At 57.5% G+C, this 115,343-nt stretch carries 103 protein-coding genes and 1 pseudogene (2 of these 104 cut by a window edge); 43 read left to right on the forward strand and 61 right to left on the reverse strand.

Translation table 11 applies throughout. The features are described from left to right. On the forward strand, positions 1-1,236 hold the 3' portion of the coding sequence (xylB, locus tag MUY35_RS09325; RefSeq protein WP_248366577.1) for a xylulokinase. The gene continues 216 nt to the left of window position 1, outside the view; only the last 1,236 of its 1,452 coding nucleotides appear in the window; the start codon falls outside the window, past its left edge; its stop codon occupies positions 1,234-1,236. Positions 1,237-1,687: 451 nt separating this feature from the next. Here the strand turns inward: xylB and MUY35_RS09330 are convergent, their stop codons facing one another. From MUY35_RS09330 to MUY35_RS09345, 4 genes are all read right to left on the reverse strand, one after another. Continuing rightward, positions 1,688-2,155: a DUF1203 domain-containing protein gene (locus MUY35_RS09330; RefSeq protein WP_248366580.1), complete on the reverse strand. Its 468-nt coding sequence runs from the start codon at positions 2,153-2,155 to the stop codon at positions 1,688-1,690. 500 nt (positions 2,156-2,655) lie between these two features. Further along, entirely contained in the window at positions 2,656-3,921 is a 1,266-nt protein-coding gene (locus MUY35_RS09335; protein ID WP_248367233.1) for an ABC transporter permease subunit, read from the reverse strand. Between the two features lie 5 nt (positions 3,922-3,926). Beyond that, positions 3,927-4,733: an ABC transporter ATP-binding protein gene (locus MUY35_RS09340; RefSeq protein WP_248366584.1), complete on the reverse strand. Its 807-nt coding sequence runs from the start codon at positions 4,731-4,733 to the stop codon at positions 3,927-3,929. A gap of 74 nt (positions 4,734-4,807) precedes the next feature. After that, positions 4,808-5,812 carry an ABC transporter substrate-binding protein gene (locus MUY35_RS09345; protein ID WP_248366605.1) on the reverse strand — a complete coding sequence of 335 codons (1,005 nt, stop codon included), beginning with the start codon at positions 5,810-5,812 and terminating at the stop codon, positions 4,808-4,810. Between the two features lie 317 nt (positions 5,813-6,129). On the opposite strand from MUY35_RS09345, the gene MUY35_RS09350 reads away from it, so the two are divergent. The 3 genes from MUY35_RS09350 to hisD all read left to right on the forward strand — a co-directional run bounded on the left by MUY35_RS09350 (position 6,130) and on the right by hisD (position 11,055). Continuing rightward, complete coding sequence (locus MUY35_RS09350; RefSeq protein WP_248366609.1) at positions 6,130-7,104, forward strand: LysR family transcriptional regulator; 975 nt, start codon at positions 6,130-6,132, stop codon at positions 7,102-7,104. A gap of 149 nt (positions 7,105-7,253) precedes the next feature. Next, entirely contained in the window at positions 7,254-9,689 is a 2,436-nt protein-coding gene (locus tag MUY35_RS09355; RefSeq protein WP_248366612.1) for an FAD-dependent oxidoreductase, read from the forward strand. Positions 9,690-9,789: 100 nt separating this feature from the next. Further along, a complete protein-coding gene (gene hisD, locus MUY35_RS09360) occupies positions 9,790-11,055 on the forward strand; it encodes a histidinol dehydrogenase (protein WP_248366616.1) in 1,266 nt (421 codons plus the stop codon). Between the two features lie 93 nt (positions 11,056-11,148). On the opposite strand, the gene MUY35_RS09365 is transcribed toward hisD, so the two are convergent. Continuing rightward, positions 11,149-12,330, reverse strand: a complete 1,182-nt coding sequence (locus MUY35_RS09365; protein ID WP_248367236.1) for a phytanoyl-CoA dioxygenase family protein — start codon at positions 12,328-12,330, stop codon at positions 11,149-11,151. A gap of 424 nt (positions 12,331-12,754) precedes the next feature. Here MUY35_RS09365 and MUY35_RS09370 point away from each other — a divergent pair, with 424 nt between their 5' ends. From MUY35_RS09370 to MUY35_RS09405, 8 genes are all read left to right on the forward strand, one after another. Beyond that, positions 12,755-13,216, forward strand: a complete 462-nt coding sequence (locus MUY35_RS09370) for a GNAT family N-acetyltransferase (protein ID WP_248366619.1) — start codon at positions 12,755-12,757, stop codon at positions 13,214-13,216. Positions 13,217-13,445: 229 nt separating this feature from the next. Next, a complete protein-coding gene (locus MUY35_RS09375; RefSeq protein WP_248366623.1) occupies positions 13,446-14,477 on the forward strand; it encodes a LacI family DNA-binding transcriptional regulator in 1,032 nt (343 codons plus the stop codon). A gap of 118 nt (positions 14,478-14,595) precedes the next feature. Further along, entirely contained in the window at positions 14,596-15,903 is a 1,308-nt protein-coding gene (locus tag MUY35_RS09380) for a sugar ABC transporter substrate-binding protein (protein ID WP_248366626.1), read from the forward strand. Positions 15,904-16,022: 119 nt separating this feature from the next. Beyond that, on the forward strand, positions 16,023-16,901 hold the full coding sequence (locus MUY35_RS09385) for a sugar ABC transporter permease (RefSeq protein ID WP_248366645.1): 879 nt from the start codon (positions 16,023-16,025) through the stop codon (positions 16,899-16,901). 12 nt (positions 16,902-16,913) lie between these two features. Next, positions 16,914-17,744, forward strand: coding sequence for a carbohydrate ABC transporter permease (locus MUY35_RS09390; RefSeq protein WP_248366648.1), 831 nt, complete (start codon positions 16,914-16,916; stop codon positions 17,742-17,744). 9 nt (positions 17,745-17,753) lie between these two features. Then, positions 17,754-18,758, forward strand: a complete 1,005-nt coding sequence (locus MUY35_RS09395; protein ID WP_248366651.1) for an ABC transporter ATP-binding protein — start codon at positions 17,754-17,756, stop codon at positions 18,756-18,758. Continuing rightward, a complete protein-coding gene (locus tag MUY35_RS09400; RefSeq protein ID WP_248366655.1) occupies positions 18,755-19,528 on the forward strand; it encodes an L-iditol 2-dehydrogenase in 774 nt (257 codons plus the stop codon). Before MUY35_RS09395 ends, MUY35_RS09400 begins: the two co-directional genes overlap by 4 nt. Next, positions 19,528-21,024, forward strand: coding sequence for a mannitol dehydrogenase family protein (locus tag MUY35_RS09405; RefSeq protein WP_248366658.1), 1,497 nt, complete (start codon positions 19,528-19,530; stop codon positions 21,022-21,024). The genes MUY35_RS09400 and MUY35_RS09405 overlap by 1 nt, the downstream gene beginning before the upstream one ends. 144 nt (positions 21,025-21,168) lie before the next feature. Here the strand turns inward: MUY35_RS09405 and MUY35_RS09410 are convergent, their stop codons facing one another. The 4 genes from MUY35_RS09410 to MUY35_RS09425 all read right to left on the reverse strand — a co-directional run bounded on the left by MUY35_RS09410 (position 21,169) and on the right by MUY35_RS09425 (position 27,446). Next, positions 21,169-22,149, reverse strand: a complete 981-nt coding sequence (locus MUY35_RS09410) for a C45 family peptidase (RefSeq protein ID WP_248366694.1) — start codon at positions 22,147-22,149, stop codon at positions 21,169-21,171. A gap of 14 nt (positions 22,150-22,163) precedes the next feature. Continuing rightward, positions 22,164-23,624, reverse strand: coding sequence for a biotin carboxylase (locus MUY35_RS09415; RefSeq protein ID WP_248366697.1), 1,461 nt, complete (start codon positions 23,622-23,624; stop codon positions 22,164-22,166). Between the two features lie 23 nt (positions 23,625-23,647). Further along, the gene (locus MUY35_RS09420; protein WP_248366700.1) at positions 23,648-26,404 is read right to left on the reverse strand and encodes an aminotransferase class I/II-fold pyridoxal phosphate-dependent enzyme; all 2,757 of its coding nucleotides are present in this window, start codon (positions 26,402-26,404) and stop codon (positions 23,648-23,650) included. A 70-nt stretch (positions 26,405-26,474) separates the two neighbouring features. Continuing rightward, positions 26,475-27,446 (reverse strand): carbon-nitrogen hydrolase family protein, encoded by a 972-nt coding sequence (locus MUY35_RS09425; protein ID WP_248366715.1) that lies wholly within the window; start codon positions 27,444-27,446, stop codon positions 26,475-26,477. A gap of 292 nt (positions 27,447-27,738) precedes the next feature. On the opposite strand from MUY35_RS09425, the gene MUY35_RS09430 reads away from it, so the two are divergent. Then, entirely contained in the window at positions 27,739-31,758 is a 4,020-nt protein-coding gene (locus MUY35_RS09430) for a peptidoglycan DD-metalloendopeptidase family protein (protein WP_248366732.1), read from the forward strand. 8 nt (positions 31,759-31,766) lie between these two features. Next, a complete protein-coding gene (locus MUY35_RS09435; RefSeq protein WP_248366735.1) occupies positions 31,767-32,036 on the forward strand; it encodes a hypothetical protein in 270 nt (89 codons plus the stop codon). Between the two features lie 88 nt (positions 32,037-32,124). Here MUY35_RS09435 and MUY35_RS09440 read toward each other — a convergent pair whose 3' ends face one another. Beyond that, positions 32,125-32,790, reverse strand: a complete 666-nt coding sequence (locus tag MUY35_RS09440; protein ID WP_248366755.1) for an SDR family NAD(P)-dependent oxidoreductase — start codon at positions 32,788-32,790, stop codon at positions 32,125-32,127. 84 nt (positions 32,791-32,874) lie between these two features. Between MUY35_RS09440 and MUY35_RS09445 the strand changes: the two genes are divergently transcribed. The 3 genes from MUY35_RS09445 (at position 32,875) to MUY35_RS09455 (ending at position 34,191) form a co-directional block, all read left to right on the forward strand. Continuing rightward, positions 32,875-33,123, forward strand: coding sequence for a hypothetical protein (locus tag MUY35_RS09445; protein ID WP_248366756.1), 249 nt, complete (start codon positions 32,875-32,877; stop codon positions 33,121-33,123). Positions 33,124-33,199: 76 nt separating this feature from the next. After that, complete coding sequence (locus tag MUY35_RS17175; RefSeq protein ID WP_348984507.1) at positions 33,200-33,724, forward strand: metalloregulator ArsR/SmtB family transcription factor; 525 nt, start codon at positions 33,200-33,202, stop codon at positions 33,722-33,724. An 11-nt stretch (positions 33,725-33,735) separates the two neighbouring features. Continuing rightward, the gene (locus MUY35_RS09455; RefSeq protein WP_248366758.1) at positions 33,736-34,191 is read left to right on the forward strand and encodes an SRPBCC domain-containing protein; all 456 of its coding nucleotides are present in this window, start codon (positions 33,736-33,738) and stop codon (positions 34,189-34,191) included. A 143-nt stretch (positions 34,192-34,334) separates the two neighbouring features. Here the strand turns inward: MUY35_RS09455 and MUY35_RS09460 are convergent, their stop codons facing one another. Continuing rightward, positions 34,335-34,925, reverse strand: coding sequence for a hypothetical protein (locus MUY35_RS09460; RefSeq protein WP_248366760.1), 591 nt, complete (start codon positions 34,923-34,925; stop codon positions 34,335-34,337). Next, on the reverse strand, positions 34,915-37,578 hold the full coding sequence (locus tag MUY35_RS09465) for a hypothetical protein (protein WP_248366762.1): 2,664 nt from the start codon (positions 37,576-37,578) through the stop codon (positions 34,915-34,917). Before MUY35_RS09465 ends, MUY35_RS09460 begins: the two co-directional genes overlap by 11 nt. Positions 37,579-37,866: 288 nt before the next feature. Here MUY35_RS09465 and MUY35_RS09470 point away from each other — a divergent pair, with 288 nt between their 5' ends. Then, positions 37,867-38,295, forward strand: coding sequence for a GNAT family N-acetyltransferase (locus MUY35_RS09470; RefSeq protein ID WP_248366764.1), 429 nt, complete (start codon positions 37,867-37,869; stop codon positions 38,293-38,295). Positions 38,296-38,447: 152 nt separating this feature from the next. Here MUY35_RS09470 and MUY35_RS09475 read toward each other — a convergent pair whose 3' ends face one another. Beyond that, positions 38,448-38,681 (reverse strand): hexameric tyrosine-coordinated heme protein, encoded by a 234-nt coding sequence (locus tag MUY35_RS09475; RefSeq protein ID WP_248366766.1) that lies wholly within the window; start codon positions 38,679-38,681, stop codon positions 38,448-38,450. Between the two features lie 161 nt (positions 38,682-38,842). Here MUY35_RS09475 and MUY35_RS09480 point away from each other — a divergent pair, with 161 nt between their 5' ends. Then, on the forward strand, positions 38,843-39,856 hold the full coding sequence (locus MUY35_RS09480) for a C-terminal binding protein (protein ID WP_248366782.1): 1,014 nt from the start codon (positions 38,843-38,845) through the stop codon (positions 39,854-39,856). An 8-nt stretch (positions 39,857-39,864) separates the two neighbouring features. Here the strand turns inward: MUY35_RS09480 and MUY35_RS09485 are convergent, their stop codons facing one another. The 5 genes from MUY35_RS09485 to MUY35_RS09505 form a co-directional block, all read right to left on the reverse strand. Then, positions 39,865-40,704, reverse strand: coding sequence for a DMT family transporter (locus MUY35_RS09485; protein ID WP_248366785.1), 840 nt, complete (start codon positions 40,702-40,704; stop codon positions 39,865-39,867). Further along, on the reverse strand, positions 40,701-42,056 hold the full coding sequence (locus tag MUY35_RS09490; protein WP_248366788.1) for an aspartate aminotransferase family protein: 1,356 nt from the start codon (positions 42,054-42,056) through the stop codon (positions 40,701-40,703). Before MUY35_RS09490 ends, MUY35_RS09485 begins: the two co-directional genes overlap by 4 nt. Before the next feature lie 74 nt (positions 42,057-42,130). Further along, a complete protein-coding gene (gene phnY, locus MUY35_RS09495; RefSeq protein ID WP_248366792.1) occupies positions 42,131-43,579 on the reverse strand; it encodes a phosphonoacetaldehyde dehydrogenase in 1,449 nt (482 codons plus the stop codon). Between the two features lie 16 nt (positions 43,580-43,595). Continuing rightward, positions 43,596-44,840 carry a phosphonoacetate hydrolase gene (gene phnA / locus MUY35_RS09500; protein ID WP_248366796.1) on the reverse strand — a complete coding sequence of 415 codons (1,245 nt, stop codon included), beginning with the start codon at positions 44,838-44,840 and terminating at the stop codon, positions 43,596-43,598. 18 nt (positions 44,841-44,858) lie between these two features. Next, a complete protein-coding gene (locus tag MUY35_RS09505) occupies positions 44,859-46,046 on the reverse strand; it encodes a 2-aminoethylphosphonate--pyruvate transaminase (protein ID WP_248366800.1) in 1,188 nt (395 codons plus the stop codon). Between the two features lie 118 nt (positions 46,047-46,164). On the opposite strand from MUY35_RS09505, the gene MUY35_RS09510 reads away from it, so the two are divergent. Then, positions 46,165-47,055: a LysR substrate-binding domain-containing protein gene (locus MUY35_RS09510; protein ID WP_248366803.1), complete on the forward strand. Its 891-nt coding sequence runs from the start codon at positions 46,165-46,167 to the stop codon at positions 47,053-47,055. Positions 47,056-47,088: 33 nt separating this feature from the next. Here MUY35_RS09510 and MUY35_RS09515 read toward each other — a convergent pair whose 3' ends face one another. From MUY35_RS09515 to MUY35_RS09565, 11 genes are all read right to left on the reverse strand, one after another. Further along, a complete protein-coding gene (locus MUY35_RS09515; protein WP_248366808.1) occupies positions 47,089-49,107 on the reverse strand; it encodes a putative 2-aminoethylphosphonate ABC transporter permease subunit in 2,019 nt (672 codons plus the stop codon). Continuing rightward, on the reverse strand, positions 49,107-50,219 hold the full coding sequence (locus MUY35_RS09520) for a putative 2-aminoethylphosphonate ABC transporter ATP-binding protein (protein WP_248366811.1): 1,113 nt from the start codon (positions 50,217-50,219) through the stop codon (positions 49,107-49,109). The genes MUY35_RS09515 and MUY35_RS09520 overlap by 1 nt, the downstream gene beginning before the upstream one ends. Positions 50,220-50,354: 135 nt before the next feature. Next, positions 50,355-51,377 (reverse strand): putative 2-aminoethylphosphonate ABC transporter substrate-binding protein, encoded by a 1,023-nt coding sequence (locus MUY35_RS09525; protein ID WP_248366814.1) that lies wholly within the window; start codon positions 51,375-51,377, stop codon positions 50,355-50,357. Between the two features lie 263 nt (positions 51,378-51,640). Next, positions 51,641-53,320 carry a Na/Pi cotransporter family protein gene (locus MUY35_RS09530; RefSeq protein ID WP_248366817.1) on the reverse strand — a complete coding sequence of 560 codons (1,680 nt, stop codon included), beginning with the start codon at positions 53,318-53,320 and terminating at the stop codon, positions 51,641-51,643. Between the two features lies 1 nt (position 53,321). Further along, positions 53,322-54,095, reverse strand: a complete 774-nt coding sequence (locus tag MUY35_RS09535; RefSeq protein ID WP_248366820.1) for an inositol monophosphatase family protein — start codon at positions 54,093-54,095, stop codon at positions 53,322-53,324. Next, entirely contained in the window at positions 54,095-54,889 is a 795-nt protein-coding gene (locus MUY35_RS09540) for a DeoR/GlpR family DNA-binding transcription regulator (protein WP_248366823.1), read from the reverse strand. The genes MUY35_RS09535 and MUY35_RS09540 overlap by 1 nt, the downstream gene beginning before the upstream one ends. A gap of 204 nt (positions 54,890-55,093) precedes the next feature. After that, positions 55,094-56,197: a flagellar basal body P-ring protein FlgI gene (locus MUY35_RS09545; protein ID WP_248366826.1), complete on the reverse strand. Its 1,104-nt coding sequence runs from the start codon at positions 56,195-56,197 to the stop codon at positions 55,094-55,096. Beyond that, on the reverse strand, positions 56,194-57,204 hold the full coding sequence (locus tag MUY35_RS09550; protein WP_248366828.1) for a flagellin: 1,011 nt from the start codon (positions 57,202-57,204) through the stop codon (positions 56,194-56,196). The genes MUY35_RS09545 and MUY35_RS09550 overlap by 4 nt, the downstream gene beginning before the upstream one ends. A gap of 10 nt (positions 57,205-57,214) precedes the next feature. After that, positions 57,215-58,672: a flagellar hook-associated protein FlgK gene (gene flgK / locus MUY35_RS09555; RefSeq protein WP_248366844.1), complete on the reverse strand. Its 1,458-nt coding sequence runs from the start codon at positions 58,670-58,672 to the stop codon at positions 57,215-57,217. A 28-nt stretch (positions 58,673-58,700) separates the two neighbouring features. Next, on the reverse strand, positions 58,701-60,020 hold the full coding sequence (locus tag MUY35_RS09560; RefSeq protein WP_248366847.1) for a flagellar hook-basal body complex protein: 1,320 nt from the start codon (positions 60,018-60,020) through the stop codon (positions 58,701-58,703). A gap of 122 nt (positions 60,021-60,142) precedes the next feature. Continuing rightward, positions 60,143-60,958 (reverse strand): flagellar motor protein MotB, encoded by an 816-nt coding sequence (locus MUY35_RS09565; protein WP_248366850.1) that lies wholly within the window; start codon positions 60,956-60,958, stop codon positions 60,143-60,145. Between the two features lie 192 nt (positions 60,959-61,150). On the opposite strand from MUY35_RS09565, the gene hmgA reads away from it, so the two are divergent. The 3 genes from hmgA to fahA are packed head-to-tail and all read left to right on the forward strand — an operon-like array spanning position 61,151 to position 64,408. Then, positions 61,151-62,503, forward strand: coding sequence for a homogentisate 1,2-dioxygenase (hmgA, locus tag MUY35_RS09570; RefSeq protein WP_248366853.1), 1,353 nt, complete (start codon positions 61,151-61,153; stop codon positions 62,501-62,503). Next, positions 62,503-63,141: a maleylacetoacetate isomerase gene (maiA, locus tag MUY35_RS09575; RefSeq protein ID WP_248366856.1), complete on the forward strand. Its 639-nt coding sequence runs from the start codon at positions 62,503-62,505 to the stop codon at positions 63,139-63,141. Before hmgA ends, maiA begins: the two co-directional genes overlap by 1 nt. Positions 63,142-63,148: 7 nt before the next feature. Next, on the forward strand, positions 63,149-64,408 hold the full coding sequence (gene fahA, locus MUY35_RS09580) for a fumarylacetoacetase (RefSeq protein WP_248366858.1): 1,260 nt from the start codon (positions 63,149-63,151) through the stop codon (positions 64,406-64,408). A gap of 15 nt (positions 64,409-64,423) precedes the next feature. Here fahA and MUY35_RS09585 read toward each other — a convergent pair whose 3' ends face one another. After that, positions 64,424-64,990 (reverse strand): DUF2585 family protein, encoded by a 567-nt coding sequence (locus tag MUY35_RS09585; RefSeq protein ID WP_248366860.1) that lies wholly within the window; start codon positions 64,988-64,990, stop codon positions 64,424-64,426. A gap of 52 nt (positions 64,991-65,042) precedes the next feature. On the opposite strand from MUY35_RS09585, the gene MUY35_RS09590 reads away from it, so the two are divergent. The 3 genes from MUY35_RS09590 (at position 65,043) to MUY35_RS09600 (ending at position 67,915) form a co-directional block, all read left to right on the forward strand. Continuing rightward, positions 65,043-65,993, forward strand: a complete 951-nt coding sequence (locus MUY35_RS09590; RefSeq protein ID WP_248366862.1) for an MBL fold metallo-hydrolase — start codon at positions 65,043-65,045, stop codon at positions 65,991-65,993. 111 nt (positions 65,994-66,104) lie between these two features. Continuing rightward, positions 66,105-67,715 carry an FAD-dependent oxidoreductase gene (locus MUY35_RS09595; protein ID WP_248366865.1) on the forward strand — a complete coding sequence of 537 codons (1,611 nt, stop codon included), beginning with the start codon at positions 66,105-66,107 and terminating at the stop codon, positions 67,713-67,715. Positions 67,716-67,720: 5 nt separating this feature from the next. Next, complete coding sequence (locus tag MUY35_RS09600) at positions 67,721-67,915, forward strand: DUF2783 domain-containing protein (RefSeq protein WP_248366879.1); 195 nt, start codon at positions 67,721-67,723, stop codon at positions 67,913-67,915. Positions 67,916-67,993: 78 nt separating this feature from the next. Here the strand turns inward: MUY35_RS09600 and MUY35_RS09605 are convergent, their stop codons facing one another. Then, positions 67,994-68,647, reverse strand: a complete 654-nt coding sequence (locus MUY35_RS09605) for a peroxiredoxin (protein ID WP_248366882.1) — start codon at positions 68,645-68,647, stop codon at positions 67,994-67,996. A 190-nt stretch (positions 68,648-68,837) separates the two neighbouring features. On the opposite strand from MUY35_RS09605, the gene MUY35_RS09610 reads away from it, so the two are divergent. Next, positions 68,838-70,277, forward strand: a complete 1,440-nt coding sequence (locus MUY35_RS09610; RefSeq protein WP_248366885.1) for an aldehyde dehydrogenase family protein — start codon at positions 68,838-68,840, stop codon at positions 70,275-70,277. A 64-nt stretch (positions 70,278-70,341) separates the two neighbouring features. On the opposite strand, the gene MUY35_RS09615 is transcribed toward MUY35_RS09610, so the two are convergent. The 12 genes and pseudogenes from MUY35_RS09615 to MUY35_RS09670 form a co-directional block, all read right to left on the reverse strand. Further along, positions 70,342-70,869, reverse strand: coding sequence for a DUF3833 domain-containing protein (locus MUY35_RS09615; protein ID WP_248366889.1), 528 nt, complete (start codon positions 70,867-70,869; stop codon positions 70,342-70,344). Between the two features lie 119 nt (positions 70,870-70,988). Further along, positions 70,989-72,110 carry a beta-ketoacyl-ACP synthase III gene (locus MUY35_RS09620; protein ID WP_248366904.1) on the reverse strand — a complete coding sequence of 374 codons (1,122 nt, stop codon included), beginning with the start codon at positions 72,108-72,110 and terminating at the stop codon, positions 70,989-70,991. Between the two features lie 81 nt (positions 72,111-72,191). After that, positions 72,192-72,839 (reverse strand): RluA family pseudouridine synthase, encoded by a 648-nt coding sequence (locus MUY35_RS09625; RefSeq protein ID WP_248366907.1) that lies wholly within the window; start codon positions 72,837-72,839, stop codon positions 72,192-72,194. Positions 72,840-72,877: 38 nt separating this feature from the next. Beyond that, positions 72,878-73,774, reverse strand: coding sequence for an EamA family transporter RarD (rarD, locus tag MUY35_RS09630; RefSeq protein WP_248366910.1), 897 nt, complete (start codon positions 73,772-73,774; stop codon positions 72,878-72,880). A 90-nt stretch (positions 73,775-73,864) separates the two neighbouring features. Next, entirely contained in the window at positions 73,865-74,416 is a 552-nt protein-coding gene (locus MUY35_RS09635) for a GNAT family N-acetyltransferase (protein ID WP_248366913.1), read from the reverse strand. Continuing rightward, a pseudogene (locus MUY35_RS09640) lies at positions 74,413-76,908 on the reverse strand (FAD-dependent oxidoreductase); the annotation flags it as partial. The pseudogene MUY35_RS09640 and the gene MUY35_RS09635, both read right to left, overlap by 4 nt. Before the next feature lie 39 nt (positions 76,909-76,947). Further along, a complete protein-coding gene (locus tag MUY35_RS09645; RefSeq protein WP_248366919.1) occupies positions 76,948-77,907 on the reverse strand; it encodes a helix-turn-helix domain-containing protein in 960 nt (319 codons plus the stop codon). After that, the gene (locus tag MUY35_RS09650; protein ID WP_248366922.1) at positions 77,907-80,357 is read right to left on the reverse strand and encodes an FAD-dependent oxidoreductase; all 2,451 of its coding nucleotides are present in this window, start codon (positions 80,355-80,357) and stop codon (positions 77,907-77,909) included. Before MUY35_RS09650 ends, MUY35_RS09645 begins: the two co-directional genes overlap by 1 nt. A gap of 25 nt (positions 80,358-80,382) precedes the next feature. After that, positions 80,383-80,757: a GFA family protein gene (locus MUY35_RS09655; protein WP_248366925.1), complete on the reverse strand. Its 375-nt coding sequence runs from the start codon at positions 80,755-80,757 to the stop codon at positions 80,383-80,385. A gap of 10 nt (positions 80,758-80,767) precedes the next feature. Then, on the reverse strand, positions 80,768-81,340 hold the full coding sequence (locus MUY35_RS09660) for an XRE family transcriptional regulator (protein WP_248366928.1): 573 nt from the start codon (positions 81,338-81,340) through the stop codon (positions 80,768-80,770). Positions 81,341-81,444: 104 nt separating this feature from the next. Next, positions 81,445-81,900, reverse strand: coding sequence for a GAF domain-containing protein (locus MUY35_RS09665; protein WP_248366930.1), 456 nt, complete (start codon positions 81,898-81,900; stop codon positions 81,445-81,447). A 59-nt stretch (positions 81,901-81,959) separates the two neighbouring features. Further along, positions 81,960-83,138, reverse strand: coding sequence for an acetyl-CoA C-acyltransferase (locus MUY35_RS09670; RefSeq protein ID WP_248366933.1), 1,179 nt, complete (start codon positions 83,136-83,138; stop codon positions 81,960-81,962). A 101-nt stretch (positions 83,139-83,239) separates the two neighbouring features. On the opposite strand from MUY35_RS09670, the gene MUY35_RS09675 reads away from it, so the two are divergent. The 3 genes from MUY35_RS09675 to MUY35_RS09685 all read left to right on the forward strand — a co-directional run bounded on the left by MUY35_RS09675 (position 83,240) and on the right by MUY35_RS09685 (position 85,757). Continuing rightward, positions 83,240-83,587 carry an STAS domain-containing protein gene (locus tag MUY35_RS09675; protein WP_248366936.1) on the forward strand — a complete coding sequence of 116 codons (348 nt, stop codon included), beginning with the start codon at positions 83,240-83,242 and terminating at the stop codon, positions 83,585-83,587. 67 nt (positions 83,588-83,654) lie between these two features. After that, positions 83,655-84,083: an ATP-binding protein gene (locus MUY35_RS09680; RefSeq protein ID WP_248366939.1), complete on the forward strand. Its 429-nt coding sequence runs from the start codon at positions 83,655-83,657 to the stop codon at positions 84,081-84,083. Positions 84,084-84,170: 87 nt separating this feature from the next. Beyond that, positions 84,171-85,757 (forward strand): gamma-glutamyltransferase family protein, encoded by a 1,587-nt coding sequence (locus tag MUY35_RS09685; RefSeq protein ID WP_248366942.1) that lies wholly within the window; start codon positions 84,171-84,173, stop codon positions 85,755-85,757. 6 nt (positions 85,758-85,763) lie between these two features. On the opposite strand, the gene hspQ is transcribed toward MUY35_RS09685, so the two are convergent. Next, entirely contained in the window at positions 85,764-86,090 is a 327-nt protein-coding gene (gene hspQ, locus MUY35_RS09690) for a heat shock protein HspQ (protein WP_248366945.1), read from the reverse strand. A gap of 219 nt (positions 86,091-86,309) precedes the next feature. On the opposite strand from hspQ, the gene MUY35_RS09695 reads away from it, so the two are divergent. Then, the gene (locus MUY35_RS09695) at positions 86,310-86,888 is read left to right on the forward strand and encodes a transglycosylase SLT domain-containing protein (RefSeq protein ID WP_248366948.1); all 579 of its coding nucleotides are present in this window, start codon (positions 86,310-86,312) and stop codon (positions 86,886-86,888) included. Between the two features lie 23 nt (positions 86,889-86,911). Here MUY35_RS09695 and MUY35_RS09700 read toward each other — a convergent pair whose 3' ends face one another. The 4 genes from MUY35_RS09700 to MUY35_RS09715 all read right to left on the reverse strand — a co-directional run bounded on the left by MUY35_RS09700 (position 86,912) and on the right by MUY35_RS09715 (position 93,235). Beyond that, the gene (locus MUY35_RS09700) at positions 86,912-87,514 is read right to left on the reverse strand and encodes an outer membrane lipoprotein carrier protein LolA (protein WP_248366951.1); all 603 of its coding nucleotides are present in this window, start codon (positions 87,512-87,514) and stop codon (positions 86,912-86,914) included. Positions 87,515-87,660: 146 nt separating this feature from the next. Beyond that, positions 87,661-90,579, reverse strand: a complete 2,919-nt coding sequence (locus MUY35_RS09705) for a DNA translocase FtsK (RefSeq protein ID WP_248366955.1) — start codon at positions 90,577-90,579, stop codon at positions 87,661-87,663. Positions 90,580-90,591: 12 nt separating this feature from the next. Then, on the reverse strand, positions 90,592-91,776 hold the full coding sequence (locus tag MUY35_RS09710) for an aminotransferase class I/II-fold pyridoxal phosphate-dependent enzyme (RefSeq protein WP_248366958.1): 1,185 nt from the start codon (positions 91,774-91,776) through the stop codon (positions 90,592-90,594). 130 nt (positions 91,777-91,906) lie between these two features. Further along, on the reverse strand, positions 91,907-93,235 hold the full coding sequence (locus tag MUY35_RS09715; protein WP_248366960.1) for an amidase family protein: 1,329 nt from the start codon (positions 93,233-93,235) through the stop codon (positions 91,907-91,909). 84 nt (positions 93,236-93,319) lie between these two features. Here MUY35_RS09715 and MUY35_RS09720 point away from each other — a divergent pair, with 84 nt between their 5' ends. Further along, on the forward strand, positions 93,320-94,546 hold the full coding sequence (locus MUY35_RS09720) for an FAD-dependent monooxygenase (protein ID WP_248366963.1): 1,227 nt from the start codon (positions 93,320-93,322) through the stop codon (positions 94,544-94,546). 4 nt (positions 94,547-94,550) lie between these two features. Here MUY35_RS09720 and MUY35_RS09725 read toward each other — a convergent pair whose 3' ends face one another. The 5 genes from MUY35_RS09725 to MUY35_RS09745 all read right to left on the reverse strand — a co-directional run bounded on the left by MUY35_RS09725 (position 94,551) and on the right by MUY35_RS09745 (position 97,627). Continuing rightward, on the reverse strand, positions 94,551-94,742 hold the full coding sequence (locus MUY35_RS09725; protein ID WP_248366966.1) for a Trm112 family protein: 192 nt from the start codon (positions 94,740-94,742) through the stop codon (positions 94,551-94,553). Continuing rightward, entirely contained in the window at positions 94,739-95,383 is a 645-nt protein-coding gene (locus MUY35_RS09730; RefSeq protein WP_248366968.1) for an LON peptidase substrate-binding domain-containing protein, read from the reverse strand. The genes MUY35_RS09725 and MUY35_RS09730 overlap by 4 nt, the downstream gene beginning before the upstream one ends. A 27-nt stretch (positions 95,384-95,410) precedes the next feature. Beyond that, a complete protein-coding gene (gene trxA, locus MUY35_RS09735) occupies positions 95,411-96,319 on the reverse strand; it encodes a thioredoxin (RefSeq protein WP_248366971.1) in 909 nt (302 codons plus the stop codon). A 54-nt stretch (positions 96,320-96,373) separates the two neighbouring features. Further along, a complete protein-coding gene (gene xth / locus MUY35_RS09740) occupies positions 96,374-97,162 on the reverse strand; it encodes an exodeoxyribonuclease III (RefSeq protein ID WP_248366974.1) in 789 nt (262 codons plus the stop codon). Between the two features lie 87 nt (positions 97,163-97,249). Next, the gene (locus MUY35_RS09745; protein WP_248366977.1) at positions 97,250-97,627 is read right to left on the reverse strand and encodes a VOC family protein; all 378 of its coding nucleotides are present in this window, start codon (positions 97,625-97,627) and stop codon (positions 97,250-97,252) included. 83 nt (positions 97,628-97,710) lie between these two features. On the opposite strand from MUY35_RS09745, the gene soxR reads away from it, so the two are divergent. Further along, positions 97,711-98,175 carry a redox-sensitive transcriptional activator SoxR gene (gene soxR / locus MUY35_RS09750; RefSeq protein ID WP_248366980.1) on the forward strand — a complete coding sequence of 155 codons (465 nt, stop codon included), beginning with the start codon at positions 97,711-97,713 and terminating at the stop codon, positions 98,173-98,175. A 1-nt stretch (position 98,176) separates the two neighbouring features. Here soxR and MUY35_RS09755 read toward each other — a convergent pair whose 3' ends face one another. Beyond that, complete coding sequence (locus MUY35_RS09755) at positions 98,177-98,968, reverse strand: abortive infection family protein (protein WP_248366983.1); 792 nt, start codon at positions 98,966-98,968, stop codon at positions 98,177-98,179. 241 nt (positions 98,969-99,209) lie between these two features. Continuing rightward, positions 99,210-99,896, reverse strand: coding sequence for a response regulator transcription factor (locus MUY35_RS09760; protein ID WP_248366986.1), 687 nt, complete (start codon positions 99,894-99,896; stop codon positions 99,210-99,212). 154 nt (positions 99,897-100,050) lie between these two features. On the opposite strand from MUY35_RS09760, the gene ribA reads away from it, so the two are divergent. Next, a complete protein-coding gene (ribA, locus tag MUY35_RS09765) occupies positions 100,051-101,130 on the forward strand; it encodes a GTP cyclohydrolase II (RefSeq protein WP_248366989.1) in 1,080 nt (359 codons plus the stop codon). A 17-nt stretch (positions 101,131-101,147) separates the two neighbouring features. Further along, positions 101,148-101,639 carry a L,D-transpeptidase family protein gene (locus MUY35_RS09770; protein ID WP_248367242.1) on the forward strand — a complete coding sequence of 164 codons (492 nt, stop codon included), beginning with the start codon at positions 101,148-101,150 and terminating at the stop codon, positions 101,637-101,639. Here MUY35_RS09770 and MUY35_RS09775 read toward each other — a convergent pair. Both MUY35_RS09775 and MUY35_RS09780 read right to left on the reverse strand, forming a co-directional pair. Further along, positions 101,636-102,289, reverse strand: coding sequence for a YggS family pyridoxal phosphate-dependent enzyme (locus MUY35_RS09775; protein ID WP_248367008.1), 654 nt, complete (start codon positions 102,287-102,289; stop codon positions 101,636-101,638). The two genes, MUY35_RS09770 and MUY35_RS09775, sit on opposite strands and share 4 nt — an antisense overlap. Positions 102,290-102,384: 95 nt before the next feature. Then, entirely contained in the window at positions 102,385-103,257 is an 873-nt protein-coding gene (locus tag MUY35_RS09780) for a porin (protein ID WP_248367010.1), read from the reverse strand. Between the two features lie 296 nt (positions 103,258-103,553). Here MUY35_RS09780 and MUY35_RS09785 point away from each other — a divergent pair, with 296 nt between their 5' ends. The 5 genes from MUY35_RS09785 to MUY35_RS09805 all read left to right on the forward strand — a co-directional run bounded on the left by MUY35_RS09785 (position 103,554) and on the right by MUY35_RS09805 (position 108,726). Next, on the forward strand, positions 103,554-104,012 hold the full coding sequence (locus tag MUY35_RS09785; protein WP_248367013.1) for a DUF3576 domain-containing protein: 459 nt from the start codon (positions 103,554-103,556) through the stop codon (positions 104,010-104,012). Between the two features lie 74 nt (positions 104,013-104,086). Then, the gene (leuS, locus tag MUY35_RS09790) at positions 104,087-106,633 is read left to right on the forward strand and encodes a leucine--tRNA ligase (protein WP_248367016.1); all 2,547 of its coding nucleotides are present in this window, start codon (positions 104,087-104,089) and stop codon (positions 106,631-106,633) included. Then, positions 106,620-107,117: an LPS assembly lipoprotein LptE gene (gene lptE, locus MUY35_RS09795; protein WP_248367019.1), complete on the forward strand. Its 498-nt coding sequence runs from the start codon at positions 106,620-106,622 to the stop codon at positions 107,115-107,117. Before leuS ends, lptE begins: the two co-directional genes overlap by 14 nt. Then, the gene (gene holA / locus MUY35_RS09800) at positions 107,114-108,139 is read left to right on the forward strand and encodes a DNA polymerase III subunit delta (RefSeq protein ID WP_248367022.1); all 1,026 of its coding nucleotides are present in this window, start codon (positions 107,114-107,116) and stop codon (positions 108,137-108,139) included. The genes lptE and holA overlap by 4 nt, the downstream gene beginning before the upstream one ends. After that, a complete protein-coding gene (locus MUY35_RS09805; protein WP_248367025.1) occupies positions 108,136-108,726 on the forward strand; it encodes a glutathione S-transferase family protein in 591 nt (196 codons plus the stop codon). The genes holA and MUY35_RS09805 overlap by 4 nt, the downstream gene beginning before the upstream one ends. Here the strand turns inward: MUY35_RS09805 and MUY35_RS09810 are convergent. From MUY35_RS09810 to MUY35_RS09825, 4 genes are all read right to left on the reverse strand, one after another. Beyond that, the gene (locus tag MUY35_RS09810) at positions 108,702-109,898 is read right to left on the reverse strand and encodes a TIGR03862 family flavoprotein (protein WP_248367028.1); all 1,197 of its coding nucleotides are present in this window, start codon (positions 109,896-109,898) and stop codon (positions 108,702-108,704) included. The genes MUY35_RS09805 and MUY35_RS09810 overlap by 25 nt on opposite strands. Further along, entirely contained in the window at positions 109,895-111,220 is a 1,326-nt protein-coding gene (locus tag MUY35_RS09815) for a mechanosensitive ion channel domain-containing protein (RefSeq protein ID WP_248367031.1), read from the reverse strand. The genes MUY35_RS09810 and MUY35_RS09815 overlap by 4 nt, the downstream gene beginning before the upstream one ends. Before the next feature lie 166 nt (positions 111,221-111,386). Then, positions 111,387-112,019: an enoyl-CoA hydratase/isomerase family protein gene (locus tag MUY35_RS09820; RefSeq protein WP_248367035.1), complete on the reverse strand. Its 633-nt coding sequence runs from the start codon at positions 112,017-112,019 to the stop codon at positions 111,387-111,389. Next, a complete protein-coding gene (locus MUY35_RS09825) occupies positions 112,016-112,771 on the reverse strand; it encodes an SDR family oxidoreductase (protein ID WP_248367050.1) in 756 nt (251 codons plus the stop codon). The genes MUY35_RS09820 and MUY35_RS09825 overlap by 4 nt, the downstream gene beginning before the upstream one ends. A 118-nt stretch (positions 112,772-112,889) precedes the next feature. Here MUY35_RS09825 and MUY35_RS09830 point away from each other — a divergent pair, with 118 nt between their 5' ends. The 3 genes from MUY35_RS09830 to MUY35_RS09840 form a co-directional block, all read left to right on the forward strand. After that, on the forward strand, positions 112,890-114,236 hold the full coding sequence (locus MUY35_RS09830; protein ID WP_248367053.1) for a TldD/PmbA family protein: 1,347 nt from the start codon (positions 112,890-112,892) through the stop codon (positions 114,234-114,236). Next, entirely contained in the window at positions 114,223-115,002 is a 780-nt protein-coding gene (locus MUY35_RS09835) for a 3'(2'),5'-bisphosphate nucleotidase CysQ (protein WP_248367068.1), read from the forward strand. Before MUY35_RS09830 ends, MUY35_RS09835 begins: the two co-directional genes overlap by 14 nt. Positions 115,003-115,097: 95 nt before the next feature. After that, positions 115,098-115,343, forward strand: partial view of a LacI family DNA-binding transcriptional regulator gene (locus MUY35_RS09840; RefSeq protein ID WP_248367071.1) — the 5' end (the start) only. 795 nt of this gene lie beyond the right edge of the window; 246 of the gene's 1,041 nt are visible here — the first part of the coding sequence; its start codon is at positions 115,098-115,100; its stop codon lies beyond the right edge, outside the window.

A 115,343-nucleotide genomic window follows, 5' to 3' on the forward strand; every position in this document is an offset into this window, starting at 1 on the left:
ATTGGAGTTGCGGGCCATATGCACGGTGCCACGCTCTTGGGCGAGGCCGGAGAGGTATTGCGGCCGTGTATTCTGTGGAATGACACACGCTCTCATGCCGAGGCAACAGAACTGGATCAAGCGGACGGTGTGCGTGCGCTTTCGGGCAATATCGTCTTTCCGGGTTTTACCGCCCCGAAACTGCAATGGGTGCGCAACAACGAACCCGACATCTTTAGGAAAATCGCCAAGGTTCTGCTGCCCGCAGCTTATCTGAATTACTATCTGACCGGCGATTACGTTGCCGACATGTCCGATAGTGCCGGCACATCCTGGTTGGATGTCGGAAAGCGGGCTTGGTCGGACCGACTGTTAGAGGCAAGCCACATGCGGCGCGACCAGATGCCCCGCCTTGTGGAAGGGTCGGACGCGGCGGGCACACTGCGCAATGAACTGGCACAGCAATGGGGGCTGAGCAATGCCGTCACAGTCGCGGGCGGCGCTGGTGACAACGCGGCAGCGGCCTGCGGCATTGGCGCGCTGGATGAAGGGCAGGGTTTCGTGTCGCTTGGCACCTCTGGTGTGCTGCTGGCTGCACGCGATGGATATCGGCCCGCACCCGAGACGGCAGTGCACACTTTCTGTCATGCCATCCCCGACCGCTGGTATCAGATGGGTGTGATGCTTTCGGCGACGGACAGCCTCAACTGGCTCGCCCGTATTATCGGCAAGACCCCGTCCGAACTAACGGCGGCGCTTGGGGACAGTGTTCATGCTCCGGGGAAGGTGCGCTTTCTACCTTATCTTTCGGGCGAAAGGACGCCGCATAATGACGCCGAAATCCGCGGCGGTTTTACCGGGCTGTCTACCGGCACCACACAAGAAGATCTGACCCGTGCCGTTCTTGAAGGCGTGGCATTTGGCTTGCGTGATAGCTTCGACGCGCTCGCGGCGACAGGCGCGAAGATGGAAAAGATCATAGCGATCGGCGGCGGAAGTGCTTCACGATATTGGTTGCAGTTGATTTCGACAACTCTTGGTGTGCCGCTTGAATTACCGGGCTCGGGAGAGTTCGGCGCCGCACTTGGATCGGCGCGGTTGGGTATGATTGCATCCACTGGTGCCGCGTCGGAAAGCGTTATCTCGCCGCCAGACATTCATGATGAAGTGCGCCCCGACAAAGAACAAAGCGCCGCATTTGAAGGGGCGTATCACGCGTTCCGCGCGGCCTATCCGGGGATCAAAGCCATTCAGTAAACAGGAGCCCAACGCGCGTGCGTACAGACCGTCTCAACGCGACGAGGGCGTGCCTGCGGTTTTCTAAGCGCCGAGCTTACGCGGGGGCTGTTTTGGGAATGCTCTTTCGCGAAACCAAGTTACGCAGAAAGGACAGGCCGGTTTTGAAAGCTTGCGCGATATACTCGCTGCGCATCTGACGGGCCTTAATGATGTATCTGTCGGCATCAATCTGTGCCGGGGATACCAGGGATATGCGCGAACTCATGGTCTTTACTCTCATTTTGCACGGCAACATCGCCGATCCCGATACATGAGGCGGTGCAACGCAAACTTCAAATCATAACCGTTATGCACGCCATACATGGGGTTCCGGACGGGTGCGCTAGCCAGAAACCGCGCTAAGTTACGGCCTGCCAGCCCGGTCAGAAGACAAGCCCGTCATAGAAATCGTCAAGCTGAAGACAATTCCTTAATTGCGGGTAGCCATCGCCGCAAAACAACCCTGTTTTGCATTGTGAATATGGACGAACTCTATCTCGGTATTTTCGAATAACTTGTTCAAGCTCTGGGCAAGGTCGTCGCCATTCACAACGTCCGCATCAACCATCATTTTTTGCTTGTTGAACCCACGAACGGAAAGGACACGCCGCGCAAGAACTGCGGGAACTTCGTCAATGTCGACATGGGCTTGTGTTGCATCCTTTCTGACATAAATCGCGTGCGTGGCAGCAAAGGGTGTGCTGCCACCGAGATGTTGATAACTCAGCAAAAATAATTCCTCACCGATCTTTGCGTCTTGCAGACTTACGCGACAGGGGAAACCCGGCTGAGAATCCGCCGTTACTTTCAAGATATTCCTTGTTTTGAGGTCGGCGTCTGACAGTGAGAACAGGTCTTCGAAATACGCTTTGGGAAGTGGATGAATTTGAAAGGTCATCGGGAACTCCAATGTTAAGGTCGCAAGTATAATATGACTGTTTGCAAAACGTTCCGACCCGAACCCTGCGCAAAAAGAAGCCGACCCATGGAACTCTCGAGGGTCGGCGTTGGGATACATAGGTGCCCGGCGCGTCGCCCAGCGGCACGGGGTATGGTGGTTATCGGGCGGGTGCTCTTCTCAAAGTCTGGCAAGACCCTTTATTGCAAAGGCTTACGCTGTCAAAGATCGAAGAGGGCCAGCAGCCACGTGGGCCCCGCAAACAGGTCAGACACGCATCTGCATTGGGCCAGTGCCAAAATCAGCTTCAAGAATGTCTTGCGATGTAGAAGTCATCCACACAGGCCGTTTGAACCGAACAGCGTTGAGGGTCTGGCGGACGGATCCTTCAACCAGTCGCCATGGGCGGGTCGGTATATAGCTTACTGCTGGTGGCAATTCGAGGGTCTCGGCAACCAAAGTTATTTGCCCGATTTCGTTCGATGGAATGCTCGTTTTCGTCAGCTTCGGCCCTTCCAAGGCACCAGAAGGTTTTCGGCCTTGCTCATTAGGATGTCGATGGCAAAGCCAATGACACCGATAAGGATGATCCCCATTAACACGATATCGGTCAGTTGGAATTTTGAGGCGACCATGATCATCATACCCGCACCTTCCGATGCAGCGACAAGCTCGGCGGCCACGACGGTGCCCCAACACACACCCATTGCCACGCGCGCGCCTGTGAAAATCTCGGGCAGTGAATTGGGCATGATCACGTAGCGCATGATCTGAAACTTGCTTGCACCAAGCGAATAGGCCGCGTGAACCTTTGAGATATTCACCCCTGACACTCCTGCACGAGCTGAAATCGCCATGATCCAGAGCGAGGCCAGGAACAACAGGATAATCTTTCCGGACTCACCGATACCGAACCAAATGATAACCAGTGGGATCAGGGCGAGTGGAGGAACCGGACGCATGAATTCTACGATCGGTTCGAACCAGCCGCGGAACCAATTGGACAATCCCATCGCGTATCCCAGCGGGATGCCCAAGAGCGCACCAAAGAAGAAACCAGCGATCACCCGAAATAGCGAATAGCCAAGGTGCTTCCACAATGTGCTGTCGCGATAGCCCTCATTTGAGATTTCGATCGCGCGGCCCACCACAGCCTCGGGCGGCGGCAGCCAGATCGGCTCCATTTGCAGGCCTCTGGGCGGCGCAAAGCTGATTGCGCCCTTGTCGGTCAGGGCAAAACGGCCCGCCGCTGTTTTGATCGAGCCGCTGTCACCGATCTCGACTCCATCAATGGCCACCACACGCGCGCCTTCACTGCGTTTGACCTCGTCGTTTCTGTCAAACAAGATCGTGGTCGATCGCGAGGCGCTCATCGCCACCGCGTCGTTTTTGGCGATGCCTTCGCCCTCTTCAACCGTGAATTTCTCAGCCGTTTCGCCAAAATCGAAAACGCGGACCGACACGGTGGCATCGTCGCGTGCGCCGTCTTCGGTTTCCAGCGTGTAGGTGAAGGAGGTATCGCCCACAAACGGCCCCGGCGCATGCAGGAAACCGGGAACCCAATCAGAACCCGTAAACGACCCCCAGATCAGGAATATCGTCGCCACCGACACAATCGACGCGATCCGGTTCGAGGTCACAGCGCTTTCGTCGCCGAACGTCACGGTTTTCAACGATGTATAATCTTGAACCGAGCGTCGCAGGAAGAACCTGACCACCAAAAAAGACACCGTGAAGATCGCCACATAGACTCCAAGGATAAGCAAACCAATCATTGCGTGTCCTCCGTGCGGCCCATGATTTCTTCTTCCATGTCCCAGATCATTTCGAGGATTTCTTCGCGGGTGTCAGCATAGCCTTCTGCATGTTTAACTTCGCGTAAATCTGCATCTACACCCATATCTGCAAAGGGCAGATTATATTCCTTGTGGATGCGGCCCGGGCGTGGGGCCATGACCAGAAGGCGTTCGCCCAACAACACTGCTTCTTCCACCGAATGGGTGATGAGGATGATGGTTTTGCCGGTTTCTTTCCAAAGTTTAAGAACAAGCCCTTGCATCTTTTCTCGCGTAAGCGCGTCAAGCGCACCAAGCGGTTCGTCCATCAAGATCACATCGGGGTCGTTGGCAAGACAGCGGGCAAGCGCCACGCGCTGCTGCATTCCGCCGGAAAGCTCATAGATCGCCTTGTCTTTGAAGTCCCCCAAACCGGTGACGTCAAGCAGGTGGTCGACATGTCCGGCCCACTCGGGTTCGGTTTGGCCTTTCATTCGCGGGCCGAAACTTACGTTGCCGCGAACGTCCATCCATTCGAACAGGGCACCTTGTTGAAACACCATCCCGCGTTCGGCATTCGGGCCAGTGACGACGTGTCCATTCAGTTCGATGCGCCCTTCCGTCGGCGCAAGAAATCCCGCGACAATGTTCAGCAATGTGGTCTTGCCGCAACCGGATGGCCCAAGAACGCTCAGCAATTCGCCTGTCTGCAACTCAAGCGAAACATCCTTAAGCGCCTGGACATGGGTGCCGTTTGGAAGGTCGAAACGCATAGAGATGTTTTCGATCGAAAGTGTGGCCATCGGACCCCTCAAGAACTCTTGTGAACAATGCGATGACGCGAGAGATTCTGCTCTCGCGTCATCGCGTTTTCTGCTTACATGCTGCCAGCGCCGGTCAGCGGACCGGTGTTTACGGCATTTTCGTAAGTCTCAAGCGCGCTGTCGATTGACCCCGCTTCCACGAAGACGTCTGCGACTTCCTTCATGTAGCTCTGGGCCGTCCCACCAAGCCAACCTTCGCCCAACTGTTCTTCGATGCTCGGAAAGCTGAAGGTCGAGATCGTTTCCATCGTGGCTGCTTCATCCATCCCCGCGTCCTTAGCGATAAGAGGCAGCATCTCTGCATGGTTCGCCTCGTCCGCCCACATGGCGTTCGCGTCTGCTGTCACTTTCAGAAACTTTGCGACCATATCGCCATTCTCGGCGACCCAGCCTGCCGGGCCAGATGTGACATCAAAAACAAGAATGCCAAGCGCGGTCTTTTCATCACCGGATAGAAGCACGTTGCCATGTTCAAGCGCACGGCGCAGCGAACCGCCCCAGCCACAGAACATATCAATCGCGCCTTGGGCGATAGCAGCCGCACCATCCGGTGGATCCATATCGACGACGTCCATGCTGGCGACATCAACACCAAAATGGCTCATCTGCTTCAGAAACCCGTAATGCGCAGCTGTCCCGAGGGGTACCGCCACTCGTTTTCCGGCCAGTTCTGCGGCGTTTGAGGCGTCGATCTCAAGCTCGGACCGCACGACGCAGTTATCATTGTCTGCATAGCTGACCGCAACGTCGAGAATCTGAAGATCCTGCCCAGCCGAGGTGGCGACGACGAAGGGCGGCATACCCTGGCTGACTGACAGATGCACATCGCCCGACGCCATTGCGGCAGACATTTTGACGCCACTTTCGAAGCTGACCCAGTTGATGTCGACGCCGAGGGTTTCTTCGTAAGTACCCATCTGCTTGGCGTATTCAAATGGCATTGGCCATTCGAGGAAATACGCGACGGTGATTTCTTCGGCCGCGGCCTGCGTGGCGCCAAGCATCGCGGCACCAGCTGACAGCGCAGCAATTACGGTGTTTATCGTCTTCGATTTCATATCTAACTCCCTGTGGATATGTTGACCTTTCCACCTTGTTGGCGTTTAGGTCGCAGTCTTTTTTTGATCCAGCATCAACCACATTCTGGTCTTGCGAACATGAGGTCTCTTATCACGCGGCAATCAAACGTCTTTGGATGTGTGTCCACCTGTTGATTGTCGCTGCGCCCTTTCATGCTCGTATGCTTCGGGTTGGAACGCTTTCACAATTTGCCGGTTCCAGAGACGCATTTCTTCCAGTTTCGAATTATTGAGACTATTATTCTCATTAAATTTGAGAATCAGCCGCGCCGCTGGTAGACGTCAGGACTGTGACCATGCCACGAAAACCCATTCGCAAAAATCTGAGCTTGAAATGGCTGGAGTTGTTCCAGATTTGCGCCCAAAAGGGCTCTTTGCAGGCGGCAGCCAAAGAAACCGGACTTACGGTCAGCACCGTCTCGCACCATCTGCGCAACCTCGAAGACCATCTGGGCGTCGAGCTGCTCAACCACGCGCGCAGACCGATGGTTCTTACCCAAAAAGGGCACGTATTTCTGCGCAACATTGATGACGCTCTTTACTCCATTCGCAAAGCCGAGGCGGAAGCTTCGGCCGGAAGCATTTCCGAGGCGAGATATTTGCGACTGGGCGCGATCGAGGATTTCGACAGCGACATCATTCCTGACCTTGCTGTGTACCTGTCGACAAACATGCCGCACTGCGACTTCCTGTATCATACCGGTTCCAGCCATTCGATCATCGAGATGCTGCGCAACCGTCAGCTGGACCTCGGCATTGCCAGCATTCCGACAGAGCGGTTTCGCGACCTGCAAGTCCTTCCGCTTCTGAATGATCCTTTTGTGATGGTTCTTCCGATAGACGCCGAGCAATCGCTTGCGGATGTCGTCGAGGGGCGCACAAAACTTCCGTTCCTGCGGTTTTCCGGCGATCTGGTCATCGCGGGCCAGATTGAAGCACATCTTCGCAGGCATGGCTTGTCATCGGCGAACAGGTTTGAGTGTGACAACAATCAGACGCTGATGGCGATGGTGGCTGCCGGTGCTGGCTGGACTATTTCCACCCCGCTTCTGTTTTCACGGGCCAAACGGTTCCAGCCAAAGCTGCGATTGCACCGCTTTCCCGGCAAGGGGTTTGCACGAACTTTGGCAATCGTGCTGACACCGGACTGTTCACGGTCGATGTGCGATCTTGTCGACAACAATGTGCGCACTCTTGTGAACACACATGCGATTGGCCCACTTCATCAAAGCGTTCCTTGGCTTGCAGACAGCTTCAACCTCATCACCTGAAAGCGCCATGGCCGGTCGCGTCGCGATCCCTTTCAGTAGTGTGATTTTCTTTCATATAACTTTTGATTTTATCTGAAAGGCGCTGCCAAGATTGCGAACTGCGACAAGCCACGACCCTATCGTTGGAAACGCATGTTGGAGCCCCCTCAATGAAATCCCGCACCAAAGTTGTTGTGATAGGCGGCGGAATAGCTGGCTGTTCAACGCTTTATCACCTCACGCAGGAAGGGTGGAGCGATGTCGTGCTGGTGGAACGCAACGAGCTGACCAGCGGAACAACTTGGCATTCGGCAGCACAGGTCACGAATTTTGGCATGAACCAGACCATGGTCGGCCTGAAGTCCCATTCGATCAACCTTTACAAAGAACTGGCCAGCGATCCGGATTACCCGATCAATTACCATTATGGTGATGGGGGCATCCGGCTGGCCAACACCGAAGAACAGATGCAGGGCTATCGCCATTTTGCGTCGATGGCACGCGGGATGGACGTCGATTTCGAAGTGATTGACGCCAAAGAATGTGCCCGTCGCCACCCTCTGATGTCCACGGACAACCTGATCGGTGGGCTGTGGGATCCGCGCGATGGCGATATCGACCCCGCGCAACTGTGTCAGGCACTGGCGCGGCGCGCCCGCAACGCAGGCGCTGAGGTTTATCGCAACACACCAGTCACCGGATTGACGCAGCATAAGGACGACACGTGGACTGTGCACACCGAACACGGCGATATCGACTGTGACATCGTGGTAAACGCTGGTGGCTACCGTGTGAATGAAGTCGGTGCGATGATGGGGGTTCATCACCCCGTCGCGTCGATGGAGCATCAGTATTTCTTGACCGAAGAAATGCCTGCAATCAAAGAGGCTGGCCACCGGATGCCACTTCTGCGTTGCCCTATCTCGGACTATTATTGTCGGCAGGAAAAAAACGGTCTGCTGGTCGGGTTCTATGAACAAGACTGCAAAACATGGGGCATGGACGGGATTGATCCGAACTTCGTCAACGCGCTGTGCCCTGACGATTTGGATCGGGTGACCGATGTGCTTGAAGGCGCGTTCGAACGCATGCCGGCACTGACAGAGGTCGGCATCCACACGGTCGTCAATGGTCCGATCACATACACGATCGACGGCGCGCCTTTGGTCGGGCCAATCCCCGGCAAGCGAAACGCATTCTGTATCATCGGGCTGCGGGCCGGGCTTGGCGAAGGCGGCGGCCTTGGCTGGCTGTTGGCCCAGCAGATCGTGCATGGCGAGGCATGCTATGACACGTGGTGCATTGATCCCCGCCGCTTTACCGGGCATGCCAATGTCGAACTGACGGCTCTGAAGTCAATCGAGGATTATCAGAACGAGTTTCGTTTTCACTTCCCACACGAACACCGCCCCGCCGGACGCCCGGCCAAGACGACGCCGCTGACACCTATACTTGCGGCCGAGGGGACCGAATTCACGGTCGTCAATGGCTGGGAAAGGGTGGACTACATCAAGCCAACGGATGATTTTCGCCCCAGGCTGTCCTTCCATTTTGACGAGACATTCGACGTCATCGCCGCCGAAGTGAAGAACGTCCAAGAGAATGTCGGCCTTTGTGAAGTCAACGGGTTCAACCGCTTCGAAATTTCCGGCGTGGATCGCCATGTGTTCCTTGACCGCATGTTCTGCGGCAATGTCACCAAACGACCGGGACGCGTCGGGCTTGGGTATCTGCTGAACCATCAAGGCATGGTCAAAGGCGAAGCGACGGTGGCCAACTTGCCAGCCAGTGACCGAGGGGGTGACCGGGTATGGTATGGCTCGGCCGCAGCAAGCGAATTTCACGACATGGATTGGCTGACGGGGCATCTGCGAGACAATGAAAACGTTCAAATCCGTAGCCTGACCAACGACCAGACCATTCTGGTATTGGCCGGGCCAAAGGCACGCGACGTGCTGTCGGCTTGCGCCCGAGGCGACTGGTCGAAGGACGCCTTTCCGTGGCTAAGCGTGCGCGAGTGTTTCATCGGGTTTGCCCCCGCCACTGTGTTGGGCGTCAGCTTCTCGGGGGAACTCGCCTATGAAATCCACGTGCCGAATGCGTCACTCTATGCCGCCTATCTGGCGCTGCGAAAGGCCGGAAAGACGCATGGGCTGAAACTGTTCGGCGCGCGTGCCGCAGATTCCATGCGAATGGAAAAAGGGTTCCTGCACTGGAAAGCGGACCTTCTTACCGAATTCGACCCATTTGAAACCGGGCTTGATCGGTTCGTGAAGCTGGACAAGGCCGAGTTTGTGGGCCGGCAACCACTGCGGAAACGTCAGGCTGCGGGACCGTCAAAAAGGCTTGTGACGCTAAAAATCGACGCGACGCATGCGCCGGCTCATGGCGGGGCATCGCTGATGCATGGCGACCGGGTGGCAGGCACGGTAACATCGGGCGAATGGGGCCATCGGGTCGGAATTAATCTGGCTTTTGGTTATGTTGACCCCGAATTGGCATGTGTTGGCAGAACCATGCATCTGGACCTGTGCGGCGATTTAGTAAACGCTGAGGTGATTGCCCCATCACCCTATGATCCAGACCATTCGCGGATCTGTGGTTAAGCGTGTGGTCTATAATATCTACGGCGCCGTATTGTCGTGGTGGTCGGCTTGCCTGACCGAGACTAACCATGACCATACCCTGAAGAATTGAGTAGATACTATGGCGACAGCCTTTCTGAAAAAAGCAGAACCCCGCCCTCATGCAGAGAGCAACGATATCCGCGACACTGTCGCGATCATGTTGATCAACATTGAGCGCGAAGGTGAAGATGCTGTGCGCCGATACGGTCAAACGCTCGATCAGTGGTCCGGGGACATCGTCCTGTCAGATGCCGCGCGCAAGGCGGCCTGCGACCGTGTTCCCGAAAGCCTCAAAAGTGATATTCAGTTTGCCCACGCCAACATAAAACGTTTCGCCGAAGCTCAAAAAGCCACAATGGGCGAATGCGAAATCGAGGTCATACCGGGGCTGATCGCAGGACAGCGGCAAATCCCGGTGTCAAGTGCGGGCTGCTATGTTCCTGGCGGGCGTTACAGCCATGTCGCCAGCGCGCTGATGACCATCACCACCGCCAAAGTCGCGGGCGTGGCACACATCACGGCCGTATCACCACCGCGTCCCCAAACGGGCATTCCCGATGCGATTATCTATGCGATGGACCTTGGTGGCGCGGATCTGATTTTGAACCTTGGCGGCGTGCAGGGCGTCGCTGCCATGGCGCAAGGGCTGTTCGGTGCAAAGCCTGCTGACATTCTGGTCGGGCCGGGCAATTCCTATGTGGCCGAAGCCAAACGGATGCTATTTGGCAATGTCGGTATCGACATGTTTGCGGGCCCCACCGACTCTCTGATCATCGCGGATCAGACTGCCTCGGTCGAAACTGTGGCATGGGATTTGGTGAGCCAGGCCGAACATGGCGCGGACAGCCCCGTCTGGCTGGTTAGCACAGACAGGACACTCGCCGAAGGCGTCATGGCCCGTGTACCCGAGTTGATCGACTGCCTGCCAGAGCCTAATGCCTCGGCTGCGCGTATCGCTTGGGACGACCGCGCCGAGGTGGTCCTGTGTGACAGCCGTGAAGAAGCTGCGAACGTGGCCGACCAGTATGCACCCGAGCATCTTCAGGTGCAGGCTGACGATCTTGACTGGTGGCTAAGCCGACTGTCAGCTTATGGATCATTGTTCCTGGGCAAAGAAACAACAGTGTCATTTGGCGACAAGACCGCAGGGCCAAACCACGTTCTGCCAACCAGTGGCGCGGCCCGCTATACCGGTGGCTTGTCGGTGCATAAGTTTACCAAGACCGTTACATGGCAACGCTGCAATGAAGAGGCGTCCCACGAACTCGCGCTACGAACCGCGCGCATCAGCCGGGTAGAGGGGATGGAAGGCCACGCCCGCGCCGCTGAATTGCGTCGAAGATAAAGGGCATTCCCCTTGCGCTCAGGCGGCGTTCTATTGGCATGCCATCTGGGGATCTATGGCACTGCGGTAGACTGTCAAAGATGATCCAGAACGCTACGCCATTCTTACGTTATTCATATGGTCCAGTCGCTTTCCGAACTCGTCTTCACTGATGCCTTCTGACAGGGCGCGCTGGAAGAACGCTGCTTGAGATTCTGGCGCCAGCCCATTCATCGGTGGATCCAGATCAAGGTTTGTGGGGAATGCGTATCCCTCGGCGGTTGCAGCTACGGCAGCGGATAGTTCAGCCGGACTCAACCTGTTCTCGGCCCTGGCTTGAACAGCGTGCGGGAACAGCAGCTTGCACATCTTGTCCCGATCAATCGTTTCCATGGCGCGGCCGAAGGCTGACGAGATCTGCAACAGGTTGGCAAGCCGGTGAATGTCGTGGCTCGTATTCGCGCCGGCCGCATGAAACAGGGCGGGGTTGAAAAAGATTGCATCTCCTTTGGCAAGCGGCAACTGAACGTGGCGCTGTTCAAACAGAGCCCGGAAATCGTCCCTACGCCAAGCCGCATAACCCGGACGATAGGCCTGCGAGAAGGGCAGCAGTTTCGTTGGACCGCTTTCCAAGGGCATGTCGCAATGCGCGACGGCACCTTGAAGCGTCAGAATTGGCGAAACATCGTGGACATGTGCCGGGTAGGACGCACTGACATCAGCGGTTTGAAAACCCAGATGATAGTCGCGGTGAGCCTGTTGCGCTGCTCCACCCGGATGCACAAGGTTCACCTGCGCCGTCATCTGATAGTTCGGTCCAAGCCACGCCTCGCAGACGGCGGCGATGGCGGTATTGGCAAAATAATTCAAGAACACCTCGGGCGAGACTTCGCAGAGTTTCTGAAGTGAATTCCAGATTCGGTCATTAACACCCGAAGCCGCAAAATGATCGCCTCCGCCGGCAGCTCCCTGCTTTTCTTCGCTGATGATGCGTTCATAGATCCGGGTCGCGTCATCCAGCACTGAGGTGTCGGCATAAGCCCGCCTGAGGGCGATGACCCCGGCACCAATGCGCAGAACTGTCGCCCATTCCGCCATAATCTGCTTGCGCGCCCGGTCATCTTCAAGAGCTGGACGCAGGTCCGCCATATCATAGATGGGAATTTGCTTTTCGATTGCTGAGGCATGCGGCACGTCCTCGGCGCGTGTGGTTTGACCAATGAGTGAGGAGAACTCCTCAAGATCACACGCGTCGGGATCGTAATAGGCGACGGTACTCCCGGTGACATTGTTCATGGCGAATCCTCCCTGTTTCGCAACCACGATAACGCGGTTGCGATTGCAGTGATCATTAAAACACTCCAAATGACGCTTGAGCATTACGGGCTTATGCCTGATGTGTTTGTGGCCCACGATCAAGATCAAGATAATCGAAGTCCGATTTTGGATCAGAGGCTGGATTTCATCCTGCATCTCGATTTGCAATCAGACATAAATAGCGCGTTCATCGCATTCCTTACGTACCGTCAGTTCCTAACCAAACCCATGGACATGCTGATATCGACCGTTCAGGTGCTGACCCCGAAGAATGTCGCGCTGCAAATTCGGTCCGGCTGAAACCGCGCATTCAATGGAAAAGGGCGGACGTCGCCGACCTTGAAAACGCCTCGAAAGTCATCGCAATGTTCTGTCAAATGGAACCCGCGAAAGTGTTTAGCCAATGATTGTTCGCCCTGCTCAAACAGATGACGCCGTTGGTATTGCCGATGTTCTCAATGATCTTGTTAGGGCTGGCAAGCGGAGCAATAGAGATGACCCCGAATTTGCATTGAACAACTACATTGCTCGCCCCAATAGGATTGAGTGCCTTGTCGCCGACGATGAAGAAGGACGTATTTTGGGGTTTCAATCTTTAAAACTGGCGAAGATCGGAAATGAATATGGCGCGCCAGCAGGATGGGCGTTGATCGGAACCCATATCAGCCCGAACGCTGCGCGGCGTGGGATCGACAAAGCGCTATTCGCTTACACATTGCGAGCTGCACAAAAATCCGGTGTCCCCGCGATTGAGGCATTCATTGGTGCGACCAACACCGAGGGCCAAGCTTACTACGAAGCTATGGGCTTTTCCGACTACCGGCAAACGGACGGCGCAATCTGCAAGGCGCTCCATCTGCGCTAAGGCCACTGGCTTTTCTTGGAAAGTAAGCGGCGCTGTGCGGTTCACCTGGTATCGCCAAGCAGAGCCCGAACTGCGGGACGATGGCGCGAAGTGGGTGTCGGGCGACGTGTATCCAGTGCGATATTAAGTTCTGCATGTATCCTGCTGGGTGTTGCTTGCTCAAATAGATGTTTGATTTTTCGCGCGCGATAAGAAAATGTAAACTCCAGTAAAATTTTGAGGTGCCAGAATGAGCAACCGGAAGATCCGAAACATGGAAGAGTTTGCGGCGATCAGCGGCATCTCTCGGCCGACTGTATCGAAGTATTTCAATGACCCGGACAGCGTGCGCCCATCGACCCGTGAAAAGATCGAAAAGTCGCTGAAGAAGCATAATTACCGTCCCAACATCTTTGCGATGAACCAAAATCGGAAGCTGACCAAGAATTTGGGCGTTGTGGTCCCCTATCTTGCGGACCCTTTTTTCGCTGAGATTGCGCGGCGCATTGAAACAATGGTTATCGCCGCCGGGTTTCGCCCGATATTGCTGAGCTCGCACGGTGATCCACATCTGGAAGTCGAAAATCTGGAATCCCTGTTGTCGATTAAACCGGCCGGCGTGTTGTTGGCCCCGCTGGGCCGCACGTCGGACAAGAAGGCAATTGAACGGTTCTGCGAAGACGTGCCGACCGTAAATTTCGACACCAATCTTGAAAGTGCTGGCGAAGCATTTGTTGGGCACAACAACGCCCAAGCAACAGAAATGATGTTGGAGTATTTGACAAGAACGGGTGAACCGCCCGCGTTCTTTGAAATGAAGACGCCTCCGAACCCGAATGCCAGAAAGCGACGGACAGCCTATGTCGAGACGATGGAGCGTATGGGGCATAGCCCACACATCATCCAAGCGGAAGGCGAGGGTTGGGAGTTCGAGGAGATCGGCTATCGAGAAGGCAAGCGGACCTTGTCAGAGGGGAATTTGCCGTCGCACACAGTGTTTTGCAGTAACGACAGGCTTGCCATCGGCTTTTTGGCAGCCGCTTACGAGTTGGGGCTGCGTGTTGGCTTGAGCGCCGATTGCTCGTTGCGCGTTGCCGGTCACGATAACCATCCGTTTTCGCGGTTTACCTGTCCAACACTGACGACCGTTTCACACAACTATACCGCCATCGCCACCAAGAGCGTCGAAACAATACTGGCCCTAATCGAATCGGGCGATCGAGCGCCAGAACGCAAATCGACCCTGTTTGACGGCGAACTGATAATGCGCGCTTCTGCTTAAGTTATTGTTTTTGCCCGGTGCTATTTACTATTTTTACGCGCGTTAAGTTTAAGATTGACGACGCGGAAGTCTTCCCCGTATGGTCATAGGGTAACTTTCATTCCGTGGGAGGATAAGAATGAAACTCGCAAATGTACTTCGTGCAGCAACAGCGATGTCGGTCATAACGACTTGCGCTGCGTATGCCGAAACACTCACTATCGCCACTGTGAACAACGGCGATATGATCCGAATGCAAGGCTATACCGAAGACTTTACCGCCAAAACCGGGCACGAAGTCGAATGGGTAACGCTGGAAGAAAACGTCCTGCGCCAACGCGTGACTACAGACATCACCACCAAGGGCGGTGCGTTCGATATCATGACGATTGGAATGTATGAAACACCGATCTGGGGGGCAAATGGCTGGCTGGTCCCGCTTGATGATCTGTCTGCCGAATACGATGTGGACGACATCCTTCCCGCGATGCGCGCAGGTCTGAGCCACGAAGGAACACTTTTTGCCGCGCCTTTCTACGGCGAAAGCTCCATGATCATGTATCGCACCGACCTGATGGAAGCGGCCGGGCTGGAAATGCCCGATGCGCCGACCTGGCAGTTCATCCGCGAAGCCGCCGCCGCCATGACCGACCGTGACAACGAAATCAACGGCATCTGTCTGCGTGGCAAGGCCGGCTGGGGCGAAGGCGGTGCTTTCATCACAGTGACCGGAAACTCGTTCGGTGCACGTTGGTTCGACGAAGACTGGAACGCCCAGTTCGATCAGCCAGAATGGGCCGAAGCGCTTAACTTCTATGTTGGCATGATGGAAGAATCTGGCCCTCCGGGATATGCGACCAACGGCTTTAACGAAAACCTGTCGCTGTTCCAGCAAGGCAAATGCGGCATGTGGATCGACGCAACCGTTGCAGCGTCATTCGTGACCAACCCGGACGATTCAACCGTGGCCGACAAGGTCGGTTTCGCACTGGCACCGAACAGCGAAGGTGTCGACAAGAAGTCGAACTGGCTTTGGGCCTGGGCTTTGGCAATCCCTGCTGGCACGCAGAAAGCCGATGCCGCCAAGGAGTTCATCGAGTGGGCGACATCGAAAGAGTATATCGAGCTTGTCGCGGGCAATGAAGGCTGGGCCAACGTGCCTCCGGGTGCGCGCACATCTCTGTATGAGAACGAGAACTATCAGAGCGTTCCGTTTGCCAAGATGACGCTGGATTCCATCCAGGCTGCTGATCCGACCAACCCGACCGTCAAGCCGGTCCCGTATGTCGGCATCCAGTTTGTCGCGATCCCTGAATTTGCCGGTATTGCAACCGAAGTCAGCCAAGAATTCTCGGCAGCTTATGCAGGTCAGCAAAGCGTAGAAGAAGCGCTAGAAAAAGCGCAGGCGATCACAAACGACGCCATGGAGGCTGCGGGCTACCGCTAAGCATCCAAAGCTACGCCTACGGGGGGCGGCGATTAGGTCCGCCCCTCGACCCCAAGATCAAACCTCCATAATTTGACCTCGTTTCAGGCGGCATCGTCCGTCAACGAAGGAGATGTGTCATGGCCACCCAGCACTCAAGATCCGCAGCCAGATTGATGATGGCACCTGCAGTGATCCTACTACTCGGATGGATGCTGGTTCCGTTGACCATGACGCTGTTCTTTTCATTCAAGAAATACCTGCCACTGCGTGGCGACTCGATGGCTAACGGGCTGGAATGGGTCGGCTTTGACAACTACGTTCGGTTTGTAAGCTCCAGTTCTTTCTGGCCCAGCATTCAAGCCACCTTGATCATCGTCGGTGGTGTTCTAGCAATCACCATCGTCCTGGGCGTCCTGCTCGCGATCCTTCTGGACCAACCCATGTGGGGTCAGGGCATTGTCCGCATCCTTGTCATTGCCCCGTTCTTCGTCATGCCGACCGTATCGGCGCTGGTGTGGAAGAACATGTTCATGGACCCGGTGAACGGCCTCCTTGCCCATCTTTGGCGGGCGTTTGGCGCCGAACCTGTCCAATGGCTCAGCCAGGCGTCACTGCCGTCGCTGATCATGATTGTCTCGTGGCAATGGCTGCCATTCGCGACCCTTATCCTGCTGACGGCCATCCAATCGCTGGACAGTGAACAACTGGAGGCGGCTGAAATGGACGGCGCGCCGGTGCTTAAACGGTTCTGGTTTATTGTATTGCCGCACCTGTCGCGTGCGATCACCATCGTGATCCTTATCCAGACCATTTTCCTGCTGGCTCTGTTTGCCGAGATTTTCGTGACAACAGGCGGTGCGTTCGGCACCAAGACACTGTCTTACCTGATCTTCCAGCGTGTGCTGGAAAGCCAAAACGTCGGATTGGGATCGGCGGGTGGTGTCTATGCAATCATTCTGGCCAATATCGTTGCCATCTTCCTGATGCGCATCGTTGGCAAAAACCTAGACGCATAGGGAGGGCACGACATGGCACGCGCAGCGACATCACAACGCAAAGTTCTGAACACGGCATTGGCATGGGCGGTCGGATTTCTGATCTTCTTCCCGATCCTGTGGACGATCCTGACCAGCTTCAAGACCGAGGCACAGGCCATCGCAAGCCCGCCGATCTTTCTGAACTTTGACTGGACCTTAGAGAACTATGCAGTCGTTCAAGAACGGTCGAACTACATGCGGTTCTTGTGGAATTCGATCATCATTGCCGGTGGGTCGACCATCCTTGGCACCATCATTGCGATCCCGGCCGCCTGGTCCATGGCTTTTGTGCCTTCCAAGCGGACCAAAGACATTCTGTTGTGGATGCTGTCCACCAAGATGTTACCGGCGGTTGGTGTGCTTTACCCGATCTATTTGCTGTTCATCAAAATGGGGCTGCTGGACAGCCGCGCGGGGCTGGTCATCGTTCTGATGCTGATCAATCTGCCGATCATTGTCTGGATGCTGTACACTTATTTCCGCGAAATTCCGGGCGAGATTCTGGAAGCCGCACGGATGGACGGCGCGACCCTGAAAGATGAAATCCTGTATGTTCTGACGCCCATGGCGATCCCGGGCATCGCATCCACCCTATTGTTGAACTTCATCTTGGCCTGGAACGAGGCGTTTTGGACGCTGAACCTGACGGCGGCAAATGCCGCCCCTCTGACCGCGTTCATCGCCAGTTATTCCAGCCCCGAGGGCTTGTTCTACGCGAAACTCAGCGCGGCCTCGACCATGGCCATTGCGCCGATCCTCATCCTTGGCTGGTTCAGTCAGAAACAACTTGTCCGGGGTCTGACCTTCGGCGCAGTGAAATAAGGAAAGATCATGGGACGTATTGTACTCGATCAAGTGTCCAAAAGCTTCGGTGAGGTAGAGGTCATTCCACCACTGGACCTGACCATTGAAGATGGCGAGTTTACCGTTTTTGTCGGCCCCTCTGGCTGCGGGAAATCCACACTTTTGCGTCTGATCGCAGGGCTCGAAGATAGCTCGGGTGGGCATATCCGTATCGATGGGGCGGACGCCACCAACGTGCCACCGGCCAAGCGCGGGTTGGCGATGGTGTTTCAGTCATATGCTTTGTATCCGCACATGTCGGTGCGCAAGAATATCGCGTTTCCGTTGCGCATGGCCAAGTTGGATCAGGTCGAGATTGACAGGCGGGTCGATGGGGCTGCCGCGGTGCTGAACCTGGGCGACTATCTTGATCGACGCCCAGGTCAACTGTCGGGCGGGCAACGTCAACGTGTTGCCATTGGCCGGGCCATCGTGCGCGAGCCAGCAGCCTTCTTGTTTGACGAACCGCTGTCGAATCTCGATGCCGCTTTGCGTGTCGGTATGCGTCTGGAAATCTCGGAACTGCATAAGCGACTGCAAACCACGATGGTCTATGTCACCCATGACCAGGTCGAGGCGATGACCATGGCGGACAAGATCGTCGTCCTTCATGCTGGTAGGGTCGAACAGGTCGGCTCGCCGCTAGAGCTTTACCGCGCACCGCGCAACACCTTTGTCGCGGGCTTCATCGGCTCGCCCAAGATGAACCTGCTGGAAGGGCCCGAAGCTGCAAAGCATAATGCGCGCACCATCGGGACGCGACCAGAACACATCGCGATTTCCGAGACCGACGGCGAATGGGCAGGCACGGTCGGTGTGTCAGAACATCTGGGCTCGGACACGTTCTTTCACGTCAAATGCGATGCCTTTCCAGAGCCGTTGACCGTGCGCGCAAGCGGCGAGATGACCGTAGGTTACGGTGCCAAGGTGTTCCTGACCCCGGACCCTGCCCATCTGCATCGCTTTGACGAACAAGGGCTGCGTCTGGAATGAAACGGCTTCAGGGAAAAACGGCCCTGATCACGGGCGCTGCACGCGGAATTGGGTTTGAGTTCGCCAAGGCCTACATAGCCGAAGGCGCGCAGGTGGCGATTGCCGATATCGACATCGCCCGCGCTCAGACGGCGGCGCAAGAGCTTGCCAGTTCGGCCATTGCTATTGAGATGGACGTGACCCGTCAGGACAGCATCGACGCTGCAATAACCAAGGCAGTTAAGCAGCTTGGCGATATCGACATCCTGATCAACAACGCAGCCATCTTTACCGCCGCCCCGATTGACGAAATTACCCGCAAGGATTTCGACGCGGTCTTTGCGATCAATGTATCAGGCGTGCTGTTCACCATGCAGGCCGTCGCCAAGCACATGATTGCCCGTGGACAAGGCGGCAAGATTATCAATATGGCCAGTCAGGCAGGCCGTCGGGGTGAAGCGCTGGTCGCTGTTTATTGCGCCTCGAAAGCGGCCGTAATCAGCATGACGCAGTCGGCCGGGCTTAATCTGATACAGCACGGTATCAACGTGAACGCCATTGCTCCGGGCGTGGTGGATGGTGAGCACTGGGATGGCGTCGATGCCTTCTTCGCAAAGTACGAAGCCAAGCCGCTTGGCCAGAAAAAGAAGGAAGTCGGAGACGCCGTTCCCATTGGCCGTATGGCAAAGGCGTCTGACCTGACGGGAATGGCCGTGTTTCTGGCAAGTGCAGAAGCTGACTACATCGTGGCCCAGACCTTCGGCGTCGATGGTGGGAATTGGATGAGCTGATGAGCGATCAGACCCGGAAACCGGCCGCCGCGCCCCTGAAAAACGACAATCTGTCGGACTTGCCAGCGTCTGTGTCCCGCCCCAGCTATGACCGCGCCGAACTGACGCCGGGGATCGTGCATATCGGGCTTGGCAACTTCCACCGCGCGCATCAAGCTTGGTATTTGCACCGGTTGATGCAGACAGGCGCGGCGCTTGACTGGGCAATTATTGGGGCCGGCGTGCGGCCTTATGACGAAAATCAGCGCCTGAAACTAGCGAAGCAGGACTATCTGACAACTCTGGTCGAGTTGGATCCTGCTGGAACTTCGGCCGAAGTCATCGGCCCAATGATCGACTATGTGCCAGTGCAGCCGGGCAACCGGTTGCTGATCGAACGTATGGCTCAGCCCGACATCCGGATCGTGGCCCTGACCGTGACCGAGGGTGGGTATTACGTTGACCAAACCACAAAGGCGTTCGACGCGACGCATCCTGACATCCAGCATGACGCAGCACACCCCGACACCCCGAAGACCGCGTTTGGGGCGATGGTTGCAGCACTGAAATTGCGCCGTGATCAGGGCGTCGGGCCCTTCACCGGGCTTAGCTGCGACAATCTTCAAGGCAATGGCGCCATCCTGCGTCAGACCGTGGTTTCGCTGGCCCGCCTGTCCGATCCTGATCTGGCCAACTGGATTGATCAAACCTGTAGTTTCCCCAACTCAATGGTCGATTGCATCGTCCCGGCAACGGGGCCGCAAGAGATTGAATTGGTCAGGTCGCTTGGCATCGACGATGCAGCGCCCGTCACCCACGAAAACTATCGCCAATGGGTGATAGAAGACGATTTCTGCGCCGGCAGACCCGACTGGAGCAAAGTGGGCGCGACGTTCACCGACAACGTCCATGACTACGAAGCGATGAAAATCCGCGTCCTGAATGGCGGCCACCAAATCGTTGCCGGTCCAGGTGAAATTCTGTCGATCGCGACAATCGCCGACTGCATGGCGCACAAAAAAATCCACGCGCTTTTTACGCGGATTGCCCTTGATGAAATCACCCCACATGTGAAACCGGTTCCGGGAATAACGCCCGCGGCATATGTCGAACTGATTGACCGCAGGTTCTCAAATCCGCGAATTGTGGACACGACGCGCCGGGTTGCCTTCGATGGGTCATCGCGACACTTGGGATTTGTGATTCCGACCATTCGCGAAGGGCTCGCCGCAGGAACTCCCATTGATGGGCTCGCACTGGTCGAAGCAGCATGGGCGCGCATGTGCGAAGGCACGCGAGAAGACGGAAGTCAGATTGAACCAAACGACCCGTTCTGGGATGAGCTTCAGACCGTGGCCAGTGCCGCGAAATCGAATCCGATGATCTGGCTTGAGCAGCGTCGGTATTATGGCGACCTGGCCTCAGTTTCCCGCTTTGCCGCGGCGTTCTCTAAGTGGTTACGAATAATATGGGCTGACGGTATTGAAGCTGCCATTGAGGTCTATCTGGAAGGCTGATCAAACGGCTTGCTTGTCGGTGCGGATGCGACGCCCATTGGTTCGGTTCCGCGTGACCAATCTACATGCCCGCCCCACGCTGGGTCCGTCGTCAAATCCGCTCGAATGGTGCAAAGGTTCGAACCAGAAAGACCCGGTCAATACTCAGACAGCCAGTGTTGGCGTGAAAATCTGTTTTTCGCCTTCTTGGAATTTTCGGAGATCCAGCGGCCAACGTGCTTTTGGCCAGTATATCTCCATTTCCTGTTTTCTCGGCCGGTAGACCGCTGTGTAAAGCGTCCCGAAACCATGGTCGAACGCCGCAGAATAAAGCGGTGGTTTCAGAAATGCACCGATGAACTTTTCTTCGGGTTCAGTGTGTAACGTGAGGCGCTGAAGTAGGAAACGTTCACGCTCCACCGTCGCTGTAAGGCGCGCATGGCTTGCCCATTCCACCTTTTCCTGATGATTGGTCGCGACGGCAGCGCGGGTAATCAGCGTCGGTCGATCCGGCGCCATCAACGCCGTCAGATATCGGCGTTTGGCGTCCACCACCGTTACATTATAGCTCATATGCGTTGGCACGCGCGCCAGCACTTTACCGGCTTCTTCCGCAGTCTCACAGGTTTGCAAAACATAGCGCAAGATCAAGGGCACGCCAAAGCCGTCACCGACCACCCGACGCCCACCAAACGTAAGCGAGATCGCAAGGCCCGCGTCGTTCATACCATCAACCAGCCCCCACAGGCCGTCACTGGTGCCCATCACGGTTCTGTCCTGCCATTTGGTGTGCAGGATCAGGCTGTCAAAGGCGTGCGGGCTGTAATCGTAATTGCGCACCAGAACCGGCTCTGCCCCCGGCCAGATTGCCTGAGAACAGCCGGACAAGTAGGCAGGCGGACAATAAAAGCTCAGAAACCGCGCTGCGTGGTCCGAACCACCAGCCAGTTCACAAAGCTCTTCATAAAGTGGTAGCATCTCGGGCATGTGCTTTTTCAGGGCTTGCAAGCTGTCCCAATATCCAGGTCGAGCTTCAGCACCTTCGCTCATCCACCAACGATGATAGGCGGGCCAATATTCCTGAAACAACCCGGCCCATTTGGGACCGGGTTTCGCTTCGGATATCGCGCGCCAATTCAGTCGCATTGATCCCTTTCCGCCTACAGGATCTTAAAGGCTGGATCGGCAAGTGCCGGCCCCGCCTCTGCCACCGGAAGGGGGCGACCAGACACGCCCTGCTTGATGCCGTGAATCCAACGCTTGCCGCGCTCGTTCAACTTGAACCCGGGCGTCATCGAGCGGCCACGCGTCACCAGAATACCGATGTCAGCCCCCTCATAGCGGTAATCACCCGGCTGCAGAATGCGCAGGAAAAATGCCTCGTTCTCGCTTTCAACTGCGCGGCGGTGATAGTCGAAGCGGTCAAAATTGATACTGCCGTCTTCACGCATTTTATATATGCCAGTTTCGGGCACTTCGGTCGCGATATCAACACTATCCTCGGTGTGCTTGATGACCATCTGCGACCAGCTGTCGATCATTGCGGGATCGGCCCAGCGGTTGTTCAGCTCGTTCACATCCAACTCGAATTTCTTTTTCGAAAACTCGAGAAGATGGAACAGAAACAGCGGCGCGTCGGCATGCGCAAAGGCGGCATGGTTAGTCATTGAAGACGCGCCAGTAATCCGCGGGTTCAGCTCTCCCAGCCAGATGTCACCGGTCTTTTTGTCGATCAGAAAGTCCAGCTCGAAATAGCCGCGATAGCCTTCTTTGCGCAGCTGCTCGCCGAATTTAAAGGTCAACTCGCGGGCTTTCTGGCGCACTTTGGGGGGAAATGCCGTTGAAAGGATTTCGTTGCCACACCAGCCGCCTCGATACGGTGTCAATTCGTTGAAGCCGACAAGCTCGGTCATAAGCGGGCCAACGATTGTGCCTTGCTTGGTGGCGCAGGCCTCGATCGCGGATCCGCGGCAGTCGATCCGCTTCATGATCTTGATCTCGCCTTCGCCCACGATTTCATGTTCGTGACGGCGGAAGTCAGACTCTGACTTGATGAAAAACGTCGTGTGACCGCTGTCCCCAAAGGCTGACTGCAACACCAGATCATGGCCGATGCCTGCTTTCTCGCAGGTCTTGCGCAGATCGTCGTAGTCTTTGACTTCGGCCAGCACGTTGGGCACCGACGGCACCCCGGCCTTGTTGCCGATGCGCACGGTTTCGATCTTGTTGTCCATCTTCGTGCGCAGTTTAGCCTTGGGAAACCACACGTCGGCGCCAAGTTCTTTGGCCAGACGCTCGGTTTCCTCGTCGAACATCAGGAAAACAAATTTCGGCTTGCCGCCACGCCGCTTCACAAGGTCGATCACTTCCTTGTGCTGAAGAAGGTAGTTGTTGATATCCTCGATCGACTGGAATTCTGCATGCGGCTGCTCGGACGGACAGAACACGTTGGGATGCTTGCCATCGTAGCAGTCGATATAGCATATGTATTTGAAATTCTTACACCATTCATCCAAACCCAACAGGTTGAAATTGGTCGCCGAAATAAAATAAATCGGGTCCTCGTTGCGGTGAAAATGACGCCTGATTTCAGATATATTCTTGAGCACAGCTGTTGGCATTGTCGTTCTCCCTGTTTTTGGTCTTATTTGTGTCGCGCGACATTCAGTTTCAGTCGCGCGGCATTCGTTTTCATCTGTTGCTTCAGGGCGTCTTGGGTAAATACCCGCAGCCCCAAATCTTCGCGATATCCGTGGATTTCGCTGACATCCAGCGCCCGCATGAAAGCCAAGATTTCCTGGCTGACGACCTGTCCGGGAACCAAGATCGGAAAGCCAGGCGGATAGGGGATAATGAACGAGGCCGACACAACATCATCGCCGCCTTCCAACGCGGATTTTAGTGACCCATCAAGCTCCAGATAATCACAGTTCTTTTCATCGTAGCTCAGGAAAAATGCCGAGCGGATATCGCCTTCGGATGTTGCTTGATCCGTGCGGAAGCTGTCGTGGAACCGGCTGAAATCGGGCAGTGGCGGCAGATCATGCATCAGAGTGTTGACGCGTTTTTCAAATCCGCGCCGCTCCATGATCGAGGCATCATCAAGCAGGTCATCAAGGTCTGAGGCGATTTCGACCAGAACTTCGATCAGATAGGCGACGGATGATCGGGTTGTGCCAATATTGGTCATGAACAAAACCGTATTGCGCGAGGTTTTGTTGATCTGAATCCCGTATTTATCCATAAGAATTTTGGTCTTGAACGTGTCCCCATCCCAACCGGTGCCCCCAACGGCAAGGGTTACGCGGGTTGCGTCAAGCACGAATTCGTCCTGTTCCCAGCAATCCCAGATGTCGGTCCAGCCCTGCTCGGAATCATAGTAGCTTTGAACCCCACTTTCGCGGTGCTGTTCGGGGATCATGTCGCCGGCCGTCAAAACCTTGAAGTATTTCTGCAGCTTAGGATGGGTTGAGATCGCCCGGCGCATCGACATCGCGGCCTCTACCTGTCTTTGAACAAACTCGAAGCCCTCAAGCTCAACCTGACGTCTGCCCACATCCAACGAGGCGATGATCTGATAATTCGGCGACGTTGAGGTATGGGTCATATAGGCTTCGCGAAAGCTGGCCTCGACCTCGCCCTTGAAGTCCTGATCGTTGACATGGATCATCGACCCCTGCCGCAGTGAGGTAAGGGTTTTGTGGGTCGAATGTGTCGCATAAACACGAATTCGAGCGTCCGGTGGCGGGATGAGGCGCGTGTTCAGGATGGTTTCTTCATCGGCTTTCTCAAGCTGCTTTTGTTGTTCAAGATAGGCCTGTGCGTGGTCTTCGGTGCGCAATCGGTCACGCAGGTTGTTTGCCGCATTCATACCGGTGCGCTGGCGATAGGTCGGACCAAACCGGGCAAAAGCGAACCAGGCCTCATCCCACAGAAAAACAAGGTCGGGTTTAATCGCCAGACATTCTTCCATCACCCGTTCGACGTTGTAGACGATGCCGTCAAACGTGCAGTTCGTCAGCAGCAGCATCCGCACGCGGTCCAGCTTGCCCTCGGCCTTTAGTTTGAGCAGTTGATGCTTGATCTCACGCAGGGGTACCGCGCCATACATCGAATACTCATTCAACGGATAGCTATCGAGATAAACAACCTGCGCACCGGCCAGCACCATGCCGTAATGGTGCGATTTATGGCAATCGCGATCCACCAGAACAATGTCGCCCGGCCGAATCAGACCCTGCACCACGATCTTGTTGCAGGTCGAGGTGCCGTTGGTGGCAAAAAATGTCTGCTTCGAGCCAAACGCGCGGCTTGCCAGTTCCTGCGCCTCTTTGATGGGGCCGTGCGGCTCCAGCAGGCTATCCAGACCACCTGATGTGGCCGAGGTCTCTGCCATGAAGATGTTGGGGCCGTAAAACGCGCCCATATCCTGAATCCAATGGCTGCGAGAAATGGATTTTCCGCGGCTGATTGGCAGGGCATGAAATACACCGGTGGGCTGCTTTGAATACTCGACCAGAGCGGTGAAAAACGGCGTTTTATAACGCGCTTGAACGCCGCGCAGGATGTTCAGATGAAGTTCAAGAAAGTCTTCTTGATTGTAAAACACGCGGCGGCAGATCCCCAGATCCAGCCCGGCAATATCCTCGACCGAGCGATCCGTGACCAGATAGGCATCAAGTTCGGGGCGGACTTTTGCGATCAACCTGCACAGTTCAGGTCCATAGTTTTCGGGCTCTAACGCCTCGATATCCTCAATCCCGCCTGCGCGATTCAGATAGCGCGTCAGGATGGCCAGTTCGACCTGAGAATCCATTTTTAAACCGGGGCGCACAACGATGGCCTGAATGTTGTGGTTAAACAGCACCCCGATCAAGGCATCTTGCAGGCTTGGGACCACCACGATTTCATAATGAAACGGGTCTTCCATGCGGCGCATGCGTGAGAAATTGTTCTTTAGCCAGCGTTCCTGATGCTCGTTCAGATCATCGACTACCATCACTTCGAAATAGGGCTTGGCTAGAGCGCGCGCTTCCAAAGACTGCACGACCTCGTCTTCATGTTCGTCGGTATCAACACTGTCGCGTTCCAAAGGCACATGCCTGCGCCGATAGGCGCCCGTTGTCAGCGCCCGCGTGATGCGCTGAACCGAAAAGGCAACGTCGTCATATTTCCGATGCTCGAACTGGCGGCGAATGTTGTCAAACGCTTGCACACCCGGAAACGCCCAATAGGATTCAATCAGGGCCAGAGACTCGAATAGATGCGTGACTTGTTGCACCAGCGCCTGTGCCTTTGCGCCCTCGGCGTCACGCGAAAGGGCCGCTGTGGCGTCGCGCAAAGCGCTCCAGCGGTCGGAACGCAGTTGTATCGCAGAGTAGTAGTCGCTCACGGATTGCATCAAATGTTTCCCCTCAAAATCGGTCACAGGTCAGACTGAAGCGCAACCCCTCGTGAGAAGGACGTCAGGTTCAGCCGCTGCGTATCTTAGCAGAATGGTGCGGTGGTGTTGCCTGCACTGGTGCGGTGTCATCGCCCAACGCAGGTGTCGTATGACCTGGAACATCAACATGTAGTCCGGCACGCGAACCCTGCGACGGTGTTTCCAAAGGCCCGAGAGTCTTCAAATAAGAGTCGGTGCCGCTATCGCGGTCATAAACTGAAAAGTCGACAGATCGGTCGCGGAAGCTTTTCAAAACCTGACCCAACCCCTTCATTCCGGTTTCTCGCTGACGGCGCACTTGGTCCAAATCCAATTCAATCGGGAACATGTCCTCTTGTCCAGCAGACTGATGCAGAACCATTGACGTGGGATCAATCACACAGGATTTGCCGACGCCGCCAGCGCCCAGACCGTTGACGTCGATCACATAGCACTGAAATTGGGCTGCGGTGGCGCGTGCGATGGCCAGTTCGGCATCGCGGTCGGTGGTGCCGGTAAGAACCGGGTGCAGCAATACCTCAACACCTTGGCTGGTAAGCTGCCGGGTCGTTTCGGGAAACCAGATATCATAGCAGATCGACAAACCAAACCGGCCAACCTCGGGCACGTCGAACACGCAAAATCCGGCTCCTGCCTCAACGCCTGCTTCATACGGGCGGAAAGGAAACATCTTTCGGTAGGTCGCGACTGTTTCGCCCTGTGGGTTGATGACAGTCGACGTGTTGAAAATCTTGCCATCTTCGGTTTTTTCAAACATTGACCCGGGTATCAGCCAAATCTTGTGCTTTATCGCAGCTTCGCGAAACCGGTCGATCGCTTCATTATGAAGCGGCAAGGCGAATTTGCTTAGCGGTCCGTAAGCGGCCAGCTCGCTGAACAAAACCATCTGGGTCCAGGGAAAGCGCGCCATTAAAATATCCAGACGGTGGATCATTCCGTCCACGTTTGGTTGCAATGCGTTTACATACATTTGCACACCGGCAATTGCGAATGGCGTCATTCAGGTTGATCTCCAATATGAACAGCAGCTTCAGTCCAGACTACTCTGCTTTTGAAGGGAAGAACAACAGCCCGTCTTGGTCAGAAATTCCGGCCGAAGAACGGATCCAAGTGAATGGGCAGCGAAAGCTCGGATGCGCCTATAGCGAACACGCCCAGATATTGCTGCACGCGCACGCAGAACCTTTGGCACCGCATTCGCCTGTTGATTGCGAAGCGACAATCCCAACTATCTGGGTAATTGAGCGCAATTGTGATACAATAAATGTTCACATCGAAGATTGGGGGCTTCTATGAAACAACGTCCCAAGATGACCACCGGGATGGCGTCGCTGCGGCATCTTGCGCTGCCCTTGGTCTGCCTGCTGCTCGCCCTGCCTGCCCATTCGCAGACCGTGACCGCCCCGGCCGGGTCGGGCATTGCCACGTCGACGATGCGAGTTCAGCCCCTTGATAACGCCCCCACGCCGTCCTTTATCGGCGGCTGGGAACCATTTGACGATGGCGTGTGGCTCAGCCTCGACCTCGACTTCACCACGGGGAACGAGGACGTTGCGTTGGAAGAGGCCCGTGTCACTTACCGCGACGCAGGCGGCGCGGACGTCGCCTCGGCGACCGTGGGGTCACGCGATTTGTCCTTCGCAACACTCAGCCGCACAAACGCCACCTTGGGAACAGCCGTACCTGCAGCGTTTAACGATACCGGAGGGCGGCTTGACGACATGGGATCGTTCGGCTCGCAATGTATCCGCGATATCGAGATCGACTCGAACCAACTGCTCTATGCGGGCGGCACCGGAACCTCGTCACCGATATTTCCAGCCGTGGGCATATTCCCCAACGGATCGCTACTTGGCCGGTACGACGCTGCTGGCGGCAGAGACAACGGGTTCTCCGGCAACGGGTTGCTCTCCGTGCAAATCGACCATCCATTCAACGAAGACGATGCAATCCGTCACGGAATCGCTGCCATCGCGACATCGCCTGTTGGCGACATTTGGACCGGCGGCGCCTCGTGGCTTGAAAACGTCCCGCAGGACGGTGAGGTCGACTCCTTCTGGACGCTGACCCGGATCGACGTGAACGGCGCGATAGATTTTCCTTTCGGGGTCAGGATCGTTGAACCTCAGACGGATGGCGGTGCCATTCGCGCCCTGGCCATAGACGACAGCTCGCGACCTGTCGCGGCTGGCTATATCCGCGTCGATGACCGGAACCGCGCGGCGCTCGCGACTTTCGGCCTTGGCGGCGATCTTGCCGCGGACTTCGGCCTGCGCGTCGCAAATTTTCTGCCGGCGGACACGGTTTCAACTTACACCGCGCTTGCCTATGACAGCACTGACCGCCTTTACGCCACGGGTTGGTACGGCCCTCCGCAGGAGTTGGAGCCGGAACCCGGCCCACTGGAGGATCGCACATGGTTCGTCGCACGCTTTGCCGACGACGGCTCACTTGATGAGACGTTCGGAACCGACGGTCTGGTCGAGGTCGATTTCCTCGGGTTCGACAGGGCCTATCCGGGCGCGATGGTAATTGACGACGAGGACCGGATCGTCACTGTCGGCAGCGTGTCGACGGGTGACGGCATCAACGCTCAGGCGGCATTCTCGCGATTGCTGCCATCGGGCGCGCCAGACGATACGTTTCAGCCCCTATTCAGCGGCACTGGCCAGTTCGTCACCGATGCTGGCATTGGCGGCCTGGTCGGTGCGACGGATGTGGTCATTGACTCGCAGGATCGCATCGTCGCGTCGCTGGCTACCGTGGACGCATTCGCAGCCATCCGGCTTGAAGGGGCGGACGGGGCTGCCGATGCAGCCTTTGGAGATGGCGGCGTTGTGGTCCATGCCCACCCCGACACACCTAACCAGGACGGAAGCTTCGCATCCTCCATAGCGGTCGCCTCGGGCAACCGTATCGTTCTCGGCGGTTGCGCTACAGCGGATGATGACGAGCGCAATTTTGCCCTGATGCGCCTATTGGAGGACGGCAGTCTCGATTCCAATGCCAATCAGCTGCCCGCCAACACCCGCGTCATCCTCGCCTTCCCGGATGAAGCATTGCCGGATGACGAACGGCAGATGCCTTTCACCGGCACCCCTCCCGCGACGGTTGATGTCGAATTGGATCTGCGAGAGATCGCGTCGGGCGATGTTTGGACCATCTCCTGGACCGACATTCCCGCGCCGAACTTGGTTGCGGTTCCTCTACCGGATCCACTGCAATCCTATATCTTTCCACTTGCTCCGACGCAGGTGGTTGTCCCCTTACCGGACGACGAAGCCTGCGCCCTCATCGACGATGACGACGTGGGCGACGACGAAACCGCACCGCCCGCCCCGGACCTATTCTATTACGTTTCCAACGGGCATGAGCTGCGCTATGGCGACATTGAAACCTCGCACCGTGCGCTGGTGCAGTCCCTCAACACGGCGTCCGCATCCAACGATCAGCGCCACGCCTACGATATTGTCGTGCGCGACCAAGACGGTGGCAGCAACGTCGGCCTCGACGCGGCGTGCAACCCGATCGCCACCAACACCAACGCGACCGCCTATATCTGGGGCCAGTCGGTCATTGCGGCGGCAGATGGGAACATCGTGACGCTGGATAGCAGCCAGCCCGAAAATCCATCCCCGGGCGTCCGCTTGGCCGGTGTGCCGCGCGGCGGCAACTCCGTCACCATTGACCATGGTAACGGCCAGTTCACCCGCTATTCGCACATGCAAGCCGGGTCGATCCCCAACAACCTCGCGGCTCTCAACAACCTGGGTATGTGCCCGGCCGGACAGGTCTGCACCGTCACGCAGGGCGATCTGCTGGGTGTTGTCGGCAACTCGGGCAACAGCTCAGGGCCGCACCTGCACTTTGTTCTGATGGACGGCTCGAACGCCAATACCGACGAAGGTCGGCCGATCACTTTCTCGAACATCATGTTCGGGGACATGAACCAGACCAATGTGGCGATTCACACGCGCCAACTGATCAATAACGTCATGCCGATCCCTTCCATGATCGTACTTAACCCGCCCTCGCCCGCCGGTCTCATCGCCGAGATCGAGGACAACGACGCGGTTGAGGATCATCAAGCCCTGACCCCGCCGACGATCGTGCAGGGTGAAATCTCGGACAGCGAAAGCCCAACGCTGGCGGTGCGCGGCGACCCTGTGGAAGATATCTACCGGTTCGAAACGGACACCCGCGCGCAGGCCGTGATCCGCCTCACGCCGACATCGCGGAACGGCGATCTGAACGTCTACCTGCTAAATGACGGCCTTCTGATGCTGAACCCTGATGGCGCGGGCTGGGGGACAGGCAGCACCGAGGAAATCGTCACAACCCTGGCGCCGGGCCGTTACTATGTCGCCGTCTCGGATGCCGATGACGGCAGCGGGGCGACCTACGACCTCGACATCGAACTCAAACCATTCGCTTGGCAATACTCGGCCAAGGTCGTCTGCGGCACCCAGACTGATGCAGACGATGGCCGTCTGACACCGGGTCGTTACGCCACCACGGTCAACATCCACAATCCGGGCGCGACGCCAGCGCTGATCCACAAGAAACTGGCGCTGGCCTATCCGCCAGCCGAACAGACACCGGGGCAGATCTTGGAAATCGGCGAAGACGACCTCGGCTACGATCAGGCGGTCAAGACCGACTGCGCCGATATCGATCGCAACGCCCTGTCGGAAACGACATTGGGCGGCGCAACCTACTACGAAGGCTTCGTTGTGGTCGAAAGCACCGAGCGTCTGGACGTCACCGTCGTCTATTCAACTGCCGCGCTGGACAACAGTGGCAACGTCGCTTCGCAAAGCTCCATCGATGTGGAACAGATCACCGAGCGCGGTCTGGGTGTGGATCTGTCGGTCGACAAGACCGCACAAGACTTCGTGTTACGGATGGGCGCCAGAGAGCTTCACTTCATCCTTTATACTGTCGAAATCGGCAATCTCGGCCCGGCGACGGCTACCGACGTTTATCTGGTGGACGAGATGTCTCTGGGCCTTCTAAACGCGGATGGCATTATTGGGCTGCTGCCCGCTCCGCTGGACTTGCCCGCGACCGGCGCTCTGCTGTCGATCAACTATCCGTCCTTGACCGAATCCGTGGCGGAGTTTGACGTTGGCAGCATCGCCGCAGGAACCACCCGCACGATCAGGTTCTGGGGCGCGGCCGTCGCGGCCGGGGGCGAAGACGGCAGCCCGGCATTGGCGGTCGTCGAAAACCGCGCCACCATCCGCGCCGGCCCGGTCGAACTGCTGGAGGACGACAATACCGCAACCGTTAACACCCAGATCCTGCCATGAGGTGCCCTATGATCCGCGTCACCATCCTTTGCCTAAGTCTGGCCATGCCCGCAACGGCCCAAGATCGGCCTTCCGAACCCGTCGATCCCTGCACGGCCATCGCGCAGGACGACCTGCGCCGCACCGCGCGCGTGTTGAACGCGCCCGAGAATCAACGCAGCGAGCGGGAGTTGAAAAGGGAACAGACGAGGCTGGCGCGCAGCAGCGACCTCGCCGCCATGCTTCGCTGCCTGATGAACACTCGATCCGAGCGGAATTCGCTCGGGCGAACGGATTAGACGGCTTTCTACGACGGTCCGAGAACCGCTTAACGACAACGTCACCGACACGTCGGGGCGCAACGGTCCTTTCCCATCGGGGACGCGACTACCACGGCACTTCCTTTCCGGCCCAGTCGAAGAAATGGCCGCTGTCTTCCGGCGAAAGCTGCTCGATAACGTCAATTAGATTGTATGCCGCCTGCGCGGGCGGCACGGCGTCGTGGTTCGGGTAGTTTCGGGTGAACTCGGTCGCGACGGTGCCCGGATGCAACGCGGTACAGATCAATTGTTTGTGCGTGCGTTTCAGTTCTATGGACGCCGTTCTGAGAAGCTGGTTCAACGCGGCTTTGGAGGCGCGATAGGAATACCAACCGCCCAAAGCATTGTCCCCAATCGATCCAACGCGCGCAGAAAGGGCTGCAAACACCACGCGCTTATCACGCCTAAATAGCTGTTTGGCATGCTTAAGCACCAGCGCCGGACCAATTGCATTCACCGCAAACAGCATCGCCATTTCATCGGCAGACAAAGCCTTGATCGACTTTTCCGGCCCGCTAGATCTGGACAGGATGCCCGTGGCCACAATCACCAGATCAAACTTGGTGTCCAACCGTCCCAGTTTTTCGCACACATCTTCTTCGTTGGTAATGTCCAAGCCGTCATCTTGCCGCGAGAGCCGTCTGACGTGATAGCTTCTGTTTTCCAACTCGGCCGCCAAGGCACGACCGACGCCCCCAGATGCACCCACAACAAGTGCTTGTTTTTCTTCCATCTGAAACGTCCCGCCATTGTTACTTTGCGCTGAAGTTTGATCCAAAACTTTCAACTCTTCGTAGCAGTTACAGGAGGAAAGAAAATGGAAAGCAACATTTTAAGAACGAGCTGGGACGCGGTTATGGACGTCGAGCACAACCCATTGAGGACGACAAACTTGGTGGCCGCACACATGGTCATGCAAATTCTCGCTTGGATGTGGAGCGTGATTTTCGCGGTAGCACTTGGTAGTTATTTGGCATTTGGCGTCTCCGCCATCGCACATTCTTTGGTGCTGGGCGGTGTTTTTGTCACGCTCACGGTGTTCCGTTTGAAAGAGCGCTCCAACTGACGCGCCACCTGGCAGGCATAATCGATCGGCCTTTTCACGGCGTTGGGCTCAGGTTTTTGCCAATCAACATCAAGACATGAGCCGCGCGTGTCGTCAGCATAAGTTTGACACAACTATTCCGGTTCGAACCTTCCGCTCGCTGTGGTCGATGGGAAGGTTCGAGCCGGAACACGATCTGCTTGATGATTTCTGCAACTATCAACCTGAAACAGGAGTCATCAAACCGGGCTCGTTGATGGTCTCCGCCTGTCGCTTGACTTTCAAGTTAGTCATTGCTTACATGTTAGCTATGACTTACGCAAATACACTCTCGGCCCTTGCTGATCCTACGCGGAGATTGATCTTCGAGTCGCTTTGGAAAGAGCCATGTACAGTTTCCGAATTGGCAAAGGGTCAAGCCGTTAGCCGTCCGGCTGTTTCTCAACATCTTAAAGTTCTTGAACGTGCAAAGCTCGTGCAGGCGGTTCCGAAAGGACGACATCGCTTTTACTCAGTCAGGAAAGACGGATTGGACGAACTGCGCAGCTACTTGAACCAGTTTTGGACCGATGCGTTGGGGGCCTATGCAGCTGAGGTCCACCGCCGCAACAAAGCCAATTGAAGGACACCCACATGCTAGAACCAGTGACCAAAACCATCGAAGTTTCGTGTTCGCAACAGCAAGCGTTCAACATATTCTGCGACATGCCGGCTTGGTGGCCGCTTGATAAGCGCTCCATGTCGCTGATGCAGGCCGGCGGACCGGCCAAAATGCTAACGGTCGACGCGCAATTGGGCGGTGAGATTGTTGAAACAGCCATTGACGATGTGACCCATCACTGGGGCACTTTCACCAAGTTTTCTCCGCACCATCACCTGCAACTTGATTTCCATATGGGGCTGCCTGCCGCCAAGTCGGGGCAGGTCGATGTCCACTTTACACCCCTAAGCGCGACGACGACGCGGGTGGAGCTGATACACAGCAATTGGGAAGGCTACGAAGACATGGCCGAAATGATGCGCAATGGGTATGGCAGCAGTTGGGGGATGCTGTTTGAAGAGGCTTATGCGGCTGCATGTGCGTCGTAAACCAGCCTGGCAAATGACAGCCCCAATAGGTGCAGAGTTGTTAAGGAGCGAACTATGGGAAAAATGCGTCTGACCATTTCGGATCAGCGTAAGCGGGGCGACAGGCAGGTCGCCAACCTACTGGGCCGGGATGGCCTTTTACCCTAACCCACCTCAGCGACCTGTTCGTCGTCGACCTGTGATTTCATCTCGAGCGGCAGGTCGATAGTGGGCAGCGTTTCTTTGAGTATCGTGACGCCTTCGACCTTGACGGTGACCGTGGGCTTGGCACGCCCTGCTGCGATGGCGACTATTCGACGGTCGACAACCGTGATGATCAGCCCCTCAATCTTCAGATTGAACGCCACCGGAACCGGCAGTTTGCGGATTTTGACCAACTTGCCCAGTTCGATCACGATGTTTGGGGTGAAACTGGCCTTAAGCGTGTGGCTGGCGATGGTAACATGGCGCGGCTTTCTATCCTCAGGCCCTTTGGCACCAATCAGGTCCGCGACCTGACGCAGGCCCTTCCACGCCTTCATCAACTCTTCCAGCGGTGAAATTGCCAGCGCATCATTGACCGCTTTCTCAAGCGCCACTTTCAAAGTTGAGCCGTCCGGGTCGATGGCTTTAAGGCTTACTCCGCCATCGCCTTTTGTCATCGCCAGACCCACCGCTTCGATGACCTCTTTCAGGCGCGCTTCGGGCAATTCGCTGGATAGTCCCTTTTGCTCTTCGGATGCTTCATTGTTCATCGCGATGCTCCTTTTTTTCCGGTTCCATCTCAATCTCGATTTCTGGCGCCTCGTCCAGTTGGATGCGCAGCATAAGCGTGGGCGGCGAGGTCGGTTCGATCTCAAGTTTCGGATCGTGATCGGGTTCGGCAAATATCCTTGGGCGGGGTGGTGGCACAGTCGGGTCAGAAGGGTTTTTTTGCGCGCGACCGCCGATCCGGGCGGCAAGATAGCCGACGGCGATCGCAGCAAGGATAAGCCCACCGATCCAAGCCCAACTCGGGAGTTCGGGGCGCGGCGCAGCTGGTCGCAGCAGCGTGATTTGTGAGCGGGCGAGCGTTTCGCCCGCGACGTTCTGCGCCTCGACCACAACCAACCTGTCAAAGCCCGGCTCAGGCATTTTCACCTGTCCAAGCCAGTCGTCACCACCATAGCGGACACGTTCCAAAACTTGGCCGTTTGTGGCGTCTGAGACAACGATCACAGCCGTTGCGGCGGGGTTGACAACTTCTACCGACAATCGCGTGCTCTGCGCGTCAATGGCGAAGCCGTCAGGCGACGTAACAAGCAGCGTGACGGGCGCGATAGGGGCCGGGCGGACCAAGGTGATTTGCGCAGGGGCGAAAGGCTGTCCGTCACGGCCAATCGCCACAATCTCGACCGTTCGCGTGCCACCCGGCTCTGGCATGTCAAGCTGTAGGCTGGCCCGCCCTTGCGCCAGAGCACCCTCACCAAGAATGGGGGCGTTCGGGTCATTATCGGCAGATCGGGCGACGATGGCGTCGATCCAATCCGCACCCGCCGTGATCTCTGCCTGGACCGTCATGTCATCCTCGTTGGCCTCAAACAATCCCGTTGGTTGGACCTGCATGCGGACAGGCGGGCGTTCAATTCGCACCTCGTCCTCGGCAAGAGCTTTGCCGGTGCGATCGACGGCTTGCACCTGAAACCCAATGCTTTCACCCGGCGGCGGCAATTCATGCGTTGTTTCCCAAACCCTGTCACCAACGCGCGCGCGGGCCAGTTCTGCCATGTCTGGCCCGCCCCGAAGGATCAATTCGTCAGCCGCGCCGCGCTCCTCCATGACAACCTGCAAGCGCACGGTCGCAGCATCGACGATGTTTCCGGCGGGGCTTTCAAGGGTCAGGCGCGGCGGCGCAATGGGGGCCGGGCGGGTGACTGTGACGGTCTGTTCGGCAAGCACATTCCCGCTTTGATCCAACGCGACAAAGGTCACGCGATGCGATGCGCCGGGGTCAGGCGAGCGCAGCGAAAGAAGCGTAGAGCCGCCGGAATATTGTTGGCCAATTGGATCTGCATTGGCGGGACGGGCTTCGATACGAACAACCTCTGATGCGCCGCGTGTGACCGAGACGGCGAAATCTGTCCGCACATCATTGGTTGTGACGATCCCCGAGGGGCGCACCAAAATCGCGGCAGGCGGGCGGATCAGCCGCAGTGTCGCAGTGTCCAACGCATTGCCGTTTGGCCCAAGCGCCTGCACCTGATAGACCGCATCGCGACCGGGCAGTGGCATTGGTAGATCAAAGATCAGCGGCTGCCTGAGCCATGGTCGCGTTAGCGTGCCGACCCCCGGACCCGTGATGCGGATCGTTTCTGTAAGCCCCGGCTGACGCAGACTGATGCGGACATTTGCTTGCGGGCTGTCGACCTCAATCGGGCCGGGGACGTCCAATACCACGGGTTGCGCGGCCAGGCAGGCGCGGCTTAGCTCTTCCCGCAGCGTTTCCCAGCGGATGCGGCCTTCATTGAAACTGGGCATCCTGTCGCGCAGATAACCCTCAATCGCCCTACAGGTGTTGGGGCCAAGCGCGCCATCGCTTCCGCCCGGCGAATTACCTACACAGGCAAGATTTTCCTGTACGTTCTTGACCAGCGCCTGACTTACAGCCTCGCGCGGGCCACACCACGGCAAAAGCCGCAGCTCAAACCGCGCCCGCGCCGAGAGGTTGGCATTGTTGGTCGCCACGATTGTTGCGATTTGGCTGTCGAAATCGCGCGGCAGATTGACGGTCGCGGAATAGGTCGACGCGCCTTGGGATGCCGACATTTGCACCCGTCCGCCATTCGCCATGACGACAAAGGCGGTGCGAATGCCGCTTTCGCCGTCGGTGATCTTTGCGCTCACTTTTATGGTGCGGCCGGGACCCTCAAAAACCTGACGAAGCGGGGCGATTTCCGGGGGCGTTCGGTCGACAATGACATCGCCGTCGGGTTCTTCCTCATCTGGTTGGTTGGGCGTGGTGGTACCTGGCGAACCGGGACCTTGACCGATCCTTCGGTCAAGTTGGGCGAGATCGAAGTCGGTTCCGATAAAGATATCACACGCGCCCGCTCTTAGCGCCGGAAAGACCTCCTGAAACGGGATCACTGCCGTGCGCAGGCGTTCTTCCCTGAGCTGCGCGACCAGCGGGCGGTTGGATGCACAAGTTTTAACCTTGGTGAGAAAGGCCCGCACATCCCTTGGCTGGGTCAGCATGATCACCAGAAAAGCGCCTGCCATAAACCTGTTGGCATCGGCCACGTAAAGGCCAGTGTAGCCCGGAATCCGTTCGACGCCGCGCGGAGCACTGGTTGACGTTTGCGGCTGAGCAAACCCAACCGGCAAAACCACCAGGCAAAATGCCAAAAACAGAGCCGAAAATGCACGCATATCAAATCGCCTCAGCGCGTCGCGCATAAAAAATAAAATCTATGGTAGTAAACATAACATAAAAAACCACACTTGTCCCACCGCGTCCGGAGTTGCATCACCCCGCTTCATGCCCGTAGCGACATCCGTCACATCAGGCTTACCTTCGAAATGGCCGTGTTAGTCATCAGTGGCCGGTTCGGGTTAGCTGTCACTCGCTGTGCTGCAGACGAAGTCACACGGTGAAGTCATATGGTGCGAACTTAGCGGTCCTTGATGGACTGCAATTCCGAAACTATCTTCCCCGCTATGAGCGACGAGATATCCGTCCACTTACTTGGACCCCATAACGCGCATTTGCTTGCGGGAAGCGACGTTTTCGACAGCAGTGTCGATCCGAAGCAGCTTGCTGCATTTTTGGCTGCCCCCGGACACCAGATGGTGTTCGCGACGATTGGTGCCAGAACCGTTGGGTTCGCGTCGGGCACTGTTTTGCTTCACCCCGACAAACAGCCTGCGTTTTTCATCAATGAAGTGGGCGTCAGCGAGAATATGCGGCGGCGTGGTATTGCAACGTCGCTTTGTGAACTCTTGCTGAAAACAGCCCGTGATAGCGGGTGCCAGAGTATTTGGCTTGCGACCGAGGCCGATAACATCGAAGCACGAGCACTATATAAACGGCTCAATGCGCGCGAGACCAGTGGGGTCGTCGTCTATGATTGGGATGGCGTCAAATAAATTACTTAGCCGGGCCAAAATGGCAAACATCTGTCGATCCAAACCATCCGAAAGCCCTCTTTCTCGCATACAATTGCTTCATGCCAATTCAGCAAGGATCGGTGGTTTAAACCCCCTAAGCAGTCTGGGCACCTTTTCCTATCGCGGTGGAGTTAGCTCGCGTCCCGCCAATACCCATTGGCCGCAGCAATGGTTGCAAAATGGGTGGCAACAACTTGGCTGACAGCGATCAGCGCATCCGAACTTTCGGCGTATTCCGGGCGCATCCGTTCGCGGGCTTCAGCGTCTGGTTGGGTCATCTTGACTGCAACGCGCGACAGTTTGACCGCCAGTTCATAGCCTTGTTCCGGGGTTTCGGTGATCAGGGATGGAAGCCAAGAAGACATGATAGATCCTTTCAGGTTGGCATCGTTCGTTGGCAGTCTGTGGCCACCGCGCCGACAAAGCAACACCTCTCCTTATCCGTTGAAACAGGCTTGTTTTCATTGGCGCCTCGACAAGGCAGCCAGTAGCCTTTTCAACAAGAACAACACAGCAGGGATGCCCCATGAAAATCGCGCGCACGGACAGCGAGCTTCAGACACCAAAACTGGATGCCGCGCTTGTGGCCGCTGGGTATGATCTGGTGCTCTTGCCGGATGGCGTCACGGAAGACGCGCTTTTAGAAGCGACCCGCGACACCGACCTGATCTTGATGTGTTACACGCCGATCACCCGGCGGGTGATCGAGAATGCAAAATCACTGAAGGGCATCGTCAAATATGGCGTGGGGATCGACGCGATCGACATACCTGCAGCAATTGAACACCGCGTGCCTGTCGTCAATATTCCTGAATACGCAGAAGACACTGTGGCGGAAGGCGCCTTTGCCCTATTGATCGCGCTGGCCAAGAAACTGTGCGCGCTGAACACGCATATGACCGCCAAGGGATGGGCGTGGCCGGAACCCATTTGGTTAGGCTCTGACATCGCGGGCAAGACGGTCGGCGTTGTCGGGTTGGGCAAGATCGGGCGCAGCATGGCGCGCATGGCCGGGCTTGGGTTCCGCGCGAATGTTATTGCCTACAGCCCACATACCTCGGCTGAGGACATGGCCGAACTGGGTGTGACAAAGATCGACAACCTGCATGACCTGTTGGCGCAGAGCGATTTCGTGACCATCCATGCGGTTTTGAACGACGATACCCGCGGTATGATCGGTGAGGCAGAGCTTTGCATGATGAAGCCCTCGGCCTTCCTGATCAACGTGTCGCGTGGCGCGATTGTGGACGAGGCTGCTCTTGTCCAAGCGATCCGCGAGCGCTGGATCGCAGGGGCGGGGCTGGACGTGTTCAGCCAAGAACCCCTGGCCAGATCAGGCCATCCCATGAGTGAGTTGTTTGACCACCCGAACGTGATCCTGTCACCGCATCTGACCTTCTATACCGAGGACGCGATGCAGCGGTTGGAGGAAGAAACACTCGCCCGCTGTCTTGAGGTATTGGAAGGGCGCGATGTGCTGATCAAATCCCACGACCCCCGTCTGCGCGCTCAAACCAAGGGCGTGGTTTTTGCCGATTAGGGCGCGGGCTACCGCACCAGCCCGATGCAGATGATCCCAGCCCCGACAGCCGCAGCCGACAAAAGCCGCCGTGCCCTCGGCCCTTCGCCGAACCAGAGCACCCCGATCAGGGCGGCAAAGATCACCGACGTTTCGCGCAGCGCGGACACGATGCCCAGCGGCGCGATGGTCTTGGCATAAAGCACCAGCGCATAGGCTGTGCCAGACACGACGCCCCCCATGAACCCGATCAGCAAAGTTCTGGGCGGTTGTGTGCGCAGCCGGTCCATCCGGCTTGGAAACAGGAACAGGACGATCAGGATTTTCGACAGGAACAGCCAGCCGATATAGCCCAGCGCGTGGCCGGAGGTTCGCACTCCGAACCCGTCGACCAGTGTGTAGGCCACAACCGTGCCGCCAATCGCCAAGGCGGCCAGAAGCGCATTTCTGGACATGGCACTACCAAACGCGCCTTGGGCCAGAAATATGATCCCCGCCGAGACGCTGAAGATGCCAATCCATGCTTGAAGCGGAAGCGTTTCGCCCACCCAGAACTGCGCGCCCAAGGCGACAAGAACCGGGGCAAAGCCGCGCGCCACGGGATAGATGAAACTCAGATCACCCAGACGATAGGCGACGTTCAGGAAGTAGAAATACAGCCAGTGGATCACGATGGACGCGACCATAAACGGCCATGCCGACGGGTCCGGGAAGGGCACGAACCCGATGAAGGTCAAGGCAAATGCCACATGCCCCAAGGCAATCATGCCCAACATGATCACCCTGTCCCCTGCCCCTTTCACCAGCGCATTCCACAGCGCATGCAGGAAGGCCGCCGAGAGGACAATCAAGGCGACCTGAGCGGTCATGCCGCGTCTTTGATGGCCGTCACCACGATATCCAGCGCGCGGTCCAAATCGTCACGCGCGATGGTCAGGGGCGGCGACAGGGTCAACACGCAGCCTTGACTGATCTTAAAGCTCAGACCCGCTTCGAGACAGGTGTAATAGATCCGTTCAGCCCGCGCGTTGCCGGGGGTTTTCAAGGTCCGATCCTCGACGATTTCAACGCCGAACATCAGGCCGCGACCGCGAATGTCCCCGACAATCGGGACATCTTGCAAACGATCCCGGAGCACTTGCATCGCGTGGGTGCCAAGCTCGGCGGATCGGGCGACCAATCCTTCTTCCTCAATGATCTCGATGGTGGTCAGGGCGGCGCGGGATGTAACCGGGTTCTTCTCGTGCGTGTAATGCCCGATGGCAAAGTCTCCGCATACATCCAATTCTTTGCGAGCCACGCAAGCGGCAATCGGAAGAATGCCACCACCCAGCGCTTTGCCCATGGTGACGATGTCGGGGATGATCTCGTCATGTTCAAACGCGAACATTTTGCCCGTCTTGCCCAGCCCGGTCGGGATTTCATCCATGATCAGCAGCGCGCCGTGGCGGTTGCACGCCTCGCGCACAGATTTCCAGAAACCGGGGGGCGGAACATACGGCACCGCACGCATGGGTTCAGCGATCACCGCCGCCACATCGCCTTCGCGTTCCAACACATACTCGACCATCTTGGCGCAGGCCAATCCGCAGGTGTCAGGGCTTTCGTGATTGTATGGGCAGCGGTAGCAGGCGAAGGGTGCGACGTGCTCGGTGCCCGACAGAAGCGGCCCCGCGATGTGGCTGCGGAACGTCGCCTCGCCCCCCACGCTGGCAGCCCCCATACCTGCCCCATGAAACGCATCCCAGAACGAGATGGTCTTGAACCGCCCCGTCGCTGCGCGGGCGATTTTCAACGCCACCTCATTGGCGTCTGAACCGCCGGTGGTGAACAGAACCTTGCCCAGATCGCCGGGCGCAATCGCGGCCAGCTTTTCAGCCAATTCGACCGCCGGATCGTTGGTGAAGCGGCGCGGGGCAAAGGGCAGATCATCCAGTTGCGCCTTGATCGCAGCAATCAGCTTGGGGTGACCGTAACCGATGTGATGCACAGAATTTCCATGAAAATCCATGAACTTGCGACCATCTGCATCCTCGATCCAGATACCGTCCGCCTTGGCAATGGTGCTGACACACGGGCTGGAGAGGCTTTGGTGCATGAACGCCTTGGCGTCGCGTTTTAGAAGCGGAGCAGAGTTCGGGCCGATGGATTTCTTCAACCAAGACTGCCGGGCGTCTGACGTGTTGGATTCGCCTTCGGTGTGAACGATTTTCTTGGTCATGGTGCCTCAATTGAAAAAGGTGAGGCTCAGATATCTGAGCCTCACAGTCAGGGAGGAAATATGAGCCGCGACCCCTAGTTTGGCCAGGGCAGCGAATAGGTTTTCACGTTGGTAAAGAACTTCATCGCCTCGATCACGCCTTCCTTGACGGCGTTGCCACTGTCCTTGATCCCGCCAAAAGGCGACATTTCGATACGGTAGCCGGGCTGTTCCCAGATGTTGCAAGTGCCGACATCCAAACCGTTGATATAGGCAATCGCGCGGTGCAGATCGTTGGTGCAAACACCCGATGACAGCCCGAATTGGGTCGAGTTCGAGATCGCCATAACCTCGTCATCATTGTCAGGCACACGCACGATCGGGATGATTGGGCCGAAGGTTTCCTCCATCACCAATTCGCTGTCATGGGGCACGTGGTCCACCACGATGGGTGGCAGAAGCGCGCCGTCGCGTCCGGGGTGATACAGAATTTTCGCGCCGTCTTTCTCGGCCATGAACACACGTTTTTCGAAAAGCTCTGCGGCCTGCGCATGGATCACGCAGCCCAGTTCCGTTTTGGGGTCTTGTGGATCGCCGAACTTGATTGCCTTGGCCTTAGCCAGCACCAGCGGAACAAACCTGTCGGCGACGCTTTCCTGCACAAGAATACGTTTGATGGCTGTGCAGCGTTGCCCGGAATTTCCTGTGGCCCCCGCCACCGCGATGGTCGCAGCCTTGTCCAGATCGGCGTCGTTCAGATCGTTGCAGACGATCAACGGATCGTTGCCGCCAAGCTCCAGCGCCTGCCGTTTGTAGGCCGCCTTTTCGGCGATCATCTTGCCCACCGGCACACCACCCGTGAAGGTAATGATGTCGATATTTTCATTGACGATCATCTCTTCCCCGATGTCCTGCGGCCAGCCAGTGACAACCTGAAACATCTCGGGCGGCAGTCCCGCCTCATAGAGGATATCGGCCAGCGCAATCGCGGTCAGGGGCGTCAGTTCGGTCGGCTTGCACACCATGCAGTTGTTGGTCGCAATCGACGGGGCAATCTTGTGGCTGACCATGTTCAGCGGATGGTTGAACGGTGTGATCGCGCTGATCGCTTTCACCGGTTCGCGCTTGGTGAAAATCTTGCGTTCTTTGCCGTTATGGGTCAGGTCGCACGAGAAAATCTCGCCGTCATCATTCATCGCCTGCTGGGCGGCAAATTGATACACATCCTGCGCGCGCTTGGTCTCGTAAATGGCGTGCTGGTGGCAGATGCCAAGCTCCAACGTCAGCCATTTGGCCAGAAATTCACGCCGCTCGCCGATCAATTCGCCTGCCCGCTGCAGGATTTGCGACCGTTCATAGCGTGACAATTTCGATTTGTAGTTCGCGGCAATCTCGAATGCTTTGCGCGCGTGTTCGGCTTGGCCTGCTGCAACCGTACCAATCACTTCATCGGTGTATGGATACTTCACCGGGACGACATCGTCGGTGAACACGATCTCGCCCCCGATGCGCATCCCTTCGTGTCGAATATCGTCTTCGCTCATCACGTTATCCTTCATATCAAAGCGCCGCGGCTTCGGTGGCATAGAAAAACGCGTCGAAATTCCGCAGCACCGGGCGTTCCGGCAGGGGCAGAACGCGGTTGCAGATAAAGGGCACTTCTTGCTCGGTCAGCCCGCCATGGCTGCGCAAGGGTTCGTTCAACGCCGCCAGATCGTGGCGGTGCTCAGACGTGCCAATGCAGATGTTTTCACCTGACACCAATACCACGTCGCCAATCCGGTCGCCGGGCAGTTCAAAGCGCGCAACCGCTTCGGCCTTGGTCAGCACATCGGTGATCCCGTTGGTTGCGCGCAGCTTGGCCATGATGTCATCATGGTCCGCGCCATCAGGCAGATAGGCGGTGGCAAAAGAGCCAAGCGCGCCGTGGTGCACAACATAGGGGTCGGTGATCGGCAGGATCAGACGCGCGGCGGCTTCACCCAGCCAACCATCCAGCAGGTCCTGCACATACACGACCGAGGGCGAACCATCGGCGTGGTGCTTGGGTTTCATGCCATGATCAGCGGTCACGACGATGGCCGCACCCATCGCGTCAAGTTCGGTTAGGTATTTGTCGAACATCTCGTAAAACGCCTTGGCCTCGGCCTGATCGGGGGCATATTTGTGTTGCACATAATCCGTGGTGGTCAGATACATCACGTCCGGCTTCCATTCGCGCAGAAGCTTCACGCCGGCGGCAAACACAAACTCGGAAAGCTCGGCTGAATAGACCTCTGGCTGCGCCATACCCAGCCATGTGCTGGCCGCGTCCTGACCATGTTCGGCTTGGGTGGAGGTGTCAGACTTCTCGGCCGAGAAGCATTTCGCGCGATCCTCGTCGAACTTCAGACCAGCTCCCAGCAAAGCGCGTAGTTTGTCCTTCGCCGTCACAATCGCAACCCGTGCGCCCGCCTCGTAGAACTGCGAAAAGATCGTCGGCGCGCGCAAGAAGCGCACGTCGTTCATCATCACCTCTTCGCCGGTTTCCGGCTCGTAAAGATAGTTGCCGCAAATCCCGTGCACGACCGGCGGACGCCCGGTGGCAATAGACAAGTTGTTGGGATTGGTGAAGGACGGAATGACCGAATGCGCCAGCCGGTCGGTGCCGGTTTCGCGCATACGTTTCAGGGTCGGCATCAAGCCATCGGCAATCGCCTTGTCCAGATATTCCGGTTCGCAGCCATCAAGGCAAATCGCAATCGCACAGGTTTTCGGAGCAGGATAGGCACGCCCGTTTGCAACGACGGGGGATTGAATGGTCATTAAGTCTTTCCTTCGTATTCAGGCAGCCAGCTTGGCGCGTTCTTCAAGTGCAATTGCAGGAGGTGCCGCGCTTTCTACGCCCATCTCGTCCAACGATTCCTTCGCGGCAGTTACAACCTGCCGCATGACGTTTCCATCCATCTGACCGATGCAGCCGACGCGGAAACTGTCGACAACCGTTAGTTTGCCCGGATAGATGATGAACCCCTTGTCTTTCATAAGCTCATAGAAGTGGTCAAAGACGAAGTTTTCATCCGCCGGGCAGAAGAAGGTCACGATGATGGGCGACAGCCAGCGATCTTTCAGCAGGGTTTCGAACCCAAGTTCGCGCATGCCGTCGACCATCACGTCGCGGTTGCGCGTGTAACGCCCGCCACGACCGGCAACGCCGCCCTCGGCCTCGTGGCCGCGCAGAGCTTCAAGAAATGCTGCAACGACATGGGTGGGCGGAGTGAACCGCCATTGTCCGGTCTTGTTCATATGCGCCCATTGCGCGTGGACATCCAGGCTCAGCGAATGGCTATTACCTTTGGCGGACTCCAGCTCGGATTTACGGGCAATGATGAAGCCAAAGCCCGGCACACCTTCGATGCATTTGTTGGCAGAGGACACCATCGCCTCGTATCGGATATCCGCGACCTTCAATTCGATCGCCCCAAAGGCGGACATCGAGTCGACCAGCAGCTTCCGTCCGGCAGCGTATGTTGCTTCCGAGATTTCCTCGACTGGGTTCAGAATACCAGAACTGGTTTCGCAGTGAATGGCGACGACATGGGTGATCGCGGGGTCATCGGCCAGGATCTGCGCGACCTCATCACCGCGCGGCGGAAGATAGTCACCCTTGTTCAGCACGATATGCTCGCGCCCAAGATACTCCAGCGTCTGCGCAGATCGCATCCCATAGGCGCCGTTTGCCAGCACCAGCGCCTTACCGTCACGCGGAATGAAGGACGCCAACATGGCCTCGACCGAGAACGATCCGCTGCCCTGCATCGGCACGCAATCGAACTCATCAGAGCCTTCGCCCAGCAACGCCAGCAGGCGCGCGCGCATATCGCTGGTCATGGCGCGGAAGTCATCGTCCCAGCTTCCCCAGTCGCGCAACATCGCCTCCTTGACGGCATAAGACGTGGTCAGCGGGCCGGGTGTCAGAAGATAGGGTTCGCCCAGACGCGGCGGTTCGATTTCGATGTCAGAGGCCGTCATGATCTATCTCCGAAAGGGGGAACTCAAGAACAGCATTGCAGTAACTTTATCCATATGTGAAATTGCAATTAACAATCAAAGCATAGGTTTTTCTTATGTCTAAAAATGCAGGAATTTCATGCGCCACAGCCAGCTAAAAGCCTTCCATTATGTTGCCCTTCTGGGTGGCTTTTCACGCGCTGCCGAAGCGCTGTTGCTGACGCAACCTGCGATCTCGGAACAAGTCAAAAAGCTTGAACAGGATCACGACACGCTGCTGTTCCACCGCGAACGAAAACGCGTCCGGCTGACCGAGGAGGGCGCGCAGTTGTTTCTGTTCACCAAGCAGTATTTTGAGATTGAGCAGCAGATCGAAGAATACATGTCCTCGACCAGTGCCGCTGTGGATGGCGAACTGCGCATCGTTGCCGACAGCGCCCATCACATCACCTTCTTCCTAGGCAGTTTTCGCAAGCGCTATCCCAATATCTCGGTCACGCTGCGCACCGGCAACACCGAAGAAATTCTAGAAGAACTGCGGGCCTATAACGCAGAAATCGGTATCGTCGGTAGCCTTTCACCCGGTAGCGATATGGAAGCTCTGAACCTTGGCAGCACCAAGATCACAGCATTCGCGGCGCGCGGATCGTCCCTGGCATCGAAGCCCAAACTAAGCTTGCAAGATCTGTCGAAGCTGCCCCTGATCTTTCGCGAACAGGGGTCGAAAACCCGCCAGAAGCTTGAAGAGACGGCAAAGAAGCAGGGCTTGACGCTGGATCCAGCCATCGTCGCCGAGGGGCGTGAAGCTGTGCGCGAAGTTGTCGCGTCAGGCGCAGGAATCGGCTTTGTTTCGCAGGCTGAATACGGCCATGATGACCGGCTGACCCAGATTCAACTGACCGACGCGGACATCGAGATGAGCGAGACTCTGGTCCATCTAAGGCAGAGGCGCGACATCAAAGTAATCCGCGCCTTCATGGACTTCGCGCGCACCGCACAGCGGGAGAAGAACAACAGCGCCGCCAACTAAGCTGGCGCTGCCACTCATTTTACCAATCGCCGATCAACGCGTTCGCCACGCCTGCGTTCTGACAAGCACACCTTTTGAAACCAGCAGGTGAATGATCCGCGCAACCGCGTTGGTATAGAAGATCATCATACCCATCGCAGCAGCCGGGGCAATGTCGCCCGCATCATCCATGTTCAGCACCGCGATGGAGGCCAACGAGGTCTTGGGCGAATACAAAAACACCACCGCAGACACCGTCGTCATCGCATTGACGAACAGATAGATCGAGATGTCCAAAACCGACGGCAAGCAGACTGGCACAGTGACCCGGCTGAACAGCTTCATCGTGGGCTGCTTCAGCGACGCGGAGACCGATTCAAACTCGCGGTCCATCTGCTTCAATGCCGTGACGGCCGTCAGGTGCGACACCGTATAAAAGTGCGTCACCGAACAGATCACAAGGATCGCCATCGTGCCGTAGATCGCATTCAGCGGGTTGGACGGACTGTTGAAGAAGAAGATGTAAGCCAAGCCCAGCACCATCCCCGGAATGGCCATCGGCAACATGGCGAACATCTGAAAGAGCGCGCGGCCAGTTCTGAACCCGTTGGTTTTCTCGACCAGATAGGCTCCGAAAAACACGATCGCAGTGCCGAATACGGCCGTGAACAGGCCCAGTTTGATCGAATTGTAGTAAGACGCCCAGCCGCCGCCATCCATCTTGTCGAACTGATAGTTGTTGAGGCTCAGGCTAAGATCATAGGGCCAGAATTTGATCAGGGCGGCGTATTGGCAGATCGCCAGAATACCCACGATGAACAGGCCAACGAACGCGCAATAGATGAACGATATCAAGTCCGTGCGCTGGTTGGGTTGCGGCTGATAAGGGACAGACCGCGCCGACAGCAATGCCACCTGCTTCGACTGCACCAATCGGTCGATGGCGAACGCAAAGATGGCCGGGATGACGAGCACCACGGACACCACTGCGCCCATCTCGAAATTCTGTTGGCCGATCACCTGTTTGTAGATGTCCACCGCCAGTACATTGAACTGACCGCCGATCACCTTTGGCAGTCCGAAGTCGGTGATCACAAGGTTGAACACCACAAACGCCGCCGAGATCAGGCCATAGCGCGCGCCCGGAATGGTCACCGTCCAAAACGTGCGCCAGCGCGTGGCCCGCAAACTGGCGGCAGCTTCATAAAGGCGCGCGTCCGAGATCGCCAGCGCGGTCGAGATGATCATGAACGCATGTGGGAACGTAAAGAATATGGATCCGATCACGATCCCAATCGGGCCATAAATGCTGGCCCCAAACAAAAGCTCTTTCGCGATACCTTGATTGCCAAACAGATAGACCAGCGCGATGCCGGGCAACAGCGACGGCACAAGGATCGGGGCCATGGCGATCAGCCGAAACACACCCTTGTAGCGCATACAACTGCGGTTCAGTGCATAGGCGAACCAAAACGCCAAGGTCACGGTCACGATCGTGCTGACCACCGCAATCCACAGAGAGTTCTTGATCGAGTTGAACAGCGCGGGCGTCGAGAAGTAGTTGATAAAGTTGTCAAACCCGGTCGCTTTCACAGGTCGCAACTGCACGCGGCGGAAGGTGTTGCTGTCAAGCGTTACCCAATCGGTTCCATCCTGCAGGGTCGATCCGACAAGAAAACGACCCTCGTCGCTTGTATTGCGGACCTGATACATGACCGGGCTGCGAAAGCTGAAATCGGGAAACAATCCGGTGACGGGCAAGCGACCATCGGACCCGGTGTTCAGTTCGGCCGGGTCAATCGCGCCGGTTTGCTGGTTCAACACCTCTGCGTTCAGAATGGTCCCATCAAAGACACCCGCATCGTCGCTGATCTGAAACTCGTATTGCGAAAGCTCGACGCGATAGGTCGAAAAGGACTTGGACAGCATCGCGTAGAGCGGCAAAGCAAGCGTGATAATAAGGTAAAGCGCGATCACCATCATGCCGCCACGCATTAGGATGTCGTCGCGGCTCAACTTGCCTTTGACGACCGGCCCAGCGGGCATCTGTGTTGCGTCTGAAATTCCGGCCATCAGCTTGCCTCCGGGCGGTCAAACGCCATCAGGCGATCTGTCGGAAGTTCAATAACCATCTGCCGGCCTTCACCAAGCCGGAGGCGTCGCACGGCATTGATCGAAAAATCGGCAATCAGTTCTGAGGCGCCGAACCGTTCGTTGCGCAAACGGCACCGCCAGAACGACCCAAGGAATTCCATTTCATGCAACAGCACGTCGATGCAATTGCGGTTGGGATCATCAGCGTCATAGCCTTCTTCATGCGGTATGATGTCTTCGGGGCGGATCGCGGCAACGACGGGGGTGCCGTCGCTGAAGCTGTGCTCGTGGCAGGCAAAGGTCTTTTCCCCGACGCTGAGCCGCCCGCCCTTGGTCACCATCGAGGTGATTTGGTTCATTTCGCCGATGAAGTCGGCAACGAACAAGTTGGCGGGTTCGCGGTAGATCTCGGTAGGGGATCCGACTTGTTCGATCACGCCATGGTTCATGACCACGATCCGGTCGGCCATCGCCAACGCCTCTTCCTGATCGTGCGTCACCATGACGGTGGTCACGCCCAGCTTGCGTTGAAGCTCCTTGATCTCGTGGCGCAGGTGAACGCGCACCTTGGCATCCAGTGCGGACAGCGGCTCATCCAGCAGCAATAGGCCAGGGTTGGTTGCAATCGCGCGCGCCAAAGCAATGCGCTGTTGTTGACCACCAGAAAGCTGTGCCGGGTATTTCTTTCCTTGTTCCGGCAGACCGACCAGATCAAGTAACTCGGCGACGCGGGCGGTAATCTCGGCTTTGCCGCGACCGGTGTTTTCCAGACCAAAGGCGATGTTTTTTTCGATCGTCAGGTTGGGAAACAACGCATACGACTGGAAGACAATACCGAAATCGCGCTCGGACGGCGGCAGGTTCGACACATCCTTTCCGCCCTGCATCACAGTGCCTTTGGTTTGCAAATCCAACCCGGCAATCGCGCGCAGCAATGTGGTCTTGCCGCAGCCGGAAGGCCCGAGGAAGCAAACAAATTCGCCATTCTTGACCGCCAGTGTGATGTCTTTCAGTGCCAGAAAGGAACCAAAGGCTTTCCACAGGTTGTCAATGCTCAGATACGTTTCATCAGAAGCGTGGTGTTGTGTCACGGAGTGGATCCTTACCTCAACGGTTTTCACGTACAGGTGTGCCGACCGGCGTATGCCGGGTCTGTTCTGTTTGTTTCAAAGAAGGGAACGCATCGGAGTGAGCGGGGGGCAAATCCTGTCCCCCGCTCAAAACGATCAGGACTTGGGTTCAGACTTGCCGTCATAGCGGCCCTGCCATTCCTTAAGGATCGCAGCCCGGTTGTTTGCAGCAAATTCGAAGTCATTGTCGATCATTGCATCCAGAAGACCTTCGGGGAAGTGTTCGACCGGTTGCGCAACGCCCGGATAGGCGACGACAGCATAGCCGGTGTTATACATCACGTTGGCTTCTTTGGTGACTGTGAAGTCGACCAGAGTTTGCGCCGCTTCCAGATTGGCCGTGCCCGCGACGATAGCCGTGGCTTCCATATCCCAACCGACGCCTTCAGACGGCACGATGATTTCCAACGGAGCGCCCGCAGCTTTTGACTTGGCCCCACGGAATGCAAACGAGATACCGATCGGAATTTCGCCTGAAGCAGCCAGCTTGCAGGGTTTCGAGCCGGAATGCGTATAGCGCGCTATGTTTTCGTGCAGCGCGTCCATATATTCCCATCCGCCTTCTTCACCGAACAGTTGCAGCCAGCTGGAAACGTCAAGGAACCCAGTGCCGGACGAATTTGGGTTCGGCATGATAAGGTGACCCGCATACATCGGATCAGTCAGGTCCTTCCACGACGTGGGCGGCGTCAGCCCGGCTTTCTCAGCCTCGACAGTGTTGTAGCAGACCGCCGCGACCCAAGCGTCCATCCCAACCCATGCCGGTGGGGTGTCGCCATCCACAAATTTCGGATCAAGGTTTTCGACCCCTGCTGGCGCGTATGGTTCCAACATGCCTTCGGATTTCAGAAGCAAAAGCGACGTTGCCGCCAGCCCCCAGACAACATCTGCCTGTGGGTTGTCGCGTTCGGCAAGCAGCTTTGCGGTGATGATCCCGGTAGAATCGCGCACCCAGTTGATCTTGATGTCCGGGTGGCTTTGGTTAAACGTTTCGGCGTAACGGGCCAAATCCTCGGCTTCGACCGCTGTGTAGACGGTCAGTTCAGTTTCGGCGAAGGCAGCGGTGGCAAATGCGACGCCCGCCAAAAAGGTCGTTAACCTTTTCGCTGTGTGTTTCATAGTCATCTCCTCTGTTGATCTTTTGTTGTTGCTGGCGGGATCGATCATCTTCCACACCATCTGTTTCGAGCCAGTTTGGCAGGTTCTCACGACAAGAAAAATCGATTATACCTACTATTTGATCGGCTCACCTTATACTGACATCACCATTCAAGACCTGCGCGTGATACGCCCGCGCGTGTTCGTTTTTTTTTGCAACGCAGATCTTGGCCGAACTTGATCAACGTTTTGCGACACCTTGATGCCTTCCCATAGTTCGCGCGTCAGTTGGACACCTCTTCAGGGTCCAGGTCTTCGATCAGGCGCGTCTCTAACAGTTGCCCGTTGCGATACAAGATCGGATAGGCAATCGCGGCGATATGATTGTTAATGTCCCGCAGGGCGCGCAATGTCTCAAGGTGGATGTCGCTGGTTTCAAAGCTTTCGGCGCGACCGTCTTGCAGGCGGGCAAGATGGTATTTGCGACTTTTGCGTTCCGCCCGTTTAAAGTCAGCTTTCTCGACCACCAGCAAACGCGCGCTTTCCAGATCGTCAGACACCAACACATTGCTGGCCAGATGAAAATTTGCGCAGACGGCTTCGTACATCCGCACAAGTTCGGCCCAGCCTTCTTCCGAGAACCGCAGGCGACCATCCAGTTTTTCCTTCGCAACCGACGTGAGTTTGATTGCGATGACATCCCCTGCAGCTTCCAGGCGAATGGCATATTCCATCAAACCCCGAACGACTTTGGTGTCCGCTTTGGGATAGGCATCCTGCGGCATGCTGGCGACATAGGACCGGATACCCGACAGTGCATCATTCACATTATCATCCTGCGCACGCGTCGCCCGCAAAACAGAATTATCTGTCGCCTCGTAAATTCGTGGCAGGGTCCGAAACATATGTTCTACCAGCCCAATCATGCGCAAGAGCTCGCGTTTCAGGCTGGCAATCGCCTGCTGCGGCGTATCAAGCGCTGCGGGGTCCAGCGCACTGCCTGGCACGTCACCACCAACCAGTTGTCCGCTCGTATCACTCGGGAACATGACCGAAATCGGCCGCTCCAGCAGACTGCAAAATGGCAATGCCAATAACAGAAGGGACAGGTTGAACCCAATATGCGCGTAGATCAGCGATTGACCGGGGCTGACCAAAAGCAAGTGTTCTGGGTCGGCCAAAAGATTGATGACCAACAATGCAATCAATGACCAGCTGCCGCGTAACATCAGGTTTGCAAAGGGTATGCGCCGCGCCACCGTTGACATCCCCCGGGTTAGCCAGATCGGAATGAAGGCGCTTCCGAGGTTTGCGCCAAGCAACAAAGACAGCGCGGCTGCGAACGGTATCGCGCCGATCTGAACCAACGTCACGCACATCAAAATGGCCGCAACACTGGAATGCATCACGAATGCCAAGGCGGCACCAACAATGAAGGCCGTCAGGAAGTCGCGGGCCAGATAGTCCGCTACCGCAGGCAGAAACGAGCTGTCGCGGATTGGGGCAACGGCCTCTCGCAAAAACTGAAGCGAGATGAGGATGAAGGCCACGCCCATCAGGATGCGTCCTAATTGGCGACCTCGTTTGTCTTCAACTTTCACAAACAGCCAGCCGCCAACCGCCAGCAGCAACGGCACCAGCCAATCCAATTTGAATGACAGAACCTGAATGATCAGCGCTGATCCCAGATCGCCCCCCAAAACGATTGCCAAACCTGTCGGAAACGCCAGATAGCCGCTGGCTGCAAATCCGGCCGTCAAGATCGCCACCGCCGCCGAGCTTTGCAAAACAATCGCAAGCGAGACGCCGGTCGCACTTGCACCAATTAGGCTGTGGCTGCCGGTTAACACCCGCTGGAACGATGCGCCAAAGCTGCGCTCGATCCCGGTGCGGACCATCCGCACGGCAAACAATAACAGCATGGTCGCACCAGCAAGGCTGATAAAGAAACTGATAATTGCCATGCTAGGAACCTACCACGTTCAAAAGGTCGGCGTGCAATTCTGCCGTCGCCGCAGTCACGACACCCGACGTGCCCGAAGCCAGTGTCAATGCGCAACCGTTCCAGTCGGTGATGATGCCCCCTGCGGCCTCGATTATCGGCACCAATGGCAGATAGTCGTAGGGTTGCAGATCGTCATCCACAACCGCATCGACATGTCCCATGGCGACCAGCGCGTGCGGGTAACAATCATATCCAAACCGCCGCGTCTGCCCTGCCGACATAAGGCGACTGAAGACCTCGGGGTATCGCATGAAAATCTTTTCGCCTTCATTCACAAAAAGAATGGCGTGATCCAGCGCGGTTTGTGACGAGACGCTGATCTTCTCTCCGTTCAGCGTCGCATCACCGCCCCGCTCGCCAATCACCGTCTCGTTCAATGCTGGCATGCCAATAACACCGATATTGGGCGTGCCCTTGTGAAGTCGCGCCAATAGAAATCCGAACAGTGGGTGACCTGATAGGAAGGACCGGGTGCCATCAATTGGATCGATGCTCCACACATGGTCGCGGGAAAGATCTGATTGACCAAATTCCTCGCCCAGTATGCCGTCTTGCGGAAAATGGCTTTTCAGATAGGCACGCACCTGCAACTCGACACCACGATCCGCCTGAGTGACGGGGCTTTCATCGTCCTTCAGCTCAACCTCCAGCAGGTTACGGAAATAGCCCAGCGCAGCCTGACCGGCCAGATTGGCGATCTGTTCAGCATGGGCCATCATTGTATCGTTGCCCATCAGCATTCCAAGACCTCTTCTTGTACAGCCGTTATGGCAACGCCCCATAGCTCCATTTGGCGCGCGAGTGTGTTGTCCGGCATCTGGTCCACAACCATTCGATCTATCTTTTCGGGCAAGAAGCTTTGATGAGGCGCCTTCGTGCCAAACTTGTGATGGGTCATTGCCACAACGGCCGTCTCCGAACAGTCAATCACCACCGACGCCAAATCTGCTTCGGCTCTGTTCAGGTAAAGGAAGCCATATTTGGGGTGCAGCGCATCGGCGCTTAGTACAGCCAGATCATAACAAAAGTTCCGCGCCTGTTGTTCGGCGACATGGCCAAACGCGCCAAGTTCGTCGGCGTGCATTTCGCCGCCCAGCAGATAGACGCGATTTCCATTATGCCCCACCAATGTCTGCGCGACCTGCACCGAATTGGTTGTGACCGATAGCTTGCCGCGGGCACGCAGTTCTTCGGCCACAAATGCGGTGGTGCTGCCCACGTCCAGAAACAGGGTCATTCCGTCATCGACATTGTGCAACAAGGTCTTGGCCACTGCACGCTTTTCGCGGGCATGTTGTTCAATCCGCTTGAAAAAACTGGGATCGCTTTGCGTGCCAACAAGGTAAGCACCACCGTGAACCCGCGCGACAGCACCGGATTTGGAAAGCGCTTTGATGGTTCGGCGCACCGTTTCTTCCGAGACGCTTAGCGCGCCAGCAAGATCAGAATTTTTGGCAAACCCCCCAACCCTGCGGATTGCATCCAGCAATTCCAGCTCGCGGTAAGAATGTTTGGTGTCTTCTGCCACAGCACGCTCCAAAACCACACAGTTATGGCCTGTTTAAGTGTGGCTAATACCACATTTACACACAGATTTGTGGATTTTTGACCGAATTTAGGCAGATTACAAGTTCAAACTGACAATCTGCACCATAACGCCCACGAAGGCGCAGTGCGTTTACGATACCCGCGAACACCGTTGGATTACTGTTCCGTCACACGACTTGGCGACTTAACGCACCACGAAATCTGCATGAAGTGCGCCCGCCGCTTTGATGCTTTTCAAAATGTCGATCATGTCTCGCGGCGCGACGCCCAGCGCGTTCAGGCCAGCAATAACATCGGATAGCGAGGTGCCGCCGTCGACTTCTGCCAAACCGATACCCGGCTCTTCTTCAATCGACGCGGTAGTCCGCGGGATCAGAATCGGCTCGCCGTTAGAAAAGGGGTTCGGCTGCACGACAATCGGGTCTTCTTGTATCCTGAGCGTCAGATTACCCTGCGAAACTGCCACACGGCTGATCCGTACATCCGACCCCATCACGATGGTCCCTGATCGCTGGTCAACGACAACTTTGGCTTTGCGCTCCGGCTCCACTCCCAGATTTTCTATTGCGCCGATGGCATGTGCTGGTGAAATCGCCTGCGTCGCGCTGATATCGACGACGACCGTGCCGCTATCCAGCATTCGTGAAACCAAACGGCCATATTTGCCGTTGATTGCACGCTCAATGCGTTCGGCGGTCGTAAAATCTGGCGTTCGCAACGCCAATCGGATTGATTTCAGTTTGGTGAAGTCAAAATCGATCTCACGCTCGACCCGCGCGCCATTTGGTATGACGCCGCTTGTCGGCACGCCCTTCGTAACATTGCCCCCATCGCCCTCTGCCGAGGCACCGCCCGCGATGACCGTGCCTTGGCCGACAGCATAAATTTCACCGTCCGCCGCGTTGAGCGGTGTCATGATCAGCGTTCCCCCAAGCAGGCTTTTGGCATCGCCGATGGCCGAAACCGTCACGTCAATCCGGGATCCGGCGCGAGCAAACGGTGGTAACGCAGACGTCACGAAAACAGCCGCGACATTTTTCGGGCGAAACTGTTCGCCCGTGATGTTCACGCCAAGCCGCTCTAGAATATTCGACATAATATCTTCGGTGAACGGCGCATTTCGGATCCCATCCCCAGTGCCGTTCAGGCCAACCACCAGACCATAGCCCACCAGATCATTTCCCCGCACGCCATCAAATTCGACAAGGTCCTTGATACGCACCGAATTGGCATGCGCTGCAGGTGGCGAAAGCAATAGTGCGAGCATGAAAACTAGAAGTCGGGTCATCGCATATAATCCGTGAAATTCAAGTTTGATAGCCTCGCGGTCACCGTGTAAAGGCTTTCCATCTGACCATAGAGCGATTGCAACGCGGTCGCTGTTTCATATGGGTCCGCCGCCGTTAGTTGGTTGTATGACAGTTCCAGCGCCGATTTTTCCGCCGCGTTTCTGACCGAGGCCGTCTCGATCCGCGCCTCAATGCCACCCACCCGGGCACGCAGCAAAGTCAGTTGATCGTCAGCCGCGCGCAATTCATTCGACGATTGCGTCACTAACTGTTTTTGGGCGGGCGCGTTCCCCGCCAGGGCCCCTTCGGCGATGACGGCGGACTTGGCCAGCGCGCTTAACAGGTCACGGATTTCTGAGTCACTTGCTTTGATCGGTTGCAATGCCGTTTCGCCGTCGCGCAACCGGAATGGACCCAGTTCTTCGCTCGCGCCCAAATATCCCGTTGTTTCAAACCCACCGCCCGAAGCCTTGAACCAATCGTCGATCTGAGAGGACACGCCTGCGGCCGTGGTCTCTGCGGAAATCGCGGCCATCAGGTCGGACATGATTGAATTTGCATCGGCCAAGGCCGGGCCATCCGTCGCCGCCCCGGCAAAAAGCGTTCGATCACCAAGGTTGGTGTTTAGACTGGAAATAACAGAAGAGAATTTTTCCCGCGCGTCAACGGCTGTTGATTGGATCAACCCTACATTTTGCGAGCTGATCGCGCTTAACAAACCGCCGGATAGCGCTTGCGCTTGCTCTTGGATATTGCCCAGAACGGTTTGGCTGCCGCTGACCAAAATTGCTGCTTCAGCCGTGCTTTCGGCGTGTGCGACCAACAGTTTGAGGCTATGTTCGATCCCGGCGACTGGGCCAAAGTCACCCGCCACATGGGTCGCTACATCCGCTTTGCGCCCGGTCGAAAGCTCCAGCCCCAAGCGCGTCATGTCGTGTTTGAGCCGTGCGGACAGGTGGCGCGTTTGAAACGTGCTGGCGAGGTCACCGTAGGTCGCAAATGACATGTTTCATCTCCTAGATGGCGAGGATTGTCTGGATCATTTCGTCTGCAGTCGAAATGACGCGCGCGTTGGCGGCATAGGCCTGTTCGATTTGCATAAGTTTTTGCATCTCGGCATCTGTATCGACACCCTTCGACAGCTCCATCTGGCGCAGGGTTTGATGCTGGGCCGTGGCAAATCCCAGCCGTGTTTCGGATTGCAACTTGTCAGAACTGACAAGCGACAGTAGGTCCGAGGCCAGTCCCGCAGATGCGCGCGCCACTCCGGAAAAACCGCCCGATACGGGAACGCGTGCGGCGCCCAGCGCGTCTGCCAATTTATTCAGCAACGAGGCGTTCCCGACGTTCCCTTGCGAAGCGGCTCCAAGCCCGTCGCGCAACCGCCAAAGCGCGCCGCCCTGAACGGGGTCCACAGCGGCGTTGATCGCCAGTCGGCTCGACAAGGCGATTTCGTCAGTTGCAACGAAAGCCGCGCCGCCATCAGTAAACATGCCTGGACCACCCGGCGCGCGGGTCGGGTCCAGGGCTGGGTCTTGGAATCTTTCAACGAGATCGCGCGCAAAGCCGTCAATGCGTTGCTGCGCGGTCACAGCTACGCTGTCTCGCACTTCAAATTGGCCAGCCAGCGATCCGCCGGCGATAAGGCTACGACCACCGCCGACATCAACTGGCAGGCCGTTGATGGTCAGTCCCGACAGAGCGCCGCCAGCAAGCGTCATTTCCGGCACGACGGTGTTGACGGAAGTGAAGCCAAGTTGGGCCGGCTTGCCGTCAAGCAGAAGCGTCCCTCCGGTTGTGATCAGGGCGATCATGCCATTTTCGCGCGGCAGCTGTTTCAGCGGCACAATCGGGGAAAGCTCGTCAATTTTCATTTGACGTAAATCCATCAAACCTGATGGATCAACGCCCCGCGACCGTGCCTCTTGTATTTTGACGTTGATCGATCGAACATCTTCGAGCCCCGCATTTAAAGCTGCGACCTGCCGTGCAATCGCGTGATCCGCATCAAGCCGTACTTTCTGAATATGATCTGACGTGCCCTTTAGGTGCCCAGTGAGGTTTTCGGCTGCGTTCAACACAGCCGACAGGCGGGCGTCACTTTCCGGCCGCGCAGCAGCTTCGATCAACGCAGCCTCGAACTGGGCCATGTGGCCAGACAACGACCCCGGCTGGTCAGGTGTGCCAATCACCTGCATGAGACCCTCAAGGAATTGCTCTTGTGCACCGTGATAGCCGATGGCGGCATCCGCCAAACGCCGATCACCAATCAGAACCTCATCTACCTGCCGCCGAACGCCGTCTATGCGCACACCTGACCCGGATCCGCCCAGTGTTCGGGACGACAGCTCTAACGATCGGGCACCGTAGCCTTCGGTCATCGCATTGGCGACATTGGACGAGACCAGCTCGGCCGCGCGTGACGATGCGGTGAGCCCCGAAAGGGCGTTAGAGAAAGCTCCTGCAATGCTCATGGATCAGACCTTGGCTTCCTGTCCGTTGTTAACGCTTGATGTTGGTGGTTTCTTGCAACATTTCATCCACTGTCTGGATAACCTTGGCATTGGAGCTATAGGCGCGCTGCGTCTGTATCAGGCTGGTCAGTTCACCCGCCACATCGGTGGTCGACCCTTCCCGCGCAAAGCCAACCACTTCGCCAGTCGGGCCGTCGCCTGCATTCCACATGAAGAACGAACCGCTATCAGGGGATACCTGATAGGCTTGGTTCGACATTGAGATCAGACCGTTCGGATTTGGTACATCGACCAGTGGCACCTGATAAATTGTGCGCACGAAACCGGTGTCATAGGTGGCTTGAATATAGCCGTGTTCATCAATCTGAACGGCCGTCAGATTGCCGACTGGCGAGCCGTCTTTGGTGATCGCAACCGGGGCAAAGCTGTCGGACAGCTGGGTCAACCCGTTTGGGTCGCCAATCTTGCCGATCGTCAAATCAATCGGTCCGCCCGCAACGGTCAAACCAAGTGTCCCATTCGTTGCATTATATGCGCCGCCGGACACCACCGCGACCGACGCGAGCGATCCGCCATCCGCGCGCGAATCGTCGAAGGTCAGCGTGTATTCACCGATGACACTGCCGCCCGGAAGGCCGGCTGAAGCACTGTCATTGATGACCATCGTCCATTGGTTGGACGACCCGGTGGCAGGTACAATTGGAGTGAACGAGAAATCAAGTGTTTCAGAGGTGCCCAGATTGCCGAAATACTCAACCGACAGGGGGATTGCCGCCGCGGCCGAGCCGGCTTCGGTTTCAACGGCGGGCAGGTTCACACCCAGCTTCATCGCTGTGGTTGGATCGCCCGCCGTCTGGTTCGCGTTGATAACGATCGGCTCAAGCCCGACCCCGGTGTCCCGAGGAAAAGTGGCGACATTGCCGTTCGCATCTGCTGGCCAGCCAAGCAGGACCAGCCCGGTTTCAGTCTTCAAGACACCTTCCGAATCGGTGCGAAACGACCCGGTGGTGGTCATCATCATGGGACGTTCACCGGGATTGGAATCGGCGTAAACCTCTTGTGTCACAGGCAGCATACCGCGTCCACCAATGGCGATGTCCATCGGATTTGAGGTCGAGATCAACGGCCCGTGTTCATCAATGAGACGGTGGGTGGTCGCACGGACCCCGCCTGCAGAATAGGTGCCCGCACCGGCCAAGCCGCCAATCACCAGATTCTGAAATTCGGCCGTCGCCCTTTTATACCCAAAGGTCGAAGAGTTCGCGATGTTGTCCGAAATCGTGGCCAGTTTGGTTGCATGCGCGTTCAAACCGGCGACGCCGGCACTTAGTGAGGAGGAAATCGTCATGGTGCGCCTTTCTGCTGCATCTACCTCTATGTCGACGACCATCCTTAAAGACCTGACCTTAACAGGCAGCTAACGGCTAAAATTGGCGGCAGTTCGCGCCGTACCCGGCCCGCGCGATCAGCCTAGCGCCCGTCGCGCAGCAGGATCAATTCCACGCGATTGTTACGCACAGCCATAACATTTTGCACCACAGGGTCGCGGTCTGCGTGACCCGTGACACGGTTGATGCGTGCAGGCGGAAAAGAGCTGCCCTCCAACATCTTGCGCACTTGGGTGGCGCGTTCCGCGGACAAGGACCAGGATGTATTTTCGACCACCACGACCGGTTGTGCGGCGACATGCCCTTCGATCGCGACTTTATTTTCGACCAGTGCGAAAACGCGGGCGACGATGGCTATCAGTTCTGTCAGCAACTCGGTCGGCGTGCTGGTGCCCGGCGTGAACAGCGGAGCATTTTCGATGTCGAACAGTTCGACAAGCAAGCCTTCATCTGTGACACGTGTCACAATATGGCGCGCGACGCCGTCGCTGGCCATACTTTCACCACTGCGGGCAAAGAGCATTTCTTCCAACTCTTCCAGCGCTGCATTTTGCGCAGCGTCGTCGCCGGTGCCGCCGTCGACCATGGTGGGATCACGAGGCACGCCTCCGTTTCCGGTCTGCGACAAGGTTTCTTCGACGAAGACACTATCGCCGCCAAACGACCCGTCACCGCCGCCGGAAACGCGGGTGATCGGAATGGTCGGACTGAAATAATCCGCAATCCCTTTGCGCTGCTTTTCAGTCGTTGCATTCAAAAGCCACATCAGAAGGAAGAACGCCATCATCGCGGTCACGAAATCGGCATAGGCCACTTTCCATGCGCCGCCGTGGTGTCCGCCACCACTGACTTTCTTCACCTTCTTGATGATAACTGGCGCATTCGTATTCGCGCGCATCTCACCACCTCTTTTTTCACCCGGGACCAGTGATAGCGGCGCGAAGTTGATACGGGCTTAACCTTTCAAATTGTCAGCATTTCAATACTTCACCTGTGAAATGCCCCTTTCCCTTGACTTCATTTCGATCGCAACGATACGATTGCGACGCAAACAGGATCGCCCTTCGCGGGCATTGAAACGAGGCTTCAGATGAACCAGGAAAGCTCTGGGCGCGACATGACGCGCGCGGTGTCGTCGGTCGGCACCGAAACCCATTACATGCCCGGTTGGGCAAATGATTTCGAAACCGAGGCGCTGCCCGGTGCTCTGCCGCAAGGGATGAACAGCCCGCAGAAATGCGAATACGGCTTGTATGGCGAGCAATTGTCGGGCACCGCTTTCACGGCCAACCCGCCTGAACGGACGTGGTGTTACCGCATTCGCCCATCGGTGAAACATTCCGCACGCTACACGAAGATCGACGTGCCTTATTGGAAATCCGCGCCGCATGTGGACCCGGACGTGATTTCGCTGGGTCAATATCGCTGGGACCCCGTGCCCACCACCGAGGGTCTGAACTGGATCACCGGTATGCGCACGATGACCACGGCGGGTGATGTGAACACGCAAGTAGGTATGGCGAGCCACGTCTATCTGGTGACGGAATCCATGGTGGACGACTATTTCTTCTCGGCAGACAGCGAGCTTCTGGTTGTGCCGCAGGAAGGCAAGCTGCGCTTCTATACCGAGCTTGGGATCATCGACCTTGCCCCGCAGGAAATCGGCATCATCCCGCGTGGCCTTGTTTACCGCGTCGAACTGCTGGAAGGCCCCGCGCGCGGCTTCGTTTGCGAAAACTACGGCCAGAAGTTCGAGATGCCGGGGCGTGGCCCCATCGGCGCGAACTGCATGGCCAATCCGCGTGACTTCAAAGCTCCCGTCGCAGCATTTGAAGACCGCGAAGTGCCCTCTACCATCACCATCAAATGGTGCGGCCAGTTCCATAAGACCGAGATCGGCCAGTCGCCCTTGGATGTGGTCGCATGGCACGGCAACTATGCGCCTTACAAATATGACCTGACCACCTATTGCCCGGTCGGCGCGATCTTGTTCGATCACCCGGACCCCTCGATCTTCACCGTCCTCACCGCGCCTTCGGGTCAACCCGGCACGGCGAATATCGACTTCGTTCTGTTCCGCGACCGCTGGATGGTGGCGGAAAACACCTTCCGCCCCCCATGGTATCACAAGAACATCATGTCCGAGCTGATGGGCAACATCTATGGTCAGTATGACGCAAAGCCGCAGGGCTTTGTCCCCGGCGGCGTGAGCTTGCACAACATGATGCTTCCGCACGGGCCAGACCGTGATGCGTTCGAGGGTGCCTCGAATTCGAACCTTGGACCTGATAAGTTGGAAAACACCATGTCCTTCATGTTCGAAACCCGCTTCCCCCAACACCTGACTGCCTTCGCCGCGAACGAGGCACCTTTGCAGGACGACTACATCGACTGCTGGGAGAGCCTTGAGAAGAAGTTCGACGGCACGCCCGGTAAGAAATAATGAAGCTTTATACCTATTGGCGGTCCACCGCGGCTTACCGCGTGCGCATTGCGTTGAACCTGAAAGGGATCAACGCGGATCTTGAGTCCGTTCATCTGGTGAAGGATGGCGGGCAGCAACATTCGCCAGCGTATGTTGAAATGAACCCCGCCCATCTGGTGCCGACACTGGTGCTGTATGACGGAACGGTTCTAACGCAGTCCTTGGCGATCATCGATTATCTGGAGGCACTACAGCCCGACCCCGCATTGCTTCCGCCTGACCCGGTTGAGCGCGCGCATGTGCTTGCTGCCGCTCATGTTGTCGCGATGGATATTCACCCGGTGAACAACTTGCGTGTCGTGGCCCATCTGGGCGACACTTTCGGCGCTGGACCTAAAGACAAGAAAGCGTGGATGTGCCATTGGATGGACAGGGGCTTTGCGGCGCTGGAACAGATGGTGCGCAAAGATACGCGCTTTTCCTTTGGCGACAAGCCGACACTGGCGGACATCTGCCTTGTCGCGCAATACTACAATGCGCGGCGCTGGGGGGTGGACCTGACCCCCTATCCGCGTCTGACCGAGATTGAAGAAACCTGTCTGGCCCTACCCGCCTTCGCCGATGCACGACCCGAGGCACAGCCGGACGCCGAGTGAGGATCACATGAGCAAACTGAAAAAATCCTGGGTGGAAAGCGCGAACTCCGCCGACACACCCTTTCCGCTGAACAACCTGCCCTATGGTGTCTTCTCGGTCGGGGATGATGAGCCGCGCTGTGGCGTCGCTATCGGGGATATGATCTTTGATGTGGCCGCAGCAGAAGAGGCTGGCCTGATCGAAATTAGCGACAACCCCGTCTTCGACGTCCCGTTCTGGAACGAGTTGATGGAGCAGGGATCGGATGCATGGGCTGCCCTACGCACCCGTATGGGACAACTGCTGCGCGAAGGCTCGACCGAGCGCGCGGCGGTCGAACCGCTGTTGGTCAAGCAGGCCGACGTGGACCTGCATATGCCGTTCCTCGTCTCTGAATACACCGACTTCTATGCCGGTCGTCAGCACGCGGCCAATATGGGCGCGATCCTGCGCGGGTCACCCGATCTGCCCGCCAACTGGCTGCACATCCCGATTGGGTATAATGGGCGCGCATCTTCGGTTGTGATCTCCGGCACGCCGATCAACCGCCCGAACGGCCAACGCAAAGCGCCAGATGCCGAGATGCCGAGCTTCGGCCCCTCGATGCGTCTGGACATTGAACTTGAGATGGGGGCCATTGTCGGCAAGCCGTCTGCGTTCGGCCAGCCGATCACAGTGGACGAGGCTGACGATATGATCTTCGGCTACGTGCTTCTGAACGACTGGTCGGCCCGCGACATTCAGGGTTGGGAATACCAGCCGCTTGGTCCGTTCCAGGGCAAGGCGTTCGGCACCTCGATCAGCCCGTGGATTGTGACCGCAGCCGCGCTGGAAGAGTTCCGCGCGCCAACACCCAAGCGGGAGAAGGAGTTGCTGCCATACCTCGATGGTTCCAAAGACGGGCTCTATGACATCTCGCTGCAAGTGCTGATGCAGCCCGACGGCGCGAACAAAGCCAGCGTTGTGGGAGAAACCAACTACACCCGCATGTATTATTCGGCCGCCGAGCAACTGTGTCACCACGCCATCGGGGGTTGCGGCATGAATGTGGGTGACCTTTTGGGGTCTGGCACGATCTCTGGCCCGACCAAGACGGAATATGGTTCACTGATGGAGATGAGCTGGGCAGGTCGCGAGCCCTTCACGCTGGACACCGGCGAGACGCGCACCTTCATCGAAGATGGCGACACGCTGACCCTGCGCGGGGCTGCCAAGGGTGACGGGTTTCAGATCGGGTTCGGCGATTGTGTTGGGAAAATCCTGCCCGCCGTGAAGTGGCCCAAGTAAATGCGTGTTTGGGCATCATCCCCCTGCAGACTGCCATTCGAGGATCGCCTCGGATGGCACCAGCAGCATGATGATGTTCAACGCCAACCCGTCGCGGATCAGAAAGGTTGTCAGCACCTCGAAGCCCACGACGATCAAGATGCTCGCCCAGATTGGCAGGCGCAACGCCAGCCAGAAGCCCAAGAACATGGCACCAAGATCGACGGCGGAATTTACCACGCTATCGCCCCAGTATTCACCGGATACGGTAAATTCGCGGTAGCGATTGATGACGGCCTCGGTGTTCTCGGCCACCTCCCACGCGCCTTCAACGATGGTGGCGACCAGAAGCCGCCAACCAAGGGCAAAACGGCGCATCAGCAGGAAGGTTGCGCCGTAGAACAGGAAACCGTGGATCAGATGGCTTGGTGTATACCAGTCCATCAAATGCTGCGACCCTTGCCCGCTATCATCACCTGCATACCAAAGCAATGTGTAACCGCAGGGGCATGAGATATTCCGACCCATCGCCAGCAGCGTAACAAGCGTAGCGATGGTGACAAAAGCAACGGCCCAATAGGGCAGATATCGACGATCAAACATGAGGTGAGGGAATCACGATCCCCCACCCCTGTCCAGAAAGGAAAACCGGACCATGGCAAAGGCATTCGCGTCGCAAGGCGACATGACGGAAAAGAAAATCACCTTTGATGAGATCGGCGAAGGGCTTTACGCTTTCACCGCCGAGGGTGACCCGAATTCCGGCGTCATCATTGGCGATGAAAGCGTGATGATTGTGGAAGCTCAGGCGACGCCCCGGCTGGCCAACAAGGTCATCGAATGCGTGCGCACGGTCACCGACAAACCAATCAGCCATGTTGTCCTGACCCATTATCACGCGGTGCGCGTGTTGGGCGCGTCCGCTTATGGCGCGGATCAGATCATTATGGGCGACGCCGCCCGCGCGATGGTCGTTGAGCGCGGGCAGGAAGACTGGGACAGCGAATTCCAACGCTTCCCGCGCTTGTTTGAGGGGCACGAAAGCATCCCCGGCCTGACCTATCCAACCACCACCTTTTCCGATGACATGACCGTCTATCTTGGAAATCGCCGCGTTGATCTGATGCATCTGGGGCGTGCGCACACGGCGGGTGATATCGTGATCCATGTGCCGGACCAGAACGTGATGTTCACAGGGGACATCGTCGAATACCACTCGGCCTGTTATTGCGGTGACGGGCATTTCAGCGACTGGGGCGATACACTGGACAGTATCGCTGCTTTCGACGTGGACGCGATTGCGCCGGGACGTGGCGACGCGTTGGTCGGCAAAGAGATGGTAAATGCCGCCATCGAGAACACCCGCGATTTCGTGGAGAGCACCTATCGCCCGGTGGCCAAGGTCGCGGCACGCGGAGGCTCGCTCAAGGAAGCATGGGATGCCTGCCGCGCCGAATGTGACCCCAAGTTCGCCGATTATGCGATCTATGAACATTGCCTGCCATTCAACGTGGCCCGTGCCTATGACGAAGCGCGCGGCGTTGACACCCCCCGCATCTGGACCGCCCAGCGCGATCTGGAAATGTGGGACGCGCTGCAGGGCTAAGCGCAAGGGGTGCGTTGACGCGCATATCAGCGCATCCCGTCCAGCTTCGTTGTTTTGGCAACGAAATGCGCTACAATTGGCACAAGCACGCCGCCCGCCGGAGGAAAACCTATGAACAAGATTTTTGAAGTCCCGCTGTATCCCTATCAACACAGCTCCGATCAGGATGCATCGGTGCCCGTGCGCCACCCGGTCGTGATCATCGGGGCCGGTCCTATCGGGCTGGCCATGGGGATTGATCTGGCGCAGCAGGGGGTCAAGGTCGTCATCGTTGACGACAACGACAAGGTCAGCAGCGGATCTCGGGCGATCTGCTTTGCCAAACGGCCGCTTGAGATTCTTGATCGTCTGGGGTGCGGTCAACCGATGGTCGACAAAGGCGTCAAATGGGACGTTGGTAAAGTCTTCTTTGATGAACGCGAGGTCTATACTTTCAACCTGCTGCCCGAAGAAGGCCACCAGCGCCCGGCCTTCATCAATCTTCAGCAATATTACTTCGAAGAATATCTGGTGAACCGCGTGCGCGAGTTGGAAGCCGAAGGCGCGCCGATCGAAATCCGCGGCGGCAACAAAGTGACAGCCATTGGCACGCATCCAGATCACGCGACGCTGGAAATCGACACCCCTGACGGCCCCTATAACATCGAGGCCGATTGGCTGATCGCTTGTGACGGCGCTGGATCACCGACGCGTCAAATGCTGGGGCTGGATTTCGTGGGGCGTGTGTTCGAAGACAACTTCCTGATTGCCGACGTGATCATGGACGCTGATTTCCCGACCGAACGCTGGTTCTGGTTCGATCCGCCCTTCAACCGCGGCCAATCTGCCCTGTTGCACAAGCAACCCGATGGCGTGTGGCGCATTGACCTGCAACTTGGCTGGGACATCGACAAGGAAGAAGAGAAGAAGCCCGAGAATGTGATCCCGCGCCTTAAGGCGATGCTTGGCGACGATGTGGAGTTTGAGCTTGAATGGGTCTCAATCTACACGTTCCAGTGTCGCCGGATGGAGAAATTCCGCCACGGTCGCGTTTTGTTTGCGGGCGACGCAGCCCACCAAGTGTCACCTTTTGGCGCACGCGGTGCGAACTCGGGCCTGCAAGACACTGACAACTTGGGCTGGAAGCTGAAGTTGGTCATTGATGGCACGGCCGATGAAGCGCTGCTTGACAGCTATGACGTGGAACGTATTCACGGCGCCGATGAAAACATCCTGAATTCGACGCGCTCGACTGATTTCATCACACCCAAATCCACGACCAGCCGCCTTTTGCGCGATGCGGTTCTGGACCTATCCGAAAAGTATGAATTTGCCCGGCCGCTTGTGAATTCGGGCCGCTTGTCCGTGCCCTGCACCTACGACGGATCGCCGCTGAACTCAGCCGACGCTCTGGATGGGCCGATAAAGACCCGCCCAGGATCGTCTTGCCCTGATGCGCCGTTAGGCGACGAATTCCTGCTGCCCAAGCTGGGCAACAAGTTCACTCTTCTGACCATTGACGCAGAGGCGCCAGACGTGATCGAAGAAGCAGGGGTCGAGGTCACGCGGTTGGCGTTGTCCGTAAAAGATGACAAGACGGGAGCGCTGCAAGAGCGGTATCTGGGCGATGCGCCAAGTGCCGTCTATCTGATCAGGCCAGATCAGCATGTGGCCGCACGCCGCCCCAGCTTTGACGAAAACTTGTTCCGCGCGGCCATCCGCCGTGCAACTGGCAAGGAGTAACGCCGATGACCGACCTTATCCTGACGCCGAACATCAATCGTGCCGACGATTTCTATGCCGAGCTTCTGGCGGCGCATGAAAACTTGTCGAAAGAAGAAAGCGATGCTCTGAATGCGCGCCTAGTCTTGATTCTGGCCAACCATATCGGTGATCGAGCCGTGTTGTCTCAGGCGATAAAGGCTGCGCAAGACGCCGGATAGCCGTGGTGGACAGTTCGCAGAAAAGACAAAGCCCGCAACCGAAGTTGCGGGCTTTTCCATTGGTAAACCAGCTTGGATTTAGCTTGGGTCTGCAGTGGTCCGCAGGTAGGGCAGCTTGATATCCACGTCGCCAAATTTTGCTTTCGCTTCGTCGTCCGAAAGCGTCAGGGCGACAATCACGTCTTCGCCTTTGATCCAGTTCGCAGGGGTGGCAATCGGTGTGCCATAAGTGGCTTGCAGGCCATCAAGGGCGCGCAGAACCTCGGCGAAGTTCCGGCCGACGGACATTGGGTATGTCATGATCAACTGAACCTTCTTATCCGGCGAGATGATGAACACCGACCGCACCGAGGCGGAATCAGCGGCCGTGCGACCGTCGGGCAGGTAAGCTTCGGCGGGCAGCATGTCGAAGGCTTTCGACACGGCAAGGTCTTCGTCGGCAATAATCGGGAAGCCCGCTTTGGCGCCCGAATAGCCCTCGATGTCTTTTTTCCAGCTGACATGTTCCTCCGCGCTATCGACGGACAGCCCGATCACCTTGGTGCCGCGCTTGGCCCATTCGTCGGCAAGCTGCGCAACCGCGCCGAACTCTGTCGTGCAGACAGGCGTGTAATCTTTGGGGTGCGAGAAAAGAATCGCCCAGCTATCCCCGATCCAGTCGTGGAAGGTGATTTTACCCTGATCTGTTTCGGCTGTGAAATTTGGCACGATGTCGTTAATGCGAAGTCCCATTTGGTCTCTCCTGTCCAAGCATTTCGGTTGATCTTAAGTTACGATCTCTTATGCGCATTTAAAGACCCTGACTGGGTTCAAACGCAACCAAATCGTCGCACCTAAAAATTTGATCAAATTTTGTTTCCGTGGGTTGCGTCGGACAAATCGCAATGCCAGAGTGCACCCAAATCCGACCAAGGAGACTGGAATGATCGAGAAGCGCGATTTCTATATTAATGGTCAATGGGTCGCCCCGGCGGCGGCCAAAGACTTGAACGTCATCGACCCGTCGACCGAAGAGGTTTGCGCGGTCATTTCGCTGGGTGATCAGGCGGACACTGACGCCGCCGTCGCTGCTGCGAAGGCCGCCTTTGCCGACTGGGGTTTCTCGAAAAAGGAAGACCGGCTGGCCCTGATCGAGAAGCTATTGGCGGTCTATCAGAAACGCTCGGACGATCTGGCCGAAGCGATGAGCATCGAGATGGGCGCGCCTATTGATCTGGCCCGCACGTCGCAGGTGGGGTCGGGCACGTTCCACATCCAGAACTTCATCACGGCGTTCAAGGATTTCGAATTCGACAAGATGTTGGGTGCTCATGCGCCGAATGACCGGCTGCTGTATGAACCCATCGGGGTCTGCGCGCTGATCACGCCCTGGAACTGGCCGATGAACCAGGTGTCGCTGAAGGTTGTGGCCGCGATGGCTGCGGGCTGCACAATGGTACTGAAACCATCCGAAATCGCCCCGTTATCATCGATCGTCTGGAGCGAGATTGTTGACGAGGTCGGCTTCCCGGACGGTGTCTACAACATGGTGAACGGCGACGGTATGGGCGTCGGCACGCAACTGTCCACCCACCCCGACGTCGATATGGTCAGCTTCACCGGGTCGACCCGTGCGGGCATCGCCATTTCGAAGGCCGCCGCCGACACCTTGAAACGCGTCAGCCTTGAGCTGGGCGGCAAGGGTGCCAATATCGTTTTTGATGATGCCGACGAAAAAGCTGTGAAGCGTGGCGTAATGCATATGATGCAGAACACCGGGCAAAGCTGCAACGCGCCGTCGCGGATGCTGGTGCAACGCGGCGTTTATGAGCAGGCGATCGAAGCAGCCAGTGAAGCCGCCGAAAAGGTACAAGTTGGCCCCGCCAGCCAGTCAGGCCGTCACATCGGCCCGGTGGTCAGTGAGCTTCAATGGAACAAGATTCAAGACTTGATTCAGGTCGGGATAGACGAAGGCGCGCGCCTGATTGCCGGCGGAACGGGACGGCCTGATGGCTTGAACAAAGGCTATTTCGTCAAACCGACAATCTTCGCGGACGTGAATAACCAGATGACCATCGCACGCGAGGAAATCTTTGGCCCTGTCATGGCCATGATCCCATTCGACACGGAAGAAGAAGCGGTCGAGATCGCCAATGATACCGTCTATGGCCTGACCAATTATGTGCAAACCCAAGACGGCGCGCGCGCCAACCGTGTGGCCCGTCAGATGCGGGCGGGCATGGTCGAAATGAACGGGACGTCGCGCGCGGCAGGATCACCCTTCGGCGGCTACAAGCAGTCCGGCAATGGTCGCGAAGGTGGTGTCCTTGGGATCGAAGATTTCCTTGAGGTCAAGGCGGTCTCGGGCTGGTCGAACGACTGATCCGCAAGACCCCAAACCGCGAAAAGGCCCGCAAATGCGGGCCTTTTTCCATTCTACGGCGTCGTCACAGTTTTTCGAACACAATGATCGCCTCTCCGATCGTGATGCCGTATTTTTTCACATAAGCACGGTTCAGAACGCGATCATCGGACAACAGCCACATCCAGTCGTCGAAGTCCACGCGCATAACCTTGCCGTCCCGTCCGGGCAGGTCAATGCGATAGGCCCAGTTGAAGGTATCGCCGCGCTCTTCGCCTTTGGCTTCGCCAATCACGCCGGGGGCCGATCCGATCCACGTGTCGTCCCCGGTCTTTTTCAGCGTCCAAATCCGCTGTTCGGTGCTGCCATCGGCATAGGTGAAATCTTCGACCAATTTCAGGGTCTGGCCATCCCATGTGCCTTGAATATTGACGTCGAACCGTCGCTGTACATTGCCAAACAAGTCCTGAAATTGTCCACGCGCGACTGTTTTACCTTCGAAGAACTCTTCAAGGTTCAGGTTACGAGAACTCAGCTTGGGGTCGTCCAGATCAGGCGCACCACCGCAGCCGATCAGAAAAGCGCAGGCGAGAGCCGTTAGTTTCAATTTCATGGGTTCCCACCTTCGTTTTGTGTCACGTCACATTAGACCCGCTCAAAAACGAGTCTGTTGCTATAGATACGCGACAATAGTGGGTTCGGATCACATTGTGCCGTCTGGATGTTTATGGGTTAGGCGCGTCGCACCACCACAGAGCCAACTGAATATCCCGCCCCAAACGAGCAGATAACGCCGGTGTCGCCCGGCTTCAAATCGTCGGAATGCTTGGAAAACGCGATGATCGACCCTGCCGATGATGTATTTGCATAATCTTGCAGAATGTTTGGCTGCTCACCCTCTTCCGGGGTTCTGCCCAAGACCTTTTTACCCAAAAAATCATTCATCGACTTGTTGGCCTGATGCAGCCAAAGGCGCTTCAGGTCGCCTTGCATCACGCCAATATCCCCGATGTGCTCAAGGATGTGTTTAGAGACAATCGGCAGCACCTCTTTGAACACCTTGCGGCCGTTCTGCATGAATTGCATATCGCGCCGGTCTTCCATCGCACCTTCACGGGTGCGGCGCAGGAAACCGTTGTTGTTGCGGATGTTGTTGGAAAACTGCGTCAGGCAGCGTGTTGACAGAATGTCGAAATGGTCGCCTTTGGCATCTTCCTTGCGTTCCAGAAGCGTTGCCGTGGCAACGTCACCGAAGATAAAATGGCAGTCGCGGTCGCGCCATTCCAGATGGGCAGAGCAGATTTCGGGGTTCACCACCAGTGCACGCTTCACAGACCCCGACCGGATCATATCCGCCGCGGCCTGAATGCCGAACGTGGCCGAGGAACAGGCCACATTCATATCAAACGCAAAACCACCCGCACCCAAGGCCTGCTGAATTTCAATCGCAACCGCCGGATAAGCCCGTTCAAGGTTCGAGGCGGCACAAATAACCAAATCCACTTCGCTGGCGTCCCGCCCCGCTTTGGCAAGCGCTTTCTTGCACGCATCCACGCCCATTTCGGTCATGATGCTGGGCTCGTCATCCGAGCGCTCGCGCAAGGTAGGATGCATGATATCAGGGTCCAACACGCCGGTTTTGTCCATCACATAGCGCTGATGAATACCGGACGCAGACACGATGAACTCTTCACTGGAATACCCCACCGGCTTTACCTCGCCCGCCGCAATTGCATCCGCATTTCTGGCGTTTTCTTTGTCGGCAAAGGCGTTGAACGCTTTGACAAGTTCGGCGTTGGTGATGGTCTGTTCGGGTGTGAACACCCCGGTACCAGAGATTACGGGCTGGAACATGTGCGTCTCCTTGATGGTCATTGCAGTCAAGCAGGAAGCGGGCGGAGCGGCAAGGGGAACTGAACCTTGGTCATACCCCTTTTAGAATGAGCACTTGGCCTTGAAGGTCAGCCCTTTTCCGCCGTCCGGGTGACGCAGGCGAAGGCTTTCGGCGTGCAGCATAAGGCGCGGGGCGGCACGGGCAGGGCCGTCGGCATAGAACGGATCGCCCAAAATAGGATGGCCGATTTCCTTCATATGCACCCGCAATTGGTGGCTGCGCCCGGTTTGGGGAAACAGGCGAACGCGGGTCGCGGTGTCTTCGTATTTCAGGACTTTCCAGTCAGTGATGGCTTGCTTGCCATTCTCGAAATCCACGTGTTGCTTGGGGCGGTTGGGCCAATCAACGATCAACGGTAGGTCCACGGTGCCTTCGCGTTCGGCCACACGGCCCCAGACGCGGGCCACATAGGCTTTCTTGATCTGCCGCTTCTCGAACTGAAGGCCTAGATGGCGCTGGGCATGAGGGGTCATGGCAAACACCATGATGCCTGACGTGTCACGGTCCAGTCGGTGCACCAGCAATGCGTCAGCAAACACCGCCTGAATGCGGGCGATCAGGCAATCGGCCAGATGTTCACCCTTGCCCGGCACCGACAACAGCCCCGCAGGTTTGTTGACCAGCAACAGTTCGTGGTCTTGGTGGATGATCACCAAGGGGTCATTAGGCGGGGCGTATTCATCTGACATGCGCGCCAGATAGCCTGTGGGCCGCGTGCGGGCAAGGCTCAGCGGCGACGACGCATTCCGCGCAGCATCGACGTGGTATAGATCACCAGCGCCAGCCAGATCAGCGGAAAGGCGATCTGCTTTGCGCCCTCAAAGGGCTCGTCAAACACGAACACCGCGACCAGAAAGATCATTGTCGGCGCGATGTATTGCAGGATCGCGATGGTCGACAGCCGCAATAGCTTAGCGCCATTGGCATAGAGCATCAGGGGAACTGCCGTCACCACGCCGCAGCCCAGCAACAGTGCCGTGTCCAGACCGGTCAGCAGAAAATGGCTTTGCCCCTGCGCGGTCAGCCACACCATGCACCCAAGCGCGGGGATCAGCAGGATTAGCACCTCGAGCAAGAAGCCCTGATTGGGGCCGATGGGCAGGGATTTCTTGCACAGCGCATAAAACCCCCATGTCAGCGTGAGGCCAATCGCCACCACCGGCAGCCTGCCCGCATCAAGGGTCAGGATCACGACAGCGATAAAGGCCAGTGCCACGGCAACCATCTGCGCGCGGTTCATCCGTTCGCCCAGCAAAACCGTGCCAAGTAAGATCGAGAACAACGGGTTGATATAATAGCCTAACGCGGCCTCTAGGGCCTGTTCATGCGCAATCGCCCAGACATAGATACCCCAGTTTACCGAGATCAGACCCGCAGTCAAAACCGCTAACATGAGCATCCGCGGATTTGCGATCGCCTCGCGCAAGGCGCGGGTACGACCTGTGGCGATCAGGATGACCCCCGCGACCGGAACAGACCAGATAACCCGGTGCGCGACCACCTCGATTGCAGGCATATGTGCCACGGCTTTCATATAGAGCGGCAAGAACCCCCACAGGAAATAGGCCGAAATGGCCAGCCCCAACCCCTGCGGGGTATCCACATTTTCTGGCTTCGTCGTCATCGCGCGCTCCTTTCCCCTGTTTGTAGGGCAGTTGGGGCGGGAAGCGATAGCGGGATTTCCGTGCGCTGTTTCATAACGAAACGTGATGGTTCATCGCTTGGCAGCTTTCACGCGCGTCCAGGCGTCCCGGTCAAGAGCGTAACAAAGCCATGTCGCCTTTTTCCCGGCTCCGGTTAGTTCGAGCTCCCTTTTCGCCATCAAAACTGCCCCAAGCTTTGCGGTGGCTTTTTGCGAGCGAATATTTGTCGGGTCGATGTGAAACCAGACCCGGTCAAAGGTCGAAAAGGCGTGATCCAGCATCAGGGTTTTAAGCTCAAAATTCACCGCTCCGCCCCAGAAACTGTGGTTCAGGAACGTGAACCCGATCGCGATATCGTCGGGCGCATCTGGGCCAACATAGTAGCGCGAACATCCGATCAGATCGTTGCTTGTCAAATCCATGACAACACACGTACCGCCTGCGTTCAGAAGGAAGTCGAAATAAGGGTCGAACACGTCAGAATTGAACCGATCCCGCGCGGGGTGGCCAGCCCAGGTTTCCGGGTCACATGCTGCGCGAAACAGCCCGGTGCGGTCCGATGCATGCAAGCCGCGCAGCGCGATTGTCCTTCCTTCCAAACAAGGTTGGTCGCCAAAGCTCATTCACGCACCCGTTCCGATTTCGGGTCATACATCGGCTTCAACGACGCTTCGGCTTTCACCCGCGTGCCGGCCACGTCGATCTCGTAGGTGGAGGCCAGAATATCAGACACTGTTTCACCCTGACACGGCACATATCCCATACCGATCGCGCCGCCCAAGTGGTGGCCATAAGCGCCAGAACTCAGGTATCCCACGATCTCGCCATCACGGATGACGGGTTCCTTGTGATAGAGAAGCGGCTCGGGATCGGTCAGCTTGAACTGCACCATGCGCATCTCAAGCCCGCTTTTCTTCTTGGCCAACACGGCGTCGCGGCCGATGAAGTCGGGCTTTTCGACCTTCACGGCAAATCCCAACCCAGCCTCCAACACGTGGTCTTCGCAGGTGATGTCATGGCCAAAGTGGCGAAAGCCCTTTTCGATCCGGCAGTTGTCCATCATGTGCATCCCGCACAGCTTCAACCCCATGTCTTGTCCGGCTTCAAACAGGGTCTCAAACGCATGGCTCGCCATCTCGGATGAGACATAAAGCTCCCACCCCAGTTCACCCACGTAAGACACGCGGTGGGCGCGGGCCAGACCCATGCCCAGTTCGACCTCTTGCGCGGTGCCGAAAGGATTAACAGCGTTGCTGAAATCGCCCGTGCTGACACGTTGCAGCAAAGTGCGGGCGTTTGGCCCCATAACGGCCAGCACACCTTCGCCTGCGGTCACATCGGTGATCACAACGCGGGCATCACCGACATGGCGGCGCATCCAGGTCTCGTCTGCCAGTCGCGTTCCCGAAGGCGTGACGACCAGATAGGCGGTTTCCGACAGGCGGGTGACGGTCACGTCAGCCTCGATCCCGGCGTGTGCATTCAGGAACTGGGTGTAGACGATCTTGCCGACGGGCACCGACATGTCTGCCCCGCAAACCTTGTTCAGAAACACCTCAGCATCCGGGCCTTCGACGCGGATTTTGCCGAAGGACGACATGTCATACATACCGACATTCTCGCGCACAGCGCGGTGTTCTTCGGCGGCATTGTCAAACCAGTTTGCGCGACCCCATGTGTATTCGTATTCACGCGTCTGCCCTTCGCGGGCGAACCAGTTGGCGCGTTCCCACCCTGCGGTTTCACCCATGACGGCGCCCTGATCCAGCAGGTGCTGATGAAACGGGGTGCGCCGCACACCGCGCGCGGTGGCTTTCTGGCGGTATGGAAAGTGGTCGGCATATAGCAGGCCCAGCGTCTCTTTCGACCGCTCATAAAGATAGTGTCTATTTACCTGAAACGGGTGCATTCGGCTGATATCCACATCGCCCAGATCGAAGGGTTTTTGCCCGTCTTCCATCCACTGCGCCAGCGCCATCCCGGCACCGCCCGCCGACTGAATGCCGATCGAGTTAAAGCCCGCAGCGACCCAAACATTGTCCATCTCGGGCGCAAGACCCAGGTGATAGGCATCATCCGGCGTGAAGCTTTCCGGGCCGTTGAAGAAGGTGTGAATACCAGCCTCGGCCAACATCGGCATCCGGTTGCAGGCGGCTTCCAAGATCGGCTCGAAATGGTCGAAGTCTTCGGGCAGCTGGTCAAATTCGAACGTGTCGGGAATGCCCTCCATCGCCCATGGCTTGGCGTTAGGTTCAAACGCGCCCAGTAGGATCTTCCCCGCATCTTCCTTGTAATAGGCACATTCGTCCGGCACCCGAAGCACCGGCATTTGGGTCAGCCCTTTGATGCCTTCGGTGACAATATAGAAATGCTCGCAGGCGTGCAGCGGCACGTTCACGCCCGCCATCTTGCCGACCTCACGGCCCCACATGCCCGCGCAATTGACGATCATATCGCACGCAATGTGACCCTGTTCCGCCCCATCATCCGATACCCAGTCAACGCCGGTGACCTTGCGGCCATCACGCGCGATGTGGGTGACGTTCGTGCGCTCCTTGATCACCGCACCATTTTGCCGCGCACCCTTGGCCATCGCCAAAGCGATGTTGGCCGGGTCCGCTTGCCCATCGGTGGGCAGCCAGATGCCACCTGTCACGCCCTCAAGATTGATGTGCTCGTAACGCTCTTTCACCTCGGCAGGCGATAGTTCCTCGCACGCGACACCAAAGGCACGCGCCATGGCGGCGCTGCGGTATAGTTCCTCGCGCCGCTCGTCGGTCAGGGCCACCGACACCGACCCGCACTGCCGCATCCCGGTTGCAACGCCTGTTTCTGCCTCCAACCCCAGATACAAATCCGCCGAGTATTTGGCGAGCTTGGTCATGTTCGATGACGTCCGAAGTTGTCCGATCAATCCGGCCGCATGCCACGTGGTGCCAGAGGTCAGTTGCTTGCGTTCCAGCAAAATGACATCTTTCCAGCCGAGTTTGGCAAGGTGATAGGCAACGGAGCAACCGATCACGCCGCCTCCGATGATGACAACACGGGCATGGGTGGGAGGACTCATAGCAACACTCCTGTTGGGTTTAGCTTGACGGTTGCACGATTGTGAGGATCGAAATCTTCTTTTTCCGCCATTTTTGTCGGAATTATCTCATCCACATCGGACCCGCGTTCGCCTAAGCGCCATCGGTGTCACACCAAAATGCCGCCGGAATAGAGTCGAAAACCCATTGGGAAATCCACAAGCCAGCCCGACATCGCGAACACTCATCGAGGTTTTGAGAAGTAGGGTATTGGCGTGGTTCAACCGCAACTCGCGATAATAGGTATTCGGCGTCGTGCCAAAATGTGCGCGGAACTGGCGTTCCAGCGAACGCTCTGAGATGTTGAGGTATCCCACAAGCTCGGAAATCCGCAGCGGGTCTTCCAAATTTGCCTGCATCAGTTCGACGCATTGGTCGAGCGACCGATTGCCGGTGCGCGTGAGCTCTTTCCCACCGAATGGCTGAAGGGTCGAGGATGTGCGGATCGTTTCGTGCAGGAAAATATCCGCAACCGTTGCGACCGAGGCCGCGCTGATGTGACCGCTTAGCATTCCCAACACAAGGTCATAGGTCGCGCCCATTCCGGCGCTGGTGGTGATCTTTCCGTCATCAGCAGCCAGCGCATATGACCCGGTGCCCGGCGTGCCACGTTCGTTCAGAAGCGCGCGATTTTCCCAGTGGGTCGTATGGCTCATCAATTGCTCGCCCGTCTCGGCGATATAGCGGCTGGCGGCTTCTGACAGCAAAAACACCCGTGCGCCGGACCATTGATAGGCTCTGATCTCTTTGCCCAGGGACAGGTCGGGCGCGTCAGGGTTCGAATTGCCCAACACGAACACGTAGTTCGCAGATGGCTTGGCGTCTGTCGGTTCCGTGTCGATGGTGATCGCGGCGCGACAGGTGACTGGGCCGCCGCGACGCGACAGCCAGTGCCATCGAAACGCTTCCCGTGCGGACACACGATTGGCGGTGCGCAGCAGCTCGACGACGGCGGTGAATTCGGTCAGTACGAAGCCGTCCGCGACCAGAATATCGACAAGGATCGGTGGGGGCGGCATTGCGTTCATTACACACGCAGCCGTTCGTTGTTCGGATCCCACAGCGGTTGGTCGGGCTGCACGATTGCTGGACGTCGTTCGCCGTAGATCTCGACCTGAAGCTCGGTGCCGGGGGTTGCAAGATCAGCGCGCACCATACCCAGCGCGATTGAGGCACCCACGCGATAGCCCCAGCCGCCAGACGTGGTTTCGCCGACAATCTGACCGTCATGCCAAATGCACGACATATAGGGCGCGTCGGTATCCCCCGCGTCGACGATCATCGTGACAAAGCGCTTCTTTGGGCCGGTTTTGGCTTCGGCCCGCAGCGCCGCTTTGCCCGGGAAGTCTTGCGGCTTGTCCAGACGCACGAAACGATCCAGCCCCCCTTCGAACATGGTGTAGTCGGTGGACAGGTCGCCTTTCCACGCGCGATACCCTTTCTCAAGCCGCAGACTGTCCAGCGCATACATGCCGAAGGGCTTGGCACCCGCCCCGATCACTGCATCGTAAAGTGCGGGGATATTGGCGTTCTCGGCGTGGATTTCCCAACCCAGTTCCCCGGCAAAGCTGACCCGCGCGAGGGCGCAGTCGACCCCAGCCACGCTCGCGGGCTGATGCGACAGCCAAGGCGCGGTCAGATCGGCCTGGGTTCCCAGACCTTCGAACAGATCACGGGCCTTGGGTCCAGTGACAATCAGGGTGGAATAGTCTCTTGTATGGTCCGTCAGGCTAAGTCCCGCTGGCAACGCGCGGGCCAGCACTTCGAAGTCATGCCATTGCGCCGTGGCGGCGGTGATCAGGGTAAAGAAGTCGTCGGCGTGGCGCATACACGACATCTCGGTCAGGATGCGCCCGCGGGTATCGGCGAAATAGAGAAGGTTCATCCGGCCAATTTTTGGCAAACCCCCGGTGCACATGCCGCGCAGCCATTCCGCTGCGCCATCGCCCGACAGGTTGAAGCGGGAAAACCCCGGCAGGTCCAGCACGCCCACACCGTCACGTACGGCCTCGCATTCTTCGCGGATACGTTGCTCCCACGGACCTGTGCGACCCCATGTATGCGTTGCCTCAAGCGAGGTATCGTCACCGGGCTTGGCGTACCAATTCGCGCGTTCCCAGCCGTTATAGACACCCATTACGCCACCAGCGGCGATCACTTTATCATGGATGGGTGACAGCTTTTTGTCACGTGCGGCGGGCCATTCGTGGTGGGGGAAATGCATGGCATATTCGTTGCCATAAACCTCCATCCCTTTCTGCACGCAATAGTCGTGATCGGTGTAGTCAGTGTAACGGCGCGGATCACACGCCCACATATCCCATTCGGTCGCCCCGTCGACGATCCATTCCGCCAGCACCTTGCCTGCCCCACCGCCTTGGGCAATGCCGAAAGTAAATACGCACGCCTCAAACGCGTTTTTCACACCGGGCATCGGGCCGATCAGGGGCAACCCATCGGGCGCATAGGGGATCGGGCCGTTGATCACGCGCGACACGCCTGCTGTGCCCAGCGCAGGGACACGTTCCATCGCATCCGTGACAATATCCTCGATCCGGTCCAGATCATCGTTCCAAAGCTGGAAGCTGAAATCGTCGGGCATCGGGTCGTCGTCAGTTGCCCAATGAGCGCGGCAGTTAGGCTCATAGGGGCCAAGGTTGAAGCCGTGCTTTTCCTGCCTCAGATAGTACGACACATCCACATCCCGCAGCAAAGGCAGCTTCTTCCCAGTTTCCTTTGTATACGTCTCTATTTCAGGGATTTCCTCAGACAACAGGTATTGGTGGCTCATCACCATCATCGGCACGGTGCGCCCGCCGAAGGGCTTGAACCACTCGCCCACACGTTGGGCATAATAGCCAGCGGCGTTCACCACATAATCGCAAGCAATGTCGCCCTTTTCGGTGTGGACGGTCCACGTGCCGTCAACGTGCTGGGTGACGCCATTTGCCGGACAGAACCGCACAATCTTGGCGCCCATATCGCGCGCGCCTTTTGCCAGAGCCTGCGTCAACTGCGCCGGGTCTATGTCACCGTCATGCGGATCATACAGCGCACCCACAAGATCATGCGTTTCGAGAAACGGATACCGCGCCTTGGTTTCATCCGGGGTCAGGATCTCGATATCCATTCCTTGATAACGACCCATCGAGGCTGCACGCTGAAACTCCTGCATCCGTTCCTTCGTATGCGCCAAACGGATCGACCCGGTGACGTGGTAGTTCATCGGATAATCCACCTCGTCGCCCAACCGCGCATAAAGCTCGGTCGAATAGCGCTGCATGTTCATAATCGCCCATGAGGTTGAGAAGGTCGGAACATTGCCCGCCGCGTGCCATGTAGACCCCGCCGTCAGCTCGTTCTTTTCCAGCAGAACGCAGTCAGTCCAACCCTTCTTGGCAAGGTGATACAGCGACGAGGCGCCGACGACACCGCCGCCGATGATGACGACGCGGGCTTTGGTGGGAAAATCAGACATTTTTGGGCTCCGTCCATTTAGGGTGTCACTGCGCGCTTTGCGGCAGGCCGTCTGTGATGTCGTAATAGTCGCCTTTGTCGGCAACATAGATGTGCTTTTCCAGTGTCAGACCGGTCGGGCCGTCGATGGCACCCAACGAGAAACTGATCGTGTCATCGTCATGGGCTTTCCAGAACAGAAACGACCCGCAGGAAGCGCAGAAGCCGCGCTTGGCCGTGGGGCTGGCGGCATACCAGGTCACGTCGCCTGTGATTGTCAGGTCGCGTTCCGGCACATAGGCAGACGACCAGATGCCGCCGGATTGTTTGCGGCACTGACCGCAGTGGCACATCGAATTGCCCTTCGGCTTCGCGGACGTTTCGAATTGGATATTGCCGCAGAGGCAGCTTCCTTTCAGCATGGCGATCTCCTTAATAAACCGGTGGGGCGATGACCCACACGGCGACGGCAGGTTCGTCATAGGGGTTGGCCCATTCGTGCAGCTCGTTGCGAATGCGAAAACTATCGCCACGCGCGACTGTGAAGCGACGGCCACCGATTGTCAGATCGAGTTTTCCGGCCACCATATAGCCAAGCTCTTGCGTTGGGCGCAGCGCCGGTGTCTGCATTTTCGAACGCGGCTTGAACGTGGAATGAATCACTTCAAAATCATCCGTCAGGTCCGGCGAAAGCAGTTCTTCAATCAGCCCCTCGTCGCCAGACCCCATCGGGCGGCGCGCTCCCGCACGCACGACATATCCCTGCTCATCAGCCAAGGCAGAAGTATGCGTAAATAACAGCGACATCGGCACGCCCAGCGCCTTGGCAATAACCCGCAAGTCCGAAATCGATGGGTCGGATTTGTCACGCTCAACCTGACTAAGCCACCCGACCGAGCGGCCAAGCGCAGCGGCCAACTCGGTCAGCGTCAACCCGCGCGACTTGCGCAGCGCGCGAATATCCGCGCCGAGGCTTCTGTTTGAGGCGGGATCACTGTGCAGCATCCTGAACATTCCTCACGGCTTGAAACCCCACGTGAAAATTTCACGTCTTTTTTCACGATGGGGCGAAGAGATGATTCGAGGCAAGTGGAAATTCTCAATGCCACTTAGCGCGTGAAGGTGTCGCTCAGGATAGCGGCCAATTGATTTGCATCGTCTTGAGTAAACGCATTGGGTTGATTGCTGTCGATATCAAAGACCGCAATCAGGTCGCCCGCCCCGTTCCAGACCGGCAATACCAACTCGGACTGGGTCGAGGACGCACAGGCGATATGGCCGGGAAACGCGTTCACATCCGGCACCAATTGCCCCTGCCCCGTGCGCGCCGCCGCGCCGCAGACCCCGCGTGAGAACGGGATTTGCAGGCATCCGTGCCCACCCTGATAGGGACCGATTTTCAACAAATCAGGCTCTGTTACGCGGTAAAACCCCGTCCAGTCGAACCGATCATCTGCGTGATGCACTTCGCATGTCACAGTCGCCATCAAGGCAACCTCGTCACGCTCCCCTTCGGTCAGGGATGCGATGGTCTGTGCAAGTTCTTTGTACTCGACGCGTGGCATGGGGGCTCCGAAAACCTAGGAGCGCGGATGATCCGCGCCCCTTTTGTATACGGTCGAGCTTATACGCGTTCAATCGCGATGGCTGTGCCTTCTCCGCCGCCAATGCAGATCGCCGCAACGCCCCGTTTCAGCCCGCGTTTTTCAAGCGCGTTCAAAAGCGTCACGATGATCCGCGCGCCCGAGGCGCCGATTGGGTGGCCCAGCGCACAGGCGCCACCGTTTACGTTCACTTTGTCACGGGTCAGACCCATTTCGTGCATGAAGGCCATCGGCACGACGGCGAAGGCCTCGTTCACCTCCCACAGATCTACGTCGTCCGTCGACCAGCCAAGCTTCGCCAAAAGCTTTTTGGCGGCAGGAACGGGCGCGGTGGGGAACAGGTTGGGTTCCTGCGCGTGGCTGGCGTGACCCAGAATGCGCGCGCGAATTTTCAGGCCTTGCGCCTTGGCAGCCTCCTCAGACGCGACAACCAGAGCCGCAGCGCCATCTGAAATCGACGAGCTGTTGGCCGGCGTCACGGTGCCATTCTTGCGGAAGGCCGGTTTCAGCGTCGGGATCTTTTCAGGCCGTGCATTGCCGGGTTGTTCATCCTCGGACACCAAAACCTCGCCCTTGCGGGTCTGGATGGTTACGGGCGCGATTTCACCCTCAAACGCACCGGATTTCTGCGCGTCCAGCGCGTTTGACAGCGATTTCAGCGCATATTCATCCTGCGCTTCGCGGGTGAACTGGAAGCTTTCTGCGCAATCCTCGGCAAATGTGCCCATCAGGCGCCCCTTGTCATAGGCATCCTCAAGCCCATCAAGGAACATGTGGTCGACGACCGCGCCATGCCCAATACGTGCGCCGCTGCGCATTTTTGGTAGGATATAAGGGGATTCAGTCATGCTTTCCATACCGCCCGCGACCATAATATCGGTGCCGCCCAGCGCGACTTGGTCATACGCGATCATGGTGGTTTTCATCCCTGACCCGCACATCTTATTCAGCGTGGTCGCGGGAACTTCATTGCCTAATCCAGCGGAAAACCCTGCCTGACGCGCCGGGGCCTGACCCTGACCTGCGGGAAGAACGCAGCCCATCAGAAGCTCTTCGATGTCACCAGACTTGGCGCCGGCGTCCGCAAGCGCAGCCTTGATGGCCGCACCACCCAATGCCGAGGCCGCAACCCCCGAAAACGCCCCCTGAAAGCCTGCCATCGGCGTGCGCGCGGCACCTGCGATAACTACGTTCTTCATCGTCTTCTCCGTCCCAATTGCAAATTCCTGATCACGCTTACCGAATGGTAACGATCGCCGTCTAGACTGTAGTTCTACCAATCGCGTGAAGGAGAAGACAGTTGGAACTTACTCATATCGACACGGCAAAGGCGCGTGTGATCACTGTTAGCGAAAACAGAATCGACGCCGCCATCGCCATCAGCTTCAAAGATCGCATGCGCGAACTGACCGAAGGTGGCCCAGATCGCATCTTGGTCGACATGGCGCAGGTCGACTTCATTGATTCCAGCGGGCTGGGGGCCATCGTCGCCGCGATGAAGCAAGTCGGGCCCGACAAATCCTTCGAACTGGCGAACCTGTCCAGCACCGTTCAGAAGGTTTTCAAACTGACCCGCATGGATACAGTTTTCACCATTCACGCGAATGTCGACACCGCTTTGGGTGGCGGTCTTGCGAATGCCGGCTGAGGCGCTTTGCTTTATGGGCCATGCGAAAGATCTTCATCAATCGGCTCTAACGCCGCAGAAAAACGAGATGAAGCTTGTTTTTCCCGCCGATCCGGTGGCCGTGCGCGGTGCGTTGAAGGCATCTATGTCAGGATTGACCAATCTGAACCTGACCATAGACGAAAGGGGCGTGATCGAAATTGTATTGGCTGAGGTGTTGAACAATGTGGTGGAACACGCTTACGCGCACCACACATCCGGTGTGATCGAATTGCGGGTCAAACGCGGGGCAGACCGTCTGCACTTCACGGTTCTGGATGATGGCGTTCCGCTGCCTGATGATGGCCTGCCCGAAACCCCGTCTCACAGCCTTGCCGGCCCGGTCGACGACCTGCCAGAAGGTGGGTTTGGCTGGTTTCTGATTAAAGAACTGACGCAAGATCTGAATTATGTTCGCAGTGACATCCGAAATCGGTTGGATTTCACAATTGCCCTGGCGGACACGCGAGTTAGCTGACAGCGGTGCCTGTTCCCGATTTCTTGTGGCGCGTTGGCAAAAGCCGCCTCATCTCCTAGTCTTCGCGAGAACCAACAGCGAGGCGTCATGCGCGATTTTCACCTGCCCGGACGGTCGCCCGTCCTTGCCACCAACGGCATCTGCGCCACGTCTCATCCGCTGGCCGCACAGGTCGCGTTGGACATTCTGAAGGCGGGTGGCAATGCCGTTGACGCCGCCATAGCCGCCGGGGTGCTGCTGGGCATTTGCGAACCTCAGATGACGGGGATCGGGGGCGACTGTTTCGTCCTGCTAGACGTGCCGGGGCGGAAGGACATCATCGCGCTGAATGGGTCCGGGCGCGCGCCCCGCCGCCTTTCGGCGAACGCTTTACGCGCGCAGGACCACACACGCATTCCCGAACGTTCGGTTCATGCGGTAACCATTCCCGGCGCGATTGACGCTTTTTGCATGTTATCAGCAGACTGGGGGCGGTTGTCGCTGGCCGAAACCCTCGCCCCAGCCATTCACTATGCAGAAGACGGCGTGCCGGTTGCGCCGAGGGTCGCACTGGATTGGAAGATCGCCGCGCGCGACGGGTGCCTGTCTGGCGTGGCGCGCGATTTTTACTTGGTTAACGGCGCGCCACCCGGCGTAGGCGATGTGTTCCGAGCCCCTGAACAGGCACAGGTCCTTCGCGCCATCGCGGCAAAGGGGCGTGCTGGCTTTTATGAAGGCGAAGTTGCCGATGATATGGTTGCCAGCTTGAAGGCTATGGGTGGCGTCCATGAGCTGGACGATTTCGCAGAACCGCAAGCGTTCTATACAAACGCGATTTCCGGCACTTACAAAAAAGTTGACCTGATCGAGCACCCCCCAAACAGCCAAGGCGCAACGGCGATCCTGATGGCAAATATCTTGTCGCAATTCGATCTGCCATCCCTCGACCCATTTGGTGCCGAACGTGCACATATCGAGGCAGAAGCGGCCAAACTCGCCTATGACGCGCGCAACCGGATCATCGCCGACCCAGATGACACCACCCGGCTGAAGCACATGCTGTCAGCCAACACAGCGGCTGATCTGGCGGCACTTATCGACCTGCGCAGAGCGATGGTGACAGCGACTGACACCAGCGAGGCCACGCACCGGGACACCGTTTACCTGACCGTTGTCGACAAAGACAGAATGTCGGTGTCGCTGATCTATTCAATATACCACGCATTTGGCGCAGGACTGGCGTCAGACAAGTTCGGCATTTTGTTCCAAAACCGCGGCGCCGGTTTCAACCTGACCGCCGGGCACCCGAATGAAGCGGGAGGCGGCAAACGCCCGATGCACACGATTATTCCCGGAATGCTTCGTGAAGGCGGGCGGGTGACGATGCCGTTTGGCGTGATGGGTGGCGCGTATCAACCGAATGGGCATGTGCGCTTCCTCAGCAATATGGTCGATTTCGGCATGGACGCCCAAACCGCAATCGATGCCCCGCGCGCCTTCTCGGACGGTGGGGTTCTGAAACTGGAACGCGGCTATGGCGTGGATGTGCGGGCACAACTGGCGGAAATTGGGCACAGGATCAACATACCCGAAACACCAATCGGCGGCGCACAAGCCATTCATATTGACCATGATCGTGGGGTGTTAATCGGTGCGTCGGACGGACGGAAAGACGGATGCGCAATTGGCTATTAAGCGCGATCAGTTCATTTGGACATGCATCGGATACTGACCATCCTCAAGATCTCCGAAGAATTCGGGGACATCCGGGTGGCCGACAGGCTCGCCTGAATAGTCAGCAATCAGGTTCTGCTCGGATACATAAGCAACATAATAGCTTTGGTCGTTTTCGGCGAGCAGGTGATAGAAAGGCTGATCTTTCTGAGGCCGACTTTCTTCGGGAATGGCGTCATACCATTCCTCGGTGTTCGAAAACATGGCGTCCACGTCAAACACCACACCCCGGAAGGGATGCTTCCGGTGACGGACAATCTGTCCGAGCGAGTATTTGGCGCGCGTCTTTAACATTTAGCAAAGCTCCTAACTCATAATTAGCGCTTTTGGGGGGTGTTTGTCCATGCAGGCAACCCCGGTTTTTGCGAAACAAATTGTGTAAGACGCGGGCTTACAACGCACTTCAACCCCCTGCGCGGGGCACCGCTGGTAGGAAATTTTTAGCATTCTTGCAATTCCCAGCACCGAGTATTTCGGCTATGGTTACAAAAAACAAAAGATTGCGAGAGGCAGATGAGCAGACTTCTTCGCGCAGCACTGATTTTGGTATTCGTGGCATCGTGTGGGGGTGACTCCAAAGCACCGCGAAATCTGAACAATGCCTGCAGCATTATCAACCAGCGTCCGAACATCCATCGGGCAATGAAACGCACCGAGCGCAAATGGAAAGTGCCGGTGCCAGTCCTGATGGCGATGATCTATCAGGAATCGAAATTCATCAGGGATGCGCGTACGCCAATGAAATACGCGCTCGGTGTTTTGCCTATGGGGCGTCAAAGCTCGGCCTATGGGTATGCACAAGCGCTGGATGCCACGTGGAAAGAGTACCAACGCGCCGAAGGTGGCAGGGGCGCACGACGCACCGACATCAAGGACGCCACGGATTTCATGGGATGGTACATGAACGAAACGCGCGCCAAGACGGGGATCCCGCTGACCGACGCGCGCAACCAGTATCTGGCCTATCATGAAGGGCGAACGGGCTATCTGCGCGGCAGTTACAAGTCGAAATCCTGGCTTGTGCGGATCGCTTCAGAAGTAAACGCGCGCGCTATCCTGTATCAACATCAGTTGGCTACCTGTCGACGCTGAGGCCCTGCAGGCTCGGCTACCCGTTAGCGCGACCAGTCTTCGATCGCCACGGTTATCGAAAACAGCGAGCTTCTAAGCGGCACGCCTTTTGATAGCTCACCTAATATGACTGTGGTTTTTGATCCAGCATTGTCGGTGATGATCCACTGACGCAACTCGGTTGGGTTGCTGGTGAATTTCAGCTCGATCGTGCCGATATCGGGGTTCTGCGGATCCTGCGCAAGCACCGTGGTCGCGGTCCCGTCGTATTTGTGGCCCACCACCATCTTGGCCTGATTAAGGTTGACGTTACGCGCCAGAATCAGGTTCAACGGCGTACGCTTCAGCGGGTATTGCTGCGGCCCGGCGTTCGATTTCCCATCGAAGATTGCGACTTGCGAGCTGCCTGCCACCACCAGAGCGTCGGTGGGCGCGTTGTATTCGAACCGTGCCCGGCCCGGACGCTTCAAATATATCGTCCCGGTCGATATCGTGCCGTCGTCATTGATCTGGGTAAACTGCGCTTTGGCCGTATCCAACTTGTTCAGATATTGCGAGATTGTGTTCAGTGACAGTTTTTCAGCCGTTGCCGGAACCGCGCTAAGGGCCACCACAGCGGCGGCCATCATCATACGTAAGGGGGTCATTCATCCTACCTTTACTGCTCGGGCGTACTCTATCCCGCTTTATATGGGAAGATTAAGCCCGATCAGAAGATGATAGGCGATAACACGCCTTAAAAAGATGCTGTGTTATTGAGCGACGGCCCGTCGTTGCGGGCGCGCCCTTGGTTTTATTGCTCAGGGATCAGGATTTCGCGTTTGCCCACGTGGTTCGAAGCAGACACCAAACCTTGATCTTCCATCTGCTCAACAAGACGCGCGGCCTTGTTGTAACCGATGCCAAGCTTGCGTTGGATGTAAGAGGTCGAGCATTTGCGATCCTTGATCACAATCGCCACCGCCTGATCATATTGGGCATCTTCGCCATTGGTGTTCCCACCAGTGTTCAGCCCCAGAACAGCGTCGATATTGTCAGCCTTGTCGTCCGGCGGGCCTTCAACCACGCCGCCGACGTATTCGGGCGCACCGAAACCTTTCAGATAGGTGACGATCTCTTCGACCTCTTCATCTGACACAAACGGCCCGTGAACGCGCGTGATCTTTGAGCCGCCAGCCATGTAAAGCATGTCGCCCATGCCCAGAAGCTGTTCGGCCCCTTGTTCGCCCAGAATGGTGCGGCTGTCGATCTTTGAGGTCACCTGGAACGAAATCCGGGTCGGGAAGTTGGCCTTGATCGTCCCGGTGATCACGTCGACGGACGGACGCTGCGTGGCCATGATCAGGTGAATACCCGACGCCCGCGCCATCTGCGCCAGACGTTGAATACAGGCTTCGATTTCCTTGCCAGCCACCATCATCAGGTCGGCCATCTCGTCGACGACCACCACGATATAGGGCAGCTTTTGGGGCTCGAACTCGTCAGTTTCAAAAATCGGCTCGCCGGTGTCGTCGTCAAAACCGGTCTGCACGGTGCGTTCAAACATCTCGCCTTTGGCCAGCGTGTCGGCGACACGACCGTTATAGCCCTCGATGTTGCGCACGCCCATCTTGGACATTTTGCGATACCGGTCTTCCATCTCGCCCACGACCCATTTCAGGGCAACAACCGCCTTTTTCGGGTCGGTCACAACGGGCGACAACAGGTGCGGGATGCCGTCATAAACGCTAAGTTCCAGCATCTTAGGGTCGATCATGATCATCCGGCATTCTTCCGGCGTCAGACGATACAACAGCGACAAGATCATCGTGTTGATCGCCACGGATTTACCAGACCCGGTGGTCCCCGCAATCAACAGGTGAGGCATTTTGGCAAGGTTTGCGACAATCGGATCGCCGCCAATATCCTTGCCCAGCGCCAATGGCAGTCCGTGATTGCCGTCGCCGAAATCTCGGGTCGACAAGATTTCGCGAAACGACACCATCTCGCGTTTTTCATTGGGCAATTCGATCCCGATCACCGACCGGCCCGGCACAGTTGAAACACGCGCCGACAAAGCCGCCATCGAGCGTGCAATGTCATCGGCCAAACCAATCACGCGGCTGGCTTTCAAACCCGGTGCAGGTTCCAGTTCGTACATGGTGACGACGGGGCCGGGACGGACCGACACGATTTCGCCTTTGACGCCATAGTCATCCAGCACGACTTCCAGCATCCGCGCGTTTTCTTCCAGTGCCTCATCCGACAGGTGATGACGTTCGATGGTCACCGGGTTTGCCAGCAGGTTCAACGGCGGCAATTCGTAACCGGGATGGCTGTCTTCGAATTTCAACTGCGGTTGTGCCTCGGCCTTCGCGCGGGTGGACGGCGGCGTGGGCTTGGGCGCGGTGTGCTGCACAACCTTTTTGGCGGGCTGCGACAGGCCGGCATGGGCGGGCGTGTAAACGCGGGGCTCGGATGCGGCGGTGTCGGGATCCATCAGATCCTCGACGATAAGATCGTCATCTTCCATCATCGGCGCCTCATCGGCAAAATGAGTGTCTATTTCGCCTGAATTATCCATCTGTTCCGGCTGCGGGTTGACGTTCAAGATCATCGGGTCGGGGCCACGGCGATGGCGGGCGACGGCCCGCGCAAGCGGTGGTTCGGCCCGTGTCGGATCACCCAATGTCGGATGATGTGCGCGGTTTTTCAAAGCGAAAGCGATCTTGGCACGGATGCGATCCTCGCCACCCAGACCTTCGGGAATTTCCCCGTCAAAGGTGGGTTGTTCGATCAACTCAGGTTGGGGATCAGGTGTGCGACGGAACAGTGATTCCAGCAAACCCGGCTTTGATGGCGCGGGGGCGGGTTCTCCAATCACCTCGTCATAGGTCGTAGTAACGCCACCGTGCACCGGCGGCTCTGGTCGCGTGACGCGCGCGGCGCGAAGCGGCGGCGGGGCGGTGAATTCTTCGCCATATTGGTCGTCATCTGCAGCTTGTGCCAAACGCTCTTCTTTGCGCGCAGCTTGACGCGCCTGCATTTGACGCGCGGTCGCAGCGGCACCGTAAGCCGCCCCTTTGGCGCCCTTGCCAAGCAGCGAAATGACGCCAGCATAGGTCATCACCAGACCGACAATCAGGAAATGGCCAAAGCGCTGAATTTCGAACCGGTCGATCCCGATGACAAACAACACCGCGCCAAGCGCCGCGATGGCCGACACAGCCGACATAATTTTCAGTCCAAGCCCGGCCCCGACTGGCAGACCCGCCAGCAACGCGCCCAGCACCGTGTCTCCAAACAACCCGCCCAGCCCAAAGGAATGGGTCCAGCCCACGCCTGGCACCAGTGTCGAGGCATAGATTGAGCACAGCGCAACAGCGATTGGCGCAAATATCAGTCGGCCCATGACGCGGTCTTGAGCGATATGGAAGGTCAGGCGCAGACCCCACACAGCAAGGATCAACGACAAAGACCACGCGCCCAGACCGGCAATGACCGCCAGCGGCGAGGCAATAAAGGCACCAATTCGCCCTAAAGCGTTCTGCGCGGGCGTGTCGGTGGCGGACATCCAGCCGGGATCTTCGGGCGAATAGCTGCCAAGGATCATGGCCACGATAACGCCAAGGGCGATCAACCCCAGCCCCAGAAGCTCTTTCCCCCGTCGTTCGATCACAGCCTGTGTGTTGCTGTCAAAGATCGGATCCCGTTGTTTTGCCTGATACGCCATACCACCACGTCCTTACTTAAAGAGACAGTCGCGAAGCTGGATCAACCCGCGCTGCATTTCTTGTTTTGGGGCCACCATTGCGACCCTAATATACCCCTTACCGGGGTTTTGATTATTTACATCCCGCGACAGATAAGCGCCGGGCAAAACCCGCACGCCAGTCTTGATCCAAAGCTTCATTGCGGCCGTTTCGTCGTCGTCGACCGGTAGCCACAGGAAAAAACCAGCGTCTGGGCCTTTGTAGCCGTCGATGCCCGCGAAAATCTCATCCGCCATCGCGTATTTTTCCTGATACAGCGCGCGGTTCTCTGCGACATGCGCCTCGTCAGCCCACGCCTTTTCGGCAACGCGTTGCAAGGGAAGTGGCAGTGGCGCGCCTGCATAGGCTCGCAACTGGCGCACACGTTGAATACTTTGTGGCCCGCCCGCGACAAATCCTGATCGAAGGCCGGGCAGGTTTGATCGTTTCGACAGCGAATGGAACGACACCACCCGTTCGGGGTCTGCACCGCCTTCGCTTGCAATCTCAAGCGCGCCAACCGGCGGTGTGTCGCGATAAATCTCTGAATAGCATTCATCCGCGAAAATTTGGAAATCGTATTTCTCGGCCAACGCGATAAGGTTGGCCCAGTAATCGCGATCGGCCACTGCCCCCTGCGGGTTGCTGGGCGAGCAGATATAGGCAATTTCGGTCCGGTTCAGAATGTCTGGCGACACCTGCGAGTAATCAGGCAAAAAACTGGTTTCTGCGGTTGCAGGCAAGAAAACCGGTTCGGCCCCAACGGTCACAGCGGCGACAGCATAGACCTGATAGAATGGGTTCGGGATCAGAACGACGGGCTTTTCGCCGCGCGCGGTTTGTTCGGGGCACAGCGCGATCAGTGTATTGAACAGACCTTCACGCGTGCCGTTCAACGCCATGACCTGTTTGGTCGGGTCCAGCTGGACGCCATAACGTCGCTTCAACCAATCTGTGATTGCCGCCAGCAGTTCGGGCGATCCCTCGTTAGGCGGATATTTCCCAAATTCTTCAGTGTGTTGTGCAATAACTTGCGGCACCCATTCGGGAAATGGGTGTTGGGGCTCGCCAATGGTCATATGCGTCACTTCGCCGCCCGGCGTATGGGCGTCAAGAAGGCTCCGCAGGCGCGGAAATGCATATTCGGGCAAGCTGGAATACCGCTCGGGAAACGTCATTGGAACGTCACTATACTGCCTCAGATCTCGGGATCGTTTCGTCCCGTTTGGACCAAAGATAGCCCGCATTTCCCGGCGGGTCCAGAAAAACGCCGGGATTTTCGGTGCTTGTGAGGTTTCGCTGTGGCTTTTAGGCCAACACGGCCTCGGCTGCGGCACCCAGACGCAACAGCCGTTCTTCAGCCATAGGCGCACCCAATAGCATGATCCCGGTCGACGCCAGGCCCGTCGGCAGGCTAAGCCCGCACGATCCCATCAGGTTTCCAATGCGCGTGTTTCGAAGCGCCCACAGGTTTTCCTCAACGTAATAGTCATGATCGGCCATCAACCGACTGGCAATCGGGGGCATGATCGGGGATGTGGGCAACACCACAGCGTCATAACCTGCAACCGCTGCATGGTATTGCTTACGAATATCCTCCAGCTTCTGCCATGCCCGCACAAATTCAACGCCGGTGAATTGACCGCCCGCGCGGAACCGTTCGCGGACTTCACCAAACATCAGATCCGGCTGGGCTTCAATCTCGTCATGCCAGGTGGCATAGGCTTCGGTGGTGAACAGGACGCCCGACATGGCAAGGGCTTCGTCGACAATTGACAGTTTAGCGCGTTTGACCTTCGCACCTGCGGCTATCAGGCGGCTTAGCGCACGTTCAAACCCAGCTTGCGGCTCATCCCGCGCGCCGTCCAACCCATTTTCCAGCACCAAAAGCTGCGTATTGTTCAGGCTTGCCCCGCGCAGATCGGGTGCAGACTGCCCTTCCAATACGGCAAGCAAAAGGGCTGCATCTTCCACAGTGCGGCACAGCGGACCGACTGTATCGAAACTGGCAGCCAGAGGCACAGCGCCGTCCAAAGACAGCCGCCCGGAAGTGGTTTTCAATCCCACGAGATCGTTCCAGGCCGAAGGGATACGCACAGATCCGCCCGTATCAGACCCTATTCCGCCTGCTGCCAGACCAAACGCCACCGATGTTGCCGCACCCGAGCTGGAGCCGCCCGACACCGCATCATAATCGTTCACACATGGGCTGGTTGCCGTCACCGGGTTCAGACCAAGGCCTGAAAAGGCAAGTTCGCTCATATGCGTTTTGCCAAGGCAGACCAGACCCTGCGCCGTTGCATTGCGCAGCACTTGCGCGTCCCGCGTCGGCACCCGGCCCTTCAAAAGTGCCGATCCCGCTTCGGTCGCGACGCCTGCTGTATCAAACAGGTCTTTCCAGCTGATCGGCACTCCATCCAGCAATCCCAAGCGATGACCGGAAGCTGCGCGTTTTGACGCCGCCGCAGCCTCGGCCAAGGCGCGGGATTCCGTTGGGCGGGCATAGATACGATCTGCAAACTTGTGCGCCTTGATCGCCTCAAGATAGGTCTGGGTTAAGGCAAGCGGGTCGATCTTTCCTGCGCCGATTCCCCGGCCAAGGTCGCCCATGCTCATGGTCAGCCATTGGTTGCTCATCAGACCCTCCTGTCCTGTGCCTGAGTGACGGTAGCGGCGCAACGGCGCATGGACAATCCCCAGCGACGGGTTCACAAAGGGCACATGAAACTTGATGCCGATATCCTGATCGTTGGTGGCGGGTTGAACGGCCCGGCGCTTGCCTTGGCGTTGGCCGATACCGGCTTCACCGTCACCATTGTCGATGCGCTGCCCAAGACGGCGCGCGGCGGTGAAGATTTTGACGGACGCGGCTATGCGCTGGCGCTGGCCTCACAGCGGTTGCTATCCGCGATTGGAGTCTGGCCAACGGTTGCGCCAAACGCCCAACCGCTTCTGGATATCCGCATTTCCGACGGTCGCCCCGGTGAAGGCCCCAGCCCGTTTGTGTTAGAGTTCGACCACGCCGAAATCGACGAAGGCCCGATGGGTTATATGGTCGAAGATCGCTTCTTGTCACGCGCCCTTCTGAACGCAGTCGAGGCGCATCCGAAAGTGACCCTAATCGACCAGGAAACCGTGGTTGCGCAGAAGGTCGACCCTGCCTCGGTCACGCTTGAACTTGCGTCGGGCAAGCATCTAACGGGCCGCATGGTTGTGGGTTGCGATGGACGGCGGTCAGGCACATGCGAACGTGCCGGCATTAACCGGCACGGGCATGATTATGGGCAAACTTCGCTGGTCTGTGCGATTGATCACGAGCTGCCGCATAACGGTGCAGCGCATCAGTTTTTCATGCCATCAGGCCCCTTGGCGATCTTGCCGCTGCCGGGCAACCAAAGCTCGATCGTCTGGACGGAAACCCACGAGGAGGCTGCCCGCATCCACGCGCTAGATGACGAAGGCTATCTTGACGAGTTGCGCCCCCGTTTCGGGTCATTTCTGGGCGACATCAGTCTGGCAGGCGGACGGTTCACCTATCCGCTGAACCTGACGGTTGCCGACGCTTTCGTGTCAGACCGACTGGCCCTTGTTGGCGACGCCGCACATGGGTTGCACCCGATTGCGGGGCAAGGTCTGAATGCGGGCCTGAAAGACGTGGCCGCCTTGGCCGAGGTGCTGACACACGCCCGCCGCCGTGGCGAAGACATTGGACGGATTGATGTGCTTGAGCGTTATCAGCAGTGGCGTCGTTTTGATGTGGCCCAAATGGTTGCCGTGACCGAGGCAACCAACCGTCTGTTTTCAAACGACAACCCAATCCTGCGTGCAACCCGCGATCTTGGGCTTGGGGTTGTGAATGCGATGCCGGGTCTGCGTCGTGGCTTCATACGTGAAGCAGCCGGGTTGACCGGCGATCTGCCCCGTCTGTTGCAAGGTCGCCAAATCTAGCGCGTTAGTCTTCGATCTTGCGCGCTTCGTCCACCAACATCACCGGAATACCGCCCCGGATCGGAAAGGCCAGTCGCGCCGCTTTCGACACAAGTTCTTGTTTTTCCGCATCATAACGCAACAGCGTCTGGGTGACGGGGCAGACCAGCGCTTCGATCATGCGGCGGTCAAACTGGGGGGATGCGGCTTCGGTCATTGAACTTTCTCCTCACCCACGCCTTTGCGCAAGCTGAATTCCATCAGCGTCACCAAGGTTTCGCGGCGGGTGCTAAGCGATGGCGCTTCCAACAGCGCCTGTTTGTCTTCTGGGTCAAACGGGCACAGCATCGACAGCGCGTTGATCATCAGCTCATCTTCTGCGGTTTTCAAACTCTCCCAATCGGTCTGTAGTTCTTCCAGATCGAAGTAACGCTCGAGCAATTTCAAGAAGGCATCGCGGTCCATTTCTGGATCATGTTCGGGTTGGCCTAGATCGCGGTCGAAACTGCGCCAATCCACTTCGGCGCGCAGATAGGGGGTAAACCCTTGCTGCACTGCACCCAACCGAAACCGCGACACACCGGTCAGCGTGATCATATAGCGCCCATCTTCGGTTTCTGTGAACGAGGTGATCCGCCCGGCACTTCCAATGGTGTGCAAGCGGACGTCGTCGCCTTCGCCTTCTCCCATCGGTTGGATCATTCCGACCAACCGTTCGGGCGTTTTCAGGGCATCGTCAAACATCGCTAAATAACGCGGCTCGAACACATGCAGGGGCAAGCGGCCACGCGGCAATAGCAACGCTCCCGGCAACGGGAACAGCGGCAGGAAATCGGGCAGGTCAGCGGATGAGATCATGGGACCAGTGTAGCGCGGCTTGCGCGATCACACAAAGATCATCGACGACAGCTTGCGCCGACCCGTCAGCGCAACCGGGTCTTTCGCATCCAGCGCGTCGAAAATCGTGAACAGTTGCGCCTTGGCGGCCCCGTCATTCCAGTCTCTATTCCTGCGGAAAAGCTCTAGCAATTCGTCAACGGCGCCTTGCACGTCACCTGACGCATTCAGGGCAACCGCCAGATCAAAACGGGATTGGTGATCATCAGCGTTCGCGTCCACCGCAGCGCGCAGTTCGGTCACCGGACCTGCGTTTTCCGCCTGCCGCGCCAGTTCGATCTGCGCGCGAACAGCCTCAAGTTCAGGCGCGTCAGAAATCTCGGCGGGGGCACCGTTCAAGACAGCTTCTGCTTCGTCAGGTTTGCCAGCCGCAATATGCGCGCGTGCCAGCCCACCAAAGGCGGCGGCACTGTTGGGGTCTTCTTCCAGGATCGCGGCATAGGTTTGCGCGGCGTCGTCAATTGCGCCAGCCTCAAGCATCTCGTCTGCGGCAGCAATCGCATCCGCCAGCCCGTTATCCGCATCACCGCCCAGCGCAGCCACTCGGTTCACAAACTCTTTGATTTCCGACGGCGGCACGGCCCCCTGAAACCCATCGGCGGGCTGCCCCTGCCAAAATGCGTAAACCGTTGGGATCGACTGCACGCGCAACTGGCCTGCGATCGCTTGGTTTTCGTCCACGTTCACCTTGACCATCCGCACCTTGCCACCCGCTTCGGTAACGGCAGCTTCCAGCGCGGGGCCAAGCGTTTTGCACGGGCCACACCACGGCGCCCAGAAATCAACGATGATCGGAACCTCCTGCGAGGCTTCGACCACGTCCTGCATGAAGGTTGCTTCGCCGACATCCTTGATCAGATCAACTGCGGCCGGTGCACCACCAAGTTCGAGTTCCATCGCGTAAGCTCCTTCAAATTCGCTAGGGTCTATATGACCCCTACCCTGCCGGTTTTAAAGGTCGAAAGTGGCAAAGACCGGGGCGTGGTCGGATGGCTTTTCCCAGCCGCGCGCATCGCGCAAGACCCGCGAAGCGTGACCCGCGTTCGAGATGTCAGGCGTGGCCCAGATGTGATCCAGCCGCCGCCCCTTATCCGCCGCGTTCCAATCCTTCGCACGATAGCTCCACCAGCTGTAAAGCTGCCCCTCGGGGATATCCTGCCGGGTGATATCGACCCATTTGGCGGCGTCCTGAACCTCGGCCAGTGCTTCAACCTCGACCGGCGTGTGGCTGACGACTTTCAGAAGCTGCTTGTGGCTCCAGACATCATCTTCACGCGGGGCGATGTTCAAATCACCCACAAGGATCGACTTGCCCGGTTTTTCGCGGGCAAACTGGTTGCGCATGTCTGTCAGGTAATCAAGCTTCTGCCCGAACTTCTCGTTCACCTCGCGGTCCGGCACGTCGCCGCCTGCGGGCACATAGAAATTGTGGATGGTGACCCCGTTTTCCAACTGCCCCGCGATGTGGCGGGCATGATCAAGACCGGCAAAACCGAAGCTCACCACCTCTTTCATCGGCAGGCGGGACAAGATCGCAACGCCATTATACCCCTTCTGCCCGCGCGCCACCATGTGGGTGTAGCCCAGCGCAGCGAAGCCGTCGGTCGGGATCTTGTCCACCGGGCTTTTGCATTCCTGAAGGCACAGAACATCGGGGCCTTCTTCCTTCAAAAGCTTCTGCACAATCGGTTCGCGCAGGCGCACCGAGTTAATGTTCCAAGTGGCAAGGGTGAAGCTCATGATATCCTCCGGTGAACGCGCGTTTGGGGCGACCATAGAGGACGGGGCAAAAAGTGAACAGGGGCGAGTTTCGCCCGCCCCCGTTTGTCAGGCATAAGACACCACTTCCCATTCCACACCATCATGGTCATCGAAATAGAACCGCCGCCCCGGCTCATAATCCCCGTGGTTGTGCGGCGTAAACCCGGCCGCTTTCACCCGTGTTTCAATCGCGTCGATGTCATCCACGGTCACACCCACATGGTTCAACCCGGCGCGGGTTGTATAGGAGTGCTGCGGGTCACCTATAGCCTTGTTGGGCGTGTATAGAGCCACATAGCTGCCCTCATCCCCCACATGGGCGGTGTACCCACCCGACATCGCATCGCCTTCCCAACGGATTTTCCAGTCAAACACCGCACCCAGCCACGCGGCTGTCGCCTTGGGGTCGCTGACGGTTACATTCACATGTTCCAGAACTGCCATTTTGGCCTCCTTGATTTCATTTGCGACTCGGTTGATAATTCCTAAAGCTAACTTTAGCTCAAGCTTTTTCTTTAGGGATTCCCATGGACCGCAGAAACGAGATTTCGATCGGCACTTTGGCAAACCGCACAGGGCTGGCCGTGTCCGCGATCCGCTATTACGAAACCCAAGGGCTGGTCGCACCGGAACGCAACGCGGGCGGACAAAGGCGGTTTTTGCGCTCGGACATCAGGCGGTTGAGCTTCGTGATGATCGCGCAGAAGTTTGGGTTCACCTTGGACCACATCCGAGAGGTGCTGTCCCGCCTGCCGCAAGGTCGAACCCCCACGGCAAAGGACTGGACCGATATTTCCCAAGACTTCCGCGCCGAGCTTGATGAACAGATCGAGGCCCTAACCCGCCTGCGCAACAAGCTGGACGGCTGCATCGGGTGCGGGTGTTTATCGCTGGATCGATGTGCGCTTTATAACCCTGACGATGTAGCGGCTGAGAAGGGCGCGGGGCCACGGTATTTGATGGGGGATAAGGTGATGAGGCCGGAGGGGTGAATTATTTGGTGCTAGTTTCGCCTTCCTCGACCCTAGCCTGCCAAGTCTCTATTAAAAACAACGCCATCGACCCTGCTAGATTAACGGTTAAGGCCGCGTGACGCGACTTGAACGGAACACGCGAACGTCCGCCCGCATGAGCATCCCCTCCTTTGTTGCGTAAAGATCCAATACTTTGAACAACACTCTGGCAGCTTCCTAGGATGGTCTTAAACACTTCTTCCTGATGTTGTGACGGTGCAAGATTTAGTGCTTTTGATGCTTCGGCATAAAGTTTTGGTACATTCCAACGGTGACCCCAATCACCGCCACTGTCTTCGATGATATGCTTACACACCTCTTCAAGAAGAGTGCTCGCAGCGGTCACTGCGCCCTCCGGATCAGTTGCCCGTCTTTCCAATGCTTTAGTCCAAAAAGCTTGAACAGCGGGAGCATCATAGTCGGTAAGCACGTCTGTAATCGCCGCGTCCGCACCCCCTCCTCCAGATTCAAGATACTTTAATATTGGAAGGAAGTGGTCGTTGACGTGTTTTCGGCGTAGCGCCCACGATCCCGAACCACTCGCCACACTCGAAAGTGCTGATCTAACAGACATCGCGTCGTTTGAATAACGAACGAAATCTGGCAGAAGCCTCTTGCAGGCGGGGTCATCCATTAGTTTCTTTCTAGCCAGTTTGTATTCAATATCTGAACCGCCCTCAGTAGTAAGGCCGACAATTGTGTTTCTTAGTAGTAAGGCACATTCAAAAAGATCGTCCGGAATTTCTGGCTCATCATAACCAATGATGGACATCGATTAGCTCCATATCTGATAGACAACTTGTCGCCTAACATATCACCCCCAGATAGAAATCTACTAGATTTCCATCCATTATTAAGAACTTCCAATAAGGTGATTGATCCCCAGGTTTCGTCACAAAACCAACAAAAAAAGACCGGACCCGAAGGCCCGGCCAGTCCATCAGGGAGGATGTGCCCATGTGCACAAGTCGCGGCAATCCCGCAAAGCGCACCCCTCGGGCACGGGAGGAACTCTAGGCGTTCAACCGATACCCGCCGCTTTCCGTTACCAACAGCCGCGCGTTTGACGGATCGGGCTCGATCTTTTGGCGCAGGCGGTAGATATGTGTCTCTAACGTGTGGGTTGTGACGCCTGCGTTATAGCCCCAGACCTCGTGCAGCAGCACATCGCGCGCCACCACGCCATCGCTTGAGCGGTATAGGAACTTGAGGATGTTGGTCTCTTTCTCGGTCAGGCGAACCTTGCGGTCATCCTCGGTGATCAGCATCTTCATCGACGGTTTGAACGTATACGGCCCAAGCTGGAAGATGGCGTCTTCGCTCTGCTCATGCTGGCGCAGCTGGGCGCGGATGCGGGCCAGAAGCACCGGGAATTTGAAGGGTTTGGAGACATAGTCATTCGCCCCCGCATCCAGACCCAAAATGGTGTCGGAGTCGGTGTCATGGCCGGTCAGCATCACAATGGGGCATTTCACGCCCTGCTTACGCATCACGCGGCACAGCTCGCGCCCATCCGTGTCAGGCAGGCCCACGTCAAGGATCACAAGGTCATAAATCGCCTCTTTCGATTTGGTGATCGCCTCGGCGCCGTTACCGGCTTCGAACACATCGAAGTCCTCGGTCATCAAAAGCTGTTCGGCCAGCGCGTCGCGCAGGTCTTCGTCATCATCAACCAACAGTATCTTTTTCAGCGTGGACATATCCGGGCTCCTCTGTCGTGCTTTGACTAGACATGTTGCCCGCTCGCGCGATTGGCAAGATTTGCAACAAACGCCTCACGGCCTCGTGTCAATTCGCCGGTAAATGTTTCATATCGTGACAGTTCCCACTAACTATGGGGCTGAAAGGACCACCATGACGCTTGCCCCCAATCAGACCGAGCTTTTAGCCCGCGCCCGTGCGGATCTGCGCATGGGGGTGCCGGTGGTGCTGACCCGTGGGAGGCGCACGGTGCTGGTGGCGGCGGCTGAAACGCTATCGTCGGGACGGTTGGCGGACATGCGGACCCTTGGTGCGCCTGTGCTTTCTATCACCCCGCGCCGGGCGGACACGTTGAAGGCACGCGCCTATTCCGATCAGGTTGCCCGGATCGAGCTGCCTCGGGACGCGGGTTGCGACTGGATCGCGACCGTCGCAGACCCGGCCGATGACCTGACCCACCCGATGAAAGGGCCGTTTCGAACCGTTCGCGGCGGGGATGATACGCTAGAGGCGCTGTCGATCACCCTGTGCAAAACCGCCCGTCTGTTGCCGGCGACGTTGGTTATAGACGTCTCTAACGCGCCGCAAATCGCGTCTCAGGACAACCTGACGACCATATCGCTGGACGACGCCATCGTGGACGATCTGTCCCTGTCTGCCGTCATCCACGCCCGCCTGCCCCTGTCCGTCAGCGACGCCGGTCGCCTGCACATCTTCCGCCCAAACGATGGCAGCGAAGAGCACTACGCGGTTGAAATCGGGCGCCCGTCCCGCGACGAACCGGTTCTGGCGCGCCTGCACTCGGCGTGTTTCACCGGCGACGTGCTGGGTAGCCTGAAATGCGACTGCGGCCCGCAACTGCACACGGCGTTGGCCCGGATGGGAGAGGAAGGGCGCGGCATTCTTCTTTACCTCAACCAAGAGGGGCGCGGCATCGGGCTTGCCAACAAGATGCGCGCTTATTCCCTGCAAGACCAAGGGTTTGACACGGTCGAGGCGAACCACCGCTTGGGCTTTGAGGATGATGAGCGCGATTTCCGCATTGGGTCCGAAATCCTCAAGTCTCTGGGGTTCTCATCCGTGCGCCTGATGACAAATAACCCGCGCAAGGTCGCGATGATGGAGGGTGCTGGCATCCACGTCGCCGAACGCGTGCCGCTGAAAGTGGGCAAAGGCACACACAACGCGGATTATCTGGCGACCAAGGCGGCCAAATCGGGGCATCTTCTGTGATCCCCCGTCGCGGCGACATGGTTGTCACACGTTGGGGCGCGCGGTTCATGGGGCGACGCTTTCCCGTCGCAATCGGGCGCGGTGGCATGACCAATGACAAGCGCGAAGGCGATTTGGCCACGCCACGCGGGGTCTGGCGGATGGTTGGTGGTGGCTTTCGGGGGGACCGGACGACACCCCCACAGACCGGCTCAATTCCGGTGCGCCCCATTGGGCCGCGCGACATCTGGTCGGATGATCCAAACGACCCGGCCTATAATCATTGGGTCACGGCAAAGGATTACCCGTTCAGCCACGAAGCCCTGCGCATGCCCCCGCGCCTTTATGATCTTGTCCTGATAAGTGACTGGAACTGGCCCGTCGCGGAGCCCGGCAAGGGGTCTGCCATCTTCATTCACCAATGGCGCAAACCGCGCCACCCAACCGCCGGGTGTCTTGCCTTTGCACCCGACGATCTGCGCTGGATCGTCGCGCGCTGGACACCACGCAGCCGGATAATCGTGCGCTAGCCGTAGTCCCGCTCGCCAAAAATCGCAGACCCTACCCGGACATGCGTCGCACCTTGCGCAATCGCGCTTTCAAAGTCGCTGCTCATCCCCATGGAAAGCTGCTCTAACCCGTTGCGCTTGGCCATCTTGGCCAGCAGTGCGAAATGCAGGCTGGGTTCTTCATCAACGGGCGGGATACACATCAGACCGACGACGGGCAGACCCAAGTCGCGGCATTCGGCGACAAAGGCGTCCAGATCGTCGGGCATGATTCCGGCCTTCTGAGGCTCCTCGCCGGTGTTCACCTGAATGAACAGTTTCGGGCAATGCCCTTCTTCTTCGGCGATGCGGGCGATGGCGCGGGCCAGCTTGGGGCGATCAACCGAATGGATCACGTCGAACAAACTCATCGCCTGACGGGTCTTATTAGATTGCAGCGGTCCGATCAGGTGCAGCTCGACCCCGTCGAAACGCTCTTTTAGATCCGGCCACTTTCCCGCAGCTTCTTGCACCTTGTTTTCGCCAAAGACCCGATGACCTTCTTCCAAAACGGCAACAACGCGGTCGAGTGGCTGAACCTTAGACACGGCAATAAGATGCGTCGATCCGGGCGCACGCCCCACGCGCGCCTCTTCTTTGGCGATGCGGTCGGTGATGTCGGAAAGTGGCATAGGACCCCCCAAGTCTGATTGTTCAGATACAGGTGTCCCAAAAGAAAAGAGCGGGCACAAGGCCCGCTCTTCCCTAATCAAATAATCCGTTAGGATTAGAAGGTCATGATGATACCCATGTCAGCTTTGGTCACACCGCCAACTTCGGCGATACCAGCGTTGACAGACGCGCCACCACCCAGGTCGTAGGCAACGCCCAGACCGTAGGCTTCACCGGTAACCAGACCAAGCCCAGCGTTAACAGCGTTTACAGCCGCGTCAGTTTCCGAGTAACCGGCAGTCACGGAGACAGCACCCATGGTGTAGCCAGCGGTCACACCATAAGAGGTCACGTCCAGATCGGAGTTACGCGAATACAGAGCGTTCAGCGAGAAGTCAGCGATATTGGCGCCAGCTTTCACGTGGATGGAGTTCGACGTGTTCACGTTGCCCCAGTCGTCGTAACCCAGGCCAACATTGAAGTCACCCATGGTGTAGGTGGCTGCAATCGAAGTGACCTCGGTGCCGTTCAGGTCGTGCGACAGTGCCACACCGAAGTCACCAAAGGTGCCTTGGTACATCAGGTTGCCTGCGTCGCCAGCGTCAACCAGCTCTTCTGCGACGTTATCAACGCCCAGACCCGAGTAACCGATGTCCGACAGACCCAGTGTTGCGTCAGCAGCCGAACCAACGGTACCGACCGAAAACTTACCGAAGCCACCTTCGATATAGACAACTTGGTTGTCAGTAGCAGCAGAGCCGCCATTGTCGAAGGTCAGGTCAAGGTCAACACCAAAGCCCAGGCCACCATCGGTTTCGCCGGTCATGTCGATGTTCAGTGTGGTGTAGAAATCAACGGTCCAGTCGTCACCAACTGCAACGTCTTCGTAGATAAAGCCCATACCGGCTTCACCACCGAAGCTGATTTCAGCCGCAGCAAAGCCAGCCGAAGCTACAAGCGCGGTCGAAGCGAAGAGAATCTTTTTCATTTCGTTTTCCCTCATGTGTTTCAAAGGTTCACCTCAATTCAGGGAAATCCGAATTGAGTATGCATGATGCAATCTACCTTTCGGCCGATGTTTGCAAGAAATGCGAAACCAGTTTTGGGATTGCGACCGGAATTGGTGCTTCTATGCCACAGTTACGCCATGCCCATATCACGGTTCTCTGCATTTCCGGTCTTTTCCAGCGTTTTCGCACGCATACGCGGCTTTTGGGAAAACGCTTGCTCGCCTCTTAGGCCTTATATACTAACAAGAGGAAATTGAGGAAACGGGGCTTTTTCATGCGCATTTTTAAGTCTGTCGCATTCGGGATTTCATTAATTGGCGTGCTCGGGCTGTCTGCTTGTGGCGGCGGCGGTCAGACTTTGCAGCATACGCCCAAGGCGGAAGAGCCGCGCGCGACGATCTGGGATCTGTTCAAGAACGTGGACGACCCCAACACCACCGTCGAGGTGAACCGTTATATCTGGAATGCCTCGCTGGATGTGCTGAGCTTCATGCCAGTTCAGGCGGCTGACCCGTTCTCGGGTATCATCGTGTTTGGCTTTGGTCGTCCGCCCGGTGGCGGCACCGCCCATAAAGCCACCGTTTATGTGCGCGACCCCGCGTTGGACGCCCGGTCGCTGTCAGTTGCGCTTTATACAAGCTCCGGTCCGGCCAGTGCCGAAGCAGTGCGCAAGGTCGAAGATGCGATCCTGACCCGCGCGCGCCAGCTTCGTATTCGTGACGGCAAGCTCTAGACCCGGACCGACCATAGGAATAAGACAAGCGCCGGGCCACACGCCCGGCGTTTCTACATCAAGGACACGACCCCATGTCGCGATACACCGCCGCCGATATCGAACCGAAATGGCAAACAGCCTGGGATGAGGCCGGAATATTCACCGCCACGCGCGATGAAACCCGCCCCAAGTATTATGTGCTTGAGATGTTCCCCTACCCATCGGGCCGCATCCATATGGGGCATGTGCGCAACTACACCATGGGCGACGTGATCGCGCGCTATAAATCTTCCTGTGGTTTCAGTGTGTTGCATCCGATGGGCTGGGATGCGTTCGGAATGCCTGCGGAAAACGCGGCAATGGCGCAGGGTGGCCACCCCGGCACGTGGACCTATGACAACATCAAGACCATGAAGGGTCAGATGAAGCCTCTGGGCTTGTCCATCGACTGGTCCCGCGAATTTGCCACCTGCGACCCGGAATATTACGGCCAGCAGCAGTCGATGTTCATTGATTTCATGGAGCGCGGGCTGGTCTATCGCAAAAACGCCACGGTGAACTGGGATCCGGTCGATATGACCGTTCTGGCCAATGAACAGGTGATCGACGGCTGCGGCTGGAGGTCGGGCGCCCCCGTCGAGCGTCGTGACCTGACGCAGTGGTTCTTCAAAATCTCGGATTACTCGGCCGAGCTATTGGACGCATTGGACGGTCTGGACAACTGGCCCGAGAAGGTGCGCACGATGCAGGCCAACTGGATTGGCAAATCGCAGGGTCTGCAATTCAGCTTTGAACGCACCGATGGCGGCGAGATTGAGGTTTATACGACTCGCCCCGACACACTGATGGGTGCGTCCTTCATCGGTATCTCGCCTGACCACCCCATTTCCAAGACGCTTGAGGCCGAAAACCCCGAGATTGCCGCAAAACTCGCCGAAATGCGCAAGGGCGGCACGACGGAAGAGGCCATCGAAACTGCCGAGAAGCTGGGCTACGACACCGGCATCCGCGTGAAACATCCGCTGGACCCGAATTGGGAACTGCCGGTTTGGATCGCCAACTTCATCCTTATGGACTACGGCACCGGCGCGATCTTCGCCTGCCCGGCCCATGACCAGCGCGACCTTGATTTCTGCCGCAAGTATGATCTGCCAGTGATCGACACGTTCCTGTCGCTGGAAGACCCCTCGCCCGTTGAAAAAGAAGCTTTCGTGCCGCCCAAGACGGAAAAAGTTAAATGGATCAACCATTTCGCCGATCTGGACGAAGCCACGGGTGACGAGGCCATCGAGGCCACCATCAAATTCGCCGAGGACGCCGGCTGGGGCCAAGGGGTCGAAAAGTTCCGCCTGCGCGACTGGGGGCTGAGCCGCCAACGCTATTGGGGCTGCCCTATTCCCGTCGTTCATTGCCCCGATTGCGGCGTTGTGCCTGAAAAGAAAGAGAATTTGCCGGTCAAGCTGCCCGAGGACGTCACCTTCGACGTGCCCGGCAACCCGCTGGACCGTCACCCCACATGGCGCGACTGCAAATGTCCGTCCTGCGGCAAGCCTGCCCAGCGCGAAACCGACACGATGGACACGTTTGTCGATTCGTCCTGGTATTTCGCGCGCTTCACGTCTCCGAATGCCGACACGCCCACGGATATGGACGACGCGTCCTATTGGATGAATGTCGACCAGTATATCGGCGGCATCGAACACGCGATCCTGCACCTGCTCTATTCCCGCTTCTTCGCCCGCGCGATGAATATATGTGGCCATCTGCCCGACAAAGCGATCGAGCCGTTCAACGCGTTGTTCACCCAAGGCATGGTCACACATGAGATCTATGTCACGCGCGATGAAAACGACCGGCCTGTGTATCACTTGCCCGAAGACATCGAGTGGACCGAAAGCGGGGCGCGCCTTGGGGCCTGCGGAACAGAGGTTAAGGTTATCCCCTCGGCCAAAATGTCGAAGTCCAAGAAGAACGTCGTTGATCCGGCCAACATCATTTCATCCTTCGGCGCCGACACCGCCCGCTGGTTCGTGCTGAGCGATTCGCCCCCCGAACGCGATGTGGAATGGACCGCCTCGGGTGCGGAAGCCGCGCATAAACATCTTTCGCGGGTCTGGCTGTTGTCTGATCGCGTCGCCGACATGGACGACACGCCCGGTGACGGCGACGAAGATTTGCTGCGCGAAATGCACAAGGCCATCCATGATGTGACGATGGGCATTGAAAGCTTCGGCTTCAACGCGGCCATCGCCAAGCTTTACGCCTTTACCAACACGCTGGCGAAATCAAACGCTGGCAAGGCCGCGAAACAGCAAGCGATCATGACGCTGGCGCAGTTGATGTCGCCCATGACGCCGCATTTGTCCGAAGACATCTGGCATCACCAGCGCGGCAAAGGGCTTGTCGCCCAAGCCCCGTGGCCCAAAGCGGACGAGGCGATGCTGGTGGATGACACGGTCACCCTGCCAATCCAGATCAACGGCAAGCGGCGCGCAGAAATCAGCGTGCCGAAGGATATGGACAAAGCCGAGGTTGAAAAACTGGCGCTGGCCGAGGATGCTGTGATCAGGGTGCTGGATGGAAAGGCGCCCAAGAAAGTCATCGTTGTGCCGGGACGTATTGTGAATGTCGTCGTCTGATCGCCGCCTATTTCTGACCACCTGCCTGTCGCTTGCGGCATTGGCAGGGTGCGGTTTTGCCCCCGTCTATGCGCCGGGCGGGTCGGCTGACGGGTTGCGCGGGGCGGTCACCGTTGCCGCGCCGTCGAATGCCAACAGCTATGAGCTGGTGAAGCGACTGGAAGAACGGTTGGGTCGTAATCTGTCTGCCCCCTACGCGCTGGATTATTCCATCACAACCCGATCCGAAGACGTGGGCGTTACCCCACGACAGGAAATCACCCGCACACAAATCCTTGGTGCGATTGAGTTTTCCGTGACCTCGAACGCCACTGGCAAGGTGGTGGAGTCAGGCAGCCTGTCAAACTTCACAGCCTATTCCACCGAAGGCTCCACCGTGTCGACCGCGTCGGTCGAACGCGACGCGAATCGCCGCCTGATGGTGTCGCTGGCGGATATGATGGTCACTCGGTTCACCGCAACTTACGCAGGTTGGGGCGAATGAAGCTCGCGCCGCGCGATGCCTCGAAATACTTTGCCAAGCCCGATCCCGGCCGCACGGGCGTTTTGATTTTCGGGCCAGACGCTATGCGCATTGCCCTGAAGCGGCAGGAACTGATTGCCAATCTGATCGGCCCGCAAGGCGAAGAAGAAATGCGTCTGACCCGCATTCCGGCAAGCGAGCTGCGCAAAGACCCCGCCCTTTTGTCTGACGCCATCAAGTCGCAAGGCTTCTTCCCCGGTCCCCGCGTGGCATTTGTCGAGGATGCGACCGAAACGGCCACCAAGGTCATCACCACCGCGCTGGACGATTGGCAGGAAGGTGACGCGCAAGTCATTGTCACCGCTGGCAATCTGAAAGCCCGCGGCGCATTGCGCAAGCTGTTCGAAACGCACCCGAACGCCTTTGCCATTGGCATTTACGACGATCCCCCCACCCGTGACGAGATCGAAGCCGACCTGAGACGCGCTGGCATCTCGGGCGTAGAGACCGAGGCGATGAACGACTTGACCGGATTGTCACGCGTGCTTGATCCAGGTGATTTCCGTCAGACCGTTGAAAAGTTAGGACTTTACAAGCTAGGGGACGGCGCTCCCGTGACCCCCGATGACGTGCTGGCCGTCGCCCCCGCCTCGACCGAGGCCGAGCTGGACGACCTGCTGCACGCCGTCGCCGAAGGTCGCAAAGGCGAAATTGGCCCTGTGTTGGCAAGACTTCAGGCGCAGGGCGTGCAGGCTGTTGGCCTGTGTATCGGCGCGACCCGCCATTTCCGCGCGCTTCACGCTGCATCATCGGACCCAGGCGGGCCTGCGCAGGGGATCAATCGGCTGCGCCCGCCCGTGCATTTCAAAAGCCGCGACCGCATGGTGCGACAGGCACAAAAATGGGGCATCAGGCGGTTGGAACAAGCGCTGGAGATGCTCGTCGAAACCGACCTGACACTCCGCTCTTCGCAGAAAGCACCCGTCATGGCGCTGATGGAGCGCACATTGATTCGCCTAGCCATGTTAGGCGAAAAAAAATGAGCTATACGGTGATCGGCCCAAACGTCACGCGCACATTCCGCGTTTTGTGGATGCTTGAGGAACTGGGTCAGAGTTACGACCGCCTGACACATGCCTCGCGATCCGACGATCTGCGACAGTTCAATCCGGCAGGCAAGGTTCCGGTCCTGCTGGATGGCGATGCCGTCCTGACCGACAGCACGGCCATCATTCAATATCTTGCAGACAAGCACGGCGACCTGACCTTTCCAGCAGGCACAATTGAACGTGCCCGCCAAGATGGGTTCACGCAATTCATACTGGATGAACTGGACGCGACCCTGTGGACGGCTGCCCGCCACACCTTTGTTCTGCCCAAAGAAAAACGCGTTCCTGAGGTGAAACAGAGCCTGAAATGGGAATTTGAACGGTCCATCAGCGAACTGATGCGCCGCAAAGGTGACGCGCCGTTTTTGATGGGCGAGCGAATGACTGTTCCTGACATTCTGGCAACCCATTGCGGAACATGGGCGATCGCCGCGGGCTTCCCGTTGGAAAACGCAGCTTTCCGCGCCTACGCCAAACCCTTGCGCAACCGACCCGCCTACGCGCGTGCGGCTGAGGGCTGAGCCAGCGCCCATTTTGCCGCTGCGCGCCCCGCGTGACGTCCCGTGGCAAAGCAGGTTGTCAGCAGATAGCCCCCGGTCGGGGCCTCCCAATCCAACATTTCGCCACAGGCAAACAAACCAGGCAAATTCTTTATCATCAACCCGTCGTCCAATACATCAAATGGCACCCCCCCGGCGGTGGAGATTGCTTGATCCATCGGCCTTGGCCCCGCGTGACGCAGCGGCACAGCCTTGATGATTTTTGCCAAAGCAGCGGGATCAGACGGCAGGGGGCGGGCAAATTCCTGCAGCAGCGCAGTTTTTGCGGCGTCGAGCTTCAAGGCCTTGCGCAAATAGTTGGTCAGACTGGACTTGCCACGCCCACGACTTAGGCGTTCGGCCACATCGCCTTCGCTTCGATCAGGGCAAAGATCGACCAGCAAAGTGGCACCCTCACGCAACTCGCGGCTGATTGCATAGATCGCCGACCCCTCAACACCTTGGGACGAAATCACAAACTCGCCCAAAACCGACGCTTTACCTGCTCGCAGACGAACCGTTTTGACGGGTGCGCCGAAATGGCGGGCCATGTGGTTGCTCCAATTCACCACAAAACCCATGTTGGATGGCTGAAACGGGGCGCAAGAAACACCGTTTTCGGCAAGGATAGACACCCATTTCCCATCCGACCCCAGTCGCGCCCAACTCGCGCCACCCAAGGCCAGAACGGTCACATTGGGCGTCAGTGACTGCATACCTTCCGGGGTCCGGAACATCATGTCTTTTCCGCTTACCCCGGTCCAATACCAACCCCGTTTCAACACAACACCCAAGGCGTCAAGCTCGGCTAGCATCGCGCGAAGCAAGGGCGACGCCTTCATTGATTTGGGGAAGACCCGACCGGACGAGCCGGTGAACACCGCTTGTTCCAAACCATTGGCCCAAGCCTGCACCGCCTCTGGTCCAAAATCGGCAACAATGTCGCACAAAGATGCCGGCCCTTCAATCTGGCTGAGAAAAGTGTCGAGCGGTTCAGACTTCGTGAGGTTCAACCCGGATTTTCCCGCCATCAGAAACTTGCGCGCCGGGGAAGGTTTTGCCTCGGCAATCGTCACCGATAATCCAGCGCGCGCCAGTTCACTCGCCGCCATAAGCCCGGCAGGCCCGGCCCCAATGACCAGCGCGTGCGTCACGCCGTTTCCTGGTCCGCGGCTTTCATCTCGACCACGCGGTGCGGATACGGAATTTCGATATTGTTGGCTTTAAGGGTTTTCCAGACCTGCATCATCACGCGGGGGGTAAATTTATTACGCCCGTCGTCGATGCCGTTCACCCAGAACTCCACCGCGAAATCCACACCACTGTCGCCAAAGGCGCGCAGCTCGCAATCGGGCTTGTGTTCGTCCGGGTCCGTCAAAATGAAATCCAGCTTGGACACAGCGTCTTCTATGATCTCCGGAATCGCCTCTATGTCGGCATCATAGCTTACGGAAAATGGCGCCTCGTACCGGTTGGCGCTGCCCGAGTCCGAGTAATTTATCACGCGGGTCGTAATAAAGTGCTCGTTCGGGACGACGATCCAACGGCCATCATAAGACTCTAATATGGCAGCGCGAGCGGTCATTTTGACAATCGTCCCAGCCTCGCCCCCATCAAGTTCAACGTAATCGCCAACCGTTGCTTGCCCTTCAAGCAGAAGGATGACGCCAGAAATGAAGTTCGATGCGATCTGCTGCAATCCAAAGCCAAGACCCACACCGATCGCGCCGCCAAGCACCGCAAGCGATGTCAGGTTGATGCCCATGATGTTCATCAGAATCAGGAATGCCGCGCCGAAAATGGCAATCTCGGCGGCCTTGGCAGCAAGCTCGCGGGTGGCGGGTCGCATTTCTTCCTGCTTCTTGATCGCCTGCGTAGTTTGTTCGTGTGACCAGCGACCCAGCCAGAAGATGACGCCGCTAAGCACCGCGAACTTGATCGCGAACAGAAGCGAAAAGCTCATGTTTCCCAGCGGCACAACGGTTTCGTCAAGCTTGGTTATGACCACGTCAAGCAGCCCGACAGTGTAAAGCGCGGCGATTGGGATCAAAGCGTATTTGCCCAGAAGCTTCAGGAACGGGTCCTTCAGGATCTTGCGCGCAAACGCCCGGACGGCCAGAAACAGGAAGAAACGTTTGCCGAAGGCGATGACTGCGCCAGAGCCAAAAATAGATCGCGTAACCTGTTCACCCAGCCCGGTAAACGCCCACGCCAAAAGCGGAAGAGTCAGCGGCAAGAACATCAGCAGAAACAGGCGCACCTGCGATACGAGGGTTTTCTTTTCGCCAGCGGGCGTCAGCAGGCGCGTAAGATATGGCTTCAGTTTTCGGTCAACCAACCGCGCAACAAGATAAGCCGCGACCAGCAATCCAAGCTGTGACCACGCGGCGGGGGAAAGAAGCCAACCTTCCGCAATCTCCCACGCCTGATTAAAATAGCCGATCGCCTGATCCAGAATTTCCGGTCGGTTCTCCACGTTCGTCCCCTTATCAAAACATGAATACTTGCAGAATTATGCAGCATGGATAGCGGTTTGGCCTTAAAGGGCAAGGATTCTGTGCTCTGTAGCGTCTGGTATTTTGTGCCGATTCCAGTGAATTACTATGCTGCGGCCATAGGCAAGAAGGCTTGGTCAACCAGTATCAAGATGAGTTAGAGCCTACCATCGGAATCATTCGCTTGATCTCAGCAACGTGTTCGGCGCTTTGGGACCGGGCGTCATCCGCAAGCTCTAGCGCTGTTTCCATCAGGGCATCGTTTGGCACCAGCCGGTCAACAAGACCCCAGCGCAAGGCTTCATCCGCCTGGATCTTTTGCCCAGACATCAAAATCATTTTGGTTCGGGCAGGCCCGATCAACCCGGCCATGCGACGCGGGTCGGACGGCTGCGGAAGAAAGCCCAGCTTCATGACCGGATAGAAGAATTTCGCCTCAGGCACAGCAATGCGAATGTCACAGGCCAGGGCCATGCCAAACGCACCGCCCGCCAATGTTCCGTTCAAGGCGGCAATCGTCAGACATGGCGCGGCAGAAACCGCATTTGACAAGCGTTCCCAAACACCATCCACGGCAAGTCCTGCACGCGCTTCGTCCAGATCGGCCCCTGCGGAAAAAACTTTGCCCACACCGGTAAATACCAACACACGTGCATCGCCAGAGGCATCCATGGAAATCTGTGCCAGCTCTTCCAGCATCGCTTTGGTCAGCGAATTGGCCTTATCGGGGCGATTTAGGGTCACAATCCAGACCCCATTGTCTTTTTTTAGGTCGATCATCCGCGCACTTTCGCGCGGTCGCGGATGATGTCATCCCGCAGCGATATTTCTTCACCCAGAAACTCGTTGGCGTCATCGCTGCACATCCACAAAAGCGCGCGGGCGACCCACTCTGGCGGAACATGATCGGACCACGCCAGTTGCGCCACGGCGTTGATACCCGAGCCCTTAATCTCGCGTTGCATCTGGGTGGCGACGGTTCCGGGCGACAGGCCCATCGCACGGATACCTTTGCCTGCACCTTCCTTATGCAAGGCTTTGGTCATCATATGAACGCCTGCCTTGGATGCGCAATAATGGGCCCAGCCTTCCAGCGCATTATGCGCTGCGCCCGAACTGATCGTAAGCACAGACCCGCCACCTTGCGCCGCCATAATCGGCATCACCGCCCGCATTCCATAGTAAACGCCCTTCAGGTTCACGTCGATCACATGCCCCCATTCCGCCGGATCAGAGTCAATTAGCGGCCCAATCGGTTCGATTACGCCAGCGTTGTTGATCAGCACATCGACCGTGCCGAATTTTTGCACAGCCGCATCAACCGCCGCTTTCACGTCGTCCCATTTCGACACATCGCACGGAACCGCGAGGGCGCGATCGCCGATGGATGCGGCAATCGCGTCGATCTGAGATTTTCCACGCGCGGTCAACACCACGTTTGCACCCGCTTGGGCAAAGATGTGGGCGGCAGCCTCGCCGATCCCGCGGCTTGCGCCGGTGATTAGTACGGTTTTCCCGGTCATATCTGTCATCGTCGATCCTCCTATCCCCCTAAGTGCTAGCCCAGCGCGCACGCTTAGGCCAGAGACACGTCTTGCGACCGCGCCTTTGGATCGTTACCTCAGGGGCACGACCGCGAAAGGGACCAAAATGACAAATGCGCTGGATCAATTGACACAACAATTGCTTGACGCCGCCCGCAAGGCTGGTGCCGACGGGGCCGATGCGCTGGCTGTTGATGGCACCTCGATTTCAATCGATGTGCTGGGCGGCAAGCTTGAGCACGCAGAACGATCCGAGGGCATCGACATCGGCTTGCGCGTGTTGGTCGGGCAGCGTCAGGCCTGTGTTTCGGCGTCTGATACCTCGTCCCACACAATCGAAACGATGGCGGAACGCGCGGTCGCGATGGCAAAAGAAGCCCCGGAAGACTCGCATATCGCTTTGGCCATGCCCGACGCGCTCGCGCGCGATTGGGATTTGGCCACGCTGGAGCTTCAGGATCCATCCGCTGAACCGAACCCTGCAGACCTTGAACGTGACGCCGCCGAGGCGGAAGCTGCCGCGCTTGCCGTCACCGGCGTTACGCAGGTTTCAAGCAGTTCCGCAGGCTATGGACGCCACCAGTTCCATTTGGCCACCAGCAACGGGTTTTCGGGCGGATATGGTCGCACGCATCGGGCCACTTCCACGGTCGCCATCACGGGCGAGGGTGCGACGATGGAACGTGACTATGCTGGCGAAATACGCAGTTTTCAGGCCGACCTACCATCTGCAAACGAGATCGGCACAAAGGCGGGCAGGCGCACAGTTGAACGGGCCGGGGCACGCAAACCCCCAACCGGTGCTTTCCCGGTATTGTATGACGAACGCATTTCATCGTCGCTGATCGGCCACTTGTTGTCCGCCGTGAATGGCGCCTCGGTCGCACGCGGATCGTCGTGGTTGCGCGACGCATTGGGAGAGCAGGTGCTGCCAGACGGCATCGACCTGATCGAAGACCCCCACCGGCCCCGCATTTCTGGCTCGCGTCCGTTTGACGGTGAAGGTCTGGCAACCTGGAGGCGCAAAATCATCGACAATGGCATGCTGACTGGGTGGACATTGGACCTCGCAAACGCCAACAAACTGGGCATGAAAAGCACGGCCAGTGCGTCACGCGGGACGTCGTCACCGCCGTCGCCCTCGATCTCGAATGTGACCCTAACGCCGGGCGAAACGACCCGGGACGCGCTGATCTCCCAGATGGGGACGGGATTGATCGTAACCTCAATGATCGGGTCGACCATCAACCCGACCACTGGGGATTATTCGCGCGGCGCGTCAGGCTTCTGGGTTGAGAACGGGCAAATCACCTATCCGGTCAACGAATGCACCATCGCGGGCAACCTGCGCGAGATGCTGGGTCGGATCATCCCTGCCAATGACGCCGAAGCTCATCTAAGTCGCATGGTCCCCAGTCTGCTGGTCGAAGGAATGACCATTGCCGGCGACTGATGATCTTTCCCTATTGACAGACGCGGCCATCGAGGCTGGCAAGATTGCGGCACGCTATTTCCACGGCACTGCGGATCGCTGGGACAAACCTGGCGGCCAAGGCCCCGTGACCGAGGCGGATTTGGCCGTGGACCAACTGCTGCGCGAGGAATTGACCGCCGCACGCAAAGATTACGGTTGGTTGTCGGAAGAAACCGACGACGGCCCCGACCGGTTGCACGCCGAACAGGTGTTCATCGTCGACCCAATCGACGGTACGCGGTCCTTCATCGAAGGCTCAACCACCTGGGCCCATTCCCTTGCCATCGCGCGAAATGGCCGCATCGAAGCCGCAGTGGTCTATCTGCCACTGCGTGACAAACTTTATGCCGCAGCCCTTGGCGAAGGGGCCACGCTGAATGGCGCGCCTTTGGCTGTCAGCCCAAAGCACGATCTGACAGGCGCAACCGTTCTGGCTGCGAAACCGAATTTCGACCCGTCACGTTGGATCAATGCCGACGTGCCGCCGATCACACGGAAGTTTCGATCATCACTGGCATACCGGATGTCGCTGGTCGGCGAAGGTCGGTTTGACGCGATGATGACGTTACATCCTACATGGGAATGGGATGTCGCGGCAGGCAGTCTGATCATTGAAGAGGCAGGCGGAACAGTCAGTGACCGGTCCGACAAACCCGCCCGTTTCAACAACCCAACGCCCAAACTGGCCGGCATGGTCGCGGGTGGTGGCTTTATTCACGACGCCTTGATCGCCCGATTGGCCTGAGCCTGTTAGCCTAACATCTTAGTGAAAAGAGGCCATTGCCAAGAAACACTTTATCGCTAACATGTGTGCAGCCATATATGTTCAAGGATGCATTCGTGACCGAGAAACCCCCAATTAAAAATCGCCGCCCCCTTACCCTTCGCGACGTTTCGGAAGCGTCCGGCGTCAGTGAAATGACGGTCAGCCGGGTGCTGCGCAACCGGGGCGATGTCAGTCAAGCGACGCGTGAACGGGTGTTGGAAGCCTCAAAAGAACTTGGCTATGTGCCCAACAAGATCGCTGGCGCATTGGCCTCGCAACGTGTGAACCTTGTGGCGGTCGTTATTCCTTCGCTCAGCAAT

Origin of the sequence: Aliiroseovarius sp. S1339, from assembly GCF_023195695.1 — a bacterium.
GTDB lineage: Bacteria > Pseudomonadota > Alphaproteobacteria > Rhodobacterales > Rhodobacteraceae > Aliiroseovarius.

Excerpts from the sequence above, each read along its gene's own strand:
- MUY35_RS09330 (WP_248366580.1), bottom strand. The coding sequence starts at position 2,155 with ATGACCTTTCAAATTCATCCACTTCCCAAAGCGTATTTCGAAGACCTG.
- MUY35_RS09340 (WP_248366584.1), bottom strand. The coding sequence starts at position 4,733 with ATGGCCACACTTTCGATCGAAAACATCTCTATGCGTTTCGACCTTCCA.
- MUY35_RS09345 (WP_248366605.1), bottom strand. The coding sequence starts at position 5,812 with ATGAAATCGAAGACGATAAACACCGTAATTGCTGCGCTGTCAGCTGGT.
- MUY35_RS09350 (WP_248366609.1), top strand. The coding sequence starts at position 6,130 with ATGCCACGAAAACCCATTCGCAAAAATCTGAGCTTGAAATGGCTGGAG.
- MUY35_RS09355 (WP_248366612.1), top strand. The coding sequence starts at position 7,254 with ATGAAATCCCGCACCAAAGTTGTTGTGATAGGCGGCGGAATAGCTGGC.
- hisD (WP_248366616.1), top strand. The coding sequence starts at position 9,790 with ATGGCGACAGCCTTTCTGAAAAAAGCAGAACCCCGCCCTCATGCAGAG.
- MUY35_RS09365 (WP_248367236.1), bottom strand. The coding sequence starts at position 12,330 with ATGAACAATGTCACCGGGAGTACCGTCGCCTATTACGATCCCGACGCG.
- MUY35_RS09370 (WP_248366619.1), top strand. The coding sequence starts at position 12,755 with ATGATTGTTCGCCCTGCTCAAACAGATGACGCCGTTGGTATTGCCGAT.
- MUY35_RS09375 (WP_248366623.1), top strand. The coding sequence starts at position 13,446 with ATGAGCAACCGGAAGATCCGAAACATGGAAGAGTTTGCGGCGATCAGC.
- MUY35_RS09380 (WP_248366626.1), top strand. The coding sequence starts at position 14,596 with ATGAAACTCGCAAATGTACTTCGTGCAGCAACAGCGATGTCGGTCATA.
- MUY35_RS09385 (WP_248366645.1), top strand. The coding sequence starts at position 16,023 with ATGGCCACCCAGCACTCAAGATCCGCAGCCAGATTGATGATGGCACCT.
- MUY35_RS09390 (WP_248366648.1), top strand. The coding sequence starts at position 16,914 with ATGGCACGCGCAGCGACATCACAACGCAAAGTTCTGAACACGGCATTG.
- MUY35_RS09395 (WP_248366651.1), top strand. The coding sequence starts at position 17,754 with ATGGGACGTATTGTACTCGATCAAGTGTCCAAAAGCTTCGGTGAGGTA.
- MUY35_RS09400 (WP_248366655.1), top strand. The coding sequence starts at position 18,755 with ATGAAACGGCTTCAGGGAAAAACGGCCCTGATCACGGGCGCTGCACGC.
- MUY35_RS09405 (WP_248366658.1), top strand. The coding sequence starts at position 19,528 with ATGAGCGATCAGACCCGGAAACCGGCCGCCGCGCCCCTGAAAAACGAC.
- MUY35_RS09410 (WP_248366694.1), bottom strand. The coding sequence starts at position 22,149 with ATGCGACTGAATTGGCGCGCGATATCCGAAGCGAAACCCGGTCCCAAA.
- MUY35_RS09415 (WP_248366697.1), bottom strand. The coding sequence starts at position 23,624 with ATGCCAACAGCTGTGCTCAAGAATATATCTGAAATCAGGCGTCATTTT.
- MUY35_RS09420 (WP_248366700.1), bottom strand. The coding sequence starts at position 26,404 with ATGCAATCCGTGAGCGACTACTACTCTGCGATACAACTGCGTTCCGAC.
- MUY35_RS09425 (WP_248366715.1), bottom strand. The coding sequence starts at position 27,446 with ATGACGCCATTCGCAATTGCCGGTGTGCAAATGTATGTAAACGCATTG.
- MUY35_RS09430 (WP_248366732.1), top strand. The coding sequence starts at position 27,739 with ATGAAACAACGTCCCAAGATGACCACCGGGATGGCGTCGCTGCGGCAT.
- MUY35_RS09435 (WP_248366735.1), top strand. The coding sequence starts at position 31,767 with ATGATCCGCGTCACCATCCTTTGCCTAAGTCTGGCCATGCCCGCAACG.
- MUY35_RS09440 (WP_248366755.1), bottom strand. The coding sequence starts at position 32,790 with ATGGAAGAAAAACAAGCACTTGTTGTGGGTGCATCTGGGGGCGTCGGT.
- MUY35_RS09445 (WP_248366756.1), top strand. The coding sequence starts at position 32,875 with ATGGAAAGCAACATTTTAAGAACGAGCTGGGACGCGGTTATGGACGTC.
- MUY35_RS17175 (WP_348984507.1), top strand. The coding sequence starts at position 33,200 with ATGAGCCGCGCGTGTCGTCAGCATAAGTTTGACACAACTATTCCGGTT.
- MUY35_RS09455 (WP_248366758.1), top strand. The coding sequence starts at position 33,736 with ATGCTAGAACCAGTGACCAAAACCATCGAAGTTTCGTGTTCGCAACAG.
- MUY35_RS09460 (WP_248366760.1), bottom strand. The coding sequence starts at position 34,925 with ATGAACAATGAAGCATCCGAAGAGCAAAAGGGACTATCCAGCGAATTG.
- MUY35_RS09465 (WP_248366762.1), bottom strand. The coding sequence starts at position 37,578 with ATGCGTGCATTTTCGGCTCTGTTTTTGGCATTTTGCCTGGTGGTTTTG.
- MUY35_RS09470 (WP_248366764.1), top strand. The coding sequence starts at position 37,867 with ATGAGCGACGAGATATCCGTCCACTTACTTGGACCCCATAACGCGCAT.
- MUY35_RS09475 (WP_248366766.1), bottom strand. The coding sequence starts at position 38,681 with ATGTCTTCTTGGCTTCCATCCCTGATCACCGAAACCCCGGAACAAGGC.
- MUY35_RS09480 (WP_248366782.1), top strand. The coding sequence starts at position 38,843 with ATGAAAATCGCGCGCACGGACAGCGAGCTTCAGACACCAAAACTGGAT.
- MUY35_RS09485 (WP_248366785.1), bottom strand. The coding sequence starts at position 40,704 with ATGACCGCTCAGGTCGCCTTGATTGTCCTCTCGGCGGCCTTCCTGCAT.
- MUY35_RS09490 (WP_248366788.1), bottom strand. The coding sequence starts at position 42,056 with ATGACCAAGAAAATCGTTCACACCGAAGGCGAATCCAACACGTCAGAC.
- phnY (WP_248366792.1), bottom strand. The coding sequence starts at position 43,579 with ATGAGCGAAGACGATATTCGACACGAAGGGATGCGCATCGGGGGCGAG.
- phnA (WP_248366796.1), bottom strand. The coding sequence starts at position 44,840 with ATGACCATTCAATCCCCCGTCGTTGCAAACGGGCGTGCCTATCCTGCT.
- MUY35_RS09505 (WP_248366800.1), bottom strand. The coding sequence starts at position 46,046 with ATGACGGCCTCTGACATCGAAATCGAACCGCCGCGTCTGGGCGAACCC.
- MUY35_RS09510 (WP_248366803.1), top strand. The coding sequence starts at position 46,165 with ATGCGCCACAGCCAGCTAAAAGCCTTCCATTATGTTGCCCTTCTGGGT.
- MUY35_RS09515 (WP_248366808.1), bottom strand. The coding sequence starts at position 49,107 with ATGGCCGGAATTTCAGACGCAACACAGATGCCCGCTGGGCCGGTCGTC.
- MUY35_RS09525 (WP_248366814.1), bottom strand. The coding sequence starts at position 51,377 with ATGAAACACACAGCGAAAAGGTTAACGACCTTTTTGGCGGGCGTCGCA.
- MUY35_RS09530 (WP_248366817.1), bottom strand. The coding sequence starts at position 53,320 with ATGGCAATTATCAGTTTCTTTATCAGCCTTGCTGGTGCGACCATGCTG.
- MUY35_RS09535 (WP_248366820.1), bottom strand. The coding sequence starts at position 54,095 with ATGGGCAACGATACAATGATGGCCCATGCTGAACAGATCGCCAATCTG.
- MUY35_RS09545 (WP_248366826.1), bottom strand. The coding sequence starts at position 56,197 with ATGACCCGACTTCTAGTTTTCATGCTCGCACTATTGCTTTCGCCACCT.
- MUY35_RS09550 (WP_248366828.1), bottom strand. The coding sequence starts at position 57,204 with ATGTCATTTGCGACCTACGGTGACCTCGCCAGCACGTTTCAAACGCGC.
- flgK (WP_248366844.1), bottom strand. The coding sequence starts at position 58,672 with ATGAGCATTGCAGGAGCTTTCTCTAACGCCCTTTCGGGGCTCACCGCA.
- MUY35_RS09560 (WP_248366847.1), bottom strand. The coding sequence starts at position 60,020 with ATGACGATTTCCTCCTCACTAAGTGCCGGCGTCGCCGGTTTGAACGCG.
- MUY35_RS09565 (WP_248366850.1), bottom strand. The coding sequence starts at position 60,958 with ATGCGCGCGAATACGAATGCGCCAGTTATCATCAAGAAGGTGAAGAAA.
- hmgA (WP_248366853.1), top strand. The coding sequence starts at position 61,151 with ATGAACCAGGAAAGCTCTGGGCGCGACATGACGCGCGCGGTGTCGTCG.
- maiA (WP_248366856.1), top strand. The coding sequence starts at position 62,503 with ATGAAGCTTTATACCTATTGGCGGTCCACCGCGGCTTACCGCGTGCGC.
- fahA (WP_248366858.1), top strand. The coding sequence starts at position 63,149 with ATGAGCAAACTGAAAAAATCCTGGGTGGAAAGCGCGAACTCCGCCGAC.
- MUY35_RS09585 (WP_248366860.1), bottom strand. The coding sequence starts at position 64,990 with ATGTTTGATCGTCGATATCTGCCCTATTGGGCCGTTGCTTTTGTCACC.
- MUY35_RS09590 (WP_248366862.1), top strand. The coding sequence starts at position 65,043 with ATGGCAAAGGCATTCGCGTCGCAAGGCGACATGACGGAAAAGAAAATC.
- MUY35_RS09595 (WP_248366865.1), top strand. The coding sequence starts at position 66,105 with ATGAACAAGATTTTTGAAGTCCCGCTGTATCCCTATCAACACAGCTCC.
- MUY35_RS09600 (WP_248366879.1), top strand. The coding sequence starts at position 67,721 with ATGACCGACCTTATCCTGACGCCGAACATCAATCGTGCCGACGATTTC.
- MUY35_RS09605 (WP_248366882.1), bottom strand. The coding sequence starts at position 68,647 with ATGGGACTTCGCATTAACGACATCGTGCCAAATTTCACAGCCGAAACA.
- MUY35_RS09610 (WP_248366885.1), top strand. The coding sequence starts at position 68,838 with ATGATCGAGAAGCGCGATTTCTATATTAATGGTCAATGGGTCGCCCCG.
- MUY35_RS09615 (WP_248366889.1), bottom strand. The coding sequence starts at position 70,869 with ATGAAATTGAAACTAACGGCTCTCGCCTGCGCTTTTCTGATCGGCTGC.
- MUY35_RS09620 (WP_248366904.1), bottom strand. The coding sequence starts at position 72,110 with ATGTTCCAGCCCGTAATCTCTGGTACCGGGGTGTTCACACCCGAACAG.
- MUY35_RS09625 (WP_248366907.1), bottom strand. The coding sequence starts at position 72,839 with ATGTCAGATGAATACGCCCCGCCTAATGACCCCTTGGTGATCATCCAC.
- rarD (WP_248366910.1), bottom strand. The coding sequence starts at position 73,774 with ATGACGACGAAGCCAGAAAATGTGGATACCCCGCAGGGGTTGGGGCTG.
- MUY35_RS09635 (WP_248366913.1), bottom strand. The coding sequence starts at position 74,416 with ATGAGCTTTGGCGACCAACCTTGTTTGGAAGGAAGGACAATCGCGCTG.
- MUY35_RS09645 (WP_248366919.1), bottom strand. The coding sequence starts at position 77,907 with ATGAACGCAATGCCGCCCCCACCGATCCTTGTCGATATTCTGGTCGCG.
- MUY35_RS09650 (WP_248366922.1), bottom strand. The coding sequence starts at position 80,357 with ATGTCTGATTTTCCCACCAAAGCCCGCGTCGTCATCATCGGCGGCGGT.
- MUY35_RS09655 (WP_248366925.1), bottom strand. The coding sequence starts at position 80,757 with ATGCTGAAAGGAAGCTGCCTCTGCGGCAATATCCAATTCGAAACGTCC.
- MUY35_RS09660 (WP_248366928.1), bottom strand. The coding sequence starts at position 81,340 with ATGCTGCACAGTGATCCCGCCTCAAACAGAAGCCTCGGCGCGGATATT.
- MUY35_RS09665 (WP_248366930.1), bottom strand. The coding sequence starts at position 81,900 with ATGCCACGCGTCGAGTACAAAGAACTTGCACAGACCATCGCATCCCTG.
- MUY35_RS09670 (WP_248366933.1), bottom strand. The coding sequence starts at position 83,138 with ATGAAGAACGTAGTTATCGCAGGTGCCGCGCGCACGCCGATGGCAGGC.
- MUY35_RS09680 (WP_248366939.1), top strand. The coding sequence starts at position 83,655 with ATGAAGCTTGTTTTTCCCGCCGATCCGGTGGCCGTGCGCGGTGCGTTG.
- MUY35_RS09685 (WP_248366942.1), top strand. The coding sequence starts at position 84,171 with ATGCGCGATTTTCACCTGCCCGGACGGTCGCCCGTCCTTGCCACCAAC.
- hspQ (WP_248366945.1), bottom strand. The coding sequence starts at position 86,090 with ATGTTAAAGACGCGCGCCAAATACTCGCTCGGACAGATTGTCCGTCAC.
- MUY35_RS09695 (WP_248366948.1), top strand. The coding sequence starts at position 86,310 with ATGAGCAGACTTCTTCGCGCAGCACTGATTTTGGTATTCGTGGCATCG.
- MUY35_RS09700 (WP_248366951.1), bottom strand. The coding sequence starts at position 87,514 with ATGACCCCCTTACGTATGATGATGGCCGCCGCTGTGGTGGCCCTTAGC.
- MUY35_RS09705 (WP_248366955.1), bottom strand. The coding sequence starts at position 90,579 with ATGGCGTATCAGGCAAAACAACGGGATCCGATCTTTGACAGCAACACA.
- MUY35_RS09710 (WP_248366958.1), bottom strand. The coding sequence starts at position 91,776 with ATGACGTTTCCCGAGCGGTATTCCAGCTTGCCCGAATATGCATTTCCG.
- MUY35_RS09715 (WP_248366960.1), bottom strand. The coding sequence starts at position 93,235 with ATGAGCAACCAATGGCTGACCATGAGCATGGGCGACCTTGGCCGGGGA.
- MUY35_RS09720 (WP_248366963.1), top strand. The coding sequence starts at position 93,320 with ATGAAACTTGATGCCGATATCCTGATCGTTGGTGGCGGGTTGAACGGC.
- MUY35_RS09725 (WP_248366966.1), bottom strand. The coding sequence starts at position 94,742 with ATGACCGAAGCCGCATCCCCCCAGTTTGACCGCCGCATGATCGAAGCG.
- MUY35_RS09730 (WP_248366968.1), bottom strand. The coding sequence starts at position 95,383 with ATGATCTCATCCGCTGACCTGCCCGATTTCCTGCCGCTGTTCCCGTTG.
- trxA (WP_248366971.1), bottom strand. The coding sequence starts at position 96,319 with ATGGAACTCGAACTTGGTGGTGCACCGGCCGCAGTTGATCTGATCAAG.
- xth (WP_248366974.1), bottom strand. The coding sequence starts at position 97,162 with ATGAGCTTCACCCTTGCCACTTGGAACATTAACTCGGTGCGCCTGCGC.
- MUY35_RS09745 (WP_248366977.1), bottom strand. The coding sequence starts at position 97,627 with ATGGCAGTTCTGGAACATGTGAATGTAACCGTCAGCGACCCCAAGGCG.
- soxR (WP_248366980.1), top strand. The coding sequence starts at position 97,711 with ATGGACCGCAGAAACGAGATTTCGATCGGCACTTTGGCAAACCGCACA.
- MUY35_RS09755 (WP_248366983.1), bottom strand. The coding sequence starts at position 98,968 with ATGTCCATCATTGGTTATGATGAGCCAGAAATTCCGGACGATCTTTTT.
- MUY35_RS09760 (WP_248366986.1), bottom strand. The coding sequence starts at position 99,896 with ATGTCCACGCTGAAAAAGATACTGTTGGTTGATGATGACGAAGACCTG.
- ribA (WP_248366989.1), top strand. The coding sequence starts at position 100,051 with ATGACGCTTGCCCCCAATCAGACCGAGCTTTTAGCCCGCGCCCGTGCG.
- MUY35_RS09770 (WP_248367242.1), top strand. The coding sequence starts at position 101,148 with ATGGTTGTCACACGTTGGGGCGCGCGGTTCATGGGGCGACGCTTTCCC.
- MUY35_RS09775 (WP_248367008.1), bottom strand. The coding sequence starts at position 102,289 with ATGCCACTTTCCGACATCACCGACCGCATCGCCAAAGAAGAGGCGCGC.
- MUY35_RS09780 (WP_248367010.1), bottom strand. The coding sequence starts at position 103,257 with ATGAAAAAGATTCTCTTCGCTTCGACCGCGCTTGTAGCTTCGGCTGGC.
- MUY35_RS09785 (WP_248367013.1), top strand. The coding sequence starts at position 103,554 with ATGCGCATTTTTAAGTCTGTCGCATTCGGGATTTCATTAATTGGCGTG.
- leuS (WP_248367016.1), top strand. The coding sequence starts at position 104,087 with ATGTCGCGATACACCGCCGCCGATATCGAACCGAAATGGCAAACAGCC.
- lptE (WP_248367019.1), top strand. The coding sequence starts at position 106,620 with ATGTCGTCGTCTGATCGCCGCCTATTTCTGACCACCTGCCTGTCGCTT.
- holA (WP_248367022.1), top strand. The coding sequence starts at position 107,114 with ATGAAGCTCGCGCCGCGCGATGCCTCGAAATACTTTGCCAAGCCCGAT.
- MUY35_RS09805 (WP_248367025.1), top strand. The coding sequence starts at position 108,136 with ATGAGCTATACGGTGATCGGCCCAAACGTCACGCGCACATTCCGCGTT.
- MUY35_RS09820 (WP_248367035.1), bottom strand. The coding sequence starts at position 112,019 with ATGATCGACCTAAAAAAAGACAATGGGGTCTGGATTGTGACCCTAAAT.
- MUY35_RS09825 (WP_248367050.1), bottom strand. The coding sequence starts at position 112,771 with ATGACAGATATGACCGGGAAAACCGTACTAATCACCGGCGCAAGCCGC.
- MUY35_RS09830 (WP_248367053.1), top strand. The coding sequence starts at position 112,890 with ATGACAAATGCGCTGGATCAATTGACACAACAATTGCTTGACGCCGCC.